96 protein-coding genes and 9 pseudogenes (2 of these 105 cut by a window edge) are annotated in these 114,799 nt (G+C 59.4%); 42 read left to right on the top strand and 63 right to left on the bottom strand.

What is annotated here, in order from left to right; translation table 11 throughout:
- Together ACZ9DP_RS02800 and ACZ9DP_RS02795 are read left to right on the top strand one after the other, a co-directional pair.
- Positions 1-367, top strand: the final stretch of a protein-coding gene (locus tag ACZ9DP_RS02800) for an AraC family transcriptional regulator (protein WP_476200143.1). It extends 542 nt beyond the left edge of the window; only the last 367 of its 909 coding nucleotides appear in the window; its start codon lies beyond the left edge, outside the window; it ends in the stop codon at positions 365-367.
- Between the two features lie 669 nt (positions 368-1,036).
- A pseudogene (locus tag ACZ9DP_RS02795) lies at positions 1,037-4,400 on the top strand (AAA family ATPase).
- A gap of 14 nt (positions 4,401-4,414) precedes the next feature.
- Here the strand turns inward: ACZ9DP_RS02795 and ACZ9DP_RS02790 are convergent.
- Both ACZ9DP_RS02790 and ACZ9DP_RS02785 read right to left on the bottom strand, forming a co-directional pair.
- Positions 4,415-4,519: pseudogene (locus ACZ9DP_RS02790) on the bottom strand (VapC toxin family PIN domain ribonuclease); the annotation flags it as partial.
- 73 nt (positions 4,520-4,592) lie between these two features.
- Positions 4,593-5,561, bottom strand: coding sequence for an EamA/RhaT family transporter (locus ACZ9DP_RS02785; protein ID WP_476200142.1), 969 nt, complete (start codon positions 5,559-5,561; stop codon positions 4,593-4,595).
- Positions 5,562-5,795: 234 nt separating this feature from the next.
- On the opposite strand from ACZ9DP_RS02785, the pseudogene ACZ9DP_RS02780 reads away from it, so the two are divergent.
- Together ACZ9DP_RS02780 and ACZ9DP_RS02775 are read left to right on the top strand one after the other, a co-directional pair.
- A pseudogene (locus ACZ9DP_RS02780) lies at positions 5,796-5,975 on the top strand (tyrosine-type recombinase/integrase); the annotation flags it as partial.
- Between the two features lie 58 nt (positions 5,976-6,033).
- A complete protein-coding gene (locus ACZ9DP_RS02775) occupies positions 6,034-6,426 on the top strand; it encodes a hypothetical protein (protein ID WP_476200141.1) in 393 nt (130 codons plus the stop codon).
- A 181-nt stretch (positions 6,427-6,607) separates the two neighbouring features.
- Here the strand turns inward: ACZ9DP_RS02775 and ACZ9DP_RS02770 are convergent, their stop codons facing one another.
- The 3 genes and pseudogenes from ACZ9DP_RS02770 to ACZ9DP_RS02760 all read right to left on the bottom strand — a co-directional run bounded on the left by ACZ9DP_RS02770 (position 6,608) and on the right by ACZ9DP_RS02760 (position 8,419).
- Positions 6,608-7,021: a PIN domain-containing protein gene (locus ACZ9DP_RS02770; RefSeq protein WP_476200140.1), complete on the bottom strand. Its 414-nt coding sequence runs from the start codon at positions 7,019-7,021 to the stop codon at positions 6,608-6,610.
- Positions 7,018-7,266 (bottom strand): type II toxin-antitoxin system VapB family antitoxin, encoded by a 249-nt coding sequence (locus tag ACZ9DP_RS02765; RefSeq protein ID WP_476200138.1) that lies wholly within the window; start codon positions 7,264-7,266, stop codon positions 7,018-7,020. The genes ACZ9DP_RS02770 and ACZ9DP_RS02765 overlap by 4 nt, the downstream gene beginning before the upstream one ends.
- A gap of 237 nt (positions 7,267-7,503) precedes the next feature.
- A pseudogene (locus tag ACZ9DP_RS02760) lies at positions 7,504-8,419 on the bottom strand (nucleotidyltransferase and HEPN domain-containing protein).
- An 81-nt stretch (positions 8,420-8,500) separates the two neighbouring features.
- On the opposite strand from ACZ9DP_RS02760, the gene ACZ9DP_RS02755 reads away from it, so the two are divergent.
- The gene (locus tag ACZ9DP_RS02755; protein WP_476200137.1) at positions 8,501-8,800 is read left to right on the top strand and encodes a hypothetical protein; all 300 of its coding nucleotides are present in this window, start codon (positions 8,501-8,503) and stop codon (positions 8,798-8,800) included.
- A gap of 161 nt (positions 8,801-8,961) precedes the next feature.
- On the opposite strand, the gene ACZ9DP_RS02750 is transcribed toward ACZ9DP_RS02755, so the two are convergent.
- From ACZ9DP_RS02750 to arfA, 6 genes and pseudogenes are all read right to left on the bottom strand, one after another.
- On the bottom strand, positions 8,962-9,885 hold the full coding sequence (locus ACZ9DP_RS02750) for an ArsR/SmtB family transcription factor (RefSeq protein WP_476200136.1): 924 nt from the start codon (positions 9,883-9,885) through the stop codon (positions 8,962-8,964).
- A gap of 164 nt (positions 9,886-10,049) precedes the next feature.
- On the bottom strand, positions 10,050-10,874 hold the full coding sequence (locus ACZ9DP_RS02745; RefSeq protein ID WP_476200135.1) for a carbohydrate ABC transporter permease: 825 nt from the start codon (positions 10,872-10,874) through the stop codon (positions 10,050-10,052).
- 3 nt (positions 10,875-10,877) lie between these two features.
- Positions 10,878-11,711 (bottom strand): carbohydrate ABC transporter permease, encoded by an 834-nt coding sequence (locus ACZ9DP_RS02740; protein ID WP_476202177.1) that lies wholly within the window; start codon positions 11,709-11,711, stop codon positions 10,878-10,880.
- Between the two features lie 102 nt (positions 11,712-11,813).
- Positions 11,814-13,083: pseudogene (locus ACZ9DP_RS02735) on the bottom strand (ABC transporter substrate-binding protein).
- 142 nt (positions 13,084-13,225) lie between these two features.
- Positions 13,226-14,311 carry an ABC transporter ATP-binding protein gene (locus ACZ9DP_RS02730; protein ID WP_476200133.1) on the bottom strand — a complete coding sequence of 362 codons (1,086 nt, stop codon included), beginning with the start codon at positions 14,309-14,311 and terminating at the stop codon, positions 13,226-13,228.
- Positions 14,312-14,372: 61 nt separating this feature from the next.
- Entirely contained in the window at positions 14,373-15,893 is a 1,521-nt protein-coding gene (gene arfA, locus ACZ9DP_RS02725; protein ID WP_476200132.1) for an arabinosylfuranosidase ArfA, read from the bottom strand.
- 439 nt (positions 15,894-16,332) lie between these two features.
- On the opposite strand from arfA, the gene ACZ9DP_RS02720 reads away from it, so the two are divergent.
- On the top strand, positions 16,333-18,246 hold the full coding sequence (locus tag ACZ9DP_RS02720) for a potassium transporter Kup (RefSeq protein WP_476200131.1): 1,914 nt from the start codon (positions 16,333-16,335) through the stop codon (positions 18,244-18,246).
- Between the two features lie 256 nt (positions 18,247-18,502).
- Here the strand turns inward: ACZ9DP_RS02720 and ACZ9DP_RS02715 are convergent, their stop codons facing one another.
- The 6 genes from ACZ9DP_RS02715 to ACZ9DP_RS02690 all read right to left on the bottom strand — a co-directional run bounded on the left by ACZ9DP_RS02715 (position 18,503) and on the right by ACZ9DP_RS02690 (position 24,162).
- Complete coding sequence (locus ACZ9DP_RS02715) at positions 18,503-19,114, bottom strand: flavin reductase family protein (protein ID WP_476200130.1); 612 nt, start codon at positions 19,112-19,114, stop codon at positions 18,503-18,505.
- Position 19,115: 1 nt separating this feature from the next.
- Positions 19,116-19,859, bottom strand: a complete 744-nt coding sequence (locus ACZ9DP_RS02710) for an aspartate/glutamate racemase family protein (protein ID WP_476200128.1) — start codon at positions 19,857-19,859, stop codon at positions 19,116-19,118.
- A 1-nt stretch (position 19,860) separates the two neighbouring features.
- Positions 19,861-20,682, bottom strand: a complete 822-nt coding sequence (locus ACZ9DP_RS02705; protein ID WP_074072894.1) for an ABC transporter permease — start codon at positions 20,680-20,682, stop codon at positions 19,861-19,863.
- Between the two features lies 1 nt (position 20,683).
- Entirely contained in the window at positions 20,684-21,598 is a 915-nt protein-coding gene (locus ACZ9DP_RS02700) for an ABC transporter permease (protein ID WP_476200125.1), read from the bottom strand.
- A 154-nt stretch (positions 21,599-21,752) separates the two neighbouring features.
- Positions 21,753-23,051, bottom strand: a complete 1,299-nt coding sequence (locus tag ACZ9DP_RS02695) for an ABC transporter substrate-binding protein (protein WP_074073178.1) — start codon at positions 23,049-23,051, stop codon at positions 21,753-21,755.
- A gap of 28 nt (positions 23,052-23,079) precedes the next feature.
- Positions 23,080-24,162 (bottom strand): ABC transporter ATP-binding protein, encoded by a 1,083-nt coding sequence (locus tag ACZ9DP_RS02690; protein WP_074072896.1) that lies wholly within the window; start codon positions 24,160-24,162, stop codon positions 23,080-23,082.
- Positions 24,163-24,427: 265 nt separating this feature from the next.
- Here ACZ9DP_RS02690 and ACZ9DP_RS02685 point away from each other — a divergent pair, with 265 nt between their 5' ends.
- Positions 24,428-25,141: a GntR family transcriptional regulator gene (locus tag ACZ9DP_RS02685; protein ID WP_074072897.1), complete on the top strand. Its 714-nt coding sequence runs from the start codon at positions 24,428-24,430 to the stop codon at positions 25,139-25,141.
- Between the two features lie 61 nt (positions 25,142-25,202).
- On the opposite strand, the gene ACZ9DP_RS02680 is transcribed toward ACZ9DP_RS02685, so the two are convergent.
- The 3 genes from ACZ9DP_RS02680 to ACZ9DP_RS02670 all read right to left on the bottom strand — a co-directional run bounded on the left by ACZ9DP_RS02680 (position 25,203) and on the right by ACZ9DP_RS02670 (position 28,109).
- Complete coding sequence (locus tag ACZ9DP_RS02680; protein WP_476200123.1) at positions 25,203-26,210, bottom strand: alpha/beta hydrolase; 1,008 nt, start codon at positions 26,208-26,210, stop codon at positions 25,203-25,205.
- A 306-nt stretch (positions 26,211-26,516) separates the two neighbouring features.
- On the bottom strand, positions 26,517-27,755 hold the full coding sequence (locus ACZ9DP_RS02675) for a hypothetical protein (protein ID WP_476200122.1): 1,239 nt from the start codon (positions 27,753-27,755) through the stop codon (positions 26,517-26,519).
- Positions 27,756-27,797: 42 nt separating this feature from the next.
- A complete protein-coding gene (locus tag ACZ9DP_RS02670) occupies positions 27,798-28,109 on the bottom strand; it encodes a hypothetical protein (RefSeq protein ID WP_156886661.1) in 312 nt (103 codons plus the stop codon).
- Between the two features lie 432 nt (positions 28,110-28,541).
- Between ACZ9DP_RS02670 and ACZ9DP_RS02665 the strand changes: the two are divergent.
- Positions 28,542-28,992: pseudogene (locus ACZ9DP_RS02665) on the top strand (IS630 family transposase); the annotation flags it as partial.
- A 22-nt stretch (positions 28,993-29,014) separates the two neighbouring features.
- On the opposite strand, the gene ACZ9DP_RS02660 reads toward ACZ9DP_RS02665, so the two are convergent.
- The 3 genes from ACZ9DP_RS02660 to ACZ9DP_RS02650 all read right to left on the bottom strand — a co-directional run bounded on the left by ACZ9DP_RS02660 (position 29,015) and on the right by ACZ9DP_RS02650 (position 31,666).
- Positions 29,015-30,070 carry a glycosyltransferase family 4 protein gene (locus ACZ9DP_RS02660; RefSeq protein ID WP_476200120.1) on the bottom strand — a complete coding sequence of 352 codons (1,056 nt, stop codon included), beginning with the start codon at positions 30,068-30,070 and terminating at the stop codon, positions 29,015-29,017.
- Positions 30,071-30,088: 18 nt separating this feature from the next.
- A complete protein-coding gene (locus ACZ9DP_RS02655; protein WP_476200118.1) occupies positions 30,089-31,027 on the bottom strand; it encodes an NAD-dependent epimerase/dehydratase family protein in 939 nt (312 codons plus the stop codon).
- An 81-nt stretch (positions 31,028-31,108) separates the two neighbouring features.
- Positions 31,109-31,666, bottom strand: coding sequence for a sugar transferase (locus tag ACZ9DP_RS02650; RefSeq protein ID WP_476202176.1), 558 nt, complete (start codon positions 31,664-31,666; stop codon positions 31,109-31,111).
- Between the two features lie 1,469 nt (positions 31,667-33,135).
- On the opposite strand from ACZ9DP_RS02650, the gene ACZ9DP_RS02645 reads away from it, so the two are divergent.
- The 10 genes from ACZ9DP_RS02645 (at position 33,136) to ACZ9DP_RS02600 (ending at position 46,356) form a co-directional block, all read left to right on the top strand.
- Positions 33,136-34,119: a nucleotidyltransferase family protein gene (locus ACZ9DP_RS02645; protein ID WP_476200117.1), complete on the top strand. Its 984-nt coding sequence runs from the start codon at positions 33,136-33,138 to the stop codon at positions 34,117-34,119.
- Positions 34,116-35,309, top strand: a complete 1,194-nt coding sequence (locus tag ACZ9DP_RS02640) for a hypothetical protein (RefSeq protein ID WP_476200116.1) — start codon at positions 34,116-34,118, stop codon at positions 35,307-35,309. Before ACZ9DP_RS02645 ends, ACZ9DP_RS02640 begins: the two co-directional genes overlap by 4 nt.
- 709 nt (positions 35,310-36,018) lie before the next feature.
- Positions 36,019-36,813, top strand: coding sequence for a YdcF family protein (locus tag ACZ9DP_RS02635; protein WP_476200115.1), 795 nt, complete (start codon positions 36,019-36,021; stop codon positions 36,811-36,813).
- Positions 36,814-37,474: 661 nt separating this feature from the next.
- On the top strand, positions 37,475-38,656 hold the full coding sequence (gene wecB / locus ACZ9DP_RS02630) for a non-hydrolyzing UDP-N-acetylglucosamine 2-epimerase (protein WP_476200113.1): 1,182 nt from the start codon (positions 37,475-37,477) through the stop codon (positions 38,654-38,656).
- 45 nt (positions 38,657-38,701) lie between these two features.
- On the top strand, positions 38,702-39,862 hold the full coding sequence (locus ACZ9DP_RS02625; protein WP_476200111.1) for a hypothetical protein: 1,161 nt from the start codon (positions 38,702-38,704) through the stop codon (positions 39,860-39,862).
- Complete coding sequence (locus ACZ9DP_RS02620) at positions 39,859-40,629, top strand: WecB/TagA/CpsF family glycosyltransferase (protein ID WP_476200109.1); 771 nt, start codon at positions 39,859-39,861, stop codon at positions 40,627-40,629. Before ACZ9DP_RS02625 ends, ACZ9DP_RS02620 begins: the two co-directional genes overlap by 4 nt.
- A 12-nt stretch (positions 40,630-40,641) precedes the next feature.
- Complete coding sequence (locus ACZ9DP_RS02615; protein ID WP_074072910.1) at positions 40,642-41,781, top strand: glycosyltransferase family 4 protein; 1,140 nt, start codon at positions 40,642-40,644, stop codon at positions 41,779-41,781.
- 97 nt (positions 41,782-41,878) lie between these two features.
- Positions 41,879-43,399 carry a CpsD/CapB family tyrosine-protein kinase gene (locus ACZ9DP_RS02610; protein ID WP_476200108.1) on the top strand — a complete coding sequence of 507 codons (1,521 nt, stop codon included), beginning with the start codon at positions 41,879-41,881 and terminating at the stop codon, positions 43,397-43,399.
- A 126-nt stretch (positions 43,400-43,525) separates the two neighbouring features.
- Entirely contained in the window at positions 43,526-44,824 is a 1,299-nt protein-coding gene (locus ACZ9DP_RS02605) for a polysaccharide biosynthesis/export family protein (protein WP_476200107.1), read from the top strand.
- Complete coding sequence (locus ACZ9DP_RS02600; protein ID WP_476200105.1) at positions 44,821-46,356, top strand: oligosaccharide flippase family protein; 1,536 nt, start codon at positions 44,821-44,823, stop codon at positions 46,354-46,356. Before ACZ9DP_RS02605 ends, ACZ9DP_RS02600 begins: the two co-directional genes overlap by 4 nt.
- Before the next feature lie 96 nt (positions 46,357-46,452).
- On the opposite strand, the gene ACZ9DP_RS02595 is transcribed toward ACZ9DP_RS02600, so the two are convergent.
- From ACZ9DP_RS02595 to ACZ9DP_RS02560, 8 genes are all read right to left on the bottom strand, one after another.
- Positions 46,453-47,586, bottom strand: coding sequence for a glycoside hydrolase family 18 protein (locus ACZ9DP_RS02595; RefSeq protein WP_476200104.1), 1,134 nt, complete (start codon positions 47,584-47,586; stop codon positions 46,453-46,455).
- Positions 47,587-48,175: 589 nt separating this feature from the next.
- Positions 48,176-50,050, bottom strand: coding sequence for a GH39 family glycosyl hydrolase (locus ACZ9DP_RS02590; RefSeq protein ID WP_476200103.1), 1,875 nt, complete (start codon positions 50,048-50,050; stop codon positions 48,176-48,178).
- A 30-nt stretch (positions 50,051-50,080) separates the two neighbouring features.
- A complete protein-coding gene (locus tag ACZ9DP_RS02585) occupies positions 50,081-50,920 on the bottom strand; it encodes a 5-deoxy-glucuronate isomerase (protein WP_194731801.1) in 840 nt (279 codons plus the stop codon).
- Positions 50,921-51,982, bottom strand: a complete 1,062-nt coding sequence (locus ACZ9DP_RS02580; protein ID WP_476200102.1) for an ABC transporter ATP-binding protein — start codon at positions 51,980-51,982, stop codon at positions 50,921-50,923.
- Positions 51,979-53,028 carry an ABC transporter ATP-binding protein gene (locus tag ACZ9DP_RS02575; RefSeq protein ID WP_476200101.1) on the bottom strand — a complete coding sequence of 350 codons (1,050 nt, stop codon included), beginning with the start codon at positions 53,026-53,028 and terminating at the stop codon, positions 51,979-51,981. The genes ACZ9DP_RS02580 and ACZ9DP_RS02575 overlap by 4 nt, the downstream gene beginning before the upstream one ends.
- On the bottom strand, positions 53,018-54,160 hold the full coding sequence (locus ACZ9DP_RS02570; protein ID WP_476200099.1) for an ABC transporter permease: 1,143 nt from the start codon (positions 54,158-54,160) through the stop codon (positions 53,018-53,020). Before ACZ9DP_RS02570 ends, ACZ9DP_RS02575 begins: the two co-directional genes overlap by 11 nt.
- A gap of 16 nt (positions 54,161-54,176) precedes the next feature.
- Positions 54,177-55,163: an ABC transporter permease gene (locus tag ACZ9DP_RS02565; RefSeq protein WP_074072920.1), complete on the bottom strand. Its 987-nt coding sequence runs from the start codon at positions 55,161-55,163 to the stop codon at positions 54,177-54,179.
- Between the two features lie 89 nt (positions 55,164-55,252).
- On the bottom strand, positions 55,253-57,178 hold the full coding sequence (locus ACZ9DP_RS02560; protein ID WP_476200096.1) for an ABC transporter substrate-binding protein: 1,926 nt from the start codon (positions 57,176-57,178) through the stop codon (positions 55,253-55,255).
- A 192-nt stretch (positions 57,179-57,370) separates the two neighbouring features.
- Between ACZ9DP_RS02560 and ACZ9DP_RS02555 the strand changes: the two genes are divergently transcribed.
- Together ACZ9DP_RS02555 and ACZ9DP_RS02550 are read left to right on the top strand one after the other, a co-directional pair.
- Complete coding sequence (locus tag ACZ9DP_RS02555) at positions 57,371-58,378, top strand: LacI family DNA-binding transcriptional regulator (RefSeq protein WP_267890111.1); 1,008 nt, start codon at positions 57,371-57,373, stop codon at positions 58,376-58,378.
- Positions 58,378-59,715 carry an alpha-L-fucosidase gene (locus ACZ9DP_RS02550; RefSeq protein WP_476202174.1) on the top strand — a complete coding sequence of 446 codons (1,338 nt, stop codon included), beginning with the start codon at positions 58,378-58,380 and terminating at the stop codon, positions 59,713-59,715. The genes ACZ9DP_RS02555 and ACZ9DP_RS02550 overlap by 1 nt, the downstream gene beginning before the upstream one ends.
- A gap of 108 nt (positions 59,716-59,823) precedes the next feature.
- Here the strand turns inward: ACZ9DP_RS02550 and ACZ9DP_RS02545 are convergent, their stop codons facing one another.
- The gene (locus ACZ9DP_RS02545; RefSeq protein WP_476200095.1) at positions 59,824-60,204 is read right to left on the bottom strand and encodes a YybH family protein; all 381 of its coding nucleotides are present in this window, start codon (positions 60,202-60,204) and stop codon (positions 59,824-59,826) included.
- Between the two features lie 20 nt (positions 60,205-60,224).
- Positions 60,225-63,605, bottom strand: coding sequence for an adenylate/guanylate cyclase domain-containing protein (locus ACZ9DP_RS02540; RefSeq protein WP_476200094.1), 3,381 nt, complete (start codon positions 63,603-63,605; stop codon positions 60,225-60,227).
- Between the two features lie 469 nt (positions 63,606-64,074).
- Between ACZ9DP_RS02540 and ACZ9DP_RS02535 the strand changes: the two genes are divergently transcribed.
- The gene (locus ACZ9DP_RS02535) at positions 64,075-64,932 is read left to right on the top strand and encodes an APC family permease (RefSeq protein WP_476200092.1); all 858 of its coding nucleotides are present in this window, start codon (positions 64,075-64,077) and stop codon (positions 64,930-64,932) included.
- Between the two features lie 351 nt (positions 64,933-65,283).
- On the opposite strand, the gene ACZ9DP_RS02530 is transcribed toward ACZ9DP_RS02535, so the two are convergent.
- The 4 genes from ACZ9DP_RS02530 to ACZ9DP_RS02515 form a co-directional block, all read right to left on the bottom strand.
- The gene (locus ACZ9DP_RS02530; RefSeq protein ID WP_476200091.1) at positions 65,284-65,823 is read right to left on the bottom strand and encodes a Fic/DOC family protein; all 540 of its coding nucleotides are present in this window, start codon (positions 65,821-65,823) and stop codon (positions 65,284-65,286) included.
- A gap of 51 nt (positions 65,824-65,874) precedes the next feature.
- Entirely contained in the window at positions 65,875-66,075 is a 201-nt protein-coding gene (locus ACZ9DP_RS02525) for a hypothetical protein (RefSeq protein WP_283073217.1), read from the bottom strand.
- A gap of 167 nt (positions 66,076-66,242) precedes the next feature.
- Positions 66,243-66,392 (bottom strand): replication initiator protein A, encoded by a 150-nt coding sequence (locus ACZ9DP_RS02520; RefSeq protein WP_283073218.1) that lies wholly within the window; start codon positions 66,390-66,392, stop codon positions 66,243-66,245.
- Positions 66,386-66,730, bottom strand: a complete 345-nt coding sequence (locus ACZ9DP_RS02515; RefSeq protein ID WP_476200090.1) for a replication initiator protein A — start codon at positions 66,728-66,730, stop codon at positions 66,386-66,388. The genes ACZ9DP_RS02520 and ACZ9DP_RS02515 overlap by 7 nt, the downstream gene beginning before the upstream one ends.
- Before the next feature lie 53 nt (positions 66,731-66,783).
- Between ACZ9DP_RS02515 and ACZ9DP_RS02510 the strand changes: the two genes are divergently transcribed.
- The 4 genes and pseudogenes from ACZ9DP_RS02510 (at position 66,784) to ACZ9DP_RS02495 (ending at position 69,887) form a co-directional block, all read left to right on the top strand.
- Entirely contained in the window at positions 66,784-67,506 is a 723-nt protein-coding gene (locus ACZ9DP_RS02510) for a GntR family transcriptional regulator (RefSeq protein ID WP_476202172.1), read from the top strand.
- 46 nt (positions 67,507-67,552) lie between these two features.
- Complete coding sequence (uxuA, locus tag ACZ9DP_RS02505) at positions 67,553-68,740, top strand: mannonate dehydratase (protein ID WP_476200089.1); 1,188 nt, start codon at positions 67,553-67,555, stop codon at positions 68,738-68,740.
- A gap of 304 nt (positions 68,741-69,044) precedes the next feature.
- Positions 69,045-69,428, top strand: coding sequence for a hypothetical protein (locus ACZ9DP_RS02500; protein WP_476200088.1), 384 nt, complete (start codon positions 69,045-69,047; stop codon positions 69,426-69,428).
- Positions 69,429-69,579: 151 nt separating this feature from the next.
- Positions 69,580-69,887, top strand: a pseudogene (locus ACZ9DP_RS02495) (helix-turn-helix transcriptional regulator).
- A gap of 153 nt (positions 69,888-70,040) precedes the next feature.
- On the opposite strand, the gene ACZ9DP_RS02490 reads toward ACZ9DP_RS02495, so the two are convergent.
- From ACZ9DP_RS02490 to ACZ9DP_RS02480, 3 genes are read right to left on the bottom strand one after another with little or no spacing between them, the layout of a single operon-like run.
- The gene (locus ACZ9DP_RS02490; RefSeq protein WP_476200087.1) at positions 70,041-70,811 is read right to left on the bottom strand and encodes a FadR/GntR family transcriptional regulator; all 771 of its coding nucleotides are present in this window, start codon (positions 70,809-70,811) and stop codon (positions 70,041-70,043) included.
- Positions 70,812-70,865: 54 nt separating this feature from the next.
- Positions 70,866-71,963 (bottom strand): Gfo/Idh/MocA family protein, encoded by a 1,098-nt coding sequence (locus ACZ9DP_RS02485; protein ID WP_476200085.1) that lies wholly within the window; start codon positions 71,961-71,963, stop codon positions 70,866-70,868.
- A gap of 11 nt (positions 71,964-71,974) precedes the next feature.
- A complete protein-coding gene (locus tag ACZ9DP_RS02480; protein ID WP_476200084.1) occupies positions 71,975-72,985 on the bottom strand; it encodes a Gfo/Idh/MocA family protein in 1,011 nt (336 codons plus the stop codon).
- A gap of 257 nt (positions 72,986-73,242) precedes the next feature.
- Here ACZ9DP_RS02480 and ACZ9DP_RS02475 point away from each other — a divergent pair, with 257 nt between their 5' ends.
- The 4 genes from ACZ9DP_RS02475 to ACZ9DP_RS02460 are packed head-to-tail and all read left to right on the top strand — an operon-like array spanning position 73,243 to position 77,712.
- On the top strand, positions 73,243-74,520 hold the full coding sequence (locus tag ACZ9DP_RS02475; protein ID WP_476200083.1) for an ABC transporter substrate-binding protein: 1,278 nt from the start codon (positions 73,243-73,245) through the stop codon (positions 74,518-74,520).
- A 26-nt stretch (positions 74,521-74,546) separates the two neighbouring features.
- Positions 74,547-75,545, top strand: a complete 999-nt coding sequence (locus ACZ9DP_RS02470; RefSeq protein ID WP_476200082.1) for a carbohydrate ABC transporter permease — start codon at positions 74,547-74,549, stop codon at positions 75,543-75,545.
- Positions 75,538-76,626 (top strand): carbohydrate ABC transporter permease, encoded by a 1,089-nt coding sequence (locus ACZ9DP_RS02465; protein ID WP_074072937.1) that lies wholly within the window; start codon positions 75,538-75,540, stop codon positions 76,624-76,626. Before ACZ9DP_RS02470 ends, ACZ9DP_RS02465 begins: the two co-directional genes overlap by 8 nt.
- 9 nt (positions 76,627-76,635) lie before the next feature.
- A complete protein-coding gene (locus ACZ9DP_RS02460) occupies positions 76,636-77,712 on the top strand; it encodes an ABC transporter ATP-binding protein (RefSeq protein WP_476200080.1) in 1,077 nt (358 codons plus the stop codon).
- Positions 77,713-77,742: 30 nt separating this feature from the next.
- Here ACZ9DP_RS02460 and ACZ9DP_RS02455 read toward each other — a convergent pair whose 3' ends face one another.
- The 8 genes and pseudogenes from ACZ9DP_RS02455 to ACZ9DP_RS02420 form a co-directional block, all read right to left on the bottom strand.
- The gene (locus ACZ9DP_RS02455) at positions 77,743-78,657 is read right to left on the bottom strand and encodes a DMT family transporter (RefSeq protein ID WP_283073223.1); all 915 of its coding nucleotides are present in this window, start codon (positions 78,655-78,657) and stop codon (positions 77,743-77,745) included.
- Between the two features lie 93 nt (positions 78,658-78,750).
- Positions 78,751-79,053: pseudogene (locus ACZ9DP_RS02450) on the bottom strand (LysE family translocator); the annotation flags it as partial.
- An 84-nt stretch (positions 79,054-79,137) separates the two neighbouring features.
- Positions 79,138-79,782, bottom strand: a complete 645-nt coding sequence (locus ACZ9DP_RS02445; protein WP_194731820.1) for a CDP-alcohol phosphatidyltransferase family protein — start codon at positions 79,780-79,782, stop codon at positions 79,138-79,140.
- Entirely contained in the window at positions 79,782-80,171 is a 390-nt protein-coding gene (locus ACZ9DP_RS02440) for a hypothetical protein (RefSeq protein WP_476200078.1), read from the bottom strand. The genes ACZ9DP_RS02445 and ACZ9DP_RS02440 overlap by 1 nt, the downstream gene beginning before the upstream one ends.
- The gene (locus ACZ9DP_RS02435; RefSeq protein WP_194731821.1) at positions 80,168-81,118 is read right to left on the bottom strand and encodes a phosphatidate cytidylyltransferase; all 951 of its coding nucleotides are present in this window, start codon (positions 81,116-81,118) and stop codon (positions 80,168-80,170) included. The genes ACZ9DP_RS02440 and ACZ9DP_RS02435 overlap by 4 nt, the downstream gene beginning before the upstream one ends.
- Positions 81,115-81,759, bottom strand: a complete 645-nt coding sequence (locus ACZ9DP_RS02430) for a lysophospholipid acyltransferase family protein (RefSeq protein WP_239603471.1) — start codon at positions 81,757-81,759, stop codon at positions 81,115-81,117. The genes ACZ9DP_RS02435 and ACZ9DP_RS02430 overlap by 4 nt, the downstream gene beginning before the upstream one ends.
- Before the next feature lie 113 nt (positions 81,760-81,872).
- Positions 81,873-83,174 (bottom strand): hemolysin family protein, encoded by a 1,302-nt coding sequence (locus ACZ9DP_RS02425; protein WP_476200076.1) that lies wholly within the window; start codon positions 83,172-83,174, stop codon positions 81,873-81,875.
- Between the two features lie 126 nt (positions 83,175-83,300).
- Positions 83,301-84,635 carry a PQQ-dependent sugar dehydrogenase gene (locus ACZ9DP_RS02420; protein WP_476200074.1) on the bottom strand — a complete coding sequence of 445 codons (1,335 nt, stop codon included), beginning with the start codon at positions 84,633-84,635 and terminating at the stop codon, positions 83,301-83,303.
- 344 nt (positions 84,636-84,979) lie between these two features.
- On the opposite strand from ACZ9DP_RS02420, the gene ACZ9DP_RS02415 reads away from it, so the two are divergent.
- Both ACZ9DP_RS02415 and ACZ9DP_RS02410 read left to right on the top strand, forming a co-directional pair.
- Positions 84,980-85,510: a sigma-70 family RNA polymerase sigma factor gene (locus ACZ9DP_RS02415; RefSeq protein ID WP_476200073.1), complete on the top strand. Its 531-nt coding sequence runs from the start codon at positions 84,980-84,982 to the stop codon at positions 85,508-85,510.
- Positions 85,511-85,525: 15 nt separating this feature from the next.
- Positions 85,526-85,768, top strand: a complete 243-nt coding sequence (locus ACZ9DP_RS02410; RefSeq protein WP_476200071.1) for a DUF2934 domain-containing protein — start codon at positions 85,526-85,528, stop codon at positions 85,766-85,768.
- Between the two features lie 59 nt (positions 85,769-85,827).
- Here ACZ9DP_RS02410 and ACZ9DP_RS02405 read toward each other — a convergent pair whose 3' ends face one another.
- The 5 genes from ACZ9DP_RS02405 to ACZ9DP_RS02385 form a co-directional block, all read right to left on the bottom strand.
- On the bottom strand, positions 85,828-88,071 hold the full coding sequence (locus ACZ9DP_RS02405; protein ID WP_476200069.1) for a molybdopterin cofactor-binding domain-containing protein: 2,244 nt from the start codon (positions 88,069-88,071) through the stop codon (positions 85,828-85,830).
- Positions 88,068-88,562 (bottom strand): (2Fe-2S)-binding protein, encoded by a 495-nt coding sequence (locus ACZ9DP_RS02400; protein WP_194731825.1) that lies wholly within the window; start codon positions 88,560-88,562, stop codon positions 88,068-88,070. The genes ACZ9DP_RS02405 and ACZ9DP_RS02400 overlap by 4 nt, the downstream gene beginning before the upstream one ends.
- On the bottom strand, positions 88,559-89,956 hold the full coding sequence (locus ACZ9DP_RS02395) for a c-type cytochrome (RefSeq protein ID WP_476200068.1): 1,398 nt from the start codon (positions 89,954-89,956) through the stop codon (positions 88,559-88,561). Before ACZ9DP_RS02395 ends, ACZ9DP_RS02400 begins: the two co-directional genes overlap by 4 nt.
- Positions 89,957-90,043: 87 nt before the next feature.
- Complete coding sequence (locus ACZ9DP_RS02390) at positions 90,044-90,298, bottom strand: DUF2934 domain-containing protein (protein ID WP_476200067.1); 255 nt, start codon at positions 90,296-90,298, stop codon at positions 90,044-90,046.
- Positions 90,299-90,453: 155 nt separating this feature from the next.
- Positions 90,454-90,852 carry a VOC family protein gene (locus ACZ9DP_RS02385; RefSeq protein ID WP_074072951.1) on the bottom strand — a complete coding sequence of 133 codons (399 nt, stop codon included), beginning with the start codon at positions 90,850-90,852 and terminating at the stop codon, positions 90,454-90,456.
- Positions 90,853-91,026: 174 nt separating this feature from the next.
- Between ACZ9DP_RS02385 and ACZ9DP_RS02380 the strand changes: the two genes are divergently transcribed.
- On the top strand, positions 91,027-91,671 hold the full coding sequence (locus ACZ9DP_RS02380; protein ID WP_476200065.1) for a ThuA domain-containing protein: 645 nt from the start codon (positions 91,027-91,029) through the stop codon (positions 91,669-91,671).
- A 31-nt stretch (positions 91,672-91,702) separates the two neighbouring features.
- Here ACZ9DP_RS02380 and ACZ9DP_RS02375 read toward each other — a convergent pair whose 3' ends face one another.
- Entirely contained in the window at positions 91,703-92,338 is a 636-nt protein-coding gene (locus tag ACZ9DP_RS02375; RefSeq protein WP_194731830.1) for a GntR family transcriptional regulator, read from the bottom strand.
- Between the two features lie 174 nt (positions 92,339-92,512).
- On the opposite strand from ACZ9DP_RS02375, the gene ACZ9DP_RS02370 reads away from it, so the two are divergent.
- The 9 genes and pseudogenes from ACZ9DP_RS02370 (at position 92,513) to ACZ9DP_RS02330 (ending at position 102,278) form a co-directional block, all read left to right on the top strand.
- The gene (locus ACZ9DP_RS02370) at positions 92,513-93,937 is read left to right on the top strand and encodes a M20 family metallopeptidase (protein ID WP_476202171.1); all 1,425 of its coding nucleotides are present in this window, start codon (positions 92,513-92,515) and stop codon (positions 93,935-93,937) included.
- Positions 93,930-95,612: a M28 family metallopeptidase gene (locus tag ACZ9DP_RS02365; RefSeq protein ID WP_476200062.1), complete on the top strand. Its 1,683-nt coding sequence runs from the start codon at positions 93,930-93,932 to the stop codon at positions 95,610-95,612. Before ACZ9DP_RS02370 ends, ACZ9DP_RS02365 begins: the two co-directional genes overlap by 8 nt.
- Before the next feature lie 34 nt (positions 95,613-95,646).
- Positions 95,647-96,501, top strand: a complete 855-nt coding sequence (locus ACZ9DP_RS02360) for a transporter substrate-binding domain-containing protein (protein ID WP_476200061.1) — start codon at positions 95,647-95,649, stop codon at positions 96,499-96,501.
- Positions 96,502-96,609: 108 nt separating this feature from the next.
- On the top strand, positions 96,610-97,329 hold the full coding sequence (locus ACZ9DP_RS02355) for an ABC transporter permease (protein WP_476200060.1): 720 nt from the start codon (positions 96,610-96,612) through the stop codon (positions 97,327-97,329).
- A complete protein-coding gene (locus ACZ9DP_RS02350) occupies positions 97,329-98,069 on the top strand; it encodes an ABC transporter permease (RefSeq protein ID WP_476200059.1) in 741 nt (246 codons plus the stop codon). The genes ACZ9DP_RS02355 and ACZ9DP_RS02350 overlap by 1 nt, the downstream gene beginning before the upstream one ends.
- Positions 98,066-98,848, top strand: a complete 783-nt coding sequence (locus ACZ9DP_RS02345; RefSeq protein ID WP_372431212.1) for an ABC transporter ATP-binding protein — start codon at positions 98,066-98,068, stop codon at positions 98,846-98,848. The genes ACZ9DP_RS02350 and ACZ9DP_RS02345 overlap by 4 nt, the downstream gene beginning before the upstream one ends.
- Positions 98,849-98,883: 35 nt before the next feature.
- Positions 98,884-99,742: pseudogene (locus ACZ9DP_RS02340) on the top strand (transporter substrate-binding domain-containing protein).
- Between the two features lie 184 nt (positions 99,743-99,926).
- Positions 99,927-101,093, top strand: coding sequence for a fumarylacetoacetate hydrolase family protein (locus ACZ9DP_RS02335; RefSeq protein ID WP_476202169.1), 1,167 nt, complete (start codon positions 99,927-99,929; stop codon positions 101,091-101,093).
- Between the two features lie 120 nt (positions 101,094-101,213).
- Positions 101,214-102,278 carry an extracellular catalytic domain type 1 short-chain-length polyhydroxyalkanoate depolymerase gene (locus ACZ9DP_RS02330; protein ID WP_476200056.1) on the top strand — a complete coding sequence of 355 codons (1,065 nt, stop codon included), beginning with the start codon at positions 101,214-101,216 and terminating at the stop codon, positions 102,276-102,278.
- 281 nt (positions 102,279-102,559) lie between these two features.
- On the opposite strand, the gene scpA is transcribed toward ACZ9DP_RS02330, so the two are convergent.
- From scpA to ACZ9DP_RS02295, 7 genes are all read right to left on the bottom strand, one after another.
- Positions 102,560-104,698 carry a methylmalonyl-CoA mutase gene (gene scpA, locus ACZ9DP_RS02325; protein WP_476200055.1) on the bottom strand — a complete coding sequence of 713 codons (2,139 nt, stop codon included), beginning with the start codon at positions 104,696-104,698 and terminating at the stop codon, positions 102,560-102,562.
- Between the two features lie 116 nt (positions 104,699-104,814).
- A complete protein-coding gene (locus tag ACZ9DP_RS02320) occupies positions 104,815-105,588 on the bottom strand; it encodes an ABC transporter permease (RefSeq protein ID WP_476200053.1) in 774 nt (257 codons plus the stop codon).
- Between the two features lies 1 nt (position 105,589).
- Positions 105,590-106,408, bottom strand: a complete 819-nt coding sequence (locus ACZ9DP_RS02315) for an ABC transporter permease (protein WP_476200052.1) — start codon at positions 106,406-106,408, stop codon at positions 105,590-105,592.
- A 22-nt stretch (positions 106,409-106,430) separates the two neighbouring features.
- Entirely contained in the window at positions 106,431-107,495 is a 1,065-nt protein-coding gene (locus tag ACZ9DP_RS02310) for an ABC transporter substrate-binding protein (RefSeq protein ID WP_476200050.1), read from the bottom strand.
- 22 nt (positions 107,496-107,517) lie between these two features.
- Complete coding sequence (locus ACZ9DP_RS02305) at positions 107,518-108,360, bottom strand: ABC transporter ATP-binding protein (protein ID WP_476200048.1); 843 nt, start codon at positions 108,358-108,360, stop codon at positions 107,518-107,520.
- 14 nt (positions 108,361-108,374) lie between these two features.
- The gene (locus tag ACZ9DP_RS02300) at positions 108,375-109,730 is read right to left on the bottom strand and encodes an LLM class flavin-dependent oxidoreductase (protein WP_476200047.1); all 1,356 of its coding nucleotides are present in this window, start codon (positions 109,728-109,730) and stop codon (positions 108,375-108,377) included.
- A gap of 157 nt (positions 109,731-109,887) precedes the next feature.
- Positions 109,888-111,090 (bottom strand): MFS transporter, encoded by a 1,203-nt coding sequence (locus ACZ9DP_RS02295; RefSeq protein WP_074072960.1) that lies wholly within the window; start codon positions 111,088-111,090, stop codon positions 109,888-109,890.
- A 318-nt stretch (positions 111,091-111,408) separates the two neighbouring features.
- Between ACZ9DP_RS02295 and ACZ9DP_RS02290 the strand changes: the two genes are divergently transcribed.
- Positions 111,409-111,870 carry a helix-turn-helix domain-containing protein gene (locus ACZ9DP_RS02290; protein ID WP_074072961.1) on the top strand — a complete coding sequence of 154 codons (462 nt, stop codon included), beginning with the start codon at positions 111,409-111,411 and terminating at the stop codon, positions 111,868-111,870.
- An 88-nt stretch (positions 111,871-111,958) separates the two neighbouring features.
- Here ACZ9DP_RS02290 and ACZ9DP_RS02285 read toward each other — a convergent pair whose 3' ends face one another.
- On the bottom strand, positions 111,959-114,253 hold the full coding sequence (locus tag ACZ9DP_RS02285) for a xanthine dehydrogenase family protein molybdopterin-binding subunit (protein ID WP_476200045.1): 2,295 nt from the start codon (positions 114,251-114,253) through the stop codon (positions 111,959-111,961).
- Positions 114,250-114,799, bottom strand: partial view of an FAD binding domain-containing protein gene (locus ACZ9DP_RS02280; RefSeq protein ID WP_476200044.1) — the 3' portion only. The gene runs 434 nt beyond the window's last position; only the last 550 of its 984 coding nucleotides appear in the window; the start codon falls outside the window, past its right edge; its stop codon occupies positions 114,250-114,252. The genes ACZ9DP_RS02285 and ACZ9DP_RS02280 overlap by 4 nt, the downstream gene beginning before the upstream one ends.

Genomic DNA, 114,799 nt, shown 5'->3' with positions numbered 1-114,799 from the left:
CGCCGTTGCCCCGCCCGGTCTCTTGCGTGGTATGGCCGATCCGCTGCTGGCACCGACCTTGCGCCGGATTCACGCGGATCCGGGTCGCAGCATGACGGTGGAAACACTCGCACGTGATGCCGCCATGTCACGTTCGACCTTCTTCGATCGCTTCCGAAGGGAGGTTGGCGTGGCCCCGATGGAATACGCGACCGGCTGGCGCATGGCGTTGGCGAAGGAATACCTTCGCAAGGATGTTGCCACGGCGGAGATTGCGCAACGCGTCGGCTATGGCTCGGCAAGCGCCTTCAGCGTCGCGTTCAGTCGGCATGTGGGAATGCCGCCCGGCGCCTATTCTCGAGAAAGCGCAGTTGCACTGAGGGATTGAAGAGATTCAGCGCGGCTATCGTTTGAGCGGTGAAGCGCCTGGTGATGCTTGTCCCTTCTCCTTGCAACGAGCCCGATCCGATCCCCGTGCATTTTGTCTTCCGGCCGCGACGATTCGAAGGGATCCTCACGCCTTCATAGACTTCGCCGTACCTCTCCGGCGAAAATCCGTTATAGGCAAGGTCAAGTCACCCTCGTGAAGTCATCGAGGGATCAAGGCGCGACCTCAGCCGAAACCAGCCGCCGCACTGGCCCGTCATTCCACCGCCTGGGAAATTCCGTCACTCGAAATATAGACCCGGTCGTCATTTAATTCTGAACCGCACCGGGTTTGCCGGAGGCTTCGCCCTGGCCCTGATTGCGCTTTCAATTCCGATCTCGCTCCGACGCGTCAAATCGGCCGCGTTCTTACAATAAAGTGCCTGTCGTTACAGATTAGGCGATCTCTGGAGAGCATTTCTGATGCTTTTCAATCTCGCTCCGGAATTTAGCTTCACCGGGCAAATCGTGAACCCGACGAGACTTGATGAACCGCGGTGGTGGTCGTGCAGCTCGTGCGACTGAATTGACGGGGACTAAGCAGGGTCACAGGTGTAAACTGAATATCCTGAACCTGTAGGACACCGCATCAGAACAACCGTATTCGACCATGTCAGATGGATGCTAGGTCATGCCCGACATCGGAGACTGGCTTGCCAGCATTAGGCTTGAGCGGTATCGCCAAACCTTCTTGGAAAATGGCATCGATCTCGATGTCGTCGACGATCTCACCGATGTCGACCTGAAGGAGCTCGGACTGTCCCTTGGTGACCGCAAGCGGTTTCTCAGGGCGGCCGCGGCCCTAGCTCACCAGTCGCCTCCTGCGACGACACCGCACCCCTCGGTGTCTCCGATCCACAGCGAGGCCGAACGGCGACAGCTTACGGTGATGTTCTGCGATCTGGTTGGATCGACAGCACTCTCCAGGCGTCTCGATCCGGAAGACCTCCGGCAGTCGATCGTCGCGTACCATTCTTGCGCCACCCAGATCGTCGGCCGGTACGACGGCTTCGTTGCCAAGTATATGGGCGACGGCGTCCTCGTATACTTCGGCTATCCGCAGGCTCACGAGGAGGAAGCCGAGCGGGCCGTGAGGGCCGGCCTCGCGGTTGTTGAGGCAGTCGACCGGCTGGATGCGGCAGGCGAACGCTTAGCTGTTCGCATCGGAATTGCCACTGGCCTGGTTGTGGTGGGCGACATCATCGGCGCCGGTGGGGCCGAGGAACGCAGCGTAGTGGGTGAGACGCCGAAACCTAGCGGCCCGCCTGCAGGCGCTGGCTGAGCCCGGCACAGTCGTCATTGCCGAAGCGACGCGCGCGCTGCTGCGGGGCCAGTTCAAGCTAGAAAGCCTCGGGGTGCGGCCGATCAAGGGCTTTGCTGAGGCGGTTGAGGCTTTTCGGGTGCTCGGCGAAGTGCGGTGCGAGGACCGCTTCGAGGCCGGTCACGCGAATGTGCTACCGTTGGTCGGCCGCGATCAGGAACTCGCACTGCTGGTTGATCGCTGGAATCTTGCCAAGGCCACCGAAGGTCAGGTCGTCCTGCTCGAGGGCGAGCCCGGAATCGGCAAGTCGCGTCTTGCGCTGGCACTTCGCGAGCGCATCTACAGGGAGCCGCATCTGTTGCGCCGTTACTTCGCCTCACCCTACCACACCAACAGCGCGCTTCGTCCGGTAATTGCCCAGCTCGAACAGGCAGCGGGCTTTGAACGCAATGATTCATCGGCCGTCAAGCTCGCCAAGCTCCAGGCACAGCTCGCGGAACAGGTGGGTGAGGTGAGCGAAGCTATCCCATTGTTGGCAGAGCTTCTTGGAATCCCAAGCAGCGGCCGCTATCCAAGACTGAATCTTGCGCCCCAGCAGCGCAAAAATCGCACCTTCGAAGTTCTCATCGCCCAGCTTGCCAGACTGGCTGCGGAGCAGCCGGTGCTCATGGTACTTGAGGATGCGCACTGGCTGGACGCGAGCAGCCTTGAGCTGTTCGGCTTGTTCGTGGACCACATCCAGCAGCTCTCGGTGCTGCTGGTCATTACCTACAGGCCCGAGTTCGTGCCGCCTTGGCGTAGTTACCCGCACGTGACAAAGGTGGTCTTGAATCGTCTCGACCGCATGCAAGCTCAATTGCTGGTCGAACGGCTGACCGGTGGAAAGCTCTTGGCTCTCGGAGTGCTCGATTACATCGTGGCCAACACCGATGGCGTGCCGCTGTACCTTGAGGAGTTGGCCAAAACCATGCTCGAATCTGGCCTATTGGGGGTGGCCGCCGATCAGTTTGGACTGCCTGCACCTATACCGCCGTTTGCGATCCCCGTAACGCTCCACGACTCGCTTATGGCCCGCCTCGACCGCCTCGGCGGGGCCAAGGTGGTCGCCCAGATCGGCGCCTGCATTGGGCGCGAGTTCTCCCATGAGTTGATTGCCGCGTTGGGCGTGCTCGATGAGCCTGAGCTGCAGCAGGGGCTCGATCAACTGGTTAGTACTGAACTGGTTTTTCGGCGCGGAAGTCCCCCTAAAGCGATCTACAGCTTCAAGCACGCGCTTGTTCGCGATACCGCATATCAGTCCCTCCTCAAGAGCCGTCGCCGGGAGCTCCATCGTCGTATTGCCCAGGTCATCGAAGAGCGAGCTCCACACGTCGTGGCCGCCGAGCCGGAGGTCTTAGCGTATCATCTCACGGAGGCCGGACAGCTACCGCAAGCGGTCGTGTTCTGGCAGCGCGCCGGCGAGCACGCCAATGACCGGGCGGCGAATGCCGAGGCAGCCGGCCATTTGGCCAAGGGCCTCGATCTGCTCACTCAGATGCCCGAGAACCCGGAGCGCCTCGAGCATGAGCTGACATTGTTGACCACCCTGGGGCAAGTGCTTACCGCTGCGAAGGGCTATGGCCACCCGGAGGTCGAGCGTGTCTACAACCGTGCTCGCAACCTGACGGAGCGGGTCCAGGATACGCCCAGGCTGTTCCCGGTGCTTCTCGGCCTCACCATCAACCACGCAGTGCGGTCTGAGCTTTCCGCGGCGCGGGGCCTTGGCGAACGGCTCTTGGCGTTGGCGCAGCAAGCCGCGGATCCCGTGCTCATGGTGGAAGCCTCCTACGCGCTGGGCATCACCTGCTCCTGGCTTGGCGAATTCGCCTCGGCATGGCAGCACCTCGAACGCGGGATCGACCAGTACGACATCGCCCAGCACCAGGCGCATCTGGCGCTTTATGGACAGGATGGAGGACCGATCTGCCTGTGCCGCGGCGCCATGGCGCTGTGGTATCTCGGCTACGACGACCGGGCGCAGGAGCTGATGGACGAGGCGCTCGCCATTACTGCGAAGCTCGGACATTTGTTCAGCCGCGCCTATGTCCTGACATGGGCGGCGATTCTGCACGTGCATCGACGGGACGTCGCGAGGGCGCAAGAAGCGGCGGAGTTGGCGTCAGCCTTCGCGGCCGAACACGGATTTCCATTCTGGCACACTCAGGGAGTCTTCCTGCAGGGGTGGGCGCTGGCGCAACGGGGCCAAGTCACGACAGGCATCGAGCGATTGCGAGAAGGGCTGGCTGGCATGCAGGCGATCGGGTCACGAATGACCGAGCCTTGGGCGATGGGCTTACTCGCGAAAGCGTATGGCAAGATCGATCGTTTTGCTGAGGGCGACATCTTGGTTGCCGAGGCGCTTACCATTGTCGCGCGCACTCGCAACCGCTGGTGCGAGGCGGAGCTGCATCGGCTCAAGGGCGAACTCATATCATCGCGCTCGGAGCGCGATCCTGCCGAAATCGAGGCCTGCTTTCACCGTGCCCTTGACGTCGCCCGCATGCAGGATGCCAAGATGTGGGAACTGCGCTCGGCGGTGAGTTTGGCCCGGCTTTGGCGAGCACAGGGTCTTAGGGTGCAGGTTTGCGAGTTGCTCATCCCGCTCCTCGGCTATTTCTCGGAGGGCCACGGGACGCGCGATCTTCAGGACGCCCAAGCGGTCCTTGAGAGCTGCGGAGGTAAATTGAGCACCTGAACACGAAGCGCTGCTTAACGTCGTGGCCAAGGATTGATCACCTTAACCCCGGCGGCCTCGAAGGGGCTCGTGTTTCGAGTTGCGACCGCAAAGCCGTTCGCTGCTGCTGTGGCTGCGAGATTGCGGACATCGCGGGTTAAGGTGATTGCATCTCCGATACGAGCGCCAGTTATTGGTTTTACGTCCCGCAGGTCACTCTTGCGCAAGCAACGTCTTTTCCGATGCGAATTGGCGATCGTAGAAAATCCCCACTGACAGAAACACGCCGGCGATCAGGACGACCATCCCAGTCACTTCGATCGGGGTTGGCCAACGGGCATGCACGACAAGCCCTCCCATTACACCGAAGGCTGTCTCCGAGACGATCAACTGCGCGGCCAGTGCGACAGGCAAGCTCCGTGATGCAATGTTCCAGGCCCAGACGCCGCCCACAGTGGCCAGCAACGCGAAAGATGCGCCCCAAACATATAATCTGCCAGCAGCGCTCCAGCCGAAACCCAATGCTGGAAGACGGAAGAGGTCCATTGCGGCACCGAGGGGATAGAAGGTCAGCATCAAGACGCCGCCTCCGACCAGTATCAGCGCCGACCACACACCAGAGGGCATTTCCGGTCGGGCGGCGAGTGCAGCCTGATTGGCGAGGGCGAACCACACCCAAAGTCCCACGGCAGCGAGCGCCAGCGGCGCGCCGACCCACAACGATTTGACAGAGTTCAATCCTTCGGCCGTGAAGGCCGTGCCATTGACGAGAACAAGGCCGGCCAGCACCAGCGCCAGAGGTAACATAAGGGACCGCCACGGCAATGATCCCTGACGGTGATTGCCAATGACCATCAACACGATCGGCACCAGGCCGAGAAAGGCCGGAGCGATAACCGGGCCGGCAAAGACGGCCGCTCCCGTAACCGTCAGGAAGTAACCGACATATCCGACGAAGGCGAGCCAGATGGCCAGTAGGCAGTTCCGAACTGTGAGATGGCGCATTATGCGTTTCTCGGAAACCAGAATGTAAACCCCGACGAGAGCTGAGACGACATGACGGATGAGGGCAAAATCAAAGGTGGAATAGTCACCGATGATGAAGGGGACAACGAAGTTGAGCGAAAAGGCAAAGGCTGCAAAGAGAGCGGCTGACACACCAATATAGAAGAGTCTGTCCATAATCTTCACCCTTTCGAAGTTGCTTCAGTGAACCTTTGATCCCCGTGACGCCGACAGTGTCGGTTAGCGACCAAGCGAAACCCTTGATCGAATGGGCGGAAATTACTGGCCGCGAGCCTTGGCCGGTACCCAGCGAAAATGAGAACCACCCTCTCGGAGGCTGATCTGAACGGCAGGCCCATGAAAGTGCGACGCTCTCGATCCTCCGTTTCGTGATCTTCATCGGGTCGCAGAAAGTCCGCGGCCCTTGCCGCCGGCCTGCATGGCGACCTCGGGAAGGAAGAGCGGGCGGCCAAATTCTCCCCGCATTCGCTGCGCGCCGGCCTGGCCTCCTCGGCCGAGGTCGATGAGCGTCATGTGCAAAAGCAGCTCGGCCATGCGAGCGCCGAAATGACCCGCAAATACCAGCGCCGTGCGCCTCCCACTACGAGCACGCATGTCGGCGCCACGGCAAGTGGCACGGACAGGAGGTATGGATTTGCCGAAAACGTTATCAGTACCGGGGCGGACAACTCACTGTTGTCTTTGGAGCATCAAGAATGCCCTCAGGGAGGCTGAAGCGGCCATCGCCTTGGCACCGAACGATGCCTTCATGGTTGGCGTGCTGGCCGAAGTCGCAGCTGCAGCAGGCGATATCGACAAAGCCCTATCATGGACGGACTTCGGCATCAGGAATGATCCAGCCAGCGAAGTTCTCTCGTTTACAAAGGGTTGGGTGCTGACAGTCGGCGTCAGGTATCAGGAATCGGACGAAGCTATGAAGCCGCTGGGAGACTGGTCCGCGAGCATCCCGCTTGTCAGGTCGATCAATGCGGTCAACTCGGGAAGATCGATGAAGCGAAGAGCCAGACAAAGAAAGCTTTAGAGCTTGATCCTAGTCCTCGCATTCAGCATTGGAAAACGAGAACGCTTGCTCCATGGCAAGTGAGACTTTTCCGGTCATTGCCAACATCGCCGCGGCGGATTGCAAATCAATCTTGCCTAAGCCCGCTGGCCGATTAAGGCCCCTCCCCTTCTGACGCTTATAGGTGAAGCCTATTTGGACGTCAGAACTCCCACGGGGATATGAGGTCGAGTCCCGTCGTCTCAAAATCTCTAAGATTGCGGGTAGCAAGGCGACCGCCGTTTACCCGCGCTATCGCTGCGATCATCCCATCAGGGGCCGACATACCCCGTCCCTTGCGAGCTGCGTCGCCCATGATCTCGCCATAGGCAAGCGCGGCCTCCTCAGTCAGTCCGAAAATTCGATCCGCAAAACGATGGCGCCACTCGTGTAATCCTTGTTCTAATCGGTCAGCGCGCTGATCCGGCCTAATTTTCTGGATTCCGAAGCAAATCTCAGCGATCGTCACCGTCGGTAATGCCAGTTCTGCATCGAACCGTACCAGCCATGCGATGACCGCCTCGTTGGGTGCCTTTTTTAAAGTCTCGGAGACGACATTGGTATCGAGAAAAATCAAAGCTCGATGCCTCTATGCGGCCGGCGATTTTCGCGAAGGACGGCTTCCAGGTCGATATCCGTCCCGCACTGTGCGCTCAGACGAGAATAGAAGCTCGGAGCGGGTTCACGTCCTGCCTCCCGAATTTCATAGGCTTCGAGTGCGCGCTCGACCACCTCGGCAATCGACCGGTTTTCGCGGCGAGCAAGCCTGTGCGCTAAATCTCGCGCTTTGGAGCTTCGGACAGAAAGCTGCGGTGCGGCCATGACGGTCTTCTCCTTTGAGGCGTCAATATAAGGCCCAACTTCTCTGCCATCAAGATGGCAGCTGATTGCACGCCATCAATGTGACCGCGTTAGCTGGAGTCTACCGCCACACCCGAAAGAGAGCGCCGACTTGGGACGAACCACATGGTCGCCAAATACACGATCTCACTATCGATAAGTAATGCTCATCGTCGATAAGTAATGCTTATCGGAATTGAGAGGGGACAAGCGAACCCATCAATTTTCTTTCCTGAACTCTCTAGATAACACCTGCAGATGCGATCGGCATGCATCTTCTATGTGGCTATGAAGAGCGTTCGCTCGCTGAAGCAACCAGATCAAGGCCTCCTCGGAAATCTCGTAACTATTAGAGTAGCGGGCTTTGACATAAAGCTTCGTTGATGACGTTGAACCAAGCGACGAAACGTTGCCGATCCCGGGGCCAAACTGCTACGAGAGCCTGATCCCGATCCTCTGCAAGCGCTCTTAAGAACACTAAATTGTGTGAGGGAGGGCTGTAGTTCGTGAGGACAAGCAGGAGCGCTGTATACGCTTGCTCGATTGACTGATGTAGAAGAAACGCCGCTTCGTCTGGGCGATGCTTGGACACACAAAACTCTGCGGTTTCAGCAAAAGTACGAGCTTGTGGAAGTCGTTTCTGAAAATGCTCATTTGCAATTCGAAAAGAGTCTTCTGCCGTTAAAGGCTTTGGTTCCGGCAGCGGCTGATCGTCGATCTCATACAGCACCACGCCGTCCTTCCGGATATCCGAAAAGAAATACCGTCCTTCCCGCAAGGCATCGCCGACTTCGCGACGAGAATGAACGATAGGATTGACTAGGGTCTTGATGCCCCGATCGCGCATTAGCCGGTCCTTGACGGCATACCAGTATTCGGGGTCCGTCAGCTTCTTCGTATTGACGATAATCAAGATATCGTAGTCCGAACGGTAGCCCTTCATCGTATGGGGCTCATCGACCCAGGTGCCCCGCGCGTAAGACCCGAAGAGAATGATCTTACAGATGCGACCCTTCTTCTTGAAGTCCGCCTCCCCTCCCCTCAAAGCGTCTTCGAATTCCTCGTGGATGATCTCGACAACGCGTGCCAGTTCACGCTGTTTCTTTTCCGGCAGATGATCGAGGCTCGAATTCATCAAGGGCAAAACTCCCGTTGAATCACTTTCTTAGCGCATCCTCTGACCTGCGCGCCACCGCAATTTCTAAGGGGAAATGGCATGGATCTGATCGATTCGCGATCATTCCGCTCGCTTGAGGTGTGCGTGTCGATATCGCCGATCTTCTTCGTCCGACTAGCCGCCCGAGAAACACTTTGCTTCGATACCGGCTCACCCTGCCCATTCTTCTTCACACCAGCATGGGCTGTTATTAATGGCCGACTTCAGGCAGGCCGCAGCTACCGCCGTCACTTCGCGTTGAAATCCTTCATTCTGCATTGTCCGGCTGTAATGCCCCAGGAAAACGAAAAAACTGGCGACAGCGTTTTCAACTTCTCGCACCCAGGAGCGGGAGCGTAAGTGTAAGCATCGGCGGGATGCTCTTAGTTTCCAGCGCCGGACGGGAACTTTTCTCCAAAAAGCTGCGTTTGTTTGCTGTCACCGAACTCGAGCAAGTCGATGACATTCATGGGGCTCGCCGACATGACAGGAGGCGGGCCCCTTCCGTTTCCAGGTTTGCCTCAAAAATAGATCGACATCACCAGGTCCTGGTCGAAATCCCCGAAGCCCTTGCCAAAAATATTCATGCCGCCCGGATTGTCCGCCTTCTCGTCAATGCCGATGCGAAAGCGAATGGAATGATGATCGGCAATGCCGAGCGAGGCAATCGTCTGTGTCGAGACCATCGCACCATCGATCCAGGTTCCCTTGTCGTCGATCGTCCAGGTCTTGAGCTTGCCGTACTGCGAGCCGCTGAGTTTCCACCAAGCCGGCGAGTACATGCCGCGCCGGTCGCCGAAATCGCCCGGTGACGTCCAGTGGCCGGCCTTGATGCCGTTCACCCAGATCGAGATGTCGGATGGCCAGTTGGCATTGGTCGCCGGCGTCTCGGAGCTGAGCTCCGCCGAAAACTCCACCTTGCGGATCTTCCGGCCCGTGACCTTGGCATTGTTCGGAAATTTGTACTCCACATAGCCGCGGGTGAACCACAAAAGTGCGGCCTGCATGCGTTGCGGGTCGAGGAAGACTTCCTGCACGTCCAGCATGCCGATGACGTTGTTGACCGAGCACAGGCCGCAGGGCGCCTCCGCTTCGAACTCCGTGAAAAGCCCGATCGGCATGCTGACGGTTACGACGTCTTCAGCAGACTTTGTGCCACTGGCGTCGAAGCGGATCAAAATTTCGTCGTAGATGCAGGAGCAGACCTTCTGATTACCCTTCGTCGCCTTCATCGTCTGCGTCTGGATCAGCCCTGCCTGTTCCAGCGCCTTCAAGTTGGTCGCCGCCGTCGATTGCGGCAAGCCCATGTGACCGGCGATGTCGTTCACATTCAAGGGACCTTTCTGGCGCAGCAGGTTGAGGATTTCGATACGCGTCGTTGAACCGAGGGCCTGGACCACTTCGGCATCCTTCATCGGATCGACGGTTAGAAGCTTAGTCTCCATGCTCTACTACTGGTTCTCCAGTCTTTCTCGGCTGTACTTCGCTGATACCATGCAGGGTTGCCGGTGTCGCCGCCTTTTCTATAGGTGCCGGCCCGCGCCACGGGAGAGCTGCCGCGGACCGGCTGGGCCTTCTCACCTCGGCCCGAAAGGTGTTCTTCACTCGTCTAGCCCTTGATGCCGGAAGAGAGCATCAGCGCCTGCGTCACGCGCTTCTGGAAGAGCAGATAGGCAACTGCGACGGGCATGGCGGCGAGGATCGCGACGGCCATGTCACGGGCATATTTGACGCCGAAGGCATCGCTGATCTGGGTAATGCCGACGGTAACCGTCATCATGTCCTCCGAGCTCGTGACAAGGAAGGGCCACAGGAAGGCGTTCCAGGCCATGATGTAGGTGATGATCGCAAGTGCCGTGGTAATTCCCCAGTTCAGTGGTAGATAAAGCTTGAAGAGGATCTGGAATTCCCCGCAGCCATCTAGCTTTGCCGCTTCGCGCAGTTCCTTTGGAACGGAATCGAAGAACTGCTTGTAGACGATGACAACCACCGGAACGATCAGTTGCGGCAGGATGATGCCACCCCAGGTGTTGATCAGGCCCAGCCGGTGCATAAGCACGAACTGCGATACCACTAGAGCCTGCGACGGCACCATGAAGCTCGCGAGGATGATGCCATAGAGCAGTTTGCGGCCCGGAAAGACGATCTGCGACAGCGCGTAGGCGCACATCACGCTGATGACGATCACGACGATCGTGACGGTGACCGAGGTCACGATCGAATTCATGTACCAGGTGGCGAGATTGGTATTGAAGAGCGCAAAGTAATAGGCCGAAAAGTTGAAGACGTCCGGAATGAAGGTCGTTTTCGATACCACCTCCTGCTCGGGCTTGATCGATGTGACGACCGCCCAATAGATCGGGAATGCCCACATGCAGGCGATGCACAGGGTCAGGACGAGAAGCAGCGCGTTGCCGATTGTCTTGCCGGGCATGTGTCAGCGCTCCCTTACGCGCAGAAGCTGGTATTGCAGGACGGAAACGACGACGATTATTAGGAAGAGCATCACCGCAACCGCCGAGCCCACGCCGCCATGGTTGAGGCGGAAGGCCTCACGGTAAACGAGCTGCAGCAGCACATAGGTGGAATTGAACGGTCCGCCCTCGGTCATCAGATAGACCTGATCGAAAATCTTCAGCTGCAGGATAAGCTGCAATGTGAGAACGAGCGCGGTGACGGGCCAGATCAGCGGCCAGGTGATGCGGCGGAAGCACTGGAGGCGCGTCGCGCCGTCAAGCATCGCAGCCTCATAATAATCCTGCGGAATGTTGCGCAGTCCGGCGATGAAGAGCAAAAGGTTGAAGCCGTTCGTCCACCAGACCGTGACGAGGGCCACCATCGGCATCGCCCAGACGGGGTCGCGGAAAACGCTGACGCGCTTGCCGGTGAAGAATTCGATGATGTACTGCGCGATGCCGAACTGCTGGTCGAGCACCCATTGCCATATCTGCGTCACGACCGAAACCGGCAGGATATAGGGAATGAAGAAAAGCACGAGTATCAGGCTCTGCAGCCAGCCCTTCAGACGCACGACCATCAGCGCCAGGCCAAGGCCGATCAGCGTGTTCGGAATGACGGTCAGCACCACGAAATAGCCGGTGTTCCACACAGACGTATAAAAGAGCTTCTGGCCGAAGAGCTTCACATAATTGCCGAAGCCCACCCACTGGCCCTCGCCGATCAGTGGCGCGTCGGTGAAGCTCAAGGCAAACATCTTGTAGACCGGGTAGGCAAACACGACCAGATAGGCGGTCAGAAACGGCGCGATCATAATGATCGCCGTCAGCGTCTTGCCTCGTCTTTCACTTCTGAACACTAAGCCCCTCCTTCAAGCGCAGACGCCGGCCGGAGGGTCGCTCCGGCCGACGAATTCTCACATCTGGCTCTGCAGTTCTTCGCGCATCTGCTCGATCGCGTCTTCCGGTTCGAGCTGCCCGTTCAATGCCGGAACCACGAAGTTCTGCGTCGCTTCGTAGATCGGGCCTGCGACGCCTGCGAGTTTGGAGACCGGATCGAAGACAGCCGTGTCTGCGAGCTTCGCATAGGTCGCGTTCGGCTGCATTTCCTTAAATTCCTTGCTGTCGGTCACGGGCTTATAGGCCGGAATGTGACCCGCGCTTGCCCAGGAGATGCTGTGCTCGTTCATCCAGTTGATGATCTCGAGTACGATCTTCACCTTCTCCGGAGCGATCGGCCTGGCATCGCTGTTCGGGATCGCGGAAGGAGTGCGAGTCCGCCCAGGTCGCCTGCGTACCCATGAGGTTCGGTATTTCGATGGCACCCCATTCAAAACCGAGATTGCCGTTCTTCTGCAGGTCGACCATGGTCGGCACCTCCCAGACGCCGTTGATATGCATGGCGGCCTTGCCGGAGGTGAAAAGCGCGATCGAGGCTTCATACGAAATCAGTTTCGGCGAATAGCCGGTGGAGACCCAGTGCGCCATGGTCTGCAGCGCCTTGACGCCGGCATCGCCGGGCAGGATCTCGTCTGCGTCGATGAACTTCGCGCCCTGCTGTGAAAGCAGGGTATAAAAGACGCGCCACATCGAACCGCCTTCGTCGGTATGCAGCGACAACGGATACTCGACCTTGCCGGTTGCCTTGATCTTCTCGAGCGCGGCATTGAAACTGTCGAGCCCGTCGAGACCCTTGGGCAGACCGTCGTCGCCCAGCAGCCCGGCCTCTTTCAAAATGGTCTTGTTGTAGTAAAGGACGATCGAATGAACGTCGAAGGGAATGCCATAGACCTTGTTGTCGAAAGTCGCCTGTTTCCAAGCCGCATCGACGTAGTTTTCCTTCTTGATTCCGGCGGAAGCGAGCTCTTCATCCGAAAATGGCCGCAAGATGCCGGTCGGCATGGCAAGCGGATAACGCGACATATGATAGGTCATGATGTCGGGCTGCTGGCCGACGGCTGCGGACGTCTGCACCTTCGTATAGAAGGGAACGCCCCATTCAAGCGTCGTCGCGTTGATTTTGATGTCCGGGTGGGTGTCGTTGAACTCCTTGATGAGCGCCTTCATGCGGATACCGTCGCCTCCGCTTAAGAAATCCCACCAGGTAATATCCGTCTGTGCGAATGCCGCTGCCGAGGGCAGCAATGCGATTGCCGCCGAAACGGCCAGTTTCAATAGTATTTTCACGTCGGTTCCTCCTCGAAAAATTCATGGGTTGTGACCATCGCGTGGTACGAAACGGTCTTGGGCGCAAACCTCCTCCAAGGCCCGCATTCCTCTTCCTGCATTCACTTCCGAAATCCGGGCTCAGACGCCCGAATTGCGGCTATCAGCTGAGCCTCCTGCCTTCGCTGTCGAAGGCCAGCATTTCGGGCACCCTCAAAGAGAGGTTGATCTTTTCCTTGGGCTGCGGGCGCTTGTCGCGGCACTCGACCGTCATTTCCGCGCCACTCGCAGTCAGAATGTGCAGGTAGCCGGTGCCGCCGAGCTCCTCGGTGAACTCGGCTACGGCCGGAAGCGTCACAGTGCCTTCGCCCGCCCCGAGCCCGATATGTTCCGGACGGACGCCGACATGGATAGATGCGCCCGGAGCAACGCCTGCGCGGGTCGGCAGATCGAACGGCTGGCCGGGCACGTCTTCAAGTTCGACCCGCAAGGAGCCCTGCCCCCCGGTTACGACTTTTGCCTTCAGGAAGTTCATCCCCGGAGAGCCGATAAAGCCTGCGACGAACATGTTTTGCGGATCGCGATAGAGTTCGAGCGGCGCGCCAACCTGCTGGACGATGCCGCCTCTCAGCACGACGATCTTGTCGGCAAGCGTCATCGCCTCCACCTGGTCATGTGTGACATAGACCATGGTCGCGCCGATCTGCCGATGAAGGCGCGCGATCTCCATGCGCATCTTTACGCGAAGTTCGGCGTCAAGGTTGGACAGTGGCTCATCAAACAGGAAGACGCGCGGCTCGCGCACGATCGCCCGGCCGATCGCCACGCGCTGGCGCTGGCCGCCGGAAAGCTGGCTTGGCTTGTGATCCAGGTAGTCACCGAGACGCAGAATGTCCGCCGCCGCCTTGACCTTCTGCTGGATCTCCGCTTTTGGCCGGCGCGCGATCGACAGGCTGAACGCCATGTTTTCGAAAACGGACAGATGCGGATAAAGCGCATAGGACTGGAAGACCATTGCCACGCCGCGCTTGGAGGCCTCCCTGTGCGTCACGTCGTCGTTTTCGATGCGGATTTGCCCGCCGCTCGTCTCCTCCAGCCCCGCAATCATTCTGAGCAACGTCGACTTTCCGCAGCCCGAGGGGCCGACAAAAACCGCGAACTCGCCCTGTTCTATCTCGATATCGACGCCATGAATGACCTTGAACGAGCCGAACGACTTGCTGACATTCGTCAGCTTGATACCAGACATGCATCCTCCCGATTGTCGTTTTGATCGGGGCGGCTCCTCCGCCGCCCCGATGGCAATCAGTTCACGCCGAGGCGACAGACAGCAGTATGAAATGATAGGATTTTGCCGGCAGGGGCCCGATGAGCGCACCCTCGTCGGTGATGGAAAGACCTGTGCCCGGTCTTGGGACGATGCGCTCCTGGTTCTCGACCGCGTTCCTGGCTTTCAGATCCTCGCCGGTCATGACGTGATGCTGCACGATCTTGAGACCCTTGAAGCCTTGCAGGTCGACGCTCAAGTCCATCGTCTCGTCGAGGCTGCGGTTGATCGCAAAGAGCGCTATGGTCTTGCCATCGTCGTGCAGCACCGCCGACAGATCGAGATAGGGCACGTCCTGCGCGACCTCGCAGTCGTAAGTCGGGCCGGATGACGACACCGTCAGCGCCGTGCCGCGACCGTATTTCGAGGCAAATTGCAGCGGATAATAAATCGACTGGCGCCATGCCGGACCGCCGGCCTTGGTGAGGATCGGCGCAATCACATTGACGAGCTGCGCCATGCAGGCGATCTTGACCCGGTCAGAGCGGCGGATGAAGACATTGATCAGCGAAGCGACGAAAATCGCATCCTCGAGATTATAGAGCTCTTCGAGGAGCGGCGGCGCTTCCGGCCAATCCCAGCTCGCGATACGCTCGCCGTCTTCCTTGCGGTCGTGATACCAGACGTTCCATTCGTCGAAGCAGATCTTCACGTCGCGCTTCGACCGCTTCTTCGCCTTGATGTAGTCGATGACGCCGCCGATGGTGACGATATAGCGATCGAGCTCGATCGCCTTGGCATAATAGTTCAGCGTGTCGTTTTCTTCGTTGCCGAAATACTTGTGCAACGAGATGTAGTCGACGCTGTCATAGCTCGCATCGAGAACCGTCGCCTCCCATTCGGGATAACTCTTCATCTTGTCGTTGGACGAGCCGCAGACAACCGTCTCCAGGGTCTTGTCGAAATATTTGAAGGCCTTGCTGACCTCGTTGGCGAGGTGGCCGTATTCGGCAGCACTCTTGTGGCCGACCTGCCAGGGACCGTCCATCTCGTTTCCGAGGCACCAAATACGGACATTGTGCGGATCCTTGTAGCCGTGCTTGGCGCGCAGGTCGCTCCAGTAGGTTCCGCCCGGATGATTGCAATATTCGAGGAAGTTGCGGGCATCGTTCAGTCCGCGCGAGCCGAGGTTCATGGCAAGCATCATCTCGGTGTTGGCAAGCTTCGACCAGTCGGCGAATTCGTTGATGCCCACTTGGTTGGTTTCACGTGTTCGCCACGCGAGATCAAGCCTTGTCGGACGCTGGTCCCGCGGGCCGATACCGTCTTCCCAATGATAGGCCGAGACGAAATTGCCACCCGGATAGCGCACGATCGGCATGTCGAGATCGCGCACCATATCAAGAACATCGGTTCGAAAGCCGTCCTTGTCCGCCTTCGCATGGCCCGGTTCATAGATGCCGGTGTAAACGGCGCGGCCCATGTGCTCAAGGAAGGAGCCGAAGACCCGCTTGTCGACGGTCGAAATCGTGAATTCCCGGTTGAGGGTGGCTTTTGCCCGCATGAATGTTCCTCGTTTATTGAATTTGATTTTTCCGCAAGCTAGACTCGAAAATTTTTTATTTCAAGGATTTTGTTTTGTATCAAAAAATCAGTTTCATATGGTAGGCGTGTGCGATTGGCGCACGTATTTGCCGTGATGCGTAACGCCGATTCCACGTATGTGTTGTGCCTTGCTTTTTCTTGGCCACCTGCGCATTTCCACTTCGCATCCGGTCGCCATCGACCGGCGGCGATCCACTTGAAGGAGCGCTGCTGTGACGTGACATTGACCGCAGAAACTGCGATTATGAGCGCCAGATCGAGAGGAACCGTCACCAGGACAATCCGAAGCAGGGATCTCTTTGCACGTTCGCGTCGTTTCCTCTTCGAGGACTTCTTTGGCGGCGGGACGGCGGATAGTCGGCGACGCTTGAACAGCGATCGTCAACCAGGACATAACCTTGACCTCGACGAAGCCACCCAGGAACGGACCCCAAGCCGAAAATGATCACCGGGGACCGGCGAATTTTCCCCTCCTCGTTCTCGGAGCCCTCGGCGTCGTCTACGGCGATATCGGCACAAGCCCGATTTATGCATTCCGCGAAGCCCTGAAGGTCTCCGGTCAGGTGTCAGGAATGGTCGATGGCAAGCAAATTCTCGGTTTGCTTTCCCTGATCGTCTGGGCATTGACTTCCATCGTCGCCATCAAATATGTCGGCTTCGTTTTGAAAGCCGACAACAAAGGAGAAGGCGGCACACTTTCACTGATGTCGCTCGCCCGAGAGAGCCTTGAAGGCAGGCCGGTTTGGGTCCTTGTTCTTGGCATTGCCGGCGCGTCGCTGTTTGTGGGCGATGCCATAATCACCCCTGCGATATCGGTTTTATCGGCGGTCGAAGGCCTCGAAGTGGTCGCCCCGCAGCTTTCGCATTGGGTCGTTCCCGCCACGGTTGTCATCATAACGGTACTGTTTCTCGTTCAACGGTTCGGGACGGGCGGTGTCGCATCGATATTCGGTCCCGTCACCGCATTATGGTTTTTAACCCTTGGCGTCTCCGGCCTTGCGCACATCCTCCAACAGCCCTTGATCCTCTCGGCCATCAATCCGCTTCACGCCATACAATTTCTCGGCACGCATGCTGGAATTTCAGTGTCGGTTCTGGGTGCAGTGTTCCTGGCGGTAACCGGCGCTGAGGCGCTCTATGTGGATCTTGGGCATTTCGGGCGCAAGCCGATCGTCTTTGCCTGGTTCGCGCTGGTGTTTCCAAGCCTGCTTTTGAATTATTTCGGTCAGGGCGCATATGTCCTCAGCCATCCTGAGGACATCGAACATCCTTTTTTTGCAATGCAGCCCGAATGGGCGCAATTTCCTGTGGTCGTTCTCGCGACCGCTGCAACCGTCATTGCCAGCCAAGCGGTCATATCCGGGGCATATTCCCTTATCCGCCAAGCGATGCATCTCAATCTTCTGCCGCGCTTCAGCATCCGCCATACGTCGGAAACTCAGGCCGGGCAAATCTACATGCCCCAGATCAATGCCTTGTTGTTCGTCGCCGTCATCGCGTTGGTGATCACGTTTCGAAATTCCAGCGGTCTGTCCGCCGCCTACGGGATCGCCGTCACCGGTGAGATGCTCATTACCGCTATTTTGCTTTTCGTCGTCGCGCGACGCATCTGGAGATGGCGACGGACACTTGCATTGATCGTAATCGCTCCACTGATCTTGATCGACACCAGCTTCTTCGTCGCCAACGTCGCAAAGTTCGGAGAAGGCGGCTGGGTTCCCGTCGCCGTTGCCCTCACCGTTGCGTTCTTGATGCAAACCTGGATTTCCGGACGTCGCTTACTGACAATTAGAACGAGGGCGGACGAGGTCCCCCTCACGATGATCATCGACAATCTGACAAGGAAAAAGCCATCAACCGTGCCGGGAACTGCAGTGTTTCTGACAAGTGACGTCGAAGGTGCGCCAACTGCTCTTTTGCATAGCATGAAGCACTACAAGGTGCTGCACGAGCACAATATCATCCTCTCCGTTTTGACGTCCCCGTCACCTTATGTCGCCGATGACGAGAAAATCTTCCTTGAGAGCCTGCATCCCCTGTTCAGCCGCATCGTCATCACCTTTGGCTATATGGAGACCCCCAACATTCCCCGCGCCCTTATCCTGGCGCGCAAACTCGGCCTGAAATTCGATATCATGTCGACGACCTTTTTCCTGTCGCGCAGGACGATCTTGCCGTCCGAGAAAGGCGGCATGCCGCTGTGGCAGGATCGGGTGTTCATCGCACTCGCGCACAATGCCAGCAACGCAACTGAGTATTTCCGGCTCCCGACCGGGCGTGTCGTCGAACTCGGGATCCAGGTGACGATCTGATTGACTGTTTTCACCCCTCATCGGCGTGGCGCCTAACATTCCGCTTGCGAGCGCAAAGCTTTTTTTCGTGACGAAGGCGAAAGAGGCGAATGACGCCAAACGGTTCGCCCGTTCGACATCAAAGAGCCGTCAAACCACCCGTCAGAGGCAATCGGGCTTGTCTTCGGCCTTCTTTCCCCCAAGGATCGCTTCCAGAAAATTACCGCTAGCGTCTTGAGATACGAGCAGGGCTTGCTTCTCGCAAATGAACCGCCCGCTACAACTTCGGCGTCAGCATCTCGAAGCGGTCGCGGACGGTGGAGCAGATGTCGCCCCCAAGGCGGGCGATCGCATCGACTGCTGCTGGATCGACGTGAAGGCGCTCCGGATCGACAACACCGTCACGATAATGCGCAAAGACGATTTCACCGAGGATAACCTGGCGCGACTTGCCAAGCTCCAGCGTCATATGCCTGCGGCATTCGAAGGCGGCAGGAGCCTCCGCAATCCAGGGCGAACCGACCTTTTCTCCGGGCATGGCGGTCAGACCCGCCTCCTTCAGTTCGTCGACACCGCGCGCATACTTCGCGCCACAGACATGCATCGCCTCGGCGATTGAAAAGGAGACGATGTTGACGGTGAAAACCTCGGTCATGCGGATATTGTGGGCGGTATCCTTGAAGGACATGTCCGGATGGTTCTCGACGCCCAGCGCCAGGATCGGCGGATCGGCCGAAAGGCAGTTGAAGAAGGAAAAGGGTGCGGCATTGATGCGGCCCTCCTCATCCACCGTCGTCACCAGCGCGATCGGACGCGGAATGATCGTGCCGATCATCAGCTTGTAGCGCTCGCGCTCGCTCAGTGCCGTAAAGTCGAAGGAGATGCTCATCTCAGCTTGGCGTCCGCATCGGGGCAAATCTGCTCATCGCGCCCGTGAAGGCCTTGGGAAGCGGCGAGGCATAGGAGCCGCGCTTGCTGGTCGAAAGTCCGAGCGACACCAGCGCTTCGGCCTGCTTCACGGCCGCGGCGACGCCATCGACGACCGGAACACCATAGATCTCCTGCAAATCGCGCGCGAGATCGGTCATGCCCGCACAGCCGAGCACGATTGCTTCTGCACCATCTTCTGAAAGGGCCGTTTCGATTTCAGCCCGAAGCTTTCCGATGGCACCAGAGCCCTCGTTTTCGAGCTCGAGCACCGGGATGTCGCACGCCCTTACCTTCGCCCGGCCGCCCATGCCGTAGCGGCGGACAAGATTGTCGATAAGCACCCGGGAGCGTTCCAGCGTGGTAACGACCGTGAAGCGTTGCGCCAGGAAGCCGGCCGTCGCTACCGCAGATTCGCAAAGGCCGAGCACCGGCACATCGGCAAAGGCGCGCGCCGCATCAAGGCCGGTGTCGTCGAAGCAGGCGACGACCGCCGCGTCATAGCCTGCCCCCTGGCGCTCCTTCAGCTCCATCAGCAGTCCCGGGATTGCCAGCGCCCCGTCATAATGGCCTTCGATCGAAACCGGTCCCATACGGGACGTGGCAGCGATGATGTCCGTTCCTGTTGCAGCGACAGCGCGTGCGGCGATAGCAGCCTTTTCCGTCATCGAGGCCGTCGTGTTGGGGTTTACCAGCAATATGCGCATGTCATTTGATCTTTGCCTGCCGCCGGCTGAGCATCATCATGATGCCGAGCGCGACGAGGATAATGGTGAAGGAGAAGAGCGTCGTCACCGTTCCGAGCGCATAAAGCACGGGCGTCGTGACGTTCGTCGTCATGCCGTAGATCTCGAGCGGCAGCGTGTTGTAGGTGCCCGACGTCATCAGCGTGCGGGCGAATTCGTCATAAGAGAGCGTGAAGCCGAAAAGGCCGACGCCGATCAGGCTCGGCAGGATCATCGGCAAAACGACGTGCCGGAAGGTCTGCCATGAGCTTGCGCCGAGATCGCGCGCTGCTTCCTCATAGGCCGGAGAGAAGCGATTGAAGACGGCAAACATGATCAGCACGCCGAACGGCAGCGTCCAGGTGAGGTGCGCGCCGAAAGCCGAGGAATACCAGGCGGGCTTCAGGCCGCCCTGCTGGAAGACGACGCCGATGCCGAGCGAAATGATGATCGAGGGGACAACGAGGCTTGCAACGGTCGCATAAAACAGTGCCGTCGAGCCTCGGAATTTCCGGCGGAAGGCCAGACCTGCGAGCAGCGAAACGACGACGGTGACGATCATCACCATCAGGCCGAGCAAAAAGGACCGTTTGAAGGATGCGCCGAAATCGCCGACGGCCTGCTTTTCGAAAAGGTTGAAGAACCAGTGAACCGAAACCCCGTTCAGCGGGAAGGTCAGGCCCCCGTCCGGCCCCTGGAATGACAGGATCAGAACCGCCGAGAGCGGGCCGTAGAGAAAGACCACGAAGACGGCGAAAAAGACCGCGAGCACATAGAATTCGACGGTTCGCTTTTCATGGTTCATCTCAAAGCTCCTTGCGGATGTCGACGACGCGCAGGATGGCGGCGACCATCAAGAGCACGACGACCAGAAGCACGACAGCGTTTGCAGCAGCGGCCGGATACTGCAGCAGCGACATCTGGTTTTTCATCATCAATGCGACCGAAGCGCTCTGGCCACCGGACATGACCTGCACGGTCGAAAAATCCGCCATCACCAGCGTCACGACGAAGATCGTACCGATCGCCATGCCGGGTTTTGCAAGCGGGATGACGACGTTCCAGAGGATTTGCCAGCCGCTGGCACCGGCATCGCGCGCCGCCTCGAACAGCGAGCGGTCGATGCGCATCAGCGTGTTGAAGATCGGCGTCACCATGAAGAGCGTATAAAGGTGCACCATGGCGAGTACGACGGCGAAATCGGAATAGAGCAACCACTCGATCGGCTGCGGAATGAGGCCCATCTCAATCAGCGTCGTATTGACGAGCCCATTGCGGCCGAGCACCGGAATCCACGAGATCATGCGGATGATGTTCGACGTCATGAAGGGGACGGTGCAGACAAGGAAGAGGATCATCTGCGTCGAGGTCTTGCGGATATGGAAAGCCAGGAAATAGGCGACCCAAAAGCCGATGAGGAGCGTCAGCGCCCAGACGATGACGGTGAATTTGAGCGTGTTAAGGTAGATCTTCCAGGTGACCCATGAACCGAGCGTCTCGGTATAATTCATGGTGAGGAAGGCGGGATAGAGCCCCGCAAAGTCGTAATCCCAGAAGCTCACGACCGCGATCATCGCGATCGGCAGCAGGAAGAAGAAACCGAGGATCACAAAGAGCGGCAAGGCCTGGAGATAGGAAATCGCAGCCAGCGGCAGGCGAAAGCCGCCACTTCGAACGCGCTCAGCCTTCTCACTGGGTTGTGCGGAAGCGATCGTTGCCATCTGCCATCCTCTTAGACATTCGCGGAAACCAAAATGGAAGGGATCCGAAAGACCCCTCCCCAGCCCTCCCGCAGAAGGAGGGAGTTTTCTGCCGCAACCTCTCCGGTCCGCTCCTCCTGTCGGGAGGGTTGAGGAGACAAACGCGGCGAACACCTTATGCGGCGATGAACTCGTTCCAGCGGCGGACCATGTAGCGGTCTTCGTCCATGACCGAGTTCCAGCAGGCGACAGCGCCCATGCGGGCCTCGAAGGAGCCGCCATCGCGCACGGCCCCGGCCTTCTCCATGACCTTGCCTTCCGGCGAGAGAATATCGCCCTGCGCCGGCTTGCCCTCGATCCAGTAGCCCCATTCGTCGGCCGACATGAAGCCCTTGGCGGTTTCCATGCAGGCAGAGTAGTAGCCCTGGCGGTTGAGGTAGCCGCCGACCCAGCCGGACGTGTACCAGTTGATGTACTCGTAGGCGGCGTCGAGCTGAGCACCCTTGAGGTGCGAGGCAAGGCCGAGACCGCCGCCCCATGCGCGGTAGCCTTCCTTGAGCGGCTGATACTTGCAGGCAATACCCTTGGAACGGACAGCGGCAACGGCCGGCGACCACATGGACTGGATGACGACCTCGCCCGACGCCATCAGGTTGACCGACTCGTCGAAGCTCTTCCAGAAGGCGCGGAACTGGCCTTCGCTCTTTGCCTTGATCAGGAATTCAATCGTCTTGTCGATCTCTTCCTTGGTCATGTTGCCCTTGTCGGCATATTTGATGTTGCCCATGGCTTCCATGATCATCGCGGCATCCATGATGCCGATCGAGGGAATATTCAGGATCGAGGTCTTGCCCTTGAACTTCGGATCCATGATGTCGGCCCAAGTGGTGATCTCGCGGCCGACGAGATCCGGTCGGATGCCCAGGGTGTCGGCGTTGTAAATGGTCGGAACCATCGTCATCCACTTCGTCGGCTCCTTGGCGAAGGTCTTGGAATCGGCGCCTTCGACGAAGCCGACCGTATGCGGTGCAGTACCCTGCGCAATGACGCTGTCCGGCTTCATCTTGCCGTTGATGAAGAGCGGCACGATCTTGTCGAAATATTTCAGCTTCGACGTATCCATCGGCTGAAGGACGCCGGTCGGAAAGACTTTCTTGGCAATCCAGTATTCGATGTCGGCGATGTCATAGCTGTCCGGCTGGGTGACGGCACGCTGTGCAGCAGCGTCCGAGTCCGTCGCTGTCATCTCAAGCGTGATGCCGAGGTCCTTCTTGCACTGTTCGGCGATCGCGTTGATATTGGAGACGCCGGTGCCGAACTGGCGAAGCGTGATGCTGGACTGCGCCCAAATCGTCGGAAAGCCGGTGATCAGGCCCGAGCCGGCGGCTGCACCGATGGCGGCAGCGCCCGTCTTCAAAAGCGAACGGCGGGACATGCCCTTCTCAGTCTTGGTTGTCTTCGTTTCAGTCGTCATGTCAGTTCCCCTTTTTTGATTGCGAAATTCATGCACGGCCGAGGAGGGCGGCATCCTCCAGGGTCCAACTCAAAGACACCGCATCGCCGATCGATACGGGTTTGGCGAAGTAATCGCCGTCGCTCGCGATGACCGTGAAGTCGTCACTGCCCGCGCCGATTGCGGTGATCTTCACCGAAGCGCCGCGATATTCGATGTTGGAAACCACGCCGTGGAAGCCGAGCGTCTTTTCCACCGGCGCTTCGAGCCGGACGCGATCGGTGCGGATGCCGATATCGATAGGCTCGCCCACCTTCCTGCCCTCACCACGCACGGAAAATGTCTGGCCTTCCGGCACCTTGAGTGTGATCACGCCGCCTTCGGCAGAGACGACACGACCGGATAGAACGTTGTGGTCGCCCATAAAACGGGCGACGAAAGCCGTTGCTGGGCGCTCGAACACCTGGCGCGGTGCTGCCGCCTGTTCGATCTTGCCGTCATTCATGACGACAATCATGTCGGCAAGCGCCATCGCCTCTTCCTGGCTGTGCGTCACATGGACGAAGGTGATGCCAAGCGTCTTTTGAAGCTTCTTGAGCTCCGCGCGCATCCGGATCTTCAGGAACGGGTCGAGGGCCGACAAAGGCTCGTCAAGCAGCAGCGCTTCCGGATCGGTGATCAGCGCGCGCGCCAGCGCCACGCGCTGCTGCTGGCCGCCCGAAAGCTGCGCCGGACGCCTGGTCGCGTAAGCTTCCATCTGCATCAGCTTCAGCATCTCCAGCGCCTTGGCCCGGCGCTCGTCCTTGCCGACCCCCTTCATCTTCAGGCTGAAGGCAACATTGTCGATAAGGTCCAGATGCGGAAAGAGCGCATAAGACTGGAACATCATCGCCGTGCCGCGCTTGGCCGGAGGAAAGTCGGTCACAACCGTATTGCCGAGGCGGATATCGCCCGACGAGATGCTTTCATGGCCGGCGATCATGCGGAGCGTCGAGGTCTTCCCGCAGCCCGATGGGCCGAGGAAGCAGCAATATGATCCAGCCGGAATCTTCAAGCTGATGGCGTGCACAGCAGTTGTCGCGCCATAAACCTTCGAAACGGATGCTATATCGATTTCCGCCGCTTTCGACATCATGTCTTCCTCTGTTCGAGAAAGTTAATGCATCCGCCGTGCCAGTTTCGTCGCCGGAACCAAACCCCATGAATCGCTGGGTTTTTTCGGAAGATCCAAGGGCCGCCCCCAATTTGGCCTTGCTCGACTTGCACAGGAAATAGGCTTTTGTCTGCAATTTATGCAAAGAATCGTATACAATTTGACCCTGTTTTGCTCGCAAATTCCGTTTAACTTTTCTCCCGAAGCTGTCTATCATCGAGGCGATAATCAGGTATCCGATTTCATGAAGTCCACCTCTGACGCAGTTCTTTCGGCAGATGATTCAGCCGAAATAAGCACGCAGCAAATTCGCGATGCGATCCGCGATGCGATCGTCGAGCGGCGCCTTTCTCCCGGCACGAAACTTTCCGAAGGCGATGTCGGAAATCTTTTCAACGTCAGCCGCACGCTTGCCCGCGCCGCGCTCCAGGCCCTGTCCTATGAGGGCCTCGTCAGCGTGGAGAAGAACCGTGGCGCCTTCGTCGCCTATCCGTCCCCGGACGAGGCCCGTCAGATTTTCGCTGCCCGCCGGCTCGTGGAGCCCGGAATCCTGCGCGAAGCGGCCGCGCGCATTACACCTTCGCAGATCCAGCATCTGAGGCAGCTTCTATTGGAAGAGGGCCGTCTGATGAGCGAGCGCGGCCAAACAGCGCGACGCGCAGAAATCAAGGCCTCCGGCGATTTTCACTTAATGCTCGCACAGATTTCCGGCAATGCCATCATGCAGCGCTTCATGGAAGAGCTCGTCGCCCGCTCCTCGCTTGTCATCGCGCTCTACGGTCAGTCGACCGTATCAAGCTGCGGCCACACAGAGCACGGCGATATCGTTGCGGCTATTGAACACGACGATCTCGATACCGCCTGCCGCCTGATGGTGCACCACATTTCTCATATCGAAGCCGATCTAGATCTGCGCGAACGCAAAAGCTTCGGATTGAAGGAAGCCTTTGCGATCTAGGATACGGCCAGCTTGGCGGACGAAGGCGAATAGCGGCTGTCGGAGCATCGCCAACCCGGTTTCATTGCGGTGGTCTATCGGCGAAATGAGCCATGGCAAATTCCGCCGCATCCTGGTTGGACCTCCTGGCTTGGTCGAGCCAGAACGGAAACAGCGACGCCTCATGGAACAGGCCCGGCACGACGTCGAGCCGCACATCGACGTTTGCGGCCTTCAGCTTTTCGAAAAGACGCTGAACATCCCCCCGCAAAGCCTCCTTGTCCCCGACCTGCAGCAGGATCGGAGGAAAACCTGAATAATCGCTGTTTATCGGCGACACGGTTTGAAGCGAGGAACCCCCCTTCCCCGCATATTCCTTCCCCACCTGCTGCAGCCATTCGCGGCTGACGGAAACCTCGTCTTCGCCATGCGCCGGAAACCCCGCACCCTCAAAATCGGCAACCGGGCTGATAGCGATCACGGCAGCGGGCTTCTCGCCGTTCGTGGCGATCTGGCGAAGGGACATTTGAAGCGCCAAGGTTCCGCCGACGGAATCTCCGATCACCACAATGTTTGCCGCCTCGTAGCCGGATTCAAGCAGCCAGCGAAATGCGGTTACGGCATCCTCGACCTGCCTCGGAAAGCGGTATTGAGGCAAAAGCCGATATTCGATCAACAGCACATCGGCAGACGAGGCCTTCGCGAACGACGCGGCGATGTTGCGATGACTACGCAAGGAGCCGCCATAAAAGCCTCCACCGTGGAGATAGAGGATCGCCCGCCTGCCAAGCGGGTGGTGGAGGCGAGCGGGCCAGATCAACTCGCCGTCAACGCCATCGGCATCGACCTGGCGTATCTGCACCCGGGTTGGCTCAGGCGTGGCCCTCATCGCCTCCTCGAAGCGCAGCCTTCGATCGCGAAAATCACTCTTATCGTCCAGAAGCCGAGCGATGATTTCCTTAGCGCGCGATCGCGGGTCCGACTTTGTTGCGCTGGCGTCGTCGGCACGGGCAACGCCGATCGGCGATGATACCAAAAGCAAGCATGCCATCGCCCTGCCAGCCAAACCGGTTTTTGATCGCAATGGCATGAAACTCCTCTCCATCCTCGCCTCGCCTGAATATCAGGGGCTCGCCAGGACTGTAGCGGCAATTGCTATCGTGTAAAGAAAGGGCAGCAGTTGCCAGGAGTATTTGTCCTAGGCCTGCCGCAAGGGGCGCTAAGACCACTGGCGCGATACCGACGATCGCGCCGGCGTCGGCAAATTTTGGCAATGCGGCCACGGCTCATACACCGGTTGCTGTTTGGCCCGGTGCAACGGTCTGCGTCGCTGCAAGCCGGCTCGCCGGCTTGGGACGGTTCGATATGTTGATTGGAATGCATTTCCGTCGATTCTTCACCAGTCAACTGCTTTTCGGGGCAGACACTTAATGTTTGGCGTGTCTTGATTGTGCTTTTGGCTTCCCACGACGAAGCCGAGAAGCGCTCCGGTCTTGATCGAAGCATAAGCGTGCCCGAACAGGCTCGTACTCGCCAAGTATATCAACACGGCGTTCGTGATAAATGGGCGCTCTTTCAAGGACGAGACGCCCGCAGATATGTACAATAGAAGGACGTACCCCAATATTCCAGAAACCTCTGCAAAGTAGAGAATTGCGCTGTCATTGGCATGGGTTTGATCGAAGCCTCCGAACAGCAGCGTCGTCAAGTCAGCTTCCCTGAGTTCCTCGAAGGTCCAGGACAACCGTCCCGCCAAGTCGGCAATGTGCTGATCACCAACCGAGGAAAAATGCAAAACCGCTCCACCTGCGATCACCAGGAATGGCAGCGCAAGGCCCGCTAATCGCGGCAATCGCGCAAGGACCTGCGCCCCTACCGCAATGACGAAAAGCACCCCCAAGGCGGCTCGAACGTCGGACAATATTATGAGCAAGGAGCAGCCAGCGACAGCAAGTATTTTCCTGCCGACTTGAAATCTGTATTCATTCAAATAGAAAATTGCGGCAATACAAGCGAAGTAACCTAGGGACAGAGGCTCGAGAAAGAGGCCGCTGGCGCGATGCGTAGCGTCGCCCTCCCCCGCCCGCTGGGCACCCAAATAGAAACCTGAGACATCGGCCTGGTCATCTATCTTGGCCGCGACCCAGCTTCGTGTGTTCGCATAGTAACTCAGGGGATTGACAATCTTGGCATAAACATCCGGCATGACAGTCTCGAATGTCACCGTAGTCAATACAATTACAAATAGCATATGCATATACCATCTCGGTATTCGCCTGATGGTCGAACCTAAAACAACGAAAAGCGGAATCACCGACATGTCATACAGAATTTTTACATCGGTATAACCGTGATATATTGTCGATATTACAATGCAGGATACTAGCATAACAAACAATATGACTTGATCGGCTGTCAAACGAGGTCGCCGCAACACGACCAATGCGGCAGCACAAAGGGTCGCAAAGAGCTGCACGGCAACGACGTGGATCTCCTGAATATTTGTGACGAGATTGTTGACGATTGCCAGCCCGAAATTCATGACCGTACAAAAAGCTAGGAGAGCGAGCGGAAGAAAATCGCCATCCCACCGAGCCAAGGTGCCTTTCCGATCAGCAGCCGGCATGCCACTCATTATAAAAAGCTCCGTGACAAACCAAGATGGTTCACGCGACCGTCAATCGTTCTTGTCGGTCTTCCGAATTGCACTGAGTGCCCACCCGCTGAAAAAGAACGAAACAAGGAGAATGGCAGGTGCTCCAGTGGATGTGATGATGATGTTGAGACGATAGTCGCTGAAAAGCAAGCGCGCTATACTTCCCAGCAGCAAAACCGTAGCGATGTTCACGCAGGACATCGCTGAGAGCCTAAGAACCGCAGCGATAATCCCACCAATGCAGGACGCAATTAGAAGCCAGTACGTTCCCATGACCTGAGCCTTGTCGTGCCGCATGTCGAACGGCGCACGGACTTGATTGCTAAGGTGCATATTCAACGTCCGGCACGATGCATGCATTAGCGTGACGGCGCAATGGTCGTTCTCATCCGGCGATGAATACGCCCATCCCGCCGATTGCAGACGACGAGCTCGAAGGACTGCGTGCGCATGCGCAACTGGCCCGGCAATCTCTCCGAACGATAGACGCGCGCAGTCCGGCAGGCTCCTAAGCGTCCCTGACACGGGCTTTGGCGGCGCGAGGATGGGCGAACTAGAGGTCGGCGTGACGCCAGTCGCCGATGATTGGGCGCGAACGCGTTTGACCCAAGCGATCGTTCGTTCGACCCCTGTCGGATAGCTCAATGTTGCATCGGGCGATGCGCGGGAGGATGCTGCCTTGGCGCAGGTCGTGGCGTCAGCGTGAAAGACATAGCCCTTGTTGGCGTAAAACTCGTCGGGCTGACGGCGCACCGCCCTTGGCCACACGGCACAACCACGTTGTTTGCAGCTCTAGATGTCGCCTCCGGCTTTGTCATCAGCAAATGCTACAAGCGGCATCGGGCCACCGAGTTCCTCGACTTCCTGAAGCAGATCGATGCGAGCGTACCGTCCGATTTGGACGTTCATATCGTGATGGACAACTATGCGACCCACAAAACTGCATCGATCAAAAACTGGCTGATGCGCCGGCCACGCTACCACGTGCACTTCACCCCGACTTCGGCGTCGTGGATCAATCAGGTCGAACGCTGGTTTGCGGAACTGACCCGCAAGCAGCTCCGTCGAGGCGTCCATACCTCGACAATACAGCTCGAAGCCGACATCAAAAGCGTCATCGCACGCCACAACGAAGCCTTACAGGTGGACGAAATCCGCAGATGACATTCTCGCATCCGTCAAACGCTTTTGTCAGAAGGTCGACAACAGCTTATGACACGAACTTCGGATTCGGGTGACTAGGTACTCTTAGCGTAGATGTTCAGGAGGCGCCGGGCATTAACTTCCCATGAGAATTCATTGGCGACGAGGGCTCTGCCGCCGGCAAGTGCACTCGCAGGAATCCTGCAGGCGGATGCAAGCGACGAGACATAACCATCTTCGTCGTCCAGCTTGAATATCATTCCGGGAGCACCGCGCTCTACCAGCCAGCCGTTTCCACCCACGTCGGAGGCGACAAAGGGCTTTCCGAAGAACATCGCCTCGAGCAGAACCGTTGGGAGTCCCTCCCAGCGCGAACTCAGCACCACCGCAGAGGCGTTCATGTAGGCGGCCATGACCAGAGCCCGATCGGCACGTTCCAGAATATGGACCCGTCCTTCGAGCTGAAGTCGCGAGACGAGTTCTCTAACGGCGGGCAACTCACCGTCGTCCTGGCCGATTAGGACCAGATGATGGTCGGGGATCCTACGATGCGCCCTGACAAGAAATGGGATGTTCTTCACGCGGTGAAAACGCCCGACGTGCAGGACATATGGCTGCTCAAATGGAGGAACTATGTCGCGGGATTTGTCCTCGAGTTCAATGAGCTCGCGCAGCGACACAGAGTTCGGGATTATGACCGACTTTTCCCTGTCCAATCCGTTGCGGATCGAGTCTGCCTGATCTTGCGGGGTCAAGTTCACGACGGTGTCGCAGATCTTCATGGTATGGCGCGTCATCGTGAGATCAGTCACCGCTTTCGCGAGCTTCTTGATGGCGGATCCATCGGGATAGAAGGCGTGCGGCGTGAACACTGTGCGCATGCCAGCCTTGTGGCCCGCCCGGAGGGCCCCGAAAGAGAAGGGATTGCGCGGCAGATGCGCGTGGACGACATCGGCTCCACGGTTGACGAAGGCGCGCAGTTGGGCCTGCGACGGCACCGTCTTGACTGCGAGCCCCTCGAACTGGACGAGCGCGTCACTGCCGGCCGCGCATATCACGACGTCTACGCCGAGCCTCCCCAGTTCGCCAGCAAGGGAGGCGATGTAGCGCTCTACCCCTCCGAGATAACCGAGGAAATATCTATTTGCCATTATAACACGCATGCCACCCTACCCGGTATTTGACCATTTCGGCTGTGTTTTAAGAGCAAACTCCGTCAAAACGGCTTTGATCGCATCCTCGACCGAGCGCTGCGGCTCTCCGATTAGCCCCCGCATGACGGTAGTGTTTGGCTGAAGCCTAGGCCGATCGACCTTGCGCTTACGCGCTGCTGCTTCAACGAATTTGACTGGTCTTTGCGCGGCTTTCTGGAACAGGCTCAAAATGTCCGCGACCGAATACTCCTCACCTGAGCCCAAGTTTATCGTGTAGGCGTCGCTTCCTGACAGTCCAATGCATCGAACGAATAGGTCGGCTGCGTCCATAACATGCAGATAGTTTCTCCTCGGCGTCGTATTCCCAACTTCTATCAGCGCTTCTCCTCTTGCAATCTGCCTGCCGATCTCAGGAAAGAGGTGCGGATTCGTCTCGCCCGGCCCGATCAAGTTGGAAAGACGGCAGCAGACGGCTCGCCATCCCCCTCGGACCGAAGCGCTCCGAACGAGATCTTCGCACACAAGTTTGCTCCAGCCGTAGATATCCATCGGCACCGTATCGGCGTCCTCAGATAAGACCTCTGCGGACGGCGCGTAGACTGCGACGCTCGATGCGAAGACCAAAGACTTTAGCGACGAGGACGGTACGAGTGCTTCGACCAAGTTCCTTGTTCCGACCACGTTCACCATGAACGCGGCCCTCGGATCCGCGTCGCAGCGAGGAATGAAATGTATCGCTGCAAGGTGGATGACATGGTCGAAAGGCCGCTCGCCGAGAACCGCCCGGACGGTGCTCGGATCGGCGATGTCTCCGTTGACGAATTTGATCGACGCGTCCGCCGTGTCTGGCGGGGCGCCGGCGGACAAGTCGTCCAGAATTGTTACATGGCACCCCTGGGCCGCAAGCCTCGACACGACGTGGCGGCCCAAGAAACCGCAGCCTCCTGTGACCAAGACATGGTTCTGATTGCTCAATGTAAACCCCCCTTTTTAAATAATCGAGTGCGAATTATCGCACAAATCGACCATTGTTGTTTACCGCGATAGCGCACTGTTAAATAATGTCTTCGATGTTAGAAGAAGTATCTTGAGATCCATGGCAACTGATATATTTAGTATATAGTATAGATCATATTCTACTTTCACTTGAACTTCGTCAATTGTCGAAACATATCCCTGCTTGACTTGGGCCAAGCCGGTCAAACCTGGAGGTGCGCAGTAGCGCAGTTTGTACTCCGGGAAAGCGCACTCGTACCGGCGAGCCAGAGGGACCCACTCCGGCCTGGGGCCGATAAGGCTCATATGGCCGACGAGGACATTCCAGAGCTGCGGCAGTTCGTCGAGATGCGATTGTCTTAGGTACGCACCGAGAGGTGTAATTCTGTCATCATCCTGACTGGTTGGTCGGGGAGTACCATCGGATGTGCACATGCTCCGAAGTTTCAGTGCGCGGAACGTCCGTCCCCTGTAACCAACACGCTCTTGGGCGAGAAAGACTGGACGCCCCATCGTCACCGCCACTGCCGCCGCGGCAACGCCTACCAGCAGGACGCTAGCCGGCGCACTCGCCAGGACAAACGCGATATCGAACATGCGCCTGATGAAAAGATATCTCGTTGACCGGCCAACTGCTGCATCTATATGGCCGGGATCGGCGAGGTGCAGCGGCAAGCGCTCGCATTTTGGGCTCTCGCGAAAGTGCAGCGGCGAGATGTGACGGTGCGCATACCATATGGACATAACCCCCCCCCAAATCAAAAGGTTAGGAAGATATTACATTGCGTATATTTCTTCCGCCGCCCCGGCTTCAGAGCTAATGCTTTTGCTATATCTATGTATATATGCAAAACTGCTAAATTAAAAGAAATAAATTAGTAATGCTATTTAGGTACTTGTCGGGTTACTCAATGTTACAATTCGTTTTTTTATGTTTTATGCTACCGCTCTGCCGTGTAAATCTATTGCAAGTACCTACGAGTTGCGAGCGTCTCATCTGCAAGTCTCGAACAGTTTATCGATATGGAGAAATCAATCAGAAGGCGGTGGCGCCGGGCAACAACCGAAACGACCACAACCATGGCATGCTTTAGCGCCTCGCGACACCGGTCCGGCCAGTGCTCAAATTTCTGCACATCTGGCTTCTCCAGGCCCGCTCATGAGAGCCAGACATCATTCACCAGGGGGCCGGCCCGAGTGTCATGCCGATCATGTCAGTAGAGGGTCATCAAATTGAGCTATGACGGCTTCGTCGTTCAAACGTATGCGCTCGTGCACGGCCGACGCCTGGAGCACCTTCGTCAGAGCGCCATGGCGCGCCTTTGAATGGATTGCGCGGCCGGTCAATCTGGGATGATTTGGTTTTCAAGAGTCAGGGGTAACTCGATTCGAGTATTCGTTCGGGTTATTTAAGGTTACCGCATACAACTTATGTCTGACTTTTCACCATCACATTAATGCTATAAAGATATAAGATCGAGCACGTGAGGTAACCCGATGGCAACGGAGCGTGAAACCAAAGAAAAAAGTGATGCAAGTTCCGCAATGGAACGGCGTGATTTCATCAAGGGGCTTGGGAAATTCGCTGCCCTGACGCCGCCCGCGGTGACGGTGCTGCTTGATGTCGCCATGAACTCGCCCGCTGTAGCTGCGTCCGGCGGTCGGACGGGACGTCGGCCCGGCTGGGGACACGGCGATAAGAACCATGTGCACACTGGTCCTCCTAAACGCCGCCCTCGCACGTGGTGGAATTGAACGTCACCGCGGCCAACAATCTAGTCGATCTGCCGTCGAAGATCATGCCCACGGCCCCCGAACTGGGCCCCATCGGTCATCATCAGCGCTCGTTGGTATTGAGTTGTCAGCTGCCGTGGAACTGAGTGCCGTGGACCAATGTCATCGTGAACCATTCCGCAGTGCTGTTGGCGTCGTCATGGTCCATTCTGGTTATTCACCCTGCGTCCCAAACCAATTGCACAATACGACAAGCTCTTCAGCGTTCGAAAGACGGCTTGAAAACCGTTCTAGTTGTCAGCTGCAAGGTCCAATGATGCGGGAGGGGTTGCATGAGATCGGGAGACTCTGAATCCGGCTTCCAAATACTGGCTGCGTTGTTGAACGGGATCACTACCGGTCAAGATCAGTGGGACAAGGTCGTGCAGGAGGCCAATCGGCACCTTGTTGGCCCCGCATTATATGGTTGGCTTCGCCATTGGGGGTTACTTATCAACGTTCCTGGGGAAGTCGAAAAATACTTGCGCTTTTTGTATGATTTGAACGAAGAGCGAAATCGACGACTGCGCCGACAGTCCGTCGAGACCCTGCGTGTATTGAACGAAGCGGGGATCGAACCATTGCTTATCAAAGGGTCGGCCCTCCTGATGATTATGCCGGAACATCGGCTGGGCAACCGGATGATCAGCGACTTGGATCTGGTGATTGACAGGAACAATGTCGAGCGAAGCGTGGGGCGACTTCGCGGCATCGGCTACCAACCCCTTCCAGAAGACCCTGGTCCACACGCATACGGGAAATTCTATCGGCCTACCGATGTTGGTTCCTTGGACTTGCATCTGAGGCCGCCAGGCCCAGCTATTTTATACACAGAGGGCGAACCGCTCCATAGCACACGCCTCGAAGTGATGGGTGTTCGGGTTTGTATCCCCACGCCAGTGGAGTGGGTGGTACACCTAATCGTTCACGACATGATATTGGACCGCCGTCTGCGCACGGGCGATGTCGAGCTGCGGCATCTTCTCGACTGCCGCGAGATCTTCGACTTGGGGTACGAGGTCGACTGGGATGCGGTCCGTGCCAGGTTGCCGTCAGGTCGGCTGGCCCTGGCACGGGATTTGTTTTTTCTGAACCTGCAACGCCTGGCCGGCGTCAAGATCGACGGCAGCCCCGCAGGGTTGCTGGCGAACCTCCTATTTAGCCGTCAAATCGCACGGCAGGATCACGGCGCTTATAAGAATCTGGACGATTTCGGGCTTTCCTTGCTGCGCGCGATCTGGAAGCCGTTTAAAATTGCCGCGGCAAATCAACGATGACCCGGCGCCTGCACCCGGACAACCCGGCGACAACCGGACCAATGGTACCAGGGCCGGACAATGGTGTTGTGCTCTGCGCTCTTGACGATGATTACGCTCTTTTCTCCGAACCCCAGCAACGCGTCTATCAGTTGAGCCCCATATCAGGGCCGATCTGGCTTGGCGTTTCTGCAGGCGAACCAGCGAGCAGGATCGCGCGGTTCGTCGCCAATGAGACGGGATGTCGTCTGGACGAGGCGAATGACTACATTTCGTCTTGCCTGGTGGAATGGGAAAAACTTGCCCTTCTGAAGCAAGGGCTGATGGAACCCATTCGACCGAAATCTAGAAGCGACGAAAGCCCAGAATCAATTTCCGCCACCGGGGAAATCTACTGCGTCTCTGGCGCAATGATTGCCATCTCTTTCCCAGATTCGAGCGCAAAACGGGCTTGGAATGCCATTGCCGGTCATCTGCGCCATGGCCAGACTGGCGTTGCCGAAACCGAAATTACGGTTGGAGCGTGCGAAGACGGCTACTGGATCGCCCACCAGCCTGGAGAACGGGCGAGCTTCGGTGACCCAGCGGCTCTCGCTGTCGGCCTGAAAGAGGCTGTCCTCCATGCCGTGCTTAGGCCTCGGCCCGACTGGATCGCACTTCACGCAGCGGTCCTTTCCTCCGCGTCGGGCGCAATAGCGTTGGCCGGCTCTTCCGGTCAAGGCAAAACCACACTGGCGGCGCTGCTAAGCGCATCGGGCATGTCTGCCATTGCCGATGACGTTGCTCTTGTCACCGCGCAGCCCCCGGGCCTTCGAGGACTGGCCTTCGCGTTTGCGGCCAAGCCGGGCAGTTGGGAGCTCCTTCGGACTCGGTTTCCAAACTTGGACCGCCTTCCTAAGTATCGGCGTCCGGATGGACGAACTGTGAAATACATCCAGCCTGTTCGATCGTCCGAACAGGCTGGCGCCATCACCGCCATCATTTTCCCGCGATATTCAATCATGACACCGTTGCGGATCACACACGTGCGAAAGCTTAATGCATTGGTGTCCCTGCTCAATGAGGCGATGAACGCCAGCCAATGGCTAACTGCGAAGGGCTTTGTCGCGTTGTCTACAATGATCAATGACGCGGTGGTGATCCGCATGGAATACGACGACGCCAATACCGGCGTAGAATGGATCAAGATGAACCTGATCAAGGCCGGTTGATGCGGGTCGGCAAAGCCCCCTCGCAAGCCGCACATTAGACGCGGCACTGGCTGCTCTGGCATTCGCCAACTGGTCCAACATTTATTGGAACCGCCGGCGCTACGTCATGCCACCATTGCAGATTTCGCGAGATTTGCGGGGCTAATCGACATCGGCGCATAAAGTCTGCCGTGAAGCAGGCAAGCAGCCGGACGCATAGCAAATAGATCATCAGCGCGATCAACTCGGGCGAACGCTTCGACCGGCACGTCTCGGTGACCAGAGGCCGGAACCCGCGCTTCAGCTCCCGCGCTGCGTTGCCTTCGGCATGGATGTCGCAGATTTCCTTGAGCTTCAGCGCCAGCGCGCGCGTATAGTTCGTACCAAACCTCGGCGAGCTCGCACACCACCATCTCGATCCGCTCAAGCTTCAACGCCGGCTTGCTAGGCATAGCGCCTCGGTAAACTTCAAGACGAAGCCCTTCTCCTCCTCACGTGATTGCGCCGCCGATGCTCGCAGCGCGAAAGGCGAGCGAAGCGAGCACGGCAGGCTGGCAGGCGAAGGACCTTGGTTGAGGCAACGCCGACCTTCGAGCGCCGTCGGCGCCGTCGAACTTGTGCCCCGGCAGCTGACCATGACAAAAAGGACTACGTTGGATGATTCTTCCACTTTCCAAATGCAGTGTATGATTTGCTCCGCGTATATTCAGAGCGATCTCAGGAGCGGCACGTGTTCTTCGTTCTTTCGAAGCTTTTAACAGCATTTCTCGTGATATCGAATCTGATTGGATTGACGGCATTCGCGGGGATCGTAGCCTTTGCCATCCGTCGGTTCAGAGCAGCGCGAATTCTTCTGATCATGTCGGCCGTACTTTTGCTGATCGTCGGCTGGTTCCCCGTTGGAAGTGCTGCGCTTCTCTTACTGGAGGACCGGTTCCCGCAACCCGCTATCCAGGACAATGTGACGGGCATTGTTGTCCTCGGCGGGGAAATCGACACTGATATCTCGACCGAACGCCAAACCATCACCTTGACCGATGCAGGCGAGCGGCTCACCAAGACGGCCGAGCTCAGCCTGCTCTACCCCAACGCGAGAATTCTCCTTTCAGGAGGGACGGCGAATTTACTGTCTGCCGAGGAGAAGTCGGAGGCCGCAGTCGCGCGCGACCTTCTCATCGAAATCGGTGTTCCGGAGAGACGGATCGAACTTGAAGAGCGCTCGCGAAACACCTGCGAGAATGCGGTCGAGAGCAAGGCTGTTGCACGTCCCAAGCCGGGGGAGTCGTGGCTGCTCGTTACATCCGCCTTTCACATGCCGAGGGCCGTCGCCTGCTTTCGCGCCACCGATTTTCCGGTCATCCCATACCCCGTAGGCTATCGGACTCGGCCGTCCGATGTGGGACGTCCGACACGTTCCGTCTCTATGGGTTTGTACCTCGCCGATCTGGCCGCTCATGAATGGATCGGACTGGTGGCCTACCACCTCGCAATGAGAACCGAGCTCTTTCCTTCGCCCGACAGGTAGTTTCCATCGGCAAACACATGCTTCCTTGCAGCCAAGCGGTCAAGACCGGGGCGATGAAGCCGCAGGATACGCGCCAGGTGAGGGTGGACACCGCCCTCCAGCAAAAACCGTGACATTCCCGGTCGAAGCGCTCCCCCATCGACCGGGAAGCGGCACGTGAAGTTTGCGACGAAGACCGGCGTCACTGCGCCAAACCCTGCACCGCCTCGGCAAGTGGCGCTGATCAGACGTCAGCGCAATGAGCATGCCCTGCGAAGGTACTCGGAACTCTATCTGGGCCCTAACATCCACGACTTCAGCCGCCGCATCGCCGGCGAGGAGGAACCGCTTCCGGAATCATCGCGATGCCGTTGCCCTTTCCGGGAGCTGGTTAGGATGGGCAGCTGATCGTGAGTCCGGTTGTCTGGACACGCCAAGCGCTCCGCGTCTGACCGCAGGGGCCATATGATTCTTCCACAGACTCTGCCATTCGAATAACACATGATCGTGATCGAACTCTCAGGTCCAGGTCTACTCCTGCACTTCACCTAGCAAATGGTCTGTCTTGGACCGGATTTATTACTCTAATACCAACGAATTATACTCCTTATGATCTCTTGTTTTATGATGGCTATCGTACATTGTTGCTATGAAAAATTTAGAGCTGGGCGGTCTTTAGCCAATGGGTTCCGCGGGGACAACCATATTAACTGTCTTGGGCACCAGGCCCGAGGCAATAAAACTTGCTCCTCTTGTCAAGGCGGCAGCTGCTGATCGGGCATTCGATATTCGGGTCTGCGTAACCGGACAGCACCGCTCCATGTTGGATCAGGTGCTCGATGTATTCGGCATCAAGCCGGACTACGATCTGAACTTGATGAAACCCGCGCAGAGCCTTGCCGAGGTTACGTCACGAATTGTTGTAGAGGTCGCGAATGTAATCCGGGAGGCGCGACCGGAGTGGGTTATCGTCCAAGGCGATACGACAACGGCGTTCGCGTCGAGCTTGGCCGCATTTTACGAAAAGGTCTCAATTGCGCATGTGGAGGCCGGGCTTCGCACATCCGACAAGTATTCTCCTTATCCTGAAGAAGCTAACCGGCGCTTCATCAGCACCATAGCGGACCTCCATTTCGCGCCCACCTCTTGGGCCCGCGCCAACTTGCTGCAGGAAGGCCATCCAGAGAGCTCGGTATTCGTGACCGGGAATAGCGTCATCGATGCGTTGGTGTGGGTGATTAATCTTATAAAGTCGAACAGCGTATTGCGGAAACAACTGGACGATCGATTCTCATTCTTGAAACCGCAAAGACGCCTCGTTTTGGTCACAGGGCATCGCCGCGAAAGCTTTGGCAGTCCTATCCGCAAGACGTGTGAAGCCCTCATCGACTTGGTTAGGGAATTGTCGGATGTCGAGATCCTGTATCCAGTTCATCTGAATCCAAACGTGCAGGAGCCTGTCAAGGCCATTCTCGGGAGCGCACATCCGGAGTTGCTTGAACGAATACATCTGATAGCGCCCGTCGACTATGTCTCCTTCGTCTATCTGATGGCTAGGGCTCATCTCATCATTACTGACTCGGGCGGCGTTCAAGAGGAGGCTCCCTCGTTGGGTGTGCCAGTCCTGGTCACCCGGCAGCATACCGAGCGTCCGGAGGGCATCGAAGCAGGGTTTGCCAAGCTGATCGGCACCGACCGGACCCGAATTGTGGAAGAAGCTATCGGCGCACTGAGCACCAGCCGCCTTCCCACAATGACCATTCACAAAAGCCCGTACGGCGATGGCTTGGCCAGCGCTCGAATCCTTGAGAACCTGCGCGAACGGATTGCAGGTACGACGAAGGCGCAGGCGGTTATCTGCTGACCTTATTCGGCTTCAGACATGCCGCGGGACGATGGAGAGGCTCCGATGCCAACCATTATGACTTTCGAAACAGGCCCGGAACTCTCATCCGCCGTTCTTGACGCGTATGCACGTTTGTTGCCGCTCTGCGCCTCCGGCTTGCAAGCGGCCGCCAATCCCGAAACAGCCCTCTTCGACCTACAGATCAGGGACCGCAGATCCGGTCAGCCCACCCGAGGGACAGAGAATATTACGAGCACGCTCATCTGCCTGATAGGTCTCGACAGAGCCGGTATCGCTCCCAATCAGATCGGACTGTCATCCGAGAAGGCGCTATCTGCGGCCCTCGACCGCATGGGCCGAGAGCAAGCGCTTGGTGCAACCGGCCTTGCCATCTGGGCGAACGCAGTCCTCGACGGTCTTGCATTGGGAGACCTTCTCGCTCGTATCGGCGTGTCATTGGATGACCGGCGGGAATGGGCCGACCGGCTAACCACGATGGAGGTCGCGTGGCTTGCCAGCGGCCTGCTTCATGAACTGGGGCGGGTGCGCAACCCCCGCATGTTCGATCTGGCTCGTTCGGCTGTTTCGGTATTGTCGTCCCGCTATGACGAGAACGCTCGTTTGGTCAGCCACGCCAGTGCAGCGGCCCCGCTCCGTCATCGACTGCGTCGGCAACTTGCGAACTTCGCCGACCAAATTTACGCCGTCCAGGCCTTAGGCTTCGCAGCGGTCGTGCTCTGCGACGAGCGAGCCCTTCGGTTGGCGGAACGGATAGCCGGGCGGCTGACCGAGCTACAAGGCAGCCGGGGCCAGTGGTGGTGGCACTACGACGTGTCCTCGGGACGGGTTGCGGAAGGCTATCCAGTCTATTCGGTTCATCAGCATGCGATGGCGCCGATGGCGTTGATGATCCTGCGGGCGGCGGGTGGAGGGGATTACTCGCAAGCAATCGAACGTAGCCAACGCTGGATTCTCAAGAACGAGCTGGGTGTCAGCCTCATCGACGAGGAGGCGACTGCGATCTGGAGGAATATCGAACGGACCGAGCCCGCGATCGCATCCTTGGGCAACAAGCTGCTCGCGCTGGCCGGACGTTACCGCGGGAGCGAAGCCCCTTCAGCGGCACTATGCATCAACCACGAGATACGGCCCTATGAATGGGGATGGTGCCTCTATGCCGCCAGCCTCGACAAGGGCGGGAACAGGGGGAGGCACATAGTATGAACAGCTTTGACAAAATTCCAGTTGTGGAATTTCTGAATACCCGTTTCCACGCCATACCTGCTGACGATGTTGTAAGTCTCGTCTTGCACTGGCAGGCCGAACCTGTTCGGCAAACGCACATCATAATTACTGCCAATGTTTCTCTTCTTGTGACGATGCGGACCGATGCGACGCTTTCGGCAGCTGTCGGGAAGGCGGATCTCGTCGTGACCGATGGAATGCCCTTGGTGTGGGCCAGTCGGTTGCTCGGCAACCCGGTTCCCGAACGAGTGACCGGAATCGATCTAATGGAAGCGTTATTGGAGAGAGGGTCGACCGAAAGACTGAGCGTGTATTTGCTCGGGACGACCCAGCAGCGACTGCAACGGTTCATGGAAGTCGTCGCGTCGAGATATCCAGGCATACGAATTGCAGGCGCGCGAAACGGCTTCTTCTCGAAGAACGAGTACGCTGACATCACAACAGAGATCAATAACAGCGGCGCAGATCTGCTCTTGGTGGCAATGCCCGCGCCGTTCAAGGAGATCTGGTGCGAGGAACAGCGCTCCGCCTTGCAGATCCCGGCTGTCTTGGGCGTGGGCGGAGCGTTCGACGTCGTCGCCGGGTTTCTGCCCCGGGCGCCGGTCCTCTTACAGAATGCCGGACTCGAATGGGCCTGGCGGCTTTGCTTGGAACCGCGGAAGCTGTGGAAGCGCAATCTTACAACCAATTCCCGCTTCATCGCCATCCTGGCGACTGACCTCGCTAGGCGGGCAACCCACCATTAGCAGAGTTGTATCATGACGGACGCTCAAAAAATCTTCGTGAAGAGGGCAGAAAGCAAACAGCCGGATAAGGCGAGTGGGACGATTGCCTTTGTGCAGAACTACTACTCGCCGCACCAACATGCCGTCTTTGAGCATCTGGCGCGCTCAGGCACGGACCTGACAGTCTATTATCTGCAGAGCCCGGAGGACGAGGGGCGAAGATGGGGCGGCGCATGTCATAAGACCACGTACGCAGTCGTCAGGTGTCCCAGTTTTACCGTCGGTCCATTCGTCTTCTTCTGGCTTCGACCGGAACCGCAGACCGTCGTCCTATTGGATAACAATCCAACGAACCTTTGCATGCTCTTTTGGGCCTTCGTTCTAAAATTGGAAGGAAAGCGTTTATTGCTTTGGGAAAAGCACATTCCAGATCATTTCAAGCCACGCGTCAAACAACTCTATCAGCGAATTTGTTCAAAGATATTGTGTGCAATTTGCGACACAGCGATCGTTTTCTCCGACATGACCAAGGCATACCTGCGCAGCTTGCCGACCAACATCCCCACCAAGCGAATGATCTGTGTTGTGCCCGACGCCAGAGGCCCTCTGGTTCGCCGGAGCGGCCCGATCAGATCGTTCGGCTATATCGGAGCGGGCTCGAATCGGAAAAACGTGACGGCCCTCATCGAGGCATTCGCGGCACTGGGAGAAGCCGACGCGTCGCTTCACATGGCCGGAATGGCTCCGATGCCCGTCGGAACGGCAAAACGAATCCGATGGTGGGGCTACGTTGACGGCGAACTGCGGGAGGAATTTTATCGCTCGATCGACGTGATGGTCCTTCCGTCATTGGCAGACCCGTGGGGACTGGTGGTCAATGAGGCCCTGCAACGCGGATGCCTGTGTGCAGTCAGCACAGCGTGCGGCAGCGCAGAATTAGCCCGATCAATCGATCCGCGTCTCGTCTTCGAGCCCAGAGTTCGCGACATAGAAGACTGCCTGAGAACGCTTCTTTCCCTGTCACAGGCCGAAATAGCATCCCTTCGGGAAAAGTGCGAAGCCAGCATCGCCCCCTATACCATCGACAATGGGGCAAAGATTTTGAGCACGATAGTATCAGAGGAAATAACGAACGAAAGAAGTAACGGCCGTCCTCATCCGTATCATGGGTAAGTTTATGCGTTATGAACATCCCCAAGCAGCACGTTGGTCGAAGGTCTCGGCGTTGACCTCAGATGATGGTCCGCGCCCGCTCCTCCTTGGTCCTATTGTGTCGTTCTTATCGGCCAACTGGCTTGGGCTTGCCCTTTGGGCCGTCATAGGCTTGTCCCTGACGGCAACCTACGTCATGCGTGCCGAACCGACGTATCGGTCGCGGGCGGTCATTATTCTCGATTACCGCTTACCAGGGTCTGACGGGCGAGTCCCCAGCGACTCTGCGGACTCCGCCTATATCGATACACAGATCAAGATTATCGAGTCGAATGACGTGCTTCTGAAGGTCGTTGATGAGCTCGCACTTGATAAAGATCCCGAATTCGTTTCTGTCAAATCCGGCCTCTCCTCCAAGTTGGCTGCTTGGCGGTCGAGCCTTGAACAAATGATCTTCGCGGCACGGATGCCGCCGCAGGACACGACGTCAAGCGCGGAGGCGATACCTGCTGACGAACTTCGGCAGATCGCCGCCAGACAGCTTTGGTCCGCGATGCGGGCCAGCCGGGCCGGGCGATCGTACGTGGCCGAAATCGAAGTCACAGCAAACAGCTCTGAGAAGTCAGCGCGCATCGCGAATGCCATTGCGCGAACCTATGTGGATTATCAGTGGAAATTCAGGATGGAGGCGACCGAGCGGGAGAGTGCGCCCCTAGCCCGTATGTTGACGCCGGCAAGTCCGCTCGTGGAGCGCACCGGCATGAAGACGCCTGTCCTGCTGGCGCTCGGCCTCTTTGCCGGATTGGGGTTCGGAATCTGCATCGCCGCCGCCCGTGTCGCGATGAAGCGGACGGTCGGGGGAAGGAGCGATCTCGAGGACGAACTTGCCATCCGATGCTTGGGACTCGTTCCATCGGTGCGCGCGTTGAGGCCCAATCCGTTCTCGCAGCTCTTGCCCCGATGGTTGCGAGCGTCCTCCAGGAAGCCCCTATCGTCCTCCGCACTGTCTTATGCGGCGGACTTCCCGACCTCGCTATTTTGCGAGGCGCTTCGCTTACTCAGGTCCCAGTTGGTGGTTGCAGCCAGCGGGCACCGGGCTATCGTCGTCGGCGTTGTGTCTGCGTGTGGATCCGAAGGTCGTTCGACGCTGATCGCCAATTTCGCTCAGCTTCTCGCTCGCGCGGGGGAGAAGGTCCTGCTCGTCGATGCCGATTTTCAGACACGGCAGCTCACCGAGACGCTTGCTTCCCTGACATTCCTGTCGTCAGACGGCGCGGACGCTGACGCCGAGATCTCCGAAGTCCGGTGCTTTCCCGGCATCGCCCTGAAATTCGCTCCTCTGCTCGGGCCAGCTGTGGACGAGAAGTTCATGAGCCGACAGGATTGGGTCGGCCGCATAATCGCAACTCATCGTAAGGAGTTCGACTGGATTTGCGTGGACATGCCGGCATTGGCCAGATGCGGAGATGCCCTGGCGATAGTCAATTTCTTGGATCATCTCGTGATATTGGCGGAGTGGAACAAGACTGACAGGTCTGCTCTCGGTCTAACGTTGAAGATGCTCGAGCCGCAGCGGCCGAAGGTCCTCGGAGTCGTGCTGAACAAGGTTGCCCGCCGGAAGATGACGCTGATGGAATGACGGCAAAGTGTGGATTTGTGCGCCCGACCTGGCCCGGGCTGTGGTTCAAACACTGGTAGCTCAGCATTTTCCAAGAGCTAGCGCGGGCAGAGGCGGTGCGGCAGAAGCGGTGGAGGGAGTGTGATTATGGCTCGTCTTAACGTGCCAGGCGCGGCGCAAAATGGCGCACTGGCGCTGGTGCTCCTGTTCTCGGCGGGAGCCACAGCCGGCAAAGCATCGGATGAATATACGCTAGGCTCCCAGGATAAACTCAGGATCAGCTTGACGGAGATCTCTTCGGCGAGCGGCGAGATCCGACCTCGGTTGGATGGCGAATTCACGGTGGACGCGGCAGGCGACGTTGCGATACCGCTCCTTGGCAACATCAAAGCGGCCGGGATGAGCGCTTCCGAATTCGCAACCTCGATCGCATCGCAGTTTCAAGCGAAGGTGCGGCTGGTCAATCCTCCCGTAACGGCCGTCGAAATAGTGCAACATCGTCCATTCTACATCATCGGTGCGGTCGAGAAACCGGGAGAGTATCCCTTCAGGCCAGGCATGAGAGTGATCCATGCGCTCAGCGTGGCAGGTGGCATAGCAAGGGGCGCTGCGTTAGGAGAGACCCGTTTCGAACGCGATATGATTCAGGCCAACGGCGAACTGAATGTCTTGAGGGCGCAAAGGGACAGGCTCGAGGCTAGACGCGCCCGGCTGGAAGCGACAATCGGGGGCAAAGATAAAGTCGAATTTCCCGCGAGACTGAGATTGCGCGCAAGCGAGCCGACTGTCCAAGATGTCATTATGCGAGAGCAGCTTGTTTTTGATCAGCGGCGCAAGACACGCGCTCTCGAGTTAGGTAACTACAACGAACAGCTTTCACTGCTCCGCGGGCAGATGCGTACTTTGCAGAACCAGATCGAGACCCAGAACGCGCAGAGCAACAGCGTAGACCGCGAACTTGTCCAGGTGCGGAAGCTCGAAGCCCGGGGTTTGGCTCCTTCCGCACGTGTATATGCGCTTGAGCGGACGGCCCTGGCCGCCGACAGCAAGCGCAAAGAGGTCCAGACCGAAATGCTCAAGGTTAGCGAGCGCGTTGCGAGCACTGAGGCCTCAATAAGGCGACTGCAGGACACGGACGGCCGTGAGTTGCTTGCCGAGCTTAACGGCGTGGACGGCGAACTCGAGAACGTGATAGGCAAGCTCGGCACCGCCGAGGACTTGATCCAGCAATTGCAGATAGACGGAGCGCCTGCTGCAAGTCACAACGAAGAGATCGAGGTTACGTATTCGCTCCTCAGGGAGCGGGACGGACAGTTGGTCGAGGAGGTGACGGCCGAAACGAGCCCGGTCAGACCGGGAGACGTGATCAAGGTCTCACGCCGCACGACAGGCTCGCTTTCGGACCGGACCCTCAGCAGCGCCCCGGCGGTAACGGGTTACCAATGAGCCCCGAGGACCGTAGCGATCCCGGCGTCGAAATCCAAAACCTGCAAGCGCCAACGGCCACGCAGGGACTTGCAAGCAATAAGGTGCGCGCCACCGCTATACGGGGTGCCGTGTGGTCCTTGGTGCAAATCTGCGCTGAGCGGGCCACCCAAGCCAGCGTCTTCTTGATCACGGCTAGACTGCTCGGCCCGACCGACTTCGGCATGGCGGCCATGGCCGTTGCTCCCGCGCTGATTGCGAATCATACATTGCAGGGCGTCACGCAGACCGTCATACAGCGGGAGGATGCCGGGCCAGGCTATCTGAGCGCGTGTTTTGTCTGCGCAATCGGTAGCAGCCTGCTGATGGCGATGCTCATCGTCGCAGCCGCACCGATCCTATCATCCGCCCTCGGCAATCCCTTGGTTGGCGATCTGATGCGGGCTTCGGCGCTTGCTCCAGCACTGACCGGGATCGGACTGATCCCAGAAGGGCTGCTCGCTAGACAATTTGCCTTTTCGGTGCTGGCGATCCGGCGCCCCTTGGCAATCCTCACGGGGGGTGCGCTGTCGATCGCCCTTGCCTATTTCGGCGGCGGAGCCTGGAGCATCATTGCGCAGACCATTCTCGCGGCGGCGACGGGGTCCCTCGTGTGCCTGGTGGCCCTGCCGGCCGTTCCGCGATCCCGGTTTTCCAAGTCGGACTGGCAAAACGCTTCCTCGAGCGTCGCCAAGCTGATGGGTCGGCTTGTGCTCGATGCCGCAGGCCAACGCCTGCCGGAAGTCACGCTAGGGCTCCTTGCAGGACCCGCTGCTGCGGGCATTTTCCGCTCGGCGAAGGCGCTCCTCGATCTGGTGACGAGCGTGCTGTTCTATCCGATTTCGGCAGGCCTCTTTCCCATATTCGCCCGCATGTCAGGCGACACCCAAAAGCTCGAGAGCTTCATACTGAATATCTCGCTTGCAAGCGTCGTGCTGTTCTGCGTCCCGGCGTTCGGATTTTCCATTTTCTCCGCCCAGATCGTCAAGATTGCCTTGGGATCTGCCTGGATCCAGGTGGCCGACATCATGATGATTTTCGCGCTGGCGCTGCCCGTCCTGGCTCTCGTCGCTTCCGTGCCTTCCTTCATGATCGCCACCCAGCAAGCCGGAACGCTGCTTCAGTGTTCTGCGGTCCAGTTGCTGGCGGGCATGGCCTTAGTTGCAATCGGGGCATTGTGGGATGTCGTGCTGGCATCCTTCGGGTTTGTGCTCTCTATATGCCTGGGGGCTGGCATGCTTTGGTCGCGGTCTCTTGCCCGATCCGCTCGCGTCGACGCGCAGCTGATCCGCGAGGCGATCGCCCTTGTGGCCATAGTGGAGGTGTCGCTTGCAGTGCTTTTTCTGTTTCGGCGCGCGCTCGTCTCCGACTGGTTCAGCGTGACCTCATTCGCGACATCGCTTGCACTGTACATCGGGATCGTCGCCGTGTTCTTTCCCCGGCTTGTCGCTAGCACTTTGCAAGCGCTGCCGCCGCGCTGGCGCGGCCTGCCGAAATGGCTGAGAACCGGTTGAGACGATCGAAAGCGCTCCGGAGGCTTCGCCCGGTCTTCTTAACCAGTCTGACCCCTCGCAAGTGGGGTCTAGCCAGCACCGAGATCGTCCTTCAGTTCAATCGAGAATCGCATTTCGAGTGGCGTGCAGAAGGCCACTCGGGTTTGTCGCCTTCGGCATGTATCCCTCACCCAGGGACCAGATGATTGCCCCACCCAGGCCATTCTGTCGGGCGAATTCCCCCTTGGCCGCGATAGAACGCTCGTCCTCGTATGAAACGAACGTGCATCCGAACGGGCCGATCGCCTTCGATGGAGACAGGTACGGCGCCTGAGCCGTTGTGTCGTACTCGGCGTAGTTAGGGTCGTAATAGTACGTCATGATATTCTTATAGCTCATGTCCTGATCGCCGGCGATCACTTGCGCGGTTCCAGCAGCCTGGCGCGGAGCCGAAACCGGCGTGTTCCAGCAGCTCCCGTAGAATGCCACGCCGAGACCAAGCTTCCCGGCGGGGATGCCCACTTGGATGTAAGCCTTGATGCTGCTGGCGACCGAAGCCGGAGTGCTGTTGGAGTCGCCGTAAAGCGGTGAATTGTGCCACGACAGCCAACCCTCCCAGTTATCAGCCATATCGTATGTCATCACGTTCAGCCGGTCGAAGATCGGCTCGATTTGCATCAAGAATCGAGCCTCCTGATTTTCAATGGAAGAATTCGAATTCTTCCAGCTCAGGTCGATCGTTAACAATTTGTCAGGCATCTGATCGCGAAGTGCCTTTGCCAAGGCCGTCAGGTTTGCCTGGTCCATTGACTCTATAGGCTCCCAATCGATGTCGAGACCGTCGTAATTCCACCGCCTCACCAGATCCACGAGATTGGTCACGAAGCGTTGCCTGTTGGCGTCGTTTGAGGCTTCGCGCATTCGGTCGACCAGTCCGCCCCCGCCAACTGCGAGGAGCGCCTTTCGACCCGCTGCGTGCGCCCGCATAACGACCTCCTGCGCGACTCGGGGACCAGTCATCGAGTCCATGAAGAAACTCGTATCAAGCGATCCATCATTTTCCGGAACCACCGAGAACATCACCACGTGAGTGAGGGAAGAAAAATCAATAAGTTCTGGCGGATAAAATTCATATTCCCAGCCCGGATAGAAGCCAGCCAACCACCTCTCTTGAGAGACGGCGGGATTGCTGAGCGCTTGCAACGCAACAAGCGGAGCAGCGGCGAAAAGACTGGCTAGACGTCTGAGCATGCAGATCTCCATGGTTAAAACGGGCAACTGGAAATAGGAATGGCAAACAGACGCTCATGGCTATGTCGAGACGACGGAACAACGTTGCTGCGTCTCGTTGTCGTTTGACATTGGATCATCAGTGATTCTCCGCTGCATAAGACAAACTATATCTGATTGTGTCGTCTCGCTTATTTTCAGTATCGCGAGAGCCCGCAAAATGCACGAATCTTTCTCTTCGCTGCTAACCGTGTCGTTAGCATTACGTCTTCAGTCAAGTTCAGCTCGTCTCTCATCACTGCCAAGGTCCATTCTCCAATCACCTGAGGGCCATACTCACCGTCGTCAACATAGGATTTTGCGACAAGGAGCGTGTTGTCGCTGGCAGAGCGAACTTCTAGGCGTGGGCCACGTAGGATATGGTTGATGACAGGCACGCTACAGGCATAGCGGAGGTGCAACGCCGGAGAGGTCGCAGTGCTGGTCTCAATTCCGGGCCACCCGCAAATACCCTGATGCACTGATCGGAAAATGGCACATGCAGCCCGCTTTGTTCAGCAGTGCCTTCGGGAAGAAGGATATGTCCGGCTAAACACCCGCGGCGCCAGCATCAGTCGGCGATGATGCAGAGCGCGCTCTCCCGTCCGAAGGCGTCGCGCGCCCGCACGGCATAGCGCACGCCCGATTGCGGCGATACATGCAAGTAGGCCGTCGAGATCAGAGGAACGGGATTGACCTTCTCGAAGATCTTTCCATCGGTGCTGGTCAAAACGTCGTAGAAAATGCCCGGACGGGCATCGCCTGCGGCCCAGAACAGCATCCGTTGCTGCCGCTCCCCAAGACCGCGGTAGCGCGTCGCCGTCAGCCCGGTCGGAGCGGACGGCGCCGCACCCGTGTCGGGGACCACCAGTATCTGCGTGAGGGATGGCAGCGGAACGTCAAGGTCGAGGCTGATCCGGCCCTCCTGCGCGTCGACGATGCTGATCGGGTGCAAAAGCGCCGGCTCCTGGGCTCGCCGCAATTCGGCAAACTGATCGGCGGTTGGCTCGCGCGGCGCACCGACCGGCTCCCACGGACCGCGTGGGTTGCTTTCGTCCCGCTGCGCCTCCCACACTTCCATGGGATTGGTAAACTCATTGTCGATCCGCAGCAGGCAAACGCCGTGACGACCCGGCTCTAATCCGTTGATTTCAAGCCGCACCGACGTGCGTCCGGACTGTGTGATTGCGTCGACGGAATGGATCAGCGCGATTGAGGCGCCACTATCGGCGAGCTTTGTGGGCAGGATGGCCAGTCCGTCTCTATCCGGATCGAGTTTCGGATCTGCTGTCGCCTCGCAGAGTGTGTCGCCCAGCGTTGCCAGCAGTTCGAGCGACGTCAGGCCGGGCTTTTTGATCTGCTCGAAAGTCGGGGCGGCGTCGACGTCGGTCGCCAGCGTGCTAAGATCGGTCTTGTGCTCCCATTGCGCCCGCCGGAAATTGCGGGGTCCGAAATAAGAAAAGATCGTTCGCTGCCCCCAGCCGCCGATGAAGGCATGATCGTTGCTCAGAAAGGTAAAGTCGGCCGCCTTGGGCGCGATGATGCGGCGCTCGTGCTGCTCGATGATCTTGCCGATGATGGCGGCATAATAGGCCTTTCCGTGCCACGAGTGATGGTCGGACCAACCAAGCTGCGGATCGCATTCATCATTGACGATCGGCAATTCAGCAAGCCGCGGATGATGCTGCCTCAGATAGTCGACGACGAGCAGCGTGCGGTCGATGATGCCGTTGGTGTTGGGCGTCAGATCCTCGATGCTGCCATTGACGCCCTTTTCATGGATGGAAATGAAGTCGATCCGCGGCGGGCCGTCGTTGGTCAGGCAGCTCACTCCTTTATCGCAGTGCGCAACGATGGCGCGAAAGATCGGCGAGAGCGTGCGCGCCGTGCCGGGACCGCCCATCGGCAAGGCGCGATCGACGGCGTCGAGCCCGGCGACGCAGGCATCATAGTAGTTTGTGTAGCCCCTCTCACCGTAGGTCCACCAGCCGGAGTCCGCCTCATTGGTCGTCTCGAAAAACCAGCTGCGCAGCTCCCCTATGCCATAGCGCCCGGCATAACGTTCCGCCACCGCCGTGACCAGGTCGCGCCACGCCTTGACCTGGTCCATGTTCTCATAGTCGGTGAAGATGCCAGATGGATTGCCCATCAACTCGAAGAATGGTTTGAGCCGATGCTCGACCATCACGTCGACTGCTCCGTCGAGCAGCGACCAGTCGTATCTGGGGTTTTCAATGCCTCCGGTCACAGTCAGCAGGTTGAGCAGATAGTGAACGCGCAAATAGCGGACGCCTTCATGCGGTACGCCGCCGAGATAGGCGACCATCTGGCGCATTTCCGGCTCCAGCAGCAGTTCTGCCGGAGAAAAGCCTGTGCCGCGCCAGAAGCGTTTGAAAGGACGGACCGGCTTGCTCACGTCAACATTTATCTTTGTGCGCTGGCGCATTCGCGCGATCTCCTTGGTTGATCGAAGAGGCTATTTGAATTTGGCGCGCATGGCGTCGATGCCTGGAATGACCCCGGTCAGGTGCTCATGCTTCGGGTCGAAGCGCTGGATAAGGCCGCGGCGATGCTTGCCGACGAGGATGGTGAAGATGTAGCTGCGGTGTCCGGGCGACGTGACCGTCGGATGATAACCGCGGTCGAGCAGGAACGTATCGCCGCTGCGGGTCATGAATGTCTCGACCGGCCCGTTCTCCTCATAGACGATCTGTCCACCGAAACCGGTCTCCGGCAGGAAACGGTAATGGTAGAGCTCTTCGTGACGACTCTCGACATCGCCGCACTCGGTGTCGTGCTTGTGGGGCGGGTAGCCTGACCAGCAACCATCGCCGGCGTAGAGTTCGCTCACCAGGAGATGACCACAGCGCCCGTTCTGGCGTTGGCCGAGCAGATGGGCTATGCGGCGCTGGCTATGCGTCTCCGAGGAGCCGACATTGACCGCGTCGACCTCTTGAGGGGTGACGCGGAAAGCTGCATAGCGCCTCTCGCAGATCCCACCGGCGACGGCGATCTCGACACTCTCGCTGATTGCCGTGACAACGACTTCCGCGTCGACGGGCGCATAAACGCAATCCGCGTCACCTGACCAGATGTCGGCGCGTTGGCCGACCGCTTCGAAGCGAATGCCGTCGACCTCGATGTCGACCCTGCCCGAGAGCACGACATAAAGGCTTTCATGCGCCGGCAGCCGTCTTCGCTCCTGACGGCCGGCAGAAAGCTTGAGAAGGTCGAAATAAATCAGCTCCAGGGTGGCCGACGATTGGTCGACGAGCGGACGGGCGCGGATCTCGCTACGGGAAATGAGTTCGGCCATTCAATACAACTCCGCAAGTGCGTGCTCGTCGAAGGGGGTGAGCTTCAAGGTTTCGGCGTGGTGGCAAGCGACGGAATGGCCATCCTTCTTGACCGGCCGCAGTGGCGGTACGTGGCTCTTGCAGAGGTCTGTGACGTAGCGGCAGCGGGGGTGGAACGGACAGCCTGAAGGAGGGTTCGCCGGATCCGCCACCTCGCCGGCAAGCCGGATGCGGCGGCCACGGCGGCGCAGCCTTGGATCCGGGATCGGAACGGCCGAAAGAAGAGCCTCGGTATAAGGGTGGCGAGGGCTGGCGAATATGGCGTCGGTTGGCGCCTTTTCCACGACTCTCCCCATGTACATGACCGCGACGTTGTCCGAGATGTGACGAACGACCGAAAGGTCATGCGCCACGAAGAGGTAGGTCAGCCCGAAACGCTCCTGCAGATCTTGCAACAGGTTGATGGTCTGCGCCTGAACGCTCACATCCAGAGCCGAGACAGCCTCGTCGGCGATCACCAGACGCGGTTCGGGCGCCAGCGCGCGGGCGATGCTGATGCGCTGCCTTTCTCCGCCGGAAAAGGCGTGCGGATAGCGGCGCATGAATTCGGGGCGAAGTCCGACGCTGCGCAAAAGCTCGGCGACCCTGTCCACCAGTTCCGAGCCCGTTGCGATGCCGTTCACCTTCAGCACCTCGCCGATGATGTCGATGACGCGCATGCGCGGGTTAAGCGAGGATTGCGGATCCTGGAAGACGACGCGGATATCGCGGTGGATCTCTTTCAGCCCCGGTCCGGACAATGTCGCAAGATCGATGGGCGCACCGCTGCGCCCGGTATAGGCGATCTCGCCTGCCGTCGGGCGGTAAACACGCAGGATGGTGCGTGCGAGCGTCGACTTTCCGCAACCGGATTCGCCGACGATGCCCAGCGTCTCGCCGCTATCGACGCTGAGAGATACGCCGTCGACGGCCCTGATGTGGCCGACGACACGCCGGAACGCACCTCGATGGATCGGGAAATGCATTTTGAGATCGTGCAATTCGAGAAGCGGGTCCTGTCGCCGGGGCGCGTCAGCCGTCATCGGTTCTCTCCGTGCAGAAGGCAGCTTGCAACGTGGCCTTCGGAAACCGTAACCGGCTCGGGAAGCTTTAGATCGCAAAGCCCTGCCACCGCCATTCCGCAGCGCGGGTGAAAGCCACATCCTTGAGGGCGGTCTAAAGGCGAAGGCACCATGCCCTCGATAGTCGGGAGCCGCTTTGTCCCACCGGCATGCATACGCGGAACCGATTGCAGGAGCGCCCTGGTGTAGGGATGTGCCGGCGCGTGAAAGATGGTGTCGACGTCGCCGGTCTCGACGACTTTGCCCAGATACATGACGACCACCTCATCGGCGATCTCAGACACCACGCCGAGGTCGTGGGTGACAAACAGCACGGAAAGATTGAAGTCGGCCTGCAGCGTCGAAAGCAGGTCGAGGATGTTGGCCTGCGTCGTCACGTCAAGTGCCGTGGTCGGCTCGTCGGCGATCAAGAGCTTTGGGCGACAGGAAAGCGCAAGCGCAATACAGACGCGCTGGCGCATACCGCCGGAAAATTGGAAAGCGTAGCTCTCCATACGCTCCGTCGGGCGGGGGATGCCGACAAGCGCCAGCGTCTCGATCGCATGCTCTTTCGCTTCGCGTCGGCCCATGTTGAGATGCAGGCGAATGACTTCGATCATCTGATTGCCAATCGTGTGGACCGGCGAGAGTGCGGCCATCGGCTCCTGGCTGATCAGGGCGATCTGAGCGCCGCGGATCGCCCGCATGTCCTTGCCGCGTGGATCGAGCGCGACAATGTCCACCGGCGGCTTGCCGGCATCTGGCCTGTAGCGGATTGCGCCGGATACAACGCGCCCGCCGCGCGGTACCTGGTTCAGAATCGAGCGCCCGGTAATGCTTTTGCCGGAGCCGGATTCGCCCACGACGCACACCGTCCTGCCGCGCGGGATCGAGAAAGACACGCCGTCGACCGCCCGCACCAATCCCGCATTGCCGAAGAAATGGGTGTGGAGGTTGTCGACCTCGATCAGCAGGTCCGGCGCCACGCTCCGGTCGGGCTCTTTAGCGGGCATGCGTTTAGTACTCATAGGGGTCTGCAGCATCGCGTATTCCATCCCCAAGGAAGTTGAGCGCAAGGACCGTGATGATCACCGCCAGTCCGGGCAGGAACAGCCATGGCGCGTTAGAGACAGCGAGGATGTTTTGCGCCTCCTGCAGCAAGACACCCCAGCTCACCACCGGAGGTCTGAGCCCGATGCCCAGGAAAGAAAGCGCCGTCTCGGCCAGGATCATGGTGGGGATCGCCAGCGTCACCGAGGCGATGATATGGCTCATGAATGACGGCACCATGTGTCGCCAGATGATGCGCATCTTGGAACAGCCGTCGAGCCCTGCGGCGATCACGAAATCCTCAGACTTGAGCGACAGGAAGCGACCGCGCACCACGCGTGCCATGTCAGTCCAGCCGATCAGCGACAGGATGACAGTGATCCAGAGGTAGACAACGATCGGGTCGGTGCTGATCGGAACGGCCGCCGCCAGTCCCATCCACAGCGGGATCGTCGGTATCGACTTCAAAAGCTCGATGCCGCGCTGGATGACGTCATCCACCCAACCGCCGTAGAGACCCGATATGCCCCCTAAAAGAATGCCGAGGATCAGACTGATGGTCACGCCGATAAGGCCCACCGACATCGAGATACGGGTTCCATGGATGGTTCTGCTGAGCACGTCACGGCCGAGCCGGTCAGCACCAAAGAGGTAAAAAGGCTGGCCCGGTTCGAGCGCACCGATCAAGTGGCGGTTCGTCTCGAACAGGCCCCAGAGCCGGTAGGGCTCGCCCTTGACGAAAAAACCCACAGGAATGAAAGTGTTCGGATCGGGTTCGTAGATACGGCTGAGCGCAATCGGGTCGACCTTGGCAAAGTAGCCGTTCACATAGAGCATGTGGAACGCGCCGTTGGCGTCATAGCCTGCAAACCTGATCCGCTGCGGCGGGGCATAGGTGAAGCGTGGATCGTAAGCCTGCTCCGACATCGGCGCCAGGAACTCGGCAAAGGCGGCAACCAGATAGACCAGCACGATGACGGCGCCGGAAGCCAAAGCCACCCGGTGTTGGCAAAAGCGCCACCAGATCAACCGCCATTGCCCCGCCGAAGCATTTGCGTCCTTGGCGGGCCGAATCTCGGGGATGGCCGTTGCCACAGTTTGATCGGCCATTGCGGTTGCCTCCTCTTTAACCGTTGCGGATCCGCGGATCGAGCCATGCAAGGAGCAGGTCGGAGATCAGCGTACCGATGAGGGTAAGGATGCTCATGAGCAGAATGATACTGCCGGCCAGATACATATCTTGGGCAAAGAGCGCGCTGAGCAGCAGCGGCCCGGTTGTCGGCAGGCTGAGCACAATTGACACCACGACCGCACCGGAGACGAGATGCGGCAGCACCCAGCCGAGCGTTGAGACGAATGGATTGAGCGCCACGCGCACCGGATATTTCAAGAGGAGCCTGGTCTCGCTGAGACCGCGGGCGCGCGCCATGTCGACATAGGGCTTGTTGAGCTCGTCCAGCAGGTTTGCTCGCATGATGCGGATGAGGGCTGCCGTCGCGCCGGTGCCGAGCACGATGACGGGGATCCACATGTGCTTCATGAGATCCCAAAGCTTGCCCCAGCTCCAGGCGGCGTTCATGTATTCGGGTGAGAACAGTCCACCGATACTCAGCCCGAAATAGTGAGCGCTGAAATACATCAGCACCAGCGCCAGCAGGAAACTTGGAATGGCGAGGCCGAGGAAGCCGAAGAAGGTGGCGATGTAGTCGCCCACGGAATATTGCCGCACAGCCGAATAGATGCCGATCGGGAATGCGACCGCCCACACGAAGATCAGTGTGACGAGCGAAACCACCATCGTCAGGTTCAGGCGCGACCAGATAAGCTCGCTGACCGGTTTGTTCCAGTCGAAGGACTGCCCGAAATCGCCGCGCAGCAAAATGCCGCTGATCCACTTCCAGTATTGGACGATCAAGGGCTGATCAAGCCCATAGCGCTCGCGCAGGCCCGCGAGCACCCCGGGATCGATGGTTTCGTTCTGCGACGCCAGCCGGGCGGTCAAAGCGGTCAGGAAATCGCCCGGCGGAAGCTGGATGATGATGAATGTGACGATCGAAATCACGAACATCATCGGGATCATGTAGAGCAGGCGTCTGATCATGAATCCGGCCATTTCCTCGCTCCTTGCCGTGTATGTGGGCAGATCTGCTGCGACACGAAACAAGGGCGGCGGCAGGACCTGTCGCCGCCCGGTTCGGAAGGTCAGTTTTCGTAGTAGAAGGTCTCGGGCTTCACCGGCCCGGGGATCATGTAGAAAGAGGTGCTCGGGATGACGTCGGGCACGTTGCGCATATTCTTCTTGACGATCCCGACGCGGTCGGGTTCGAGGTTGGTACCGATGATGTAGAATTGGTCGCGTGTAATGGCGAGCAGTTCCTTCATGGCCGCGAGCTGTTGCTCAAGTGTCGCGCTCTGCTGCACCTTCCGGTACAGATCCATCTGCTTCTTGGCTTCCTCGCTCGGCTCCTCGGCATTCGGATCGTTGGGGTTCTGGTAGTAAAGACCCCAGGCGGTAGCGAAGCTCGATTCATATTCATGCGGGAAGTACCATTTGGGATCGAGCAGTCCCAGAAAATCGTAGCCTCCGCCGCCGACCCAGCCGATGCCATCGTTCTCGTTGGTCTGGAGACGGGCGAAGATGAGCGAGCGCTCGGTCGGTCGCGGCTGCATATCGATGCCGACGGTCCTCCAGTAGCGCTGGATCAATTCGAGCGCGTCACTTTGGATCGGACTACCCGTCAGTACGTCTATGGCGAAGGTTACGCGCCTGCCGTCCGGTCCGAGTCTGTACCCTTCGGCGTCGCGAGTGGTCAGTCCCGCCTTGTCGAGATACCGGTTGGCAAGATCGACGTCGTACTTGAGGTACTGGGTCGCCATCTTCTCGTCATAGAGCGCGCTGCCCTCCCGCGGAGCGGCCTGGTATGGCTTCGATTGGCCGGCGTAGATGAGCTGGTTGAGCTCCTCGCGGTTGATCGCGTGGCTGAGACCGATGCGAAAGTTTTTGTCGGAGAAGACCTTGCGCAGCACCTTGTTCTTGTGGGTCTGGTTCAGCGTGATAAGCAAGGCGTTTGACCAAGCCGGCCGCGCGATGAAAAGCCTGTATCCGCCCTTTTCCTGGTTCTGAACGATGACCGGCCGGGCGTCCGTGGTCTCGATGAAACGGTTCTGCATGTCGATCTCGCCATTGATCGCCTTCAGAATGATCGCCTGGGTGTCTTCCATCACGTCGATGGTGACCTTGTCGAGATAGGGCAGCTGGTTGCCGGCGGTGTCGACTTTCGCATAGTAGGGGTTGCGCTCGGCCACGACCTGCGATGTGCCAACATAGGGGGCGGTCAGCATCCAGGCGTCGAGCACCGGGCGGCCGACGTCACGCCAGCGGCCTGGGAACGAGATCTTGTTGTTGAAGAGCTGCGCCCAGTCTGCCGCACCGGCCTGCTTGACCAGCGCGGCGATGCCTTCTGGATTGAAATCCTTGTGGAATTTCTTGAGGTAGTGCGCCGGCGAGGCGGCAAGGATATCGGCGCCGCGGATGGTGGCCATGTTCATCAGGAACAGGCCGTTGGGCGCCTTGAATTTGAACACGACCTTGTAGTCGCCAAGCTTTTCGACTTTGACGGGCTCGCCGCCTGCCGTCAGCCATGCCGGGGGCGAGGGCGTGATTTCCTTGTTGCGCAGGACATGCTCGTCCCAGAAGATCAGGTCGTCGGCGCTGAAGGGCTCGCCGTCCGACCAGCGGGTGCCTTCGCGCAGGGTGAACGTGTATTGCGTGGCGTCGGCATTTACCTCGAAGCTCTCGGCGATATCGGGAATGACCTGGGTCCATTCGGGGTTCCAGCGAACAAGCCGGGTATAGCCGATCGACCGCTCGATCTCGCTGTCACCGCCGCCGAAAGTGGCGGTGCGCCAGGTGCCGCCGTAGCTGCCAACCGACTGGAGCGGCGTGAGTACGAGGGGCTTTGCCGGCAGGCGCTTGTCAACCGGGGGCAATTTTCCCGCATCGACGAGCGCTTTCAGTTGCGGAGACTCCTGAAAAGCAACTGCAGCACCGGCCCAGCCGGCGCAAACAACAAGTGCGAGAACGGCAGCACGTACGGCTTGCCGTCGCAGATCTCGGACGAGCTTCATCATTTCCTCCCAATGTGAACCCGCAGACGTTTGTCGTTATCTCTAGTCCTTCTCCGTCGTTGATTTACGTTATCGTTACCGTAACTTTCTGTCAAATGGATTCTCTTCGCGCCTCAAATGGCCATATTTTGCTTGGCTTTGACTTCAAATATGTGCGATATCGTTACCATAAGTTTGCAGTGAGACGAGCATTTGACCCGGCCAAAGGATTTCGAATCGAAGATCACCATTGCCGACGTGGCCCGCGCGGCGGGCGTGTCGCCGATGACCGTTTCACGCGTGCTGAATGGCCATGGCGGCGCCAGTGCCGAAACCAGCGAGCGCGTTGTCTCGGCTGCCAGCGCGCTGAACTACCGGCCCAATCCTTTCGCACGCGGGCTGCGGTCCGATCGATCGAGAACCATTGGATTTCTGGTTCCAGACATTACCAACCCGTTCTTCCCCGAGATTATCCGCGGTGCGGAAGACGCGGCCAATGCCGCCGGCTACAATCTGCTGCTGTCGAACGTCGTGGAAAGCAGCAAGCGCGAGGCCGAGTTGATCGATGCGTTCCTGATGCATCGTGTCGATGGAATCATCGTGTGCAGCGCGCGCCTGCCAGACGCGGCGCTGCACAAGGCGCTCAGCCCACATCGCGCAGCGGTGCTTATCAACCGTGAGGCGCCGAAGGATGTCGCCGGTACCATAATGACCGACTATGAGCATGGCGCGTCCCAGGCGATCAACCACCTCGTGGCGCGTGGCCGGCGCAAGATTGCAATCATCGCCGGCCCTCGCAATTCCTATGGCGGTAAATGTCGCCTGATCGGCATCGGCAAGACATTGGCCGAACACGGGCTCCAGGCGCCCGAGCCAATCTACTGCGACCCAACGGTTGCCGGCGGGCGCATCGCAGCAGAGGAGCTGTTAGGCGCGAAGTCGGGCTTCGACGCCCTTGTCTGCTACAACGATCTCAACGCCATCGGCGCCATGAAGGCCTGCCGGGCGGCGGGCATCACCGTACCGCAGCAAATGGCTCTGGTCGGCTTCGACGACATACCGATTGCCGAGCTGATGTCTCCGGCCTTGACCACCCTGCGCGTGCACAAGCGCGAGATGGGCGAAGCGGCCGTAAGGCTTCTACTCAGCCGCATCGTCACGAAGAATAAGCAGCATGGAGTCGTAATCGAGCCGGAGCTCATGGTCCGCGAGACGACCTGATCGACAGACAGGAGGAGTTTTCGATGAATGTCCAGAACCTGCAAGCTTTGACCTTACCGGATGAAAAGAAGGCGTGGTTTGTGCATGACCGCTTCGGTCTTTTCGTGCACTGGGGGCTCTACGCGCTGCCGGCGAGGCACGAATGGGTGAAAAGCCGCGAAGAGCTGAGCGACGCCGACTATCAGAACTATTTCGATCATTTCGATCCGGATCTTTACGATCCCCGCGACTGGGCCAGGCGCGCCCGCGCCGCAGGTATGAAGTATGTCGTGCTGACCTCCAAACACCATGAAGGTTTCTGTCTCTGGGATACCAAGACGACCGACTACAAGGTGACCAACACGCCCTACGGACGGGATCTGCTCCTTCCGTTCGTGGAAGCATTTCGAGCCGAAGGACTGAAGATCGGCTTCTACTATTCGCTGATCGACTGGCACCATCCAGATTTTACGATCGACCCGCGTCATCCCCAGCGCAACCATCCCGATGCCGTGAAAATCAATGAAGCGCGCGACATTCGACGCTATGCTGCCGTCATGCGCGAGCAGGTCCGCGAACTGCTTACCGACTTCGGTCGGGTCGACGTCATGTGGTTCGATTTCTCCTACCCCCAGTGGAAGCAGGGCGACCTCGTCGGCAAAGGGCAGAAGGACTGGGAAAGCGAATCGCTGGTGCGCCTGGTGCGCGAACTCGCGCCGGATACGATCATCAACAACCGGCTCGATCTTACCGACCTCGTGCCCGACATCGTAACGCCGGAGCAATATGTGCCTCGTGCCTGGCCTGAACGAGACGGCAAACGGATGACCTGGGAGGCGTGCCACACCTTCAGCGGCTCGTGGGGTTATCACCGAGACGAGGATAGTTGGAAAAGCCCGGAGCAGCTGATCCAGCTCCTGATCGGCAGTGTGGCGATGGGCGGTAACTTGCTGATGAACGTCGGGCCGACGGCGCGCGGCACGCTTGACCATCGCGCTAAGGCTGCACTCAGCGCCTACGAAGAATGGATCGCGCTGCATGGGCGCAGCATCTATGGCTGCACGCAGTCTGAATTCTCCGCGCCGCTCGACTGCAGGTTGACGCAGAATGGCAGTCGGCTCTACATCCACCTCTTCAACTGGCCGTTCCGGCACCTGCATTTCGACGCGCTGGCGGGCAAGATCGAGTATGCCCAGTTTTTGCATGACGGCAGCGAGGTAGCCTGGCTCAAGCCATCCGGCAATACCCTTTGGAAGAACAGCCAGTTCCCCGTCGGCGAAGATGCCGTCAGCTTCGTGTTGCCGGTACGCAGGCCGTCGGTCACGGTGCCGGTCATTGAAGTTTTCCTGAAGACGTGAGGCTGTCGAGGTCGGGCCAAATGATCGAGTGGGGTCCATCGCGTCCCCCAAGGCGTTATAAACTCACCCGGCGGGAATGTCCTGAACGTGCCCCCGTTTCCAGCCTCTTCAGTTCCACGTGTGCAGGCACGTCTTCCAGGAACCGTCGCATTGTTTTCGCAAGATCGTGACGATCGTGCCCTCGTAGCGTATCGCCTTCCCGTCTGCTCCCAGACCAGACGCCCACCACCTGCCGCTGGAATAGGCGATGTCACCCGCATCATGGGCATCAAGCAATTCTATGCCGTGGCCTTTGACCCCGGCCGAGATCATTCCGGCCCAGAAATCGGCGATTGCCGTGCGGCCTTTTACGATTGCATGTGTGTGCGGCAGCACGGTTCCGTCTTCGGTGTATAGAGCCGCTATCGAAGCTGAATCTCCGCTGTTGAAAGCTGCATTCCAGCGGTCGTTAGCGTCCTTGACTATCCCGCGGATATTCGACTCCGGCATGGTCACCTCCCTACTGTGGGCTAAGCTGCTCCTGCGGTGTGTCCGCTTAGCAATTGCGCGTTCTTAAGGTCTGGCAGTGCCGTACCCTCTGTGAAACTTTCACAAATTTTGGCAAGCTGTTCACGCGCGGAACCTTCGTTGTCAATCCGGGCAAGGCTCGTTGCTGCCCTCAGTTCCCAAAAGCGTGCGCCCTGTGCTCGGGCAGTGGCCAGCGACTCGCCGAAGCGCTCCGCAGCCATCGTTTTCCGTTCGGGATCGATTTGCAGCATGGCCTCTCCCTGAAGACGGAAAACCTCGGCCGCGAACCAACGCTCATTGGTACGCTCGATGACCTGCTGTGCTTCCACAAGGAGGGCAAGGGCCGCACCCGGATGTCCGGCTTTAATGTCGATCTGCGCTTGAACCGCCGAGAAGTACGGCGACATGTACTTCGCCCCGGTGCGACGCCACTCTTCAATACCCCTCAACAAATCGGATCTGCCACGATCTGTTTCGCCCTCCTCGGCAATTGCCCAGGCATGCAGGATCATTGCTCCTGCTTGCCAAAAGCGAAATCCGGCCTCTTCTGATATTTCCAGGAGTTCACAGGCCCGACTTTTCACAGCCTCCCGATTGCCGAGTATCTGATGGACAACGCCACCGAAAAACAAAGGCAGAGCGAGACTGTTGCGGTGTCCTAAGCTTCTCGCTTCCCGCACCGCTTCATCATTGGCCGCAATCGCCTGATCGGGCAAACCAAGCGGCAATAGAGTGCGGGCAAGATAATCGAGACAGACGACGCGGGGGTCAAAGGCATACACGAATGCTTCAGACCGATGCTCCTGCGGGTCATAAAGTGACAGCGCTTCCTTCAAATGGGCGCGAGCACGCAAAAATTCGCCTGCGGGAAGCGCGCTGACACCAGCCGCCCGATGGGCGAAGAAAGACAGGCCCCGGTCATTGTTGTGACCGGCCAGCTCCAGCAGCTTGTCGGCGGCGCGACGTGCCTCAGCAAGCTCGGCCGCATAGAGATGGTAGAGGCAGAGGCCGTAGAGAACCGGGAACAGCTGGCGTACCTCACCAAGCTCTTCGCACAGCTCGTGGGCCCGCAGGTACGCCGCTCCTGTTTCCGGCGCGGCAAAGCCATGCGCTGCCACTTGCGCGCTGCCGAGCGCTACCTGAATCGCTAGTTCTCGTCGCGATCGCTCCTGGGAAGGCGGCAGAGCCGCCAATCCGTTCAGGGCATTTTGGAACCGAACAAGCGCTTCCGATATCGAGGAGCGCGAAAGCGCACGCCGACCGGCCAATTCGTTATACTCGACGGCCTTGTCTAAAAGAGAGGCCTGGTTGAAATGATGCGCAAGCAACTCAGGCTCAGCTTCCACCTTTTCAGGAAAGCTTTCCTCCATGATGTGCGCAATTCGCGCGTGTAACTGTTGGCGTCGGCTTAATAAAAGGCTCCCGTAAGCGGCATCTTGAACCAATGCGTGTTTGAAGGCGTAGCTGACATCGCCGCCTCCACCACGGCGGAATACCAGGCCTGCAGCCACAAGCTGGTCAGTCGCCCTCTCCAGCTCGGGTTCTGCCAGCCCAGCGGCAGCAGCCAGCAATTCGTGACTGAATTCCCGGCCGATCACTGCACCGATCTGGGCAACCTCCCTGACAGAGGCCAGCCGATCGAGCCTTGCCATCAAAGAGTCGTGCAGCGTTGCGGGTACTGCCAGCGGAGGCAAGGGGCCTGACAGTTTGTAATCGTCGCCTGTGTCGCTAAGCATGCCTGATTCCAAGATGACCTTGGTCAATTCCTCGATGAAAAGCGGCACGCCCTCGGTTTTTGAAAGAATTTGGTCGAGAACCGAGGGTGGAAGACGCTTTCCTCCTGTCATGACCATGATAATCGAGGCCGCCTGCGCACGACTCAATCGGTTCAGTGTCAATAAAGTTGCGTGCGGAAGGCCATTCCACCGAACCAGGCCTTCCGGTCGGGATGTGGCGACCAGCATGATTGGAAGCTTTTGAATCCGATCCACAATCACATCGAAGAGCTCGGCCGATACGGGATCAAGATAATGCGCATCCTCAAGCAGCATGAGGGTCGGCTTTGCTCCTGCGAGGGCCACCAGTTGGTCGACCAAGACCTCGAATGTGCGCGTTTTCAATTTTTGGGGCATCAGATCGGGTTTAGGATAACGGTCTCCCGTGGGGATCGACAACAGGGTGGCAATCAGCGGCACTTCCTCCTGCGGATTGTTCGTCGCTGCAAGCACTCCTTCGAGAAACGCCAGCTGCCGTTCCGGCGGATCCGTCCGTGAAATGCTGGCAGCCCGCAGCAACTGGTCAATGACTGGGAAAAGCGCGCTCTGCGTATGATAAGGTGAGCAGAAATAACGCAAATATGTGACGTTCTCCTCCTTCAACCGTTCGCGAAGTTCCTGAAGGATGCGTGACTTTCCGATCCCTGCTTCGCCAAATAGCTCGACAACCTGACCTTCCCCCGACGCCGCGAGGTTCCATCGTTCGGTCAACAGGGCAAGGTCAAGATCTCGCCCCGCCAACGGAGCGGTGCCCCCAGCGTGGAGAGCGTCGAAACGGCTTTCCGCCCGGCCCTCCCCGATCACTTGGTAAGAATTCGTGGGGGTATCGAAACCGTGCAGCTTCTGCGGACGGATACGCTTCACCTCGAAGAGCTTACCTATCAGTCGGAATGTGAGTTCAGAAATCAGCACTGTGTTCGGTTCAGCAAGAGCTTGCAGTCTGGCCGCGAGGTTTGGTGTCTCGCCGACAACTGCATTCTCCTGAGCGGCGCCGGAGCCGACTAAGTCGCCGACGACCACCAGACCGGTCGCTATCCCAACACGGACGGAGAGTTGCTGGCCGCCCTTGGTCGACAAGCACTTGACGGTTTCCACAACTGCAAGACCCGCCTTGACGGCTCGCTCCGCTTCGTCCTCATGGGTCTGGGGCCAGCCGAAATAACAAAGCACGCCATCGCCCATCAGCTTCGCCACGTAGCCGTCAAAGCGGACGACGTCGCCCACCACGGCATTCTGGAACTCACGCAACAGCGCGCCCATTTCCTCAGGATCGAGATGGGTGGAAAAGCCAGTAGAACCCACCAGGTCGACGAACATCACTGTCAGCTGGCGTCTTTCCGCCTCCCGGGGACGCGCGGACAATGGTTGGTGGCGAGGAGGAACGGCGGTCAAATCCGCCTGCTGACGCAGACGCGAGGCCCCTTGGCCGTCATCAAGTCCAGCAATTGCCTCGAGTATTTTCTTTCTGTGCGCGAGGGCGGCCACCCCGATCTCTTTAAGGTCGTCGGAGGTCAGCTTTGGCAGCATCTCCGCGTCAATCGCATTGATCTCGAAGGCCGAGGCATACTGCCCGCATCCCAAGCTCTCCAGCCAGGAAGAAATAATCATCGGGGTCCCCTCCCCAGGACGACCCTCAAGAAAACACTATACCGCATCCACCGGGAAAAAGCATTCGCCATGCAGTGTATACCGACTGTACCGGAGGGGGGTTAACCACTGGATAGCCGAATCTGATTGGGCGATGCCGGCCCCCTTCCAGCTTGCTCAGGTGAACGGATGCAGCCAGCCCCCGCAGGGTGTGGGGCGCAAGATTTCCAGCGGCTTATGACGCAAGAATTTCCGTCTCATCACCGCGGTAGCGCGCGGTCAAATCGGCGTACGACCTTCCTTGCGACAAGCCTGCGCTTGCGCAACGAAAAGCCCGGCGCGGGAGGAGGTGCGCCGGGCTTCGATAATGACTGGCAGCTTGGGAGGAGGAGTGCTACCCGTCGGACCGAAGCGGCTCGGGAGGAGGGTGAATCGCTTCGGATCATCAAAAGATAATGCTGCAACGCAGCAAATTCAAGCCCGTATATCGATGTTTCCTGCCTTAAGCGACAAAAAGCAAAAAGGCCGGGCGGACTCGAGCGCGGATGCCGAACCGACCGCCGTCAGCCTCTTGCGGATAAGCGCTTTCGGAAGGCCGACGGTCATCGCGGCGACGACGCTTGCCTTCTTCGCCATGGTCGGCTTCGAGGATTCGGTCAACATGGCCGAGGAATGCAAGGCACCGAGCCGGATATTTTCGAAAGTGCTCCTTGGCGGCCTGGTGATCACCGGCACCATCTATATCCTTGTTGCGATATCGGCGATCACACTGGTCCCTGCCGCCGCTCTCGGCGAAGGCGAAACGCCGCTCTTGAAAGTCGTGCAGGCAGGTGCGCCGAGTTTCCCCGTCGGCATCTTCGGGGTCATCACAATGTTTGCCGTTGCGAACTCCGCTCTGATCAACATGATGATGGCGAGCCGCTTGATCTATGGGATGAGCCGCGAGAACGTTCTGCCTGACGTGCTTGGAAAGGTCCATGCCGCCAGAAAGACGCCGTATGTGGCAATCATCTTCACCTCGCTTCTTGCTGTCGCGCTGATCGTGTTCGCAGGCGGCGTTCCGGCGCTCGGCGGCACCACGGCCCTCCTGCTTCTATGCGTCTTCGCAGTGGTCAATATCGCCGCGCTCGTGCTTCGACGCGACAGCGTCGGACATTCGCATTTCAAAGCACCGACGATTGTACCGGTGCTGGGTTCGATCACCTGTGTGTTCCTCGCCGGACCTTGGACCGGCCGCGATCCGGTTCAGTACCTGATCGCCGCCGTCCTTCTCGGCCTTGGCGTCGTACTGTGGTTCGTCACAGTCGGCATCATGCGCATCGACAGTAGGCGATGTCCATCAGGTTGAAGTCGTCCTTGAGGGGCGCGTCGTGGACAGACGGCACGAAAAACATCAGCTGAGCATCCTTATAAGGCGTGTAGAAGCCTCGATGCTGGTCAAGACAGTCCGCCCGGCGGATAGCCACCTACTTGTGGCTGCCGCCGGTTTTTCCTTGATCATCGGTGGCTTCGGCCTGTTTGTCGCGCCAGCCGTCTTGCCGCACTACCTGGGCGCGTCCTGTATACCTAAAAAATTCACGGCGCTCTGCGCGCGCCTACCCCTGGGGAGTCCCCCAGACCCCCTATCCTACCCGCAAATTCGCGGCGTACCCCAGGGGGCTGTCTGCCCCCTGGCCCCCCGAGGATATTTCGAAAAGGGTTAGGATGAGGGTTCGGTGATGATGTCGAGGATCAGGGCCGCCAGCGGCGCTTCGGAGTCCGCAAAGCTCTCGATCATGGCACCGAGGACGCGATCGCGATCAAGCGCCTCTTCATTGAAGGGAAGGCCAACGTGCTCGGCCAGGACCGCGAGCAACGTCAGCTGCGTGCGGCCGTTGCCTTCGCGGAAAGGATGGACCGCGTTGATCTCGGCTAGCAGATGTGCGGCTTGGGCCGCGAATTCGGCGGGCGCCAAGCCTTCGAAATAATTGGCATTCGCCAGGAACTGAAACGCCTGGCCCAGCTGGGCGTGGATGTGCTCGGGGTAGCAGAACCAGTTGCCGCCCTTCCCGATCCGGATCGTGCGGATCTCGCCGGCCCAATCGTAAACATCCTGGAAGAGGTGGTGATGAAGCGCCAGATAATGCGCGACGTCGAGATTTCCGGCCGGCCAGGCTTCGTCGGAGCGAATGACGAACATGGCGGTCTCGAACTCGTCCAGCTCGTCCTGGTCAGTCAGATCCATCTTGTTGCGGAGCACAGTCGTGCCCGGATAACAGAGGGGATCGGATTCGGCGGTATAGACCAATGCTTAGGCGGACTTGCGAGCGAACTGCGCGCGGATAGCCTGGCGGCGTTCCTCGGCCGGCTGGTCCTTGGTCTGGGCGAGGATCTTGCGCATGCGCGCGCTGAGCACGAGACCTTCAACGGCACTGATCTTCTCGGCACGCGCCTGCGAAAGGCGGCCGGTCTTGGCGTTGCGGTTTAGTTTGGGCGTTTTCAGAGTGTTCATGAATCAGAACCTATCACGTCCTTATGGCAGGCGGCAAAAGGATTCCGCTTGGCAAGCCTCGGCCGGCGTGATTCACTGCGGGCACGGTACAGGCTGCGAAGCCGATAACCGTAAAGGGTTAGGATGCCACCATGGAAACGTGGTGGCATCCGCCATTCAGGCCCGCTTCAAACGCGTTTAGCCTTCCCAGCCGACCTGTGTCCCGTTTTCAGGGAATAAAAGGCCGTCGTGTCGCCGGCGGCCTTGCGCGCAAGCCGGTAGATGAAACGAGCGAGCGGCCGTGACAGCAGGAAATAGTCCGGATTGAGCGTCAGCATGGTCGGCTTTCCATCGGGGCGCACGAGCCCGGGATCTCGATCTCGACCTGGTCGACCCGATCCTGGTTGGTACGGCTGACCACCTTGTAGCGGCCGATCAGGGGGAAGGTTTCGGTCGCGCGCCGGTCCCGGCCCTCACGGCCACCCTTGAGGTTGGTGATGCGGATATTTGTCGCCGGCAGCCGCGCGAGGGCGCGTTCCAGATCCTCGTACTGCTTGCCGCCAAGTTCGCGCCGGCAGAACTTGAGGATTTCCGCTGGGGCGGAATGCTCGGCTTGAGGCCTTTGGCCTCGTCGATGCGGAAGCGCCGTGTGGCACTCCTCGGCGCGCCTTGGCAACAGACTTCGATTGATATACTAGTATGCAATACGAAGTCATGTTCAGGCAGTCCATGCGGCAGGCGTCCAGTTCCGAAGCGATCGATTTTCCGGCTCTTTTGGAAAGACCGGCGAAGCTTCGCCGCGTAACGGCGGCGGATGCGATTTTCGAGAGGCTTCATGCCGACATCGTTTCGCTGCGCATGCCGCCGGGAATTGCGCTTCAGGAAAAGCGCATCGCCGAGGAATTCGGCGTCAGCCGCACGCCGGTGCGTGAAGCGCTGCTTCGTCTTGCCGAAGGCGGGCTCGTGGAGATTTATCCGCAGTCCGGCACCGTCGTTTCGCGTATCCCCGTATCGGCAATCCCGGAAGCGGTTGTCGTTCGCAAAGCACTGGAAGGCACGACCATCGAGAGTGCTGCCAGGATGGCCAAGCCGCACCACATTGCCCGGCTCGATGCCATCATCTCCCGGCAGAAAGCGCTTGCCGCCCTCGGCGACGTGTCCAGCTTCCATGAAGAAGACGAGGCCTTTCACGAGGCGATAATACAGATCGCCGGCTATCCCGGTATCTGGACCATCCTGAAAACGGTCAAGGTGCAGATCGACCGAGCTCGGCGGCTGACGCTTCCGGCCCTAGGGCGCATGGACAATGTGGTTCCCGAACACTGTGCTATCCGCGATGCGATCGCAGCCCACGATGCGGAAGCCGCCCGCAACGCCATGCTTCACCATCTGAGCGCCGTCATCCCCGATGTCGCGGAGCTTCGAACACGTTATCCCGATTATTTCTGCTGAAGCAGCCGGCAGAACCATAAGCAACGAGACAGCAAGGAGGAAATAGATGCGGCAAGGTTGGAGATGGTTTGGGCCTGAGGCTCCCGTCACCCTGGACGATGTACGCCAGACGGGCGCGACGAACATCGTTTCCTCGCTGCATCAGGTGCCGATCGGCCGCGCCTGGACGGAAAGCGAAGTCAGCGAACGCAAGGCCATGATCGAAAACACGCCGCCCGGCCGCTCGTCCCTCACCTGGTCCGTCGTCGAGAGCATTCCGATCCCCGATGCAGTCAAGCGCAAGGGCGGCCAGGCCAAGGCCGAAATAGAGGCTTGGATTGCAAGCCTCGAAGCCGTCGCCGCCTGTGGGATCCCGATCATCTGCTACAACTTCATGCCCGTGGTCGACTGGACACGCACCGAGCTCGACTACGAGATACCAACGGGCGCGACCGCCATGCGCTTCGACCACGAACGCTTTGCTGCCTTCGACCTCTTCGTGCTGCAGCGCCAGGGCGCCGAAAAGGAATATTCAGCGGACGACCGGAAACGCGCCCGCGATGTCTACGAGGCTATGCCGGAAGCCGAGATCGCCGAGATCACACGCATCATAACCTCGGCGCTGCCCGGCTCGACAACCGAGCCTTTGACCATTCCCGGCTTCCGCGAAAAGCTTGCCGCCTATGCCGGCATCGACGCCGCGAAGCTTCGCCAGCACCTCATCGAATTCCTTCAGGCCGTCACACCTGCCGCCGAAGCGCGTGGCGTCAAGCTGACGCTCCATCCGGACGACCCGCCGCGTTCGCTCTTCGGCCTGCCGCGCATTGCCTCGACGGCAGACGACTACGCTGCCCTTTTCGAGGCCGTACCATCAAAGGCCAACGGCATGTGCTACTGCACCGGCAGCCTCGGCGTGCGTGCCGACAACGACCTGCCGGCGATCGCCCGACGCTTTGCCTCGCGCATCTACTTCGCGCATCTGCGCGCCACCAAGCGTGAAGGCGACGGCCGCTCCTTCCATGAAAGCGCACATCTGGAAGGTGATGTCGATATGGTCGCGGTTCTCAAGGAACTCGTGGCCGAGGACGGCAAGCGCAGCCCGAAAGACGAAATCGTGTTTCGCTCCGACCATGGTCACCGTATGCTGGATGATCTGAACAAGACCGTCACGCCAGGCTATCCCGCGATCGGCCGCATGCGCGGACTGGCGGAACTGCGCGGCATCCTGCACGCGCTCGGTGCCAAACCATCCTGATCGTGAGAGAGCCCTCCAGGCCCGCCATTCCGATTTTCGGAGGTTGCTTTTCCTCGTTTTGTCTCACCGGAATTTCGGCTCGATGAAAGCGGGAAATTTTTGCGGGTCATATAGCTCTTGCGGCTCGAATCCGGCACGGATGCTATGGCTGGCGTGGGTGGTCTTGGTGTCGTGCTGCGCCATTTTGGATTCAGACCAAAACGAAGACCGCCATCCATTGCCCACTGCACTCTCTATTGCACTATCATAGGGGGTTTATTTTTTTACTTCAGCGCATTAATTGACCCATTAAAGGGGATTAAACATGCGCCTGACGCTTCAAGTTCATGACAATGGCGAATGGCGTGGGGCCGCAACCCTACAACTGCAAGACGAAGCAGCTGGCTATGCGGGCGCCTCGGTCATTGACTACGATCTCGATTACTTTGTTGAGGCAGCTTCTGTCGATTTTGCCAATGGAAAAGCTGTTTGCGACCATCGCGCCCTATCCGTCCGCTATCCCGTAGACCTTGAAAACCGATACAGTCGCCACTGGCCACCCTTCCTGTTGGATCTAATGCCACAAGGACATGCGCGCCGGAAACTTGCCGAACACCTTGAGCCGAACGACGCTTCGCGCGAAGCCGATCTTCCCCTCCTGCTCCGGGCGGCGACCGGAGGGCAATATTCGCATCAAAGAAGCGGCTGATGCCGAAGCGGCTCGTCTACGTGAGGTTCAACGCCAGGGCGTGACCGAGAACGACATTCTCGAGCGTACCGATCACTTCATGGCGCGATGCGCTGAGATTGCCGACGGCGTTTTGGCAACCAGTTCATGATGCCGGCAAGGAACTGATCATATGGCTCGATGGAAGAAGCCGAGCAAAGAGGAAGTCCGGGAACTGCGCCAAATCTTGGCGGAGCGCGCGCGCCATGGCGCGCTGCGCCTGCCTGGCGCGGTGCTCGAAATCCGCAAGAGCATCGGCATGACGCAGGAGGAGTTCGCCAAACGCTCGGGCTTACCCGCCGACAGGTTGCCGAAATCGAAACCGGCACAGGAAACCCGACTCTAGAGACGCTAGAGAAGATCGGCAGGCTATTCGGCTTCGCTGTTGGATTTGTACCGAAAACGCCGCGCGACGATGAGCCAGGATCACCCCTGGGGTAAAGCCTGGTTCAGGAGCAGGCTGTTAGCGCACCCGACTGTCTGCTCATTTGGCATCCGCTCATGTGCGTCCTGCCCGGACAGGAGAGCCAATCGGAATCCCTGCCGAAAGGCTGGAGAAGGTGGGCGTTGAACCCAGAGCCCTTGACCATACCGCTAGCGCGATTCTCCATCATCCGCCTGCATGACTTCCGGCGCAAACCGTCCCCTTTCGTCAGCTTCCATCAACTCGTTACTGACGTTGCGGATGTGGCGCGCCATCGCCTTGTAGGCGGCGTCGGGATTGCGCAGACGCAGAGCCGTCAGGATTGCATGGTGATCGCCGATCCAGAGCGGGCGCACGCTTGGCGCATGGATATGCTCATGCAGTTTTTTCCACATCAGCGACTCGTCGCGCTGAACCCAAAGCGCCTCGACGATTGAAACGATGATGGCATTACCGGTCATGCGCGCAATCGTCACATGGAAATCGCGGTCGCCCTTTTCGTTGTTTAAGGTGACGTCGGTCTCATGCTCCATCTGAGCGATACAGTCCTCGAGCACGGCAATATCGTAATTCGTGGCGCGTTCGGCCGCCATGGCGGCGGCACTCGCCTCGACTGCAAGCCGGGCTTCCAGAAGCTCGAACGGGCCGGGGCCGGCATCCGCAGTGATCTTGTCAAAATTGACCTGATTGCCGCGGACCGGCAAAACGACGATGCCGGCCCTGCCCTTGACTTCGACCAGGCCGCGCATCTCCAGAGCAATAACCGCCTCGCGCACGACCGGGCGGCTGACTTCGAGTTCTTCGGCAAGCTCGCGTTCGGAAGGCATGCGCCAGTCCGGGTTCTTGGCGTTTGCCTCGATCATGCGCGCAATACGGCGTGCGACGATCTGATAAAGCCGCTGCTCCCCCTGAAGCCGAAGCGCTGGTACGGCTGCCCCCATGATACCTCCTTGCGGCGCCACCCTTAAGACGGGTGACGCATGTCTGTTTGGCGCTCAGGCGCTGGCGGCCATACGCCGCTCTTCGTCCGGAAGCCACGAGTGGTAAAGCGGATGCTCGGCGTTGATCGGCAGCGGCGTCGGCTTGCCGGTACGCTGCGAATGATAGGCCGCCGTCACCAGTTCCAGCGAATTGCGCGCGTCTTGCAGCGTCACCGGCGGCTCCTTGTCTTCGATGATCGCCTGATGGAACAGCTCGAACTGGCGGGTATAGCCGTCTTCCTTCACTTCGTAGCCGGCGAGCGCTTCCTCGACACGCTTCTGGTGCTCCTCGGTGCCTGCGATGAAGCTCCACGGATCGCGACCCATCGTATAAGGTTCGAGAATGCTTTCGGCGACGAGATCATGGAAGCAGAAGCGCAGGCGCGAGATCTCCTTGCGTGAGCCGAGCGTCATGGAAAGTGCCGCCAGCGATCCGTTCTGCATCTTGACGGAAAGCGCCATCGTATCTTCGACTTCGATCTTGTTTACCAGCGTCGCGCCGTAGGCAAAGACTTCGGCGCAGGCGCCATGCACATAGTTCAGCATGTCGTGCGCATGGATCGCGTGCCCCAGCAGGCCGCCGCCGAGCTCGCTCTTCCACTTTCCGCGCCACGGAACTTCGTAGTAGGCAGGGCCACGCCACCAATGGGTCTCGATCGTCGTCAGGAAGGGACGCCCGGTCAGACCAAGTTCGATCAGCAGCTTCAGCTTCTGAAGACCGGAGCCGTAGCGATACTGAAAGATCGGCATGAGTTTCTTGCCGCCGGAACGCGCAACAATGCGGCTCATCTCGTCGACGTCGGCAATCGAGCCGAAGAGCGGTTTTTCGCAAATCACATGTTTTCCCGATTCGATGCCCTTCTTGCAGAGTTCGAAATGAGAATCCGGCGGCGTCGAAATATCGATGATGTCGAGATCGTTGCGGACAAAGAGGTCGTCGACATTCTGAGTATACTCGCCAATGCCATGCATTTCGCAAAGTTCGCGGCCGCGTTCTTCGTCCAGCGAGCAAAGCACCGGCACGTCGAAAAGGTCCTTGTTCCAGTCGTAGCCGATCAGATGGCGCGAAGCGATGCCCGCACCGATTACGCCAACGCGCAATTTCTTCGTCATGATATCTCCTCCTATCGTCCGCCGAGCCGGGAAGCCTTGGCCTGCGCCTCAAGCGAAAGGCGGCAGACCTCGTAGACGTGCGCCTGCGTCATCGCCGTTTCCGTGCGATCGCGCACGTCGGCGGTGAATGCTTCAAAATAGTCGAGCTTCTCGCTGCTGCAGTCGATGTAGGTATTTTCCTCGCCGTTCACGACGAACAGATGATCCTTGCCCGGGCGGCCGGAAATATCGATGTATTTGCGAAGCTCGATATAGCCTTTGGTGCCGAGAATGGTCAGACGTCCGTCACCCCAGGTCGGCAGCGCCTCGGGCGTAAACCAGTCGACCCGGACATAGCCGGACGCCTTGTCGGAGCGAAGCAATACCTCGCCGAAGTCCTGGAATGCCGGTTTCTCCGGCATGCCGAAGTTGCCGATTGCGCTTGCGACGACCTCGCCGCTCGTCGAGCCGGTATAGAAGAGAAACTGGTCGATCTGATGCGAGGCGATGTCTACGATGATGCCGCCAAAGGCTTCGGGATCGAAAAACCAGTCCGGCCGCGTCGCAAGCTGCAGCCGGTGCGGTCCCATGCCGAGCGTCTGGATGACCTTGCCGATCGCGCCTTCCTTGACGAGTTTGGCTGCTTTGACCGCCGAGCGAACGCAATGGCGCTCCGAAAAGCAGATCGAGAAGATCTTGCCTGTCTCGGCGACGGCCTTCTTGACCTCCTCCAACTGCGCAAACGTCGTGACGCCCGGCTTGTCCGTCATCACGTCCTTGCCGGCCCTCATGGCGCGGATCGCAAGACCGGCGCGATCGCGCGGAATCGCGGAGATGCAAATGACGTCGATGGACGGATCGGCGAAAATCGTCTCGCGGTCGATCTGCGGCGTATCCGGATATGTCTTCTTGAAATTTTCGAGCAGCGCCGGAACAGAGGTCTTCGGGCAATAGCCGACGAATTCTCCACCCGCCGCTTGCAATCCCTTCACATGATCAAACGTGTGCGGATGGTCGATTCCGACAACGGCAAATCTCAGCATTTTAGTCTCGTCCTCCTGCAAAAGCCGTGGGAGCTGCGGCTTCTCGTCTCCTGATAATTGGTCAAACCAGACACTCAAAGCTCGAACCTGTCAAGAATGTTTTTGCAAATGGAACTACGGCAAACCAGCCACATTAGCGCTGGTTTTGGCAAAAATTCTTTCGGCTCGCCGGTTGACAATCTGGTAAGTCCAGACATGTTTATGGCAGATCGCCACCCCGGGCGGGAGGCCCGTCGCGATCGCTGGAGGATCTGGATATGAAACGCACCCGCATCGGCTTGTGGGCGGCCTCGACGCTGCTTGCAGCCACGGCGCTGACGGGTATTGCCCAGGCGCAGGAACTCACCGTTTTTTGCGACGATATCGGCTTCGGCTGCCTGACCATGGACCCGGTCGTCAAACGATACGAATCCGAAAATCCAGGCGTCAAGGTCAAGCTCGAGACCGTTCCCTATCAGTCGCTCGTCGAAAGCCTGCCGGTGCAGCTCGAATCCGGCGAGGGCCCCGATGCGGCGATCGTCACCGACCTCGGCGGCCTCAGCCGTTACTATCTCGACCTGACGCCTTATGTGAACGCGGCGAACTTCGAGAAGGAATACAGCCAGACCCTGCAATGGCTGCGTGGCTCCAATCCGACGAGCAAGGCAATCAACGGCATGCCGACGACGCTCACCGTCAATGGCGCCTATGTCAATCTCACCTTGTTCGAGCAGGCGGGCGTTCCGGTTCCCAAGGAGGGCGCAACCTGGGCCGAATGGGCCGAAGCGACACGCAAGGTGGCCAAGGCAACCAACACCGAATACGCCATGGAGATGGACCGCTCTGGCCACCGCTTTGCAAGCCTTGCCATCAGCTACGGCGCCGAATTGGTCGATGACCAGGGCAAACCGGTTATCGACAAGGGGCTGAAGGATGCCGTCGAACAGTTCGTGGCCTGGCACAAGGACGGAACAATGCCGATGGACCTTTGGGGAGCGGTCGGCGGCGCAACGCATCGCGAACTCTTCTCAGATTTCCTGAATGCCAAGACCGTGCTTTACTTCGGCGGTTCCTGGACGCTCAGCCAGATGGACAAGGAAGTCGGGGACCTCTTCGACTGGCAGGTGGCACCTGCGCCCTGCGGGCCCTCATCGTGCACCGTCATGCCGGGCGGCGGAGCGCTCGTCGGCTTCAAGCATACCAAACAGCCCGAAGCGGTCGGCAAGCTGATCGACTATATCGCCCAGTCGAAGAACAACGCCGAAATCGTCTCGGCGGCCGTGGAGATTCCGGCGGCAAAATCGCTAATCGAAAATGGCGTGACCTATCCGAGCGCCTCTGAGCGTACGCAACAATCACTTTCGACCTTCATCGCCCAGATCCCGAAAATGGCGCCGGCCGCCTATCGCTTCCAGGGCTGGCGCTATCAGCGTGCCATGATGAACGCGCTGACGACGCGCATCAGCCAGGTCCTGAATAGCGAATTGGAGGTCGATGCAGCACTTGACCGTGTCAAGCAGGATGTCGAGCTCGCCATCAAGGCGGCCGGCCAATAGACAGGATGATCCGGAAGGAGAGCGGTATGGCCACAAGGGCTCGACTTGCGACAGTTGCCGGCGACATCATCCTCCTGCCGGCAAGGCTCGCCGAGCCTTTGATGACGGGCCTGCAAAAGATCCTGGGCATCCGGCGCATGCCGTGGGTCTTTCTTTTGCCGAACCTCCTCGCCGTTTTGTTTTTCTCGCTCCTTCCGGTCGCAATCAACGTCTTCTATTCGGTCACCGGCAGCGACCGTCTTTATCCGAGCGAGCGACCCTTCATCGGTTCTGGCAATTACGAAACGTTGTTCGACTGCACCAACTATCTCGATGCATCCACCTGCTCGAGCGATCTCTTCTGGCGGGCGCTCGGCAATAGTCTCGTCTTCGTGCCGATCCAGGTGATCTGCATGATCGGCGTCGCGCTGCTTGCCGCTGTCTGCCTCAACCGCGAGATCCGCGGCCGCGGCTTCTTTCGCGCCGTCTTCTTCTTTCCCGTCATGCTTTCGCCTGTCGTCGTGGCGTTGACCTGGCAGTGGATCCTGCAGCGCAACGGCGCGTTGAACGGCATTCTAACCTGGCTCGGACTTTCGCCCGTCAACTGGCTGGTATTTCCAAATACCGCCTTCTTCTGGTCGGTCTTCGTCACCGTCTGGGCGCATATGGGCTTTTACACGATCATTCTGCTTGCCGGTCTGCAGTCGATCCCGCGCGATGTCTATGAAGCTGCCAAGATGGACTCCGCGACCAACTGGCGGGTCTTCACGCGCATCACGCTGCCGCTTCTAAAGCCCGTCCTGCTCGTCGTCTTCGTTCTCTGCGTCATTCGCTCGGTCCAGACCTTCGATGAGCTCTACGTGCTGACAGGCGGCGGCCCCGGATCTGCGACGATGCTGATCGTCCAATATATCTACGAGGTCGGTTTCGCCGTGCAGCCTCGCAATTTCGGTCTCGCGGCCGCGGCCTCGCTGCTGCTCGGCGTCGTGCTCTTGATCTTCACCGGCCTGCAGCTGCGCCTGTCGAGGAATTCGCAACATGGCTGACGTTGTTCTGTCCAAATCCGGAGCTCCCATGCGCGGTCTGCTCTTTGCCCGGCGCGGGCGCAACAGGCTCGACGTTACCGATTGGCTCACCTATGGCTTCCTCGTCCTTGGACTGCTCATCATGTTCACGCCGGTTGCCTGGGTGGTCCTGTCTTCTTTCAAGACGCAAGCCAATCTGCAGGAATTTCCGCCGAGCATTCTGCCCTATTCCAGCGAAACAGCCGTGGTTGAAGGTTTCGACCAGCCGCTGCCGCTCTTCGACGTAACCTTGAAGGACGGCACGAAGGCGCGGCTTGCGCAGATCCGCCGTGTCGGCAGGAATGCGCAGATGATCAATCCCGACAACCCTGGCGCCGGCCGTGTCACCGTTGCCGTGACCGATGCCGTCCCCGTCCGCAAGGTGCGGCTTGCGACCGAGAACTACACCAACCTGGTCGCAAGTTCCGGCCAGGCGATGGGCCGCTATGTCTATAACAGCCTGTTCATCACCACTGTTGCGACCATTATCACGCTGGTGATGAATTCCATGGCTGCCTTTGCGCTTTCGAAGTACCGTTTCGCAGGCAGCAACGTCGCCTTGATCTCGATCCTGTCGACGCTGATGATCCCGGCCACCGTGGTTCTCGTGCCGACTTACCTCATCGTTGCCGAGCTCGGCCTTGTCGGAAATCTCTGGGGTGTCATCCTGCCGACCGTCGCGACGCCGACCGGCGTCTTCCTTCTACGCCAATACATGCTGACGATCCCTGACGAACTGATCGAAGCAGCGCGCATGGATCATGCGAGCGAGTGGCGCATCTTCTTTAGGATCGTTCTGCCGCTTTCCAGCCCGGCGCTTGCCGTTGTGGCGATCTTCTCGATCCTGTCGCGCTGGAACGACTTCCTGCTACCCTTGATCGTCCTCAATCGCCGCGAGGTCTATACGCTGCAGCTGGCGCTCAACTCTTTCCAGAGCGAGTTCGAGGTCCGTTACGATCTGATGCTCGCCATGACGACCCTGACGGCGCTGCCGCTTGCCTGCGCCTTCATCTTTCTGCAGCGCTACATCACCACCGGCATCGCATCCACGGGCATCAAGTGAGTTTCGTTCATGGCAAACCTCGTACTTGAAAATGTCAACAAATCCTTCGGCACGCTGCAGGTGATCCCCGATATCAATCTCGATATCAAGGATGGCGAATTCGTCGTCTTCGTCGGCCCATCCGGCTGCGGAAAGTCGACGCTGCTTAGAATGATTGCTGGGCTCGAAGAGGCAACGGGCGGCGACATCCGCATTAACGGCGAAACCGTCATCGACACGCCGGCGGCCGATCGCGGCGTCGCCATGGTCTTCCAGTCCTACGCTCTTTATCCCCACATGACCGTTCGCCAGAACCTGAGCTTCGGACTTGAGAATATCCGGATGCCGAAAGACGAGATCGATCGCCGCGTTGAAGCAGCCGGCAAGCTTTTGCAGATCGACACGCTGCTCGACCGGCGCCCCCGCCAGTTGTCCGGCGGTCAGCGCCAGCGCGTCGCAATCGGTCGCGCCATCACCCGCGATCCGAAGATATTCCTCTTCGACGAGCCGCTTTCCAACCTCGATGCGGAACTGCGGGTGCTGATGCGTGTCGAGATTACCAAGCTGCACGAGCGGCTCGGCAATACGATGATTTATGTGACGCATGACCAGATCGAGGCGATGACGATGGCAGATAAGATCGTCGTCCTTCGCAAGGGCGTCATCGAGCAGGTCGGTGCGCCGCTTGATCTTTATAATCGCCCGCACAACACGTTCGTTGCCGGCTTCATCGGCTCGCCGCGCATGAACCTCATCGAAGGGACAATCGGCACTTCGACCAACGGGACGCTCGCCTTTGAGTGCGCCGGATTGCCGCGGTTGGAATTGCCCCTTGAGGCCGGGCTTGCAGCCGGACGGAAAGCAACACTCGGTGTGCGGCCCGAAGATTTCCTGGTCGGTGAAAGCGGCTGGCCAGCCGAGGTCGCCGTTGCCGAACAGCACGGGGCCAACAGCTACCTGCATTGCACCCTTCCAAACGGCGAGCCGATCCTGGTGCACCAGCAGGGCCAGAGCCGGGTCGCGCGCGGCGATGTCCTCAACATCGCACCCCGTCCGGGCCATTGGCATCTGTTCGATGAAACAGGTCTGCGGATCAAAACCGACTGACCCTGCCGGGACAATCCTTCGACTGAACGCTCAATGTCCGTCCGGCGCAACCGCGTCCGGCGTGATCGTGTCCCTGAGGTTTTTCCGGTGGAAGATGAAAAGTCCTGCAACGACGATGATCGCCGCGCCGATGAGGATCTGCATATCGGGTACGTCATCGAAAAAGATCATGCCAAGCACGATCGCCCATATGAGCAGCGTGTATTGCAGCGGCGCCAGCAGCGATGCGGGCGCAAGCTTCAGCGATCGGGTAATCAGCAGGTGGGCGCAGGAGGCGACGACGCCCAGAAGCAGCATGCCTGAGTAGTCGAGAAGCGTCGCCTGACGCCAATGGCCGATACTGAGAACGATCCCGGCAATGAGAGCAGCGATCGTCTGCCAGGTGACGAGCGTGGTGTCGCTTGTCGCGCGCAAGGAGCGGTTCATCACCAGCGTCAGCGCGAAGGCGAGACTGCCCGTCAGACCGAAAAGAGATGGCAAGGACAGCATCGCAGATGATGGACGGAGCGCTACGACAACACCGGCAAAGCCGATGAAAACCGCAAGCCAGCGGCGCCAGCCGATCTTCTCGCCGAGGAAAAAGTGCGAAAGCGCGGCGACATAGATGGGCCCCGCCATATAGAAGGTCATGACATCGGCAAGCGGCAGATAGGCGACGGCCGCATAAAACAGGCTGACATCGCAGGTCGTCATGATGACGCGCATCACCTGCTGCCCCTTTTGCTCGACATTGAAGAGCTGCCGCGTCCCTTGCCGGATGATCATCGGACCGAGCACGATGAAGGCGCCGACCGAGCGGATCACCAGCACCTGACCGACGGCGAAACTCGCAACCAGCCATTTGCCCATCGCATCGTTGAGCGCAAAGAGGAAATCGCCGAGCAGCATCAACAAGACGCCCGTCAAGATCACGTTCGAACTGACGGCAACGGCACTGCGCTTCATCCTGACATTCCTTGATACGACACCGCGAGGCAGCCGAGTGCGGCTTCCGCTTTAACAGCACCGATGTCAAGGTCAGGGTGAAACTAAAGCGTATCAGCGGCGCGATTCAAGCGCCATGCGAACGGCAAGTCCTCCAAGGACGGTTGCCATCAGCATGCGCTGCGCCCGCATCCAGGCCGGCCGTTCGCCGAGAAAAAGCGCGACGGACTCGGCAGAAAGGGCGATGAGTGCGTTGACGCTGACGCTGATCGCGATCTGCGTCAAGCCGAACGCGATCGATTGCAGAAAGACGCTGCCGACCTCCGGGTTCACGAATTGCGGCAGCAGTGAGAGATAAAGCATGGCGATCTTCGGGTTGAGCAAGCTGGTGACGAAGCCCATGGCGAAGAGCTTGCGAGAGCCCCTGGCACGCCGCAAGAATGGAATTGTACGGATGACAATTTAAAGCCGCCGCAACTGCCGCCCACGGCACAGCCGTTGTCAGAGCGGAGTTTTCATGGACCGGATCAAGCGCAAGCTGCGTCGGACTGCGGTTGCGGCGGCACCGAGAAGCACGATCCAAAGCCCGAGCCAAAGGACATGGTTCTGCAGATCCCAGTAAGGTTCGCCGATCGAAATGACAGCAGCCATGGTGACGATCGCCATGCGGTGCTGCTTGGCCATCGGGCCGGAAAAATCACTGCCGTGGCCCGTCGCCCGGCCAAGCTCGCGCACATAGGCGGTCAGCACTGCGAATGCTGCAGCCGCCCAGCCAAGGCCGGGATGGCCGATACCGAGACCGATGCCGGCAAAAATCAGCATGTCGGCGGCGCGATCTGGAAATTCGTTCCAGAACGGCCCGTCGGCTTCTGCCTTGCCTCCTTCGACCGCCACCATGCCGTCAAAGAGATTGCAGAGGAGCCTTACCTGGCAAAAAAGCGCCGCAAGAGCGAGAAGGACCATACGCGAATAACCGGCGTCGCGTCCGGCGACAAAGAACAGGAGACCGGCGATGAAGGCGGCGGCGATGCTTGCCTGCGATATCTGGTTCGGCGTGACGGATCTCGCCGCGATCTTCTGCGCGATCGCCTTTGCCCACCAGCTGTTCCGGCTGTTCAACGGCCGGCGATCTTCAGTGTTCGTCATCACTTACCTTTCCCGGTCAAAAGAGAATAGTTGTAAATCGCCGCATAGCTGGTGGAGACGGCAAGCGGCACCGCAACGGTCCTCAATATTTCGGGTGTTGCGGCGAGTGCGTGGATGGCGATGAGAATGCTTGCAGAACCGAGGCAGGCGATGAGAGGCGGCGCAACGAATGCGGCAGAGCCTTTGAAGCGCTTCGAAAATGTTTCGATCGCCGATTTCAAGAACAAAGTGAGGCAGGCAGACAGCGCGCCCTGAACGACGCCGGCAAGCAGCATGCGCGGCAGCGGATGGACGCGATTGGCAAACAGCGCCCAGCCTCCCATGGCGAGAAAGGCGAAGGTCACATGAACGGTGCTGCTGCGTCCAAGCCGTGCGACCCAACCACTCATGTCAGCGACCACCAGTAGCGGACAAGATGAAAGAAGATCGGCGCCGAAAACACCACGGAATCGAGCCGGTCGATCAGTCCGCCGTGACCCTCGATGAGATTGCCCCAATCCTTCACGCCCCGGTCGCGCTTGATAGCCGACATCACCAGACCGCCGAAGAAGCCCATCAGCGTGATGACCAGCGAAAGCAGGCCCGCCTGCAAGGGCGTAAACGGCGTGATCCACCAGAGCGACGCCCCGATCAAAGTCGCACTGGCGACACCGCCCGCAAAACCCTCAACGGTTTTCGACGGCGAGAGTTTCGGGGCGATCTTCGTTCGCCCGAAAAGCTTGCCCCAGACATACTGCAAGACGTCGCTGAGCTGCACGACGATGACCAGAAATGCGATGAGAAGAACGTTGCGGTCCTCATAGCCGGGAATGTTCAACGTCAGCAGCGCCGGCACGTGCGAAGCGCAGAAGACGCAGATCATCAGGGCCCATTGCACTTCGGCAATGCGGATGAGAAACCGTTCGGTATCGCCCCGAAGCACGGAAATGATCGGCATCAGCAAAAACGCGTAAACCGGTACGAAGATCGAATAGATCCCGTATTCTTCAGCCCACAGCAAATAATACTGAATGGGAAGCACCACGAAGAAGGCCGAGGCGAGCGCCCAGTGATCAGCCCGCTTCGTGTTTGTCAGCGTGATGAATTCGCGAAGTGCCGCAAAGGAGCAGAAGGCGAAAAGAATGACGACACCGGCACGACCCGCCAAAAAAGCGACGCCGATGAAGATCACCATGATCCACCAGGCCTTGATGCGCGCATTCAGGTTTTCGACGGCGCTATTGGAGCCATCCGGCGAAAGACGCCGATGCAGGACATAGCCAACCAGTGAGGCAAAGATCAGCACGGCGAAAATGCCAAGCACGAGCGTAATAAGATCGGACCGCGCGTCGTTCATTCACTGCCGCCTGAATGTTTTGGAGAAAGGGAAATCAAGGCGGCCCGTGCCCTTGCCAGGAAGCCGTCCTTGGTCTCGCCGGGTTCAAGCCGTATCGGGCTGCCGAAGGTCACCGTGCAGATCAGAGGAATTGGCACGATCTCGCCTTTTGGCATGACGCGATTGAGATTGTTGATCCAGACCGGCACGAGATCGATCCCCGGGCGCACTGCGGCAAGATGGAAGAGGCCGCTCTTGAAAGGCAAAAGCGGCTCGTCCGTCTGGTTGCGCGTGCCTTCCGGAAACAGGATCAGCGACGAGCCGGCATCGATTGCCGCCGCCATCTGCTCGACCGGATCCTGCGTGCGCCTTTCACGGTCGCGCTCGATCAGCACGGCATTGAACACTTCGCGGCCAATGAACGTGGTGAGCGGCGATCTCAGCCAGTAGTCTGCCCCGGCCACAGGCCTTGCTTGCCCGCGCAGACGCGGCGGCAGGACCGTCCAGATCAGAATGAAATCGCCATGGCTCGAATGGTTGGCAAAATAGATGCAGCGCCGGGGCGGCAAACCGTCATTCGCCCAGATCGCCCGCACAGCCGTGATCGCGCGGGCAAACAGCACGATAGCAATCGCGACAGGCTTTGCGATCAGGCTGTGCATCTGCTTCATCGAGCCCAATTCCCGCATTCAGGATTGCAGGAACGTAGCTGCGTTTTGGACAAATCGGAAGACGTTGGAAAGCCGGATAAAGATTTCCACATGCAGCGGGCGGATTAAGCCGTCCGATCTTCACCTTCTACAGGTTCCGGCGAAAGGAGGATCTTGTCGACGCGGCGGCCGTCAAGATCGATGACCTCGAAGCGCCAGCCATCCTTCACGAAGCTTTCGCCGAGATCCGGCAGGTGTTTCAACTCTTCCAGCACAAGGCCGGCGACGGTCTGGAATTCAATGTCATCCGCCAGCTTGAAGTTCATGAATTCGGCGAACTCGTCGATCGGTGTCCAGCCGGAAACAAGATAGGAACCGTCGCCGCGGCGAACGATTGCCTGCTCGTCAGTAGGTCCCTCCTGCAGTGCGCCCATGATCGCTTCCATGATGTCGCCGGAAGAGACAATGCCTTCGAAGTGGCCGTATTCGTCATAGACAAGCACCATGTGGACCGGTGATTTGCGGATTGCCTGGATGACATGCGTTGCCCTCGAAAGATCCGAGATCACCGGAACTTCATGGGCAAGCGAGAGGATGTCTGCATGGCCACGCGCGTCGAGCGCATCGTAAAAGTCCTTCACGAAGAGCACGCCAAGCACCTCGTCAGAACTGTTACGGCGCACAGGCAGGCGCGAGCGGTGCGTTCGGTGCAGCTGCTTGCGAATGTCTTCGATGCTGTCTTCGATGTCGACGACTTCGACGTCGCGGCGAGGCGTCATCAAGGCTCTCGCCGTCCGGTCGGCAAGGCGCATGACGCCGGATATCATCGCCGATTCCTCGCTCTCGATCACGCCGGCACTCTTCGCCTCGGCGAGCACCGTCTTGATCTCTTCGTCGGTCACCCCATCGCTGCCTTTTCCGGACTGACCAAGAAGCGTAAGCACAAGCTTGCCGGACGCGTCGAGAAGCCAGACGAGCGGCAAGGCAAGCTTGGAAAGCAGAGCCATGGCCGGAGCAACCTTGCTTGCGACCACTTCAGGTTCGCGAAGCGCAATCTGCTTCGGCACCAGTTCGCCGATAATGAGCGAAAGATAGGTAATGGCAACGACCACCGTGCCGACGCCAAGCGCATCGGAGACGGCGGGGGAAACGCCCTGTGCGCTAAGCCAGGCCGAAAGACGGCCGCCCAGCGTGGCGCCCGAAAAGGCACCCGAGAGAACGCCGACGAGTGTAATCCCGATCTGAACGGTCGAGAGAAAGCGGCCGGGATGTTCGGCAAGTTTGATGGCTTGGGCAGCCCCCCGGCTCCCATGATCGGCCAGGACCCTCAAACGGGCGGGACGTGATGAAACGACGGCAAGTTCGGACATTGCGAGCACACCGTTCAAGATCGTGAGCAGCACAACGATTATGATTTCCAGAAACAAAAGAAGCCTATGATATTGACAGCGATGCCTCAAAATAGGGGCAAAGCGCCAACAATGAAAGCAAGGCTTGCTTCTTGCTTCGGCTATTTTTGCTCGGCGCTTTTGTATGGTTGCGCCCTGCCCCTGTCACTCTGCCGAAGCCGGTGAGACCCGCCATATCGTGTTGCCGACGTCATCGGCAACAAGCAAGGCACCCTTGATGTCGATCGCGACGCCGACAGGTCGGCCAAAGGCCTTGTCGTCCGCCCCGATAAAGCCCGTCAAGACATCGCGCGGCGGGCCGGAGGGCTTGCCATCGACGAAAGGCACGAAGATCACCTTGTAGCCGCTGCGCGGCTTGCGGTTCCAGGAACCGTGCTGGCCGACGAAAGCACCGCCGACATAATCCGGACCAAACAGATTGCTCGTGTTGAAGGTCAGGCCAAGCGAGGCGGTATGCGGACCAAGGGCATAATCGGGGACGATGGCGCTCGCAACCATTTCAGGGTTTTGCGGCTTTGCCCGGCTATCGATATGCTGGCCGAAATAGCTGTAGGGCCAGCCATAAAAGCCGCCTTCCTTCACCGAGGTCATATAGTCGGGGACGAGATCGCTGCCGAGCTCGTCGCGTTCGTTGACCGCCACCCAAAGTGCGCCCGTCCGCGGCTGCCAGGCAAGACCATTTGGATTGCGCAAGCCGCTTGCGAAGACGCGAACAGCCTTTGTCGCAAGATCGATTTCGAGGATCGAGGCACGGTTTTTTTCCGCATCCATGCCGTTTTCCCCGACATTGCTGTTGGAGCCCACGGTGGCATAGAGCTTGGTGCCGTCAGGGCTCACGATCACGTCCCTCGTCCAGTGCTGATTGATCGGGCCTGCTGGTAGATCGGCAATTTTCGCGCCCGGCGTGGTGATCACCGTTTCACCTTCCGTATAGGGAAAAGCCATGACCGCATCGGTATTGGCGACGTAGAGCGTGTCCTTGGAATATGCCATGCCGAAGGGCGAATTGAGATCCTTCAGGAAGACGGTGCGCATCTCGGCTGCACCGTCCTTGTCGGCATCGCGCAGCAGTGTGATGCGGTTTGCACTTTTGACCTCGGCGCCGGCCCGGCTCATGAGCAGACCTTCGAACCAGCCGCGGATGCTGAACCCGGCGTCTTCACCTTTTGGCGGCTTGTTGCTTTCGGCAACAAGGACATCGCCGTTCGGCAGGACATGGATCCAGCGCGGGTGGTCGAGGCCCCTTGCAAAGGCTTCCACCTTCAGCCCCTCCGCGGCTTTTGGTGTGGCTCCTTCTGGCCAGCCCGCCGCTTGCGCGACATTGACTGTCGGGATCAGCGTCGGGTTCGGCGCGGGCAGCGTCGGTGAGGGACCGTAGCCCTGTTCGATCGGGACGGTGGCGGATTCTCGCTCGAAGACGAATATCCACCCGCCTGCAACAAGGATGAGAAGAAGGACGACAATGATGATCTTCTTCATGGATGATCTCCCATGCAAGACCGTGCTAACGGTTTGACCGCTATAGGTTTCAACGCTCCTGATAAATTCGAATGATGGAGCAAGTGCCCCAAGGTTCAAGATTTCAACGGCGCAACTGTGTTTCTCAACACCGCATCTTCGATCATGGCGTTTTGAAGCGTGACAAGACCACATACGAGCGACTTGAGCGACCACGCAGTATGCTGAGTCTTGAGGCATGTGCGTAAAGAGACGGCCTGAAACTTCGGGCTCAGACGGCCCCATTGTACGATTGCGGACCTATGAAGTTTATCGGGAACCCCACCGAGTGCGAGGGCATTAATTCTCCTTAGAAGGAGGACGCCATGCCAACAGTCTCCGTTGCACAACCTTGCAGCGCTCAGGCAGAAATTATCGCGCTTCTTCCAGCTCTCAAAGCCTTTGCGAGGCGTTTCGAGCGTGTTGAAAGCGACGCCGACGATCTCGTTCAAGAGACGGTCTCCAAGGCGCTTTGTCATATCGAGCAGTTCCAGGACGGCACGAGCCTGAAATCCTGGCTCTTTACGATCATGCGCAATACGTATTGCAGCAGCTACAAACGCCGCAAGCGCGAACCGGTCGGTTGCGTCGGCGACCTGACCGACCATCCAATTCCGGTCAAATCGACGCAGGAATGGTCGCTGAGAGCCCGTGACGTGCAGGCAGCGATCGACAAGCTCGGAGCATCGCACCGCCATGCACTGCTGCTCGTGGTGAACGGGACAAGCTACGAAGAAGCGGCCGCGATCTGCGACTGCCAAGTGGGCACCATCAAGAGCCGGGTGAGCCGCGCTCGCAACCATCTTCTTGAAATCCTCGGCGAGACGCAATCTTCCGAAGCAGCCTCGTTACACTGACAGGGGTGCGCAGCCATGAGCCGCCACGATAGGAACGAATGGATCGCCAAGAGGGCCTATGCACTTTGGGAAGCGTCCGGGCGCCAACATGGCCGCGATGGCGAGCACTGGTCACAGGCTGTGCGAGAGCGCGACGAGCTGGAGCGCACGCAGGCTTCGGCCGACGGGCGCGAGGTGCTGGTTCGGTTCAGACCAAGACCACCGGCCGCCACGTCGCCGAAACCCATCGCCCGCCCGCCGGCGATCGCGAGCGGCTGATGGGTGATGCAGTCCTGCCGTCTGCCCCCTTTGCGATGAGACGCCGGCTAAGGTTCTTATCAGCCGAGACGGGTCGCTTCCTTCACCCTGTTGCGCGATAACGGCAGATCGACCAGCCGCTTTCCCGTCGCATTGCGGATTGCGTTGGAGAGTGCTGCACAGGTCGGCCCCTGCGCCGCCTCGCCTGTGCCGAGGAAGGGCTGACCGGGCCGATCGAGAATATGCACTTCGACGCTTTCTGGAACGCTCCCGAAGCGCAGTATCGGATAGCTCGCCCAATCGGTGCTGGTAATGCGGGTGCGATCGAAGGTGACGGCTTCATAGAGCGTCCAACTGATCGATTGCAGGATGCCGCCCTCCGTCTGGTTGCGGATCCCGTCGGGATTGACGGCCTGACCGGCATCGATGGCGGCAACGGCGCGCAGCACCTGCACACGGCCGGTTTCGCGCTCGATCTTCGCTTCCAGTGCGACCGCCAGATAGGCGGCACGGTTCTTGTAACGCGCAAAAGCAAAGCCGCGACCGTGACCGGAAGGCACTTCGCCCCTCCCCCAGCCGAATTTGTCGGCCGCGAGCTTCACGACGTCGCTGGCACGATCATCTTCCAGATGACGCAGGCGGAATTCGACAGGATCGGCTTTGGCGGCAATAGCCAGCTCGTCCATGGCGCTTTCGATCGAGAAGACATTGGCATAAGCACCAAGGCCGCGCAGCGCCGAAACCCGTAGCGGCATGTCGGGCAGGAAATGCCACAGCACCCGGCGGTTCGGGATCGCATAGAGAGGATCGGCATTTCGATCGCCGCTGCCATTGGGACTGATGCTGAGTTTCGGCGGTTCTAAGGGCGTCGGCTGTTCCTTGGCGCGGCCGGCAAGCAGCGAGCCGGCATTGCCGGGGCGCGTGCTATGGGTATTGCTCCACACATCATAGGTCCAGTTGTCGATCCTGCCGCTTGCATCGAGCGATGCCCGGACCTTGGACACCATGCCAGGCCCGTAAGGTTCCCACATATGCTCCTGCTCGCGCATCCACTGGACACGCACAGGGCGGCCGGGAATTTTCATGGCGATGAGTGCTGCATCGGCAGCTGCGTCGTCAGCGCCGTTGTGCCCGTAGCAGCCGGACCCTTCCATGTGGATGACACGCACCTTCTCCTCCGGCATCGCCAGCATCTGGGCAATCGCACCCCGATCGGGGAAAACCCCCTGCGTGTGCGACCAGATATCAAGGCTGCCGTCGGCCTTCAGATGCGCGACCGCACAGGAAGGACCGATCGAACCGTGCATCTGGTAGGGCCGCGTGAAGGTTGCCTCGTAGATCGCGCCGTTCGAAAAGCTCGGATGGCCGGATTCGGCCACTGTGCCGACATCCTTTTCCAGAGCTGCGAGAGCAGCGGCAAGATCGGTCTGTTCCGGAAGCGTTGCAGGTTCGTCCCACTGCGCCGCTTTTTCGACGGCGCGCATGGCCTTGATCGCCTGCCATTCTTTCTCCGCCACGACGGCAAGGAAACTGCCGTCGCGGATGACCGAGATGACGCCAGCCATGGCGGCGGCCGCCGTGGCGTCGATGTCTTTCAATGTGGCTCCATAGCTCGGCGGACGGATTACGCGCGCGTGCACCATTCCTTCGAGGCGCAGGTCCTGCACATAGGCTGGCGCACCGGTGACCTTGCCCGGGATGTCGATGCGCTGCACATCACGGCCGATGATGCTCAGCGCATCGGGTTGTTTCAGTTGCGATTGCGGCTGGGCTTCGACATGCAGGAACTGGCCCGACACCAGCTCGCCATAGGTCGTCGATCTGCCGTCCGGCCCGGAGACGCTTTTCTTTTTCGCCCTGAGTTGGTCTGGGGGCAGGTTAAAACGGCGCGCTGCCTCGGCGATCAGCAGCCCGCGAACCTGCGCGGCTGCGTTGCGGATGGCAGTACCGCTGTTCTGCATCGACTGGCTGCCTGCCGTAAACCCTTCGTCGGGCGTGCGCCCCGTATCGGCGGTCACGAGCGCGATGTCTGAGGGATCGACTTCCAATTCCTCTGCGGCGACCTGGATGAGGGCCGTGCCGATCCCCTGTCCAAGCTCCACCTTGCCGGTAAACACGGTGATCTTGCCGTCAGAATCGATCCTTATCCAGCTATCGAGATAGCGGTCGTCATCCAGGCTGCCCGGCAACTTCGGTTTTTCGGGCGCCGCAGTCGGTATCTCTTGGGCCAGCGCACGGATCGTGGAGAAGCTGACGATGAGAGCGCCGGTGCCGGCAAGCAGGCCGCGCCGGCTCATTTCATGTCTGGTGAGAATATCCATCATCCGGCACTCCTTTTGGCGGCCGGAAGCCCGGCAGCTTTCATCAGTTCACTCGCGCGCCTGATGGCGGCAAGGATGCGCATATGTGTGCCGCAGCGACAGAGATTGGTCCGCAACGCCGATCGGATTTCCTCGTCAGTCGGCGTGGCATTCTGCTTCAGAAGCGCTGCTGCGCTCATCATCATGCCGGGAATGCAGTAGCCGCATTGCGCCGCCTGTTTCTCGATGAAGGCGGCCTGCAGCGGTCCGGGCTTTTCAGCTGTTCCAAGCCCTTCCACAGTCACGATTTCCTTGCCTTCGACGACGATGAGCGGCGTCACGCACGAAAGCACCGCCTGGCCGTCGACCATGACGGTGCAGGCGCCGCATTGGCCAAGGCCGCAGCCAAATTTTGCGGCGTTGAGATCAAGATCGTTGCGAAGCACGTAAAGCAATGGCGTGTCGGGCTCGCTGGCGACCTCGTGAGTGTGTCCGTTGACGTTGAGCGTTGTCATCTCAGCTCCTTCGCGCCGACATTGGACGGCGCTCGTTCAATTCCTTCCGAGGGGCGGACGGCAACAAAATATTCACCGGACCGCGTGCGGTTGACGCGTTGCAGCAGATCGGGCCAAGGATCGCCCGTCGTAAAGCGCTGGCGCATGAAACCGAGCAGATCGGCGATCTGCTGGTCGTTCAATGCCCCGGCAAAGCCGGGCATCACGGCGCTTGGCTCACCGTCGGCCGGTGGCAGGCCGAAAAGCACGACATTGACAATGTTTTGCGGATTGGGCGCGTTGACGGCGGTGCTGAGATTGAAATTCAGTCCTCCAAACGGCGCGGCGCGGCCGGACTCATGACAGGTCGCACAAGCCGCGCCATAGATGGCTGCACCCGGATGAGAGGCAAGTTCGGCCGACGCCTTGTTCTCGTCAATCGCCGCCGTCACCAAGCCATCTTGCTCCGGAACGAACTGCTTCTTCAGCTCTTCGCCCCTTTGACCGCGTTCGCCAGACGGTTCGCCCATGATCGAGGCGACATAGGCTGCGATTGCATTGATATCGCTGTCGGGAAGCGCACCGAGATTGCCGGTGACTTCAGCCATCGGACCAAGCGAGACGCCGTGGAACGCGTGGTAGCCATGACGCAGATAGAACGCGAGCGACTCCTTGTCCCACGGGATCGGCGAGGGGCTTTGCGCATTAATCGCATAAGCCTGCCAGCCTTCCGCCTCGCCGCCGCCGAAGTGCCTGCCGCGCTCCTCGGCTCCAAAGGCGTTGCGAGGCGTGTGGCAAGCGCCGCAGTGGCCGAGGCCTTCGGTAAGATAGGCGCCGCGGTTCCATTCCTCGCTTTTCTGCGGATCGGGCGCGAAAGCGCCCTTGTCGAAGAAGACCAGTTTCCAGGCGGCAAGGATGGGGCGGACATGCAGGAGGTACGGCAGCTCGTTTTTGGGTGCCGTCGCCTTGACGGGCGTGCGCGTCATCAAAAAGGCATAGAGTGCCTTGTTGTCCTCGTCGGTGACTCGGGTAAAATGATCATAGGGAAATGCCGGATAAAGATGATCGCCCTTTCGATCCACTCCTTCGCGCATGGCGCGCTGGAAGGCAGCCTCGCTCCAGCGTCCGATACCGGTTTCATCGTCCGGCGTGATGTTCGTCGAATAAATAATCCCGAAAGGCGTCGGCAGTTTAAGCCCCCCGGAAAAAGCTTCCTTTCCCGGGACCGTATGACAGGCGATACAGTTTCCGACCGCCGCGAGGCTGGCTCCCTTGGCGATCAGTGCGTTATCGAAGCGCATGGTCTCTGAAGCGTTTTGCGGCTTGATTTCGGGGCGCCAGGCAAGAAAAAAGAATGCGAGACCGAAAACGATGAAGAGGGTAAGGATCGTCGACAGCAGTCTGATGGCTCGCATTGCCGATATGACCCTCCCAGGAGTGCAAACCGAACTGCACAAAACGCAAGGAGCATGAATTTGTTCCCGAAATAGGTGCTGGTATCGCTAGCGTTTGGCGATCGTGGCGCGCTCTTGAATGATCCGAGCCTGGTCATTTTCGCTGGCGCGCATCAGACGTCCGGTGGCGCGCAGCATCTCGATCAGGTCAGTTCCATCGATGGATGCCTTGGTCATCTGGAGCTGTTCGAACTCGGCCGCCGCCTGCTGCCAGTTTTCGGCCTCGCGCCCGCAGGGGCGTCCCTCCGCCTCCCATATGGCATATGCACGCTGGCTGATCCAATCTTCCTTGTTGTAAACCATGACACCCAACTAAAATGGAGAGAAATATTCGTCTGGAGGTTGCCAGATTTCGCTTACGGAGTTGTTACTTCGCCTCAGACCGTAAGCGCGGTTTGCGCGGTATCACGCGGGAAACAGCAGCGCCGCTCAGATACTGCTGTTGCCGAGCAACTGCCTCAATCGGTCCGCTCGGCGAGCTCGATGAGGATGCCGTCGGGATCGCGCAGAAAAGCAACCTTGTGCAGAACCTCGGAGTTGTAAGCAAGACGCGGGCGCTCCTTCACCTCAACTCCGGCCGCTTCGAGCTTTGCGAAGGTTTCAGCGACGCTGCCGAACAGGAAGGTGAGGTGGCGCAGACCGGCGGCACCCTCGGGAACGTCGGTTGCCCGCACCGCCCCGCTTGCAGGCGCGAAGACCTCCAGCATGCCACCGCCGGCATCGAGAAAAGCAACGTGCGAGCCATCCGGCATCGTCTTGCGCAGATGCAGCCGAAGGCCGAGGAGGCCGCAATAAAAGGCGACGGCACGGTCCATATCGCTTACCGTCATGCCGATATGTTCAAAGGATTTCAGCATTCAAAATTCCTCCCACAGATAATCCTCGAGCTGACTGCGGTCCCTTGCGGCCGTCAAGACTAAATCGTGTGATGGCAATCGAAGGACCTGGCTTGCGGTCGATGAAATCGAGCGCTATCTGGTTGGAAAAGCCACGACGTCACGACCTAACCATCGAAAGCCGGGAGGCAGGGCATGCGCAAAGCGATCATCGTTTGGGGCGGCTGGCAGGGCCACGAACCGGAAGCATGCGCAAGCGTCGTCGGCGAACTTTTGCGGGAAGACGGCTTCTTAGTTGAAATTACCGGCGATCTCGACATCTTCGGCTCGCCGGTGATTGCTAAAGCCGATCTGCTTGTTCCGATCATCACCGGGGAGCAGTTGGAAAAGGCGCATGCCAATGCGCTGGTCATGGCTGTTCGTGACGGCCTTGGCCTCGGCGGTCATCATGGCGCACTCGCGACATCCTTCAAAGAGAGTGCGCCGTTCCGCTATGTTTCGGGCGTCACCTGGGTTTCTCATCCGGGCAACATCATCGACTTCCGCGTGAATGTGAGCCGACAAAACGATCCGATGATGCAGGGCATTCCGGACTTCGACTACCACTCGGAGCAGTATTACCTGCACTACGATCCATCCGTTGAAATTCTGGCGACTACCACGTTCACCGGCGAATATGACGAGGCGGCCCGCAATGTCGTAATGCCGGTGGTCTTCAAACGCCACTTTGGCGCGGGCCGCGTCTTTTATTCGGCACTCGGCCATGTCGCAGCCGAATTCGACCATCCGTACATGCGTCTCATTCTTCGCCGCGGCCTTGCCTGGGCTGCACGCCGGTAGACCCGCATGCAGTCCGGCCCGCGCGCAACGGTCAGTTCTGAATGATGTGCTGCCTCACCAGTCGCTTGAGCTCTTCTGCGTCCTTGTGCTGAATGGCGTCGATCATCAGGTGATGTTCGCGGCCGGACTGTTCGATGCGGGCGCGTGTGCGCCATTGAGCGACGGGCGCCGAGGAGGTTCGCTGGCGAATTTCCGCAATAAGGTCGACAAGCTCCTGATTGCCGCCAAGAACCAGAAGTTGCCTGTGAAAGGCGAGGTTGGCTTCGTAAAGCTCCAGCATCGTACCATCAAGGACCATCCGGTCGAAATGGAGCGCCAGCTTCCGGAGCGTGTCGAGATCGTCAGCAGAAGCATTCTTGACGATCGTGCCGGCAACCGCCGTCTCAAGAATGATGCGGATTTCGCTTACCTCCCTGGCGCGGCGGCCGTCGGGCTCGTAGACGTGGTAGCCGCGATTGGGCACATGCTCGACCAGCCGCTTCTGCGCAAGGCGATCGAGCGCTCGGCGGACTTCCGGCCGCGTGCATTTGTAGCGTCGCTCGAGATCGATCTGCTTGAGCCAGGTGCCGGGAAGAAGCACGCCCGCCAGAATATCCTGGAGGACAAGATCGGTCACGTCTTTCGAATTTCCGATCTCCGGCTTCGGCCCCATTAAAACGTCTGCCATTCAAGACTCCCTTTTTCGAAACGGATATCACGGCGCCTTCAGTTTCTGTAGGCAGCCAGACAATTTCGACCCTGGTCAAATTTTATTCATGCCCACGCATTGCGCAAAAATCTTTTGTATCCTAAATTGGCGCCAATTTTGGATACTAAGCGATAAGAAGCCGTTTTGAAAGCCATGAAAAACTCGGACAGCGTATGGGACATCGTCGAAGGCAAGCGCGAAATCTTCTTTGCGCTCAGCGATCGCATCTGGGATCTGCCGGAAACGAACTATGAGGAATATCGCTCGTCAGACGAACATGCGCGGCTTCTGCAACAGGAAGGCTTTCGCGTCGAGCGCGGCCTCGCCGGGATGCCGACAGCCGTCCTGGGAGAGGCCGGCGAGGGCGGACCGGTTATTGCAATTCTCGGCGAGTTCGACGCGCTGCCGGGCCTCAGCCAGGTGGCAGGCCTTGCCGAGCAGCGCGAAGCAATTGCCGGCGGCAATGGTCATGGTTGCGGTCATAACCTTTTAGGCGCCGGTTCAATGCTTGCGGCCGCTGCAGTCAAGGATTTCCTTGCACAGAACGGCCTGAAGGGACGCGTGCGCTATTATGGTTGCCCGGCCGAAGAAGGTGGCTCCTCCAAGGGCTTCATGGTGCGCGCCGGCGTCTTCGACGACGTCGATGTCGCCATTTCATGGCACCCGGCTGCCTTTGCCGGCGTCAACAATCCGATCTCGCTTGCCTGCAACGAACTCAACTTCCATTTCACCGGCCGCGCCTCGCATGCCTCCGCGACACCGCACCTCGGCCGTAGTGCGCTCGATGCCGTCGAGCTGATGAATGTCGGCGTCAATTACATGCGCGAGCATATGCCATCGACAGCCCGCATTCATTATGCCGTGACCGATACCGGAGGCGCTGCGCCAAACGTCGTCCAGGCCCGCGCGACCGTGCGCTATCTCATCCGCGCCCGCACTTTGCCCGAACTTTTGTCGCTTGTTGCGCGCGTCAAAAAAGTCGCCGAGGGGGCGGCGCTGATGACCGAGACGTCGGTCCGCAGCGAGATCCTCAGCGGCGATGCGAACCTGGTCGGCAATACCCCGCTGGAAGAACGGATGTTTGCCCATCTCCAGCGTCTCGGCCCTCCCGTTTTTGACGAAAATGACAAACAAACCGCCCGCACGTTCCAGCAGACGATGAGTGCGGAGGATGTCGCGTCTTCCTATGCCCGCTTCGGCTTGAAACCGACTAAGGATCAACCGCTTTGCGAGGAGATAATCCCGCTGTATTCCGGAGACGGCTCTATCGTCGGCTCGACCGATGTCGGCAGCGTGAGCTGGGTCGTTCCGACCGTGCAGATGCGCGGCGCGACTTATGCGATCGGTACACCCGGCCATTCCTGGCAGCTTGTCGCGCAGGGCAAGCTTCCGGCCGCCCATAAGGGCACCGAACATGCAGCAAAGGTGATGGCAAGCACGGCCGTTGAGCTGATCTGCGACCCGTCACTCATCGATGCCGCCAAGGCCGACCTCAAAGCCCGCCTCGACGGGACACCCTTCGTCAATCCTATCCCGGATGACGTGCAGCCGCCGCTGCCGGAGAAACGACATGCCTGACGAGCTCACACAACCCGATGTCGGGCGCCTGATGGCGCATCTTCGGGAGTTTTCCCGACGCGTCAAGCTGTCCGGAACGGCTGAGGAGCTGGAAAGTTTCGGCTACCTCAACCGGCAGATGACAAGCTATGGCTATCGCACCGAGCTGCTGTTTCATGAGGCCTTCATCAGCCTGCCGGGACAGGCAAAGGTGGAAATCGACGGCGCAGCTCTTCGCTGCATCACCCATTCGATGTCCGCTTCCAGCCCGCCTGCGGGCATCAGCGCCGAACTCGTTCATGTCGGCGAAGGCACCGAAGCCGATTTTTCGCAGGCCGAGGTGACTGGAAAGATCGTTCTCGTGGATGGCATTGCAACCGAAGAGGTCGCGGCGCTGGCAAGTGCGGCCGGCGCGCGCGGCCAGCTCCATATCAGTCCTACCGAGCATCTTTATGAAATGTGCGTTTCGCCCGTGTGGGGAAACCCCTCCCAGCATACCCGCGACCGCCTTCCTGCGACCGTGATCTGCTCGATCGACGCACATGACGGCGCCGCGTTGCGCAAACGCCTTGCAGACGGCCAAACCGTCAAGGCCGTCTTGTTTGCCGAGGTCGACACCCGCTGGACCAAGACACCTTTGCTGGTGGCCGAAATGCCTGCCCCCGGTAAAGGGGCAGACGATCCGTTCATACTATTGTCGGGTCATCACGACACCTGGCACTACGGCGTCATGGACAATGGCGGCGCGAATGCGACGATGCTGGAGGCAGCACGACTGCTGGGCGAAACGGCGTCGAGCTGGAAGCGCGGGTTGCGCATCTGCTTCTGGTCGGGTCATTCGCATGGGCGCTACTCCGGCTCAGCCTGGTATGCCGACGAATATTTCGATGATCTCGAGCGCCGTTGCGCCGTCCACGTCAATGTCGACTCGACGGGTGGGAAGGGCGCGGCGATTTTGAGCAATTCCAGCGTGATCGACGAACTCAGACCGGTGGCGGCCGAGGCGATCGAGAAAATCACCGGCCAGCGCCATGCCGGCCGACGTCACGGCCGCGCGGCCGACCAGTCCTTCTGGGGCATCGGTATTCCGTCGATGTTCGGCAGCCTGAGCCATCAGCCTCCCGGACCGATAAAGATGCTGACGGCGCTCGGTTGGTGGTGGCACACTGCCCATGACACCATCGACCATATCGACCCGGACAATCTGCGGCGCGACACACAGATCATCATCGAAGTTCTCGAGCGCCTGCTCATCTCCCCCGTTCTGCCACTGGACTACACGGCCTACGCCGCCTCGCTTGAAGAGGAGCTGACGCGGCTGAGTACCGCCATTGGCGGCCGCCTCGATCTCGCACCGATTGCCGGCGCGATTGCCGAGCTCCGGCGCAATGCCCAGGCAGTCCTGGCAGCGAGCGGTGGCTGCCTAAAGCAGGCCGAGCGTCTCAACGCAGCGCTGATGCGCGCGTCCCGCCAGCTCGTGCCACTGAACTATACGCGCGGCGATCGCTTCCATCACGATTCAGCTCTGCCGCATCCGCCTTGGCCGGCTTTGGAAGGCCTGCGCGAACTGGCCGGCCTGCCCGAGCACGCACCCGACACGGCATTTTATGTCGTTCATGCCCGGCAGACCCGCAATCGCATCGCCCACGCCCTTCGTAAGGCCAATGCCGCGTTGAGATCTGCATTTGATGCCTGAACAGCGAACCGCAATAAAAAAGGGGAATGATGTCATGAAAAGGAAAAATCTGCTTCTCTTCGGTCTGGCGGCCGTTTTGAGCACGGCTGCAATTGCTGCCGATGCCAAGGACTGGACACATGTGAAGGTCGGCATAGAAGGCGCCTTTCCACCCTGGAACATGATGGATTCCAGCGGCAAGCTCGCCGGCTTCGATGTCGACCTGATCAACGATCTGTGCGCCCGGGCCAAAGTGGAGTGTGAGCTCACTCCCGGCGAGTGGACCGCCATGATCCCGAGCCTCAATGCCGGCAAGTTCGATCTGGTTATGACGCTTGGCATCAATGAAAAGCGCCGGCAGGTTGTCGATTTCACCGTTCCATACGCCAGTGGCGTTGCAAGCTTCATTCTGCTGAAGAACGGTCCTGTCGCTTTCCTGCCGATGACCGGACAGAAGCTCAACCTCAACGACAAGAGCAAGGCCGATCCCGTCATGGCCAAGATCGGCGAGGCATTGGACGGCAAGACCGTCGGTGTTGTCCAGTCGACCAGCCAGGAACAATTGATCAATGCTTACTACGGCAAAAATGTCACGGTGCGCGCCTATAAGAATTCCGGCGAACGCGACCTCGACCTGAAGGCAGGCCGCATTGATGCCGGCTTCGACAGCGGTGTCTATGCGACCTCCGTACTTGCAAAATCTGGCAACGACGAACTGATGATGTCGGGACCGCTGATAAAGGGCGCCATGCTCGCCACGGAAGTCGCCCTTGGCATGCGCAAGGGCGAAGCAGATCTGAAGGCGAAATTCGACGAAGCCATCAAATCCGCTGCAAAGGACGGCACGATCAAGAAGCTCTCCGAACACTGGAGCAAGATCGACCTCACGCCATCCTTCGAGACGAATTGATCTTGTTCCAGGCGGCGGCAGACCGTCGCCTTATTCCGCCACCGACTTTTCCGTGATGGGTGACATGTCGTTTCCAGCTCCTCAAGAAAAATGCAAAAGGCAGGCGCCATGAACCAGCCCGGCATCCTGGAACTGGTCAGTTTCGGCCCGGACGGCTGGGGCAAGGCACTGCTTGCCGGTGCATGGATGACAATTCTGATCGCACTTGCCGGCTATTCGATCGGCGCGGCTATCGGGTCCTTCGGAGCCTGGGCCAAGATATCGGGAAGCCGCGGGCTTCGTATCGCAGCCGACACCTATACGACCGTGCTGCGCGGAATTCCCGATCTCCTGGTGATCTATCTCTTCTATTTTGGCGGCAGTGCCGTTGTCACCGCCGTCGGCCAGCTCTTTGGTGCCCAGGGCTTCGTCGGCTTTCCCGGCTTCCTCGCCGGGTCGCTCGCCGTCGCGGTCACCTCCGGGGCGCAGTTTACCGAGGTCTTCCGTGGCGCGTTCAAGGCGGTGCATGCCGGCGAGATCGAAGCGGCGATCGCGTGCGGCATGAGCCGATGGCTGCGCTTTCGGCGGATCGTCGCGCCGCTGACGCTGCGCCACGCACTGCCGGGGCTCGGCAATGTCTGGCAGGTGGTACTGAAGGAGTCGGCGCTCGTCTCGATTACCGGTGTCGCCGAGCTGTTGCGCCAGACCCAGGTGGCGGCGGGATCGACCGGCCTGCCATTCGATTTTTATCTCATCGCGGGCGCAATCTACCTGCTGATCTCGACGGTTTCCGGTCTCTTCATGCGCCGCGCCGAGCAGCACTTTTCGCGCGGTGTGAGGAGAAGCTGATGGACTGGCAATTTCTCTTCGAGACCTTCTTGAGCCTCGTGTCCGCGATCCCGCTGAGCCTGGAGCTTGCCGCGACATCGATCATACTTGGCGCAATCCTCGCGCTTGCCCTGGCACTTTGCCGGCTCTCCGGCATCACAGCCCTCGACTGGTTCGCACGAAGCTACGTCTTCATCGTCCGCGGCACGCCGCTGCTCGTACAGATCTTCCTGATCTACTACGGTCTTGGGCAGTTTCCAGCAGTCCGCCACAGCCTATTCTGGCCCTTCCTGCGCGAGCCCTACTGGTGCGCCGTTCTGGCGCTGACGATGAACACGGCCGCCTATGGCAGCGAGATCATCCGCGGCGGCCTCCTGTCGGTGCCTTTCGGGCAGATCGAGGCAGCCCGGGCCTGCGGCATGCCACGCCTGATGCAGTTCCGACGCATCCTCCTGCCGCTTGCCATTCGTCAAGCGCTGCCCGGCTACAGCAACGAAATGATATCGATGGTCAAGGCAACTTCGCTTGCCTCCATCATAACGCTTATGGAGGTAACCGGTGTTGCCGCCAAAATTATCTCCGAGACCTACCGTGCCATCGAGGTCTTCGTCGTCGCAGGTGCCATCTATCTCGCGATCAACTTCCTGCTGACGCGGCTGGTCCATCTTCTCGAATACTGGCTGAGCCCGCACCTGCGCCAGCCCGTGCCACATCCTCCGGCAGGCCTTTCCACCGCACCCATTGAAGGAGACGCGCGATGACCGCGGCAATGCCCTCCCCTTCGCCGATCGCACTCAGCGTCAAGGACATGCACAAGAGCTTCGGCCCCGTCGAAGTGTTGAAGGGCATCTCGCTCGACGCCCACGAAGGCGATGTCGTTTCCATTCTCGGTTCCTCCGGTTCCGGCAAATCGACCTTTCTGCGCTGCATCAACCTGCTCGAAACGCCAAATTCCGGCGAGGTCACCGTGGCCGGTGAGACGATCCGTATGGCGGCTGACGGCAGGGGCGGCAGCCGTCCCGCCGATCGCAGGCAGGTCGACCGCATCCGCTCGCAGCTCGGCATGGTCTTCCAGAGCTTCAATCTGTGGTCCCACAAGACCGTGCTTGAAAATGTCATCGAGGCGCCCATCCACGTCCAGGGCCGGCCCCGCGCCGAAAGCGTCGAAGAGGCCGAGGCTCTGCTTGCCAAGGTCGGCATTGCCGAGAAGCGGAATTTCTATCCCGCCCATCTTTCCGGCGGCCAGCAGCAGCGCGCAGCAATCGCCCGGGCGCTGGCGATGCGGCCGAAGGTCATGCTCTTCGACGAACCGACCTCAGCGCTCGATCCGGAACTCGTCAGTGAAGTCCTGCGCGTCATGCGCGCGCTTGCCGAGGAAGGACGCACAATGCTCGTGGTCACGCACGAGATGGGCTTTGCCCGCGACGTCTCCAGCCGCGTCGTCTTCCTCCACAAGGGCCTCGTCGAAGAGGACGGCAAGCCACAGGACGTGTTTGCCAACTCGAAATCGGATCGTTTCCGGCAATTCATCAGCAAATGACAGCTTCGACCCAAACCAAGAAAAGGGGAGCCTACATGACACCTTTCAATCGCATCGGGGCGGCGGCTTGCGCCATTACCATGCTGGCCATTTCGACGGCCGCACATGCCGAAGAAAAGAAGTGGACGACGGTCACGATCGCCACCGAAGGCGCGTTCAAGCCCTACAACTTTACCAAGCCGGACGGCACGCTCGACGGCTATGAAATCGAGCTCACCAAGTATTTCTGCGATCACATGAAGGTGGAATGCAAGATCGTCGTTCAGAACTTCGACGGCATGATCCCGGCACTCAATGCCGGCAAGTTCGATGCGATCATCTCCGGCATGTCGGCAACCGCCAAGCGCGAGGAAGTCATCGCATTCAGCGACTCCTACGGCTCGACGGGCCAGGCATTTGCAACGTCCAAATCCAGCGATCTCGCCCACATGCCCGAAAAGGGCCAGGTCTTTTCGCTTGCAAGCGACGAAGCAGGTGCGGCCGCCGAAATTGACAAGCTGAAGCCGATGCTTGAGGGCAAGACGATCGGCGTGCAGACCGCATCGACGGCCGCAGCCTTTGTTGACAAATATCTGAAGGGTGTCGTCGAGGTTCGCGAATACAAAACGACCGAAGAGCACGACCTCGATCTCAAGGCCGGCCGTGTCGACCTCGTCATGGCCTCCATGGCCTATCTGACCACGGCATCGCAAAAACCGGGCAACGAAGATATGGCAACCGCCGGCCCGCGCTTCCAGGGCGGCTTTCTTGGCCGCGGCAGCTCGGTTGGCCTGCGCAACAGCGATTCCGAGCTGAAAGAGGAATTCAACAAAGGCGATTGCCGCCGCCAAGGCCGACGGCACCATCAAGACGCTCTCGGAAAAGTGGTTTGGCTTCGACGTGACACCGAAGTGACCTTGCCAGGGCCGGCGGCGTCACTCAGCGCCGCCGGCCTGATTTTACCAAAGACTTCTCAACTTGCTTGCGGTCGTATTTTTGACCTTGCCCCGCCCGGACAGATGTGATCGATTTTCCGGCGCTGCTGAAGGGCGGCGAATTTCTAATCACATGAGCAAAAGCTCGACTGCGACGGAAGGTCATCATGCCTCAGCTTCTCGACGACGCCTCATCGGGCGGCCTGTTTGTCGGCCGCGTCTGGAATCCGCAGGCAGCCGGTCCGGCGATTGTCACGATCCGAAACGGAGAAATAGTCGACATAACGTCCAGGCAAGCCCCGACATTGAGCGCGCTTCTGGAGAAAGCCGATCCGGCAGGTTTCGTGCGCCAAGCGGATGGCAATCGGCTTGCTTCACTCGAAACAGTGGCAGCAAACAGCGCCGGCAGGCCGGACGCTGCCAGGCCTTATCTCTTGGCGCCGGCAGACCTTCAGGCCGTGAAGGCCTGCGGTGTGACCTTTGCCCAATCGATGATCGAGCGCGTCATTGAGGAAAAAGCTGCCGGCAATCCGGATCGCGCAGCCTCGATCCGGAGCCGCGTTGGCACACTGATCGGCGGCAGCCTCGCCAACATCAAAGCAGGCTCTCCGGAAGCGGCAAAGGTCAAGCAGGCCTTGATCGACGAAGGCATGTGGTCGCAATATCTCGAAGTCGGCATCGGCCCGGATGCCGAGGTCTTTACCAAGTCGCCGGTTCTTTCCTCCGTCGGCTGGGGTGCCGATGTTGGCCTGCATCCGATTTCGACCTGGAACAATCCGGAACCGGAAATCGTGCTTGCGGTCAACAGCCGCGGCGAAATCAAGGGCGCGACCCTCGGCAACGACGTCAACCTGCGCGATGTCGAAGGCCGCTCGGCGCTGCTGCTCGGCAAGGCGAAGGACAACAATGCCTCCTGCTCCATCGGTCCTTTCGTTCGCCTGTTCGACGCCACCTACGGCCTCGACGAGGTTCGCAAGGCCGAGCTTGACCTGAAGGTCACCGGCCAGGACGGCTTCGTTCTCCACGGAAAGAGCTCAATGTCGAAGATCAGCCGCGACCCGACCGATCTCGTCAGGCAGACCTGCGGGCCTCATCATCAGTATCCGGATGGGTTCATGCTGTTCCTCGGCACGCTGTTTGCCCCGACGCAGGACCGCGACGCCCCCAACCAGGGCTTTACGCACAAGGTCGGCGATGTGGTCGAGATCTCCTCATCTGGGCTTGGAACGCTTGTCAATACCGTTCGCCTTTCCACCGAATGCCCCCCATGGACGTTCGGCATTTCGGCTTTGATGGCAAACCTCGCCGCGCGCGGGCTGCTTCACGCCTGACATAGCTCCGGCCCAGTTCTGCCGCCTGGATCTGCGGCAATTGGCCTCCCCGCATTTGTGCACTGCAGCAATCATCCCTATATGTATCCTCGGCGCCTTTGTTGGCTCAAGGAGAAGCATGTGTCCTTTCGAGATTCACCTCACGAACGCCTTGTCGAGATCGCAGCATTCGGGTCCAATCCCGGCGCGCTCAAGGCTTGGCTGTTCCTCCCGACACATATGGATACGCGAACCCCGCTCGTCGTAGCCCTCCATGGCTGCACCCAGACAGCTAAAGGATACGCACTGGGTTCTGGATGGTCGCAGCTCGCTGAGCGGCGGGGATTTGCGGTTCTCTATCCAGAACAACAGCACTCGAACAACCCGAACCTCTGTTTCAATTGGTTTGAACCCGGGGATGCACGACGCGGTGCGGGCGAAGCCGCATCCATCAGCCAAATGGTCGCACATGTCGTTCAGTCACAGGGCATCGATCCAAACCGGGTTTTCGTGACGGGTCTTTCAGCAGGTGGCGCCATGGCGAACGCGATGCTGTCGACCTATCCTGAGATGTTCGCGGGCGGCGCGATCATCGCGGGACTTCCCTATGGCGCGGCGGCCAATGTTGCAGAAGCGTTCGCACAAATGCAGGGGCGAAATCCGTCGAGCGCCGCCAAGCTCCGGTCCGCGTTGAAGCGTGCCGGACATCACGCAGGTCCGTGGCCGACTGTATCCGTGTGGCATGGAACGCATGATCAAACAGTGCGACCGAGGAATGCAGATCAGATCGTGGATCAGTGGAGCGGCGTTCACGCGACACGTAAAGAGCCGGATCGCACGGAAGTGGCTAATGGGCACCAGCACAAGGTCTGGTTCGATGCCGATGGGCGAATGGTCATCGAAACCTATTCCATCAAAGGCATGGCGCATGGCCTTCCGCTTGCAACCCAAGGCGGCTCTGCGTTCGGCCGACCGGGGCCCTACATGCTTGAGGCGGGCATTTCGTCGACCGCGCGCATTGCGCGCAGTTGGGGCCTCGCTTCCGATGCCGATGTCGAAGCAACAGAGTTCGCCGCTGCCGAGGGGTCTGGCGCTCGGAAATTGGCTGGCGCAAGAGAGCGACGAAGCCCTCAACCGGAGCCCGGCGACAGCCGGGTCGGCAAAATCATCAATGACGCGCTGCGCGCAGCCGGGCTGCTTCGCTAACCTCCTGCCGGCAGTCCAGCAACGGCTCTTGCCTTGGCGATAGTCGCCAGTTGCCGATCCATCAGTTCCTCGAAACCGATGCAGCAAGGCTAAGCTTAGCGCCCCATCTGGCGGTCACCTCGACGGCAGCCGGCGAAGAAAAAAAGCTTGGCCCGGCAACATCCGGCAAGCGACGTAGGTTCGGCGATTTCCGCTTCCGGCTTGGCCTGCGCGTATCAAAAAATACCACGCAGTAAGATCCTGCCGATCGCCTGCAACAGCGGCAAATGCCGGCCAGGAATCTACTGGTTGCGCCGGATTCCCTGCATAAGATCCAGCACGGAGTTGGCGGCGTCGAGCACATGCGTGCCGGGGCCGAAAACGGCAGAAACACCGTGATCAGCCAGAAACTGATAGTCCTGGCGCGGAATGACACCGCCACAAATGACGATGACATCGCCGCCGCCCTTTGCTTTCAGGATATCGACGAGCTGCGGCAGCAACGTCTTGTGGCCGGCGGCAAGCGACGAGACACCGATGACGTTGACGTTTTCGCCGATCGCCATTTGCGCCGCCTCTTCCGGCGTCTGGAAAAGCGGACCGGCAAGTACGTCAAAACCGATATCGCCGAACGCCGATGCGATCACCTTGGCGCCGCGGTCATGGCCGTCCTGGCCAAGTTTGGCAACCATGATCTTCGGCCTGCGGCCGAGCGCCGCGCTGACGTCCGACATGCGGCTCTTCAAGACCGCAAGCTCCGGCTCGTCGCGATAGGCTTCGCCATAGACATCCTTGATGACCCTTGGCGTCGCGGCGTGATCGCCGAAGGCTTTCCGCATGGAATCGGAGATCTCGCCCACGGTGGCGCGCGCACGGGCCGCCTCGACGGCCGCAGCCAAGAGATTGCCTTTTCCACTGCGCGCGACATCGACAAGCGCAGCGAGCGTTTGGGCGACCTTGGCGCTGTCGCGCCGGCGCTTCGTCTCTTCGATCCGCTTGATCTGCGCGGCTCTCACGGCGCTGTTGTCGATTTCCAGGATGTCGATCGGCTCTTCGTTTTCGAGGCGGTACTTGTTAACGCCAACGATAACCTCATCGCCCTTGTCCACCGCAGCTTGCCGCCGCGCGGCGGCTTCCTCAATCAACCGCTTCGGCAGGCCTTCGTTGACAGCGCGTGTCATGCCGCCAAGTGCCTCGACCTCCTCGATCAGAGCCCATGCCTTGTCTGCCAGTTGCTGCGTCAGGCTCTCGACATAAAAGGAGCCGGCGAGCGGGTCGACGACCCTGGTGACACCTGTCTCATGGCTCAGGATGAGTTGCGTGTTGCGGGCGATGCGCGCGGAAAATTCCGTCGGCAGCGCGATCGCCTCGTCGAAGGAATTGGTGTGCAGCGACTGCGTGCCACCCAGCACCGCCGACATCGCTTCGAAGGCAGTGCGGATGATATTGTTATAGGGATCCTGCTCCTGGAGCGACACGCCCGAGGTCTGGCAATGGGTGCGCAGCATCAACGAGGACGATTTCTTCGGCTCGAACTCCTCCATGATCCGCGCCCAGAGCAGCCGGGCCGCGCGCAGCTTCGCCGCCTCCATGAAGAAGTTCATGCCGATCCCAAAGAAGAAGGAAAGACGTCCGGCAAAGTCGTCCACATTGAGACCTTTGGCGATTGCCGCCCGCACATATTCGCGGCCATCGGCCAGCGTGAAGGCAAGCTCCTGAACCAGTGTCGCACCCGCCTCCTGCATGTGGTAGCCGGAGATCGAGATCGAATTGAACTTCGGCATTTCCTTCGCCGTATACTCAATGATGTCTGCGACGATCCGCATCGAAGGTTCAGGCGGATAAATATAGGTGTTGCGGACCATGAACTCCTTGAGAATGTCATTCTGTATGGTGCCGGAAAGATCGCCCCTTAAGCAGCCCTGCTCCTCGCCTGCGACGATGAAGGAGGCAAGGATCGGAATGACCGCGCCGTTCATGGTCATCGACACGGACATCTCGTTTAACGGAATGCCGTCAAAGAGGATCTTCATGTCTTCGACCGAGTCGATTGCGACACCGGCCTTGCCGACGTCACCTTCGACGCGCGGATGGTCGCTGTCATAGCCGCGATGGGTGGCGAGATCGAAGGCGACGGAGAGGCCCTTCTGGCCGGCGGCGAGATTGCGACGGTAAAAGGCGTTGGATTCTTCGGCCGTCGAAAAACCGGCATACTGGCGGATCGTCCAGGGCCTGCCGGCATACATCGTCGCACGCGGACCCCGGACGAAGGGTGCAAATCCCGGAAGGGAGTCGAGATGCCCCGCCCCTTCGATATCGGCGGCCGTGTAAAGCGGCTTGACGTCGATGCCTTCTGGGGTGTGCCAGGTCAGCGTCTCAGGCTGAGCGCGCAGCTCCTTCTGCGCCAATGCCGCCCAATCCGCGGTCGTCTTCTTGGCCATGTTTTCCTCCGGCATTTCCTCTTGGCCGCACGCTATCACTCGAACCGTATCGGGCGCGATAGGGCCTTAGGATAATTTACGCAGGAAACTGGTGATTTCCATGTCCAGCGTGGCGCCTATCGCGCCTGTCTCGGCCGCCAGCGCAGGAGGTAGGATTCAAGCGCATAGGCGAGACGGTTAAGCGAGAAGCCGACCAGGCCGAGAACGAACACGCCGACCATGACAAGGGCCATGTCGAAACGCTCGCGGCCGGCGATGACCAGCCCGCCGATGCCCGGGCCGACGGCGAGGAAATATTCAGCACCCACCGTCGCAAGCCAGGAGTAGATCAGCCCGAGATGCACGCCGGTGGCAATCGACGGCATGGCCGACGGCAGATGGATGCGCAGGATACGTTGACGGGTCGTGAATTTCAGCGCGCGGCCGACTTCAATGAGATCGGCGGGAGCGCTGCGCATTCCTTCATAGGTGTTGAGCACAATCGGGATGAAGGCGGCAAGTGCCACGAAGACGATCTTCGCCGGCTCGCCGAAGCCGAACCAGACGGAAATGAGCGGGATCCACGCAAGCAGCGAAATCTGCTTCAGGCCGTTGAAGGTGGGTGAGATCAGCCGGTCGGCGGGACGCGAGAGCGCAAGCAGCGTTGCGAAGGCGATGCCTAGGACGGTGCCAATCCCGAAACCGGCGATATTGCGCATCAAAGAAAAGCCGAGTTCGGCAAAGAGGCCGTTGTCGAAAATCTCACGCTTGGCCGTCAGCGCCACGTCTTTAAGAGAAGGCAGGAACCGCGGGTCGGCAAGGCCAGTGCGGGCCGATACCTCCCATGCAACAAGAAGAAGGACCGGCAGTGTGACGCCGCGGCGGAAGCGGGCGGAGAGTGCCACGCTCATGTCATATCTCCTGACGTTTCCAGCGCTGGATCAGCATTTCGGTGCGATCCAAGCCCTTGTCCATGGCAAAGCCGACGAGGCCGATGACAATCATGGCAACGATGACCGTATCGAGCCAGAACATCTGCCGGCCCCAGACGAGCAGATAGCCAAGTCCTTCGGACGAAGCGAGCAGTTCGACCCCGACAAGCGAGGTCCAGGCATGGGTTAGACCGTAGCGGACGCCCGTAAAGATCGAGGGGACGGCGCCCGGGAGCACGATCAGCCGCAATCTTTGCCAGCGGCTGAAACACAGCGCTTCGCCGACCTCGACGTATTTTGGCGATACGCCGCGGATGCCGGAAAAGGTATTCAGCGTCATCGGCACAAGCGCTCCCTTGGCGATGATGATGATCTTCAGCGTTTCGCCGATGCCGACAAAAAGCATCAGCAACGGGATCCAGCCGAGCGTCGGGATTTGCGCAAAGGCAAGGAAGAGCGGCTTCACATAGTCCTCGATTTTCTGCGACAGGCCGATCGCGATACCGAGGCAAAGCCCGGCCACGGAACCGATTGCAAAGCCGATCACCACACGGCGAAGGCTGACGCCGGCGTGAAAGAGAAGTTCGCCGCTTGCGATCATGTCGCGCGCCGTCTCATAGACGAAGAAAGGCGGCGGCAGGATTTGTTCTGCAAGCCAGCCCTCTGCCGAGGCCACCCACCAGAGGCCAAAAAGCGCGGCAGGCAGGACCAGACCGGCTGCGCCGAAGACGGCGCGGCTTCGCCGTCGCCGCGCCATGCGAATGCCGGCATCGTCGACGGCCTCGAAGATTGCAGCCATGCCTGTCTCCGTTTGCGTCAGCTCACGATGCGTGAGGTTTTCCATCTGCGCCGTAAGATTGCCAGAAATCCTTGAGGCCCAGCCGTTCGATCGCACTGTTCAAGTATTTCGGCTCGAACCAGCCGTTGAGATCGACATCGCGGCGGATGAGACCGAACTCCTTGCCCTTTACCGCCTGCTCCTTGTACTGCGACACCAGCAGGTCATCGATGAGTGGCGAGTTGCGGTAAGCCAGCGTGTCGTTGCTGAAATATTCCTCCAGGATCGGAACCGGGGTGCCGGACTTGTGCCAGAGTTCGAAAAGCGCGGGACGATTTGGCTCGTCGGACGACCATTTCGCCGCCTTGACGAAGGCATCGACGAGGCGCTGCGTTATTTCCGGATGCGCCTCGATGAAGGCTTGGCGGCCGATCACGCCGGCATTGCGACCAAAGCGCGGATCATCGCCCTTGGTCGTGTAGATGATGTCGGCTGCACCCTTGGCCGCCAGGTTGATGAGCTGCGTGTCGCCGAAGGCTGCATCGATGTCCTTGCTCGTCAGCGCAGCGACCGTTCCGGCACTGTCGAGATTGACGACCTGCACGTCGCGCTCATTCAGTCCGTGAGCCGCAAGCACCTTGATGGCGGCAAGATGACCATTCGTGCCGCGCTGCAGGGCGATCTTGCGTCCCTTCAGGTCCTCGATCTTCGTGATGCCGGAGGCCTTTGCGGCAGCAAGATAGAGTGGCTTGCGGGCACCGCTTGCCAGCAGGTACTTGGTCTTCAAGCCGGTTGCCCGCCCGATCAGCGAGGGTAGGTCGCCCTGGTAGGCGAAATCGAGCTGGTCGTTGGCAAAGCCCTCATTGACCGCCGGGCCGGCGCCCTTGAAGAATGTCCATTCGATCTTGATATTCGGATCGTTTGCGAATTCCTTCTCCAGGTATTCACCAGCACGCGCCGTGGCCGCCGATGTGCCCTCCGAGTAAGGCCGGTTATCGACGCCGATTGCCGCATAGCCGACATGAATGACGAGCGGCTCCTCAGCTAGCGCATCAGTGAAGAGGCCAAGTGCAAGCGCAATACCTGCGGCAAGGGATACAAGTTTCATAATTTCTCTCCGTTTCGACAAATTAGCCGGCTGCGGCAATGGCTGGACGCAGTCCAGCCACCTTGGGGGCCTTGGGGGGAACACCGGGGCTCTGCTGTGGGCCAGCCTTCGTCGTGGTGCTGAGGCTTTCGAGCACGCGGTTGCGGACTTTAGAAAGTGCTGCCGAGGTCCGGTCGCGCGGCCGCGGCAGATCGACAGGCACAATCTCGCGGATGCGGCCGGGGCGTGGCGACATCACGACGACGCGGTCGCCGAGATAGGCCGCCTCCTCGACATCATGGGTGACGAGGATCATGGTGATGCGCTCCCTGGCCCAGATTTCCTGAAGCTCGTCCTGCAGCCGCGTCTTGGTGATCGCATCGAGCGCGCCAAAGGGCTCATCGAGGAAAAGCACGTTCGGCCGGTTGACAAGCCCGCGGGCAATGCCCGCGCGCTGGGCCATGCCGCCCGACAGCTGGTGCGGATAGGCATCGGCGAAGGCCGACAGGCCGACCAGCTCCAGATGCTCCTCGACGAGACGCTTCTTTTCGGCCGTGCCAAGGCCGGCGTTCTCAAGCCCGAGCGCAACATTGCGGCCGACGGTCAGCCAGGGAAACAGCCGCGGCTCCTGGAAGACGATGCCGCGATCGAGACTGGGACCGGTTACTCTTTTTCCGGCATGGGTGATCGAGCCGACGTAGGCCGTATCGAGTCCGGCGCCAAGGCGCAGCAGCGTCGATTTTCCGCAGCCGCTGGCGCCGACGATCGTCACGAATTCACCCTCTGCGACATCAAGGCTGATATCGTCGAGTGCGGTGAGCTTGTTGCCGTTCACCTGGAAGTCGCGGGTGACGCTGCGGATTTCGAGATGGGTCGAACTGGTCATGTTGTTTCCTCCCCTTATTCGGCAGCGATCTGGGCGCGGGCCGGATGTTGCGGCACGCCGAGGCCGAGATTTTCACGAAGCGTCCGGCCTTCGTAGTCGCTGCGGAAAAGGCCGCGGCGGCGAAGCTCCGGCAGAACATGCTCGATGAAATCATAAAGGCCGACCGGCAGATGCGGCGGCATGATGTTGAAGCCGTCGGCAGCCCCCGTCGTGAACCACTCCTCCATCTTGTCGGCAATCTGCACCGGCGTTCCGACGACCTGGTAATGACCGCGGGCGCCGGCGATGCGAAGATAAAGGTCGCGGATGGTGAGGTTCTCGCGGCGCGCAAGATCGAGCAACAATTTCTGGCGGCTCTTGCTGCTGTTGGTTTCGGGAAGCTCCGGCACTGGGCCGTCCAGCGGATATTGCGACAGATCGATCGAGCCTGCCATGCCCGCGAGCATCGACAGTCCGACGGCCGGGTGGATGAGATCCTGGATCTGTTGAAACTTGTCCTGCGCCTCCTGCTCGGTACGCCCGACGACTGGGAAGATGCCGGGCATGACCTTCAGATCGTCGCGGTCGCGGCCGTATTTTGCGAGCCTGCCCTTGAGGTCCGCGTAGAAGGCGCGCGCATCCTCGGTCGTCTGGTGGGCGGTGAAGACCACTTCCGCGGTACGGGCGGCAAGTTCCTTGCCGGGCTCGGAGGAGCCTGCCTGAACCAGCACCGGATGTCCCTGCGGCGCACGGGCAACGTTCAGCGGCCCGCGGACTTTGAAATACTTGCCCTTGTGATTGAGGATATGCTGCTTGTCGGGGTCGAAATAGATGCCGCTTTCCTTGTCGCGAGGGAAGGCATCTTCCTCCCAGGTATCCCAAAGGCCGCGCACCACGTCGGCGAATTCCTCGGCGCGTTCGTAGCGTTCGGCATGGGCATAATGCTCGTCGCGGCCGAAATTATGGGCCTCATGTTCGCTCGACGAAGTAACGAGGTTCCAGCCCGCCCGACCGCCGCTGATGTGATCGAGGGAGGCAAATTTGCGGGCGATATGATAAGGCTCGTTGTAGGACGTGGAGGCGGTTGCCACAAAACCGATATTCCTGGTTACGGCGGAAAGTGCCGAAAGCAGGGTGATCGGTTCAAACTGCGCGACGTAGCGGATGGCGGTACGGCTCAGCGCTTCGATGTCCGTGCCGCGGGTACCGACACCATCCGCCATGAAGATGAGATCGAATTTTGCAGCTTCGGCAGCCTGCGCAAGCGCGACATAATGGGCGAAGTTGGAGCCGGCGTCGGCTTGCGCATCGGGATGGCGCCAGGCGGCAACATGGTGGCCGGTCGGATAGAGAAAGGCTCCAAGCTTGAGCTCTCGGCGAGTGTCGGTCATGTTGCTCTCCTCGGCAATGGCGATCCGTAAAGCCTAGCAACAATGACTATAATCCATAGAAATAGTATTCTATTACGGTTTGATCCGGGAAATTAAATCTCTAGGGCTTTCACACCGGGGCGGGAAAGCATTGCGGTCGAGATTTGGGGGAGCCGGATCAGACGGCCTTGTGCCTCGGAATGCGCGGCAGGAAAACCGTGAGCAGGCCGAGCAGCGGCAAATACGAGCAGATCCGGTAGACGAACTCAATGCCGTGGCTGTCGGCGAAATCGCCGAGGAAGGCAGCACCCAGTCCCCCCGCCCCGAAGGCGAAGCCGAAGAAGACGCCGGCGATCAGACCGACGCGACCGGGCACCAGTTCCTGCGCGAAGACGACGATCGCCGAGAACGCAGAGGCAAAGACAAGGCCGATCACGACACTGAGGATACCGGTCCAGAAGAGGTTTGCATAAGGCAGCAGCAATGCGAAGGGAATAACGCCAAGGATCGAGAACCAGATTACGAAACGGGAACCGAAGCGATCCCCGATCGGCCCGCCGAGGAAGGTGCCGACGGCGACCGAACCGAGGAAGAGGAACAGCATCAGTTGGGCCTGCTGCACATCGAGTTGGAATTTGTCGATGACGTAGAATGTGAAGTAGCTCGACACGCTCGCCATGTAGACGTTCTTCGTCGCCGTCAGCAAGACGAGAATGATGAGCGCAATGATCACCTTGTTCTGCGGCAAGGGCAGCGCACGGCTCACCGCAGGCTTTCCGGCATTCTGCCGGCGGTGGCTCATGAACCAGTTGCCGACCCAGCCGAGCACGACGATGCCGATCATCGCGATGGCGGAGAGCCAGGAGACGCTGTGCTGGCCGAGCGGCAGCACGACGAAGGCGGCAATCAGCGGCCCAATGGCCTGGCCGGCATTGCCGCCGACCTGGAAGAAGGATTGCGCAAAACCGTGACGGCCGCCGGAGGCAAGACGCGCAACGCGCGAGGATTCCGGATGAAAGACGGCCGAACCAAAACCGATGAGGCTCGCAGCCACCAGCAACAATTCGAAACTTGCGGCATTGCCGAGCAGGATCAGGCCGCAGAAGGTGCTGGCCATGCCGACCGGCAGAGAATAAGGCATCGGCCAGCGGTCGGTGACGATCCCCACAAAGGGCTGCAACAGGGAAGCCGTGACCTGGAACGTCATCGTCAGAAGTCCGATCTGGACGAAATCGAGATCGTAGTTTGCCTTGAAGAGCGGATAAAGCGAAGAAAGCAGCGACTGCATGATGTCGTTCAGCATATGGCAGAAGCTCACAGCCACGAGGATCGACATCGTCGTCTTCTCAAAACGGGGGGAAGTCTCGCTCAATACGGCCATAGGCATTTCTCCTGCGGACCGCTGCGCGTGCCGCCGATCACTTCTTCATAAGATGAATCCGGCGACTGGAGCCCTGGGGAAGCTCTCGGCGGCCGCAAGCATGAGCATTTAGCGCAACTTGCGCGTCAGTTACAGCCCAGTTTTCCCAAGTTTGGTACGCTGATGCTTTAATTTCGCTGGAACGCCTGTATTGCTGCACGAATGATTCCGCCACAAGAAAGTACCAATTGAATTTTCCTATGTGCTCATACACTATCATTCTGCCCGAAATGCCGCCTCGAAAGGGCGCCCCGTCAACACAGTCCATGGAACCCAAAAATGAACGCAAAAGCTCCTAATGCAATCGACGTCTACGTGGGCTCGCGTGTGAGGATGCGGAGACTGCTGTTGGGGTTCAGCCAGGAGCGGCTGGCCGACCAGATCGGCGTTACCTTTCAGCAGGTGCAGAAATACGAGAAGGGCATGAACCGCATCGGCGCAAGCCGGCTGCAAAAGATTGCCGAAGTGCTTGCCGTACCGCCGAGCTTCTTCTTCCAGCAGGACGCCGCGCAGCCGCTGAGCCTCGACGGACTGGAGCCCTCCGAAAACTTCGACCCGGTCGGAGAATTCCTGCGTTCGAAGGAGGGGCTGGCGCTTAATCGCGCTTTCTTGAAGATCACCGACCCAACCGTGCGTGAAAAGGTCCTTTCCCTCGTCAAGGCGATGGCTCAGGCCGGAGAGCGCCGGGATATGACTGTCGATCCGGCAAACTCTGAGACGAGCGCTCCGCTCGACGCTTGAGGAAAAACCCGCTGCCGGGAGAACCGCAATGCTCCCTGGCCCGGCCTTGCCGGAGCTGTGGGAGCGTTCTTTATTCGCAGCACCCAGCCTAGATGAGCTTCTCCAGCGTGATCGGCAACGAACGGATGCGCTTGCCGGTCGCGTGAAAGACGGCGTTGGCAATCGCAGGTGCCACCCCGACGATCGGCAATTCGCCGACAGCCTTGCCGCCGAGCACCGAGGCACGGTAATCGGGGATGCCGACGGAAATCACCTGAAGGTCGGGCACGTCCGAATTGGTCGGCACGAGATAGTCGGCCAGATTGTTGTTGATCACGCGGGCATATCGTTCGTCGACAATACCTTCCTCCAGCAACGCCTGGCCAATGCCCATGATAATGCCGCCCCGCCACTGGCTTTCGGCGAGCTTCGGGTTGTAGAGCCTTCCCGAATCGAGCGCGGAAACCATGCGCGAGACGCGGACCGTGCCGAAATCCTCATCCACGCGAACCTCGACGAAATGCGCACACCAGCTATGGAGCGAATAGCCGCCTTCAGTCGGCGCCTTCATTGTCATCATCGTCGTAAAGTTGTCGTAGCGGTCTTTTCCATCCCGCTTGTCTTCCGGCAGCGTGTCACGCAGCGTCTCGACCTTCTCACGGCCGATCTGCCGCATGAAGTCTGCAATCGCGACGCCATCACCTTCTCCCCTCGGCGGCAAGATCCGGCCTTCAGAGATCGTGAGCGTATTGGCCTGCGCGTCCCGGAACGGCGAATTCGCATCGTTGAGAGCAAGCCCGATCAACTCGTCGCGCGCGGCAAGGGCGGCCTTATGAACGGCACCCGTCATCAGGTTTGCAAGCTGCGAGCCGCCAGCGACGGGCGCCCTCGGCAAGGCCGAGTCGCCGAGCTTGACGTGGATATGCTCGACGGGGATGCCAAGGACTTCAGCGGCAGTCTGGGCCATGATGGTATAGGTCCCCTGGCCCATGTCGATGCCGCTGCTTGCAATCTCCGCCGTACCATCGGCAAGGATTCGCACAAGTGCCTCACCAGGCGTGCGGCGCACCGGATAGGTGCCTGCCGCCACACCCCAGCCGATCAGCGCGTTGCCGTCCCGCATGGAACGCGGCTTTGGCGAGCGCTTCGACCAGCCGAAGGCCTCGCCACCCACGGCAAAGGCTTCGCGCAGTTGTCTCGTCGACCAAGGGATCTTGGCAAGCGGGTCTCGCTCGGCATAGTTCAGCAAACGGATCTCGACGGGGTCGATGCCGACGGCATAGGCGAGTTCATCGATTGCCGACTCCAGGCCCCATGCACTGGGATTTTCGCCGGGAGCACGAAGCGCGCCGGGCAGAACCGTATGCACAGGAACGATGTTCTGCCTCGAGCTGAAGTTCGGCACGTCATACATGATCGAGGTGACGGCACCGAGCGGCTCGACGGCCACACCCGTCATCGCCGTTTCATTGGCCCCGCGCTGGACAATCGAAAGCAGCTTTCCTTGCTTCGTTGCGCCGAGCGCCAGCGTTTGCCGGGTGGCAGGGCGGCCGCCGAAGGCAGTGAATGTCTGCGCACGGGTGACCGCGAGCTTGACGGGACGGTCGAGCTTCCTAGCGGCCATGATCGCAAGTGCTGCATGCGGCAACGAGAGTGCCTTGGAACCGAAACCGCCGCCGATATAGGGCGAGATGATCCGCACATTCTCGAAGGGCAATTCGAACCACTCGGCATAGCTGCGCGCCATGCCATCCACCCATTGGCTCGGTTCCCAAAGCGTCAGCACATCGCCGTCCCATTTGGCGATCAGCCCATGGGGTTCGATCGGCACGTTGTATTCACGCGGTGTCTTATATTCAGCTTCGATCCGAACAGGAGCTTCAGCCAGCGCCTGTTCGGCGTTACCCCATTCAATCGTCATTTGCTCGACCGCAATACCCTCCCCGGCCCGTGGATCATCGAAGCCGAAGATGGCCTGCTTCTCGTCGTAGCTCACCTTAATCAACGCCGCGGCAGCGGTCGCCTGTTCGAGCGTTTCGGCGAACACGGCTGCAACATGCTGCCCACTGAAGGTAATCTCGTTGGTCAGCGCGAGATAAGGACCTTCAGGACCGGGCGTGCCGGCCCAGGTGGTTGCCGATTTCAGCTCCATGATGTTGTCCGGGGTCAGCACGAGCAGCACGCCAGGCGATGCCTCAGCTGCAGAGATGTCCATCGAGCTGATTGTGCCTGCCGCAATCGTGCTCTGGACCATCACGCCGTGAACGACGCCGTCGATTTGATTTTCGAGCGCGTAGTTTGCCTTGCCGGTGATCTTTGCCGGTCCATCCAAGCGCGACAGGCGGCCTCCGAGCACGCCATCTGCTGCATCACCGCGTTTGATCTTCGGTTCCATGACGGTCATGCCAGACCTCCCAATCTTTCTATGGCGCGAGCAACGACACGTGGCGCCAGGTCGATCTTGTACCGGTTGGCGCCATGGTCGATGGCGCCCTCAATGGCAAGCACGCTTGCTTTTGCGATCGCCGCCGGTTCGACGGTCTTGCCGATCAAGGCGCGTTCGACCGCGCGGGCGCGCCACGGTTTTGTCGCAACGCCTCCGAGCGCAACACGAAGGTCGCGGATCGTTTTGCCATCCTCTTCCAGCTCGAGGCCGACAGCAGCGCTGGCGGCAGCAAATTCGTAGGATTGCCGGTCGCGGACCTTGAGATAAATCGATCTTCGGGCTGCTTGCGAGGCGGGGACGAAAATGGCGGTGATGAGTTCACCGCGTTCAATTTTATGCTCCAGTTGCGGCGTGTTGCCTGGCGCCAGAAAGAAGTCGTCGACTGCAATCTGCCGCACGCCCAGATGGATCACCGCGTCGAACGCGACGAGCGCCACCGCGAGATCGCCGGGATTGCCCGCGATGCAGTGCTCGCTGGTGCCGAGGACGGCGTGGTTGCGGGTC

This window comes from Rhizobium sp. USDA 4016 (assembly GCF_056279705.1).
Note: the sequence above shows the minus strand (reverse complement) of the source record. Positions and strands in the feature narration are given on the sequence as shown.

What these genes read in the sequence shown, in the direction of transcription:
- ACZ9DP_RS02605 (WP_476200107.1), top strand. Translation starts at nt 43,526, where the DNA reads ATGGCTCGTCTTAACGTGCCAGGCGCGGCGCAAAATGGCGCACTGGCG.
- ACZ9DP_RS02520 (WP_283073218.1), bottom strand. Translation starts at nt 66,392, where the DNA reads ATGCTGACGCTCAATCCGGACTATTTCCTGCTGTCACGGCCGCTCGCT.
- ACZ9DP_RS02285 (WP_476200045.1), bottom strand. Translation starts at nt 114,253, where the DNA reads ATGACCGTCATGGAACCGAAGATCAAACGCGGTGATGCAGCAGATGGC.
- ACZ9DP_RS02585 (WP_194731801.1), bottom strand. Translation starts at nt 50,920, where the DNA reads ATGGCCGAACTCATTTCCCGTAGCGAGATCCGCGCCCGTCCGCTCGTC.
- ACZ9DP_RS02395 (WP_476200068.1), bottom strand. Translation starts at nt 89,956, where the DNA reads ATGCGAGCCATCAGACTGCTGTCGACGATCCTTACCCTCTTCATCGTT.
- ACZ9DP_RS02380 (WP_476200065.1), top strand. Translation starts at nt 91,027, where the DNA reads ATGCGCAAAGCGATCATCGTTTGGGGCGGCTGGCAGGGCCACGAACCG.
- ACZ9DP_RS02715 (WP_476200130.1), bottom strand. Translation starts at nt 19,114, where the DNA reads ATGAGCATCTCCTTCGACTTTACGGCACTGAGCGAGCGCGAGCGCTAC.
- scpA (WP_476200055.1), bottom strand. Translation starts at nt 104,698, where the DNA reads ATGGCCAAGAAGACGACCGCGGATTGGGCGGCATTGGCGCAGAAGGAG.
- ACZ9DP_RS02785 (WP_476200142.1), bottom strand. Translation starts at nt 5,561, where the DNA reads ATGGACAGACTCTTCTATATTGGTGTGTCAGCCGCTCTCTTTGCAGCC.
- ACZ9DP_RS02590 (WP_476200103.1), bottom strand. Translation starts at nt 50,050, where the DNA reads ATGCGCCAGCGCACAAAGATAAATGTTGACGTGAGCAAGCCGGTCCGT.
- ACZ9DP_RS02765 (WP_476200138.1), bottom strand. Translation starts at nt 7,266, where the DNA reads ATGGCCGCACCGCAGCTTTCTGTCCGAAGCTCCAAAGCGCGAGATTTA.
- ACZ9DP_RS02615 (WP_074072910.1), top strand. Translation starts at nt 40,642, where the DNA reads ATGACGGACGCTCAAAAAATCTTCGTGAAGAGGGCAGAAAGCAAACAG.
- ACZ9DP_RS02750 (WP_476200136.1), bottom strand. Translation starts at nt 9,885, where the DNA reads ATGGAGACTAAGCTTCTAACCGTCGATCCGATGAAGGATGCCGAAGTG.
- ACZ9DP_RS02465 (WP_074072937.1), top strand. Translation starts at nt 75,538, where the DNA reads ATGGCTGACGTTGTTCTGTCCAAATCCGGAGCTCCCATGCGCGGTCTG.
- ACZ9DP_RS02305 (WP_476200048.1), bottom strand. Translation starts at nt 108,360, where the DNA reads ATGACCAGTTCGACCCATCTCGAAATCCGCAGCGTCACCCGCGACTTC.
- ACZ9DP_RS02410 (WP_476200071.1), top strand. Translation starts at nt 85,526, where the DNA reads ATGAGCCGCCACGATAGGAACGAATGGATCGCCAAGAGGGCCTATGCA.
- ACZ9DP_RS02680 (WP_476200123.1), bottom strand. Translation starts at nt 26,210, where the DNA reads ATGCCATTGCGATCAAAAACCGGTTTGGCTGGCAGGGCGATGGCATGC.
- ACZ9DP_RS02745 (WP_476200135.1), bottom strand. Translation starts at nt 10,874, where the DNA reads ATGCCCGGCAAGACAATCGGCAACGCGCTGCTTCTCGTCCTGACCCTG.
- ACZ9DP_RS02535 (WP_476200092.1), top strand. Translation starts at nt 64,075, where the DNA reads ATGTTTCCTGCCTTAAGCGACAAAAAGCAAAAAGGCCGGGCGGACTCG.
- ACZ9DP_RS02650 (WP_476202176.1), bottom strand. Translation starts at nt 31,666, where the DNA reads ATGTTCGATATCGCGTTTGTCCTGGCGAGTGCGCCGGCTAGCGTCCTG.
- ACZ9DP_RS02470 (WP_476200082.1), top strand. Translation starts at nt 74,547, where the DNA reads ATGGCCACAAGGGCTCGACTTGCGACAGTTGCCGGCGACATCATCCTC.
- ACZ9DP_RS02690 (WP_074072896.1), bottom strand. Translation starts at nt 24,162, where the DNA reads ATGTCGAAAGCGGCGGAAATCGATATAGCATCCGTTTCGAAGGTTTAT.
- ACZ9DP_RS02350 (WP_476200059.1), top strand. Translation starts at nt 97,329, where the DNA reads ATGGACTGGCAATTTCTCTTCGAGACCTTCTTGAGCCTCGTGTCCGCG.
- ACZ9DP_RS02480 (WP_476200084.1), bottom strand. Translation starts at nt 72,985, where the DNA reads ATGCTGAGATTTGCCGTTGTCGGAATCGACCATCCGCACACGTTTGAT.
- ACZ9DP_RS02405 (WP_476200069.1), bottom strand. Translation starts at nt 88,071, where the DNA reads ATGATGGATATTCTCACCAGACATGAAATGAGCCGGCGCGGCCTGCTT.
- ACZ9DP_RS02540 (WP_476200094.1), bottom strand. Translation starts at nt 63,605, where the DNA reads ATGATTATTTCTTCCTGGCTGGAGAGCTTGGGATGCGGGCAGTATGCC.
- ACZ9DP_RS02565 (WP_074072920.1), bottom strand. Translation starts at nt 55,163, where the DNA reads ATGGCCGGATTCATGATCAGACGCCTGCTCTACATGATCCCGATGATG.
- ACZ9DP_RS02580 (WP_476200102.1), bottom strand. Translation starts at nt 51,982, where the DNA reads ATGACGGCTGACGCGCCCCGGCGACAGGACCCGCTTCTCGAATTGCAC.
- ACZ9DP_RS02490 (WP_476200087.1), bottom strand. Translation starts at nt 70,811, where the DNA reads ATGGGGGCAGCCGTACCAGCGCTTCGGCTTCAGGGGGAGCAGCGGCTT.
- ACZ9DP_RS02740 (WP_476202177.1), bottom strand. Translation starts at nt 11,711, where the DNA reads ATGATCGCGCCGTTTCTGACCGCCTATCTGGTCGTGTTTGCCTACCCG.
- ACZ9DP_RS02440 (WP_476200078.1), bottom strand. Translation starts at nt 80,171, where the DNA reads ATGAGTGGTTGGGTCGCACGGCTTGGACGCAGCAGCACCGTTCATGTG.
- ACZ9DP_RS02475 (WP_476200083.1), top strand. Translation starts at nt 73,243, where the DNA reads ATGAAACGCACCCGCATCGGCTTGTGGGCGGCCTCGACGCTGCTTGCA.
- ACZ9DP_RS02625 (WP_476200111.1), top strand. Translation starts at nt 38,702, where the DNA reads ATGCCAACCATTATGACTTTCGAAACAGGCCCGGAACTCTCATCCGCC.
- ACZ9DP_RS02640 (WP_476200116.1), top strand. Translation starts at nt 34,116, where the DNA reads ATGACCCGGCGCCTGCACCCGGACAACCCGGCGACAACCGGACCAATG.
- ACZ9DP_RS02390 (WP_476200067.1), bottom strand. Translation starts at nt 90,298, where the DNA reads ATGGTTTACAACAAGGAAGATTGGATCAGCCAGCGTGCATATGCCATA.
- ACZ9DP_RS02290 (WP_074072961.1), top strand. Translation starts at nt 111,409, where the DNA reads ATGAACGCAAAAGCTCCTAATGCAATCGACGTCTACGTGGGCTCGCGT.
- ACZ9DP_RS02345 (WP_372431212.1), top strand. Translation starts at nt 98,066, where the DNA reads ATGACCGCGGCAATGCCCTCCCCTTCGCCGATCGCACTCAGCGTCAAG.
- ACZ9DP_RS02430 (WP_239603471.1), bottom strand. Translation starts at nt 81,759, where the DNA reads ATGCACAGCCTGATCGCAAAGCCTGTCGCGATTGCTATCGTGCTGTTT.
- wecB (WP_476200113.1), top strand. Translation starts at nt 37,475, where the DNA reads ATGGGTTCCGCGGGGACAACCATATTAACTGTCTTGGGCACCAGGCCC.
- arfA (WP_476200132.1), bottom strand. Translation starts at nt 15,893, where the DNA reads ATGCGGGCAAAAGCCACCCTCAACCGGGAATTCACGATTTCGACCGTC.
- ACZ9DP_RS02775 (WP_476200141.1), top strand. Translation starts at nt 6,034, where the DNA reads ATGGATTTGCCGAAAACGTTATCAGTACCGGGGCGGACAACTCACTGT.
- ACZ9DP_RS02755 (WP_476200137.1), top strand. Translation starts at nt 8,501, where the DNA reads ATGGATCTGATCGATTCGCGATCATTCCGCTCGCTTGAGGTGTGCGTG.
- ACZ9DP_RS02685 (WP_074072897.1), top strand. Translation starts at nt 24,428, where the DNA reads ATGAAGTCCACCTCTGACGCAGTTCTTTCGGCAGATGATTCAGCCGAA.
- ACZ9DP_RS02700 (WP_476200125.1), bottom strand. Translation starts at nt 21,598, where the DNA reads ATGGCAACGATCGCTTCCGCACAACCCAGTGAGAAGGCTGAGCGCGTT.
- ACZ9DP_RS02310 (WP_476200050.1), bottom strand. Translation starts at nt 107,495, where the DNA reads ATGAAACTTGTATCCCTTGCCGCAGGTATTGCGCTTGCACTTGGCCTC.
- ACZ9DP_RS02485 (WP_476200085.1), bottom strand. Translation starts at nt 71,963, where the DNA reads ATGACGAAGAAATTGCGCGTTGGCGTAATCGGTGCGGGCATCGCTTCG.
- ACZ9DP_RS02400 (WP_194731825.1), bottom strand. Translation starts at nt 88,562, where the DNA reads ATGACAACGCTCAACGTCAACGGACACACTCACGAGGTCGCCAGCGAG.
- ACZ9DP_RS02385 (WP_074072951.1), bottom strand. Translation starts at nt 90,852, where the DNA reads ATGCTGAAATCCTTTGAACATATCGGCATGACGGTAAGCGATATGGAC.
- uxuA (WP_476200089.1), top strand. Translation starts at nt 67,553, where the DNA reads ATGCGGCAAGGTTGGAGATGGTTTGGGCCTGAGGCTCCCGTCACCCTG.
- ACZ9DP_RS02295 (WP_074072960.1), bottom strand. Translation starts at nt 111,090, where the DNA reads ATGGCCGTATTGAGCGAGACTTCCCCCCGTTTTGAGAAGACGACGATG.
- ACZ9DP_RS02510 (WP_476202172.1), top strand. Translation starts at nt 66,784, where the DNA reads ATGCGGCAGGCGTCCAGTTCCGAAGCGATCGATTTTCCGGCTCTTTTG.
- ACZ9DP_RS02730 (WP_476200133.1), bottom strand. Translation starts at nt 14,311, where the DNA reads ATGTCTGGTATCAAGCTGACGAATGTCAGCAAGTCGTTCGGCTCGTTC.
- ACZ9DP_RS02545 (WP_476200095.1), bottom strand. Translation starts at nt 60,204, where the DNA reads ATGCCGGAGTCGAATATCCGCGGGATAGTCAAGGACGCTAACGACCGC.
- ACZ9DP_RS02445 (WP_194731820.1), bottom strand. Translation starts at nt 79,782, where the DNA reads ATGACGAACACTGAAGATCGCCGGCCGTTGAACAGCCGGAACAGCTGG.
- ACZ9DP_RS02375 (WP_194731830.1), bottom strand. Translation starts at nt 92,338, where the DNA reads ATGGCAGACGTTTTAATGGGGCCGAAGCCGGAGATCGGAAATTCGAAA.
- ACZ9DP_RS02675 (WP_476200122.1), bottom strand. Translation starts at nt 27,755, where the DNA reads ATGAGTGGCATGCCGGCTGCTGATCGGAAAGGCACCTTGGCTCGGTGG.
- ACZ9DP_RS02500 (WP_476200088.1), top strand. Translation starts at nt 69,045, where the DNA reads ATGCGCCTGACGCTTCAAGTTCATGACAATGGCGAATGGCGTGGGGCC.
- ACZ9DP_RS02575 (WP_476200101.1), bottom strand. Translation starts at nt 53,028, where the DNA reads ATGAGTACTAAACGCATGCCCGCTAAAGAGCCCGACCGGAGCGTGGCG.
- ACZ9DP_RS02420 (WP_476200074.1), bottom strand. Translation starts at nt 84,635, where the DNA reads ATGAAGAAGATCATCATTGTCGTCCTTCTTCTCATCCTTGTTGCAGGC.
- ACZ9DP_RS02560 (WP_476200096.1), bottom strand. Translation starts at nt 57,178, where the DNA reads ATGAAGCTCGTCCGAGATCTGCGACGGCAAGCCGTACGTGCTGCCGTT.
- ACZ9DP_RS02710 (WP_476200128.1), bottom strand. Translation starts at nt 19,859, where the DNA reads ATGCGCATATTGCTGGTAAACCCCAACACGACGGCCTCGATGACGGAA.
- ACZ9DP_RS02460 (WP_476200080.1), top strand. Translation starts at nt 76,636, where the DNA reads ATGGCAAACCTCGTACTTGAAAATGTCAACAAATCCTTCGGCACGCTG.
- ACZ9DP_RS02370 (WP_476202171.1), top strand. Translation starts at nt 92,513, where the DNA reads ATGAAAAACTCGGACAGCGTATGGGACATCGTCGAAGGCAAGCGCGAA.
- ACZ9DP_RS02570 (WP_476200099.1), bottom strand. Translation starts at nt 54,160, where the DNA reads ATGGCCGATCAAACTGTGGCAACGGCCATCCCCGAGATTCGGCCCGCC.
- ACZ9DP_RS02435 (WP_194731821.1), bottom strand. Translation starts at nt 81,118, where the DNA reads ATGAACGACGCGCGGTCCGATCTTATTACGCTCGTGCTTGGCATTTTC.
- ACZ9DP_RS02360 (WP_476200061.1), top strand. Translation starts at nt 95,647, where the DNA reads ATGAAAAGGAAAAATCTGCTTCTCTTCGGTCTGGCGGCCGTTTTGAGC.
- ACZ9DP_RS02320 (WP_476200053.1), bottom strand. Translation starts at nt 105,588, where the DNA reads ATGAGCGTGGCACTCTCCGCCCGCTTCCGCCGCGGCGTCACACTGCCG.
- ACZ9DP_RS02355 (WP_476200060.1), top strand. Translation starts at nt 96,610, where the DNA reads ATGAACCAGCCCGGCATCCTGGAACTGGTCAGTTTCGGCCCGGACGGC.
- ACZ9DP_RS02300 (WP_476200047.1), bottom strand. Translation starts at nt 109,730, where the DNA reads ATGACCGACACTCGCCGAGAGCTCAAGCTTGGAGCCTTTCTCTATCCG.
- ACZ9DP_RS02415 (WP_476200073.1), top strand. Translation starts at nt 84,980, where the DNA reads ATGCCAACAGTCTCCGTTGCACAACCTTGCAGCGCTCAGGCAGAAATT.
- ACZ9DP_RS02620 (WP_476200109.1), top strand. Translation starts at nt 39,859, where the DNA reads ATGAACAGCTTTGACAAAATTCCAGTTGTGGAATTTCTGAATACCCGT.
- ACZ9DP_RS02455 (WP_283073223.1), bottom strand. Translation starts at nt 78,657, where the DNA reads ATGAAGCGCAGTGCCGTTGCCGTCAGTTCGAACGTGATCTTGACGGGC.
- ACZ9DP_RS02365 (WP_476200062.1), top strand. Translation starts at nt 93,930, where the DNA reads ATGCCTGACGAGCTCACACAACCCGATGTCGGGCGCCTGATGGCGCAT.
- ACZ9DP_RS02645 (WP_476200117.1), top strand. Translation starts at nt 33,136, where the DNA reads ATGAGATCGGGAGACTCTGAATCCGGCTTCCAAATACTGGCTGCGTTG.
- ACZ9DP_RS02315 (WP_476200052.1), bottom strand. Translation starts at nt 106,408, where the DNA reads ATGGCTGCAATCTTCGAGGCCGTCGACGATGCCGGCATTCGCATGGCG.
- ACZ9DP_RS02705 (WP_074072894.1), bottom strand. Translation starts at nt 20,682, where the DNA reads ATGAACCATGAAAAGCGAACCGTCGAATTCTATGTGCTCGCGGTCTTT.
- ACZ9DP_RS02695 (WP_074073178.1), bottom strand. Translation starts at nt 23,051, where the DNA reads ATGACGACTGAAACGAAGACAACCAAGACTGAGAAGGGCATGTCCCGC.
- ACZ9DP_RS02670 (WP_156886661.1), bottom strand. Translation starts at nt 28,109, where the DNA reads ATGCACCTTAGCAATCAAGTCCGTGCGCCGTTCGACATGCGGCACGAC.
- ACZ9DP_RS02525 (WP_283073217.1), bottom strand. Translation starts at nt 66,075, where the DNA reads ATGAACACTCTGAAAACGCCCAAACTAAACCGCAACGCCAAGACCGGC.
- ACZ9DP_RS02595 (WP_476200104.1), bottom strand. Translation starts at nt 47,586, where the DNA reads ATGCTCAGACGTCTAGCCAGTCTTTTCGCCGCTGCTCCGCTTGTTGCG.
- ACZ9DP_RS02600 (WP_476200105.1), top strand. Translation starts at nt 44,821, where the DNA reads ATGAGCCCCGAGGACCGTAGCGATCCCGGCGTCGAAATCCAAAACCTG.
- ACZ9DP_RS02660 (WP_476200120.1), bottom strand. Translation starts at nt 30,070, where the DNA reads ATGGCAAATAGATATTTCCTCGGTTATCTCGGAGGGGTAGAGCGCTAC.